The organism is Sulfitobacter sp. GN1-4 (assembly GCF_055693825.1).
Genome location: NZ_JBVFUQ010000003.1, coordinates 1267281 through 1382623, shown reverse-complemented (window position 1 = coordinate 1382623; position 115343 = coordinate 1267281). Strand labels below are relative to the sequence as shown.

Sequence of the window (115343 nt, the reverse complement as noted above, 5' to 3'; positions counted from 1 at the left end):
CGTGTTGGCACGATCCTACATGGCGCAGGGCATGGTTGAGCAAGGGTTGGTCAGCGAAGCCATCGCACAGTTGAAAGAGATCCGCGCCCATGGCGGTGCTGGCACTTGGGCTGAGGCGTCGCTGCGCACTGCAATCGCGACAGGGCGTACTTTCAACTACTGATTTCAGCCTTTCTTCATCCCTTGGCGGGATAAACCCTTACCAGAGCAGACATGCAACCACCTGGCGCATGCAACCCGGCCTGAAATCATAGATTTCAACGGGTTGCGTGACATGACGCATCACAGGTCGCTTTTGTTTCGCTTGCAGCAAGGGGGCCTCGCCAATGAACGAAATGGTGCCGATAAACGGCTTGCCGCCGCTTCCTGAGATATCAGGGGGCGGCCCTTCTTTGTCTATCGACCGCCGTGCGAAGGCGGCGATCATTGTGCGCGTCCTGATCAATGAAGGGGCGGATCTGTCGCTTGAAACCTTGCCCGATGCCCTGCAGGTCGCCCTGACCCAACAAATGGGAAGCCTGCGGCGCATTGATAAAACCACCCTGGCTGCGGTTGTCGATGAATTTGTGCAAGAGCTGTCAGATGTCGGGCTCTCCTTTCCTGAAGGCATTGGCGGCGCGCTCGACACGCTGGAGGGCAAGATCAGCCCGCTCACTGCCAAACGCCTGCGCCAGGAAGCGGGCGTGCGCCAATATGGCGATCCATGGAAACGTCTGCGGGAATTGGGGCCCGATGCGCTCTTGCCCGTGCTTGAGGCTGAAAGCACTGAGATTTGCGCCGTGATGCTTTCCAAATTGCCGGTGGCCCTGTCTGCGGAATTGCTCAGCCGCCTGCCCGGCCCCCGTGCGCGGCAAATCACCTATACCGTTTCGCTGACGGAGGCGGTCACCCCGGAGGCGGTTGATCACATCGGGTTATCGCTGGCCAGCCGGTTGGATGCGCAACCCCAGACCGCCTTTGACAGCGGCCCGGTGGAGCGTGTGGGCGCGATCCTGAATTTCTCCAAAGCTGCGACGCGCGATGATGTGCTGGCGGGGCTGGATGAAACCGATCAAGGCTTTGCCGAAGCAGTGCGGCGCGCCATCTTCACCTTTGGCAACATCGCGGCACGGATCGCCCCGCGCGACATCCCGCGCATCCTGCGCGATGTCGACCAGGTCCAGCTGGTCACCGCCCTTGCCGGGGCCGAAGCGGCGGGATTTGCCGAAAGCCGCGACTTTATCCTTGAAAACATGTCCGCCCGCATGGCCGACCAATTGCGCGAAGAAATCGAAGGGTTGGGCAAAGTGAAACCCGCAGATGCAGAAGAGGCCATGACAGGTGTGGTCCAGACCATCCGCCAGATGGAAGCCTCTGGCGATCTTTTGCTGGTGCTGGATGATGAAGTGGATGCGGACTGAACAGTGTAGTCTTCCTGGGCATGCCGCTGGCTAAGGTCAAAGATTTCAACCGGTTGCACGCAAGACCCTGGATGAAGTGGCCCGTACCCCACCAGTGCGCAAACCCGGCGCGCATAAGCTGACTTGTTGCCTGTGAAGCGGCGGGCTATGTCTGGCGGAGTTTTCCTTACCGCACGGCCAGAATGTCAGAGCCCGATACGTCAGATCACGCTCACGAAACCCCATCCCGGAAACGTGCAGACTTTGTCATCAATCTGCTGATTGTTGGGGTCATTCGGCTGGCGCTTGCCCTGCCCTACGGGCTGCGCGTGCGCTTTGTCGGATGGTTGGTCCAACGCGTTATTGGTCCGGTTGCGGGCTACCGCAAACGTGCACTGCATAACCTGCACCTGATTTGGCCGGATATGCCAGAGGCGCGGCGCGCCGAAATTGCGCAGCGTTGCCTGAACAACGTGGGCCGCACCTTTATCGAAAACTACTCTGCCCGCGATTTTCCAAAACGCATGGCCAGCAACAAGCCGCAAGGCCCGGGCCTGTCTGCGCTGGAAGAAGCGGTTGCCGCTGACAGGCCTGTCATTCTGGTTACCGGCCACTTTGGCAACTACGAGGCGATGCGCGCAGCGCTAGTCGCACAGGGCTATGACATCGGCGGCCTCTACCGCGACATGAAGAACCAGTATTTCAACGCCCATTACGTCAAAACGATGGAAGCCTTTGGCGGCCCGGTCTTTCCTCAGGGCCGCAAGGGCACGGCGGGTTTTGTGCGTCACCTTAGATCAGGCGGGCAGTTGGTGCTGCTTTTTGACCAGCATGTTTATGCCGCCCCGGTGCTGGATTTTCTGGGGGCCCCGGCGCGCACTGCCGTCTCAGCCGCTGAACTGGCGCTGCGCTATGACGCGCTGCTGATCCCGTTTTATGGCATTCGTCAGCCAGATGGTTTGAGCTTTGACTGCGTGCTGGAGGCCCCGGTGCCCCATGATGATCCTCTCAGCATGACGCAGGCGCTGAATGACAGTCTGGCCGCGCGGATCACAGCGGCACCTGAGCAATGGTTCTGGGTGCACCGCCGTTGGCGCGGGGATGAGCTGGATTGATCGCGCCAGCTGGCTTGGGCGCGGTGCGCGGGTCAGGTTATTTGAGGCGTGCGGCTGCCAGAATGGGCCCAACGGTATCTTGCTGCACGATAACCACCGCAGGCTTGTCGCCGGTCATCTGGGCGGTCATTTCAAGCGGGGCTTTTCCGTCCCAGGTGCCCAAAACGGTCCAACCTTCTACAATATTGGCATAATCCAGCGTCTTGCCCCGGTTCTCTCCGCGCTTGATCTTGGTCGTTTGGCTGGGGGTGTAGCGCAGCATGTGGATGGTCATTGACCCCTCCAACGCGTCAAGCGCGGATGCCGAGATCGTCAGGCGATCGCCGGACCGCGCGAGGTTGAGTGCGACCGTAGGCGTTTGCTTGGCATGTTCTGCAATGGCCTTGGACAGGGCCATCGGCTTGGCCCCGACGATGTCTGTCACACCGCCCACAACCATCTCAGGCGTATAGATCGTGCGCCGGTTGCCAACGGCGGCATAGGCGCGCTGACGGTCGGCATGGGCCGAATTGCCAAAAGGGTCTTCCCAGCCGATGTAATCCCAGTAATCCACATGCAACGCCAGCGCGATAACATCTTCCCGCCCGGCCAATTCCTGCAGGATCTTGTCGGCGGGCGGACAGCTGGAACAGCCTTGTGAGGTATAAAGCTCCACCACCACCGGGTTGTCCTGAGCAAACGCAGGTGCTGCGAACCCGATCAGGGCGGTCAAGAAAGCGAAGGCTGCGTGTCTCATGTGATTCCAATGGCAGAGGGTGTGACAAACCTCGTTTTAGCCCTTGCGCCGTGAAATAACCAATCAAGGTTTCTTGAGACTTCTGTCAGAAATGTCGAATTCTGCGTGTTTTGTACACCATGGTATACAAAAAGTTCCCAAACGCCGTGGATAGCGGTTGATCCGCACCCTTGTCGGTGGCATTGAAGCGCCAAGACACGGTAGCCATCAGACCCCGGAGGGACCCCATGACAGTCATCGTCGGTCAAGACACAGCCAAAACCCGCAAAACACTCACCGCAGGCGACAAGACCATCGCCTATTACTCCATCCCCGCCGCCCAAGAGGCAGGCCTGGGCGATTTCTCCAAATTGCCCGCGGCCCTCAAGGTCGTTTTGGAAAACATGCTGCGGTTTGAGGACGGCAAGACCGTCACCGTGGACGACATCAAAGCCTTCGCGGAATGGGGTGCCAAAGGCGGCCAGAACCCGCGCGAGATTGCCTATCGCCCGGCCCGCGTGCTGATGCAGGATTTCACTGGCGTGCCCGCCGTGGTGGACCTGGCCGCGATGCGCGACGGGATCGTTGGCCTGGGCGGTGACGCGGAAAAGATCAACCCGCTCAGCCCTGTGGATCTGGTCATCGACCACTCTGTGATGATTGACGAATTCGGCAACCCGCGTGCCTTTCAGATGAACGTGGACCGCGAATATGAACGCAACATGGAGCGGTATACCTTCCTTAAGTGGGGTCAGACCGCCTTTGACAACTTCCGCGTGGTTCCCCCCGGCACCGGCATCTGCCACCAGGTGAACCTGGAATATCTGGCCCAGACCGTCTGGACCGATAAGGATCAGAACGGCGTAGAAGTGGCCTATCCTGACACGCTGGTGGGCACAGACAGCCACACCACCATGGTCAACGGCATGGCCGTGCTGGGCTGGGGCGTCGGCGGCATTGAGGCGGAAGCCGCGATGCTGGGTCAGCCCATTTCCATGCTGATCCCCGAGGTCATCGGCTTTGAGCTGACAGGCGAGATGATGGAAGGCACCACCGGCACCGATCTGGTGCTCAAAGTGGTTGAGATGCTGCGCGAAAAAGGCGTGGTCGGCAAATTCGTCGAATTCTACGGTGCGGGTCTGAACACGCTGCCGTTGGCGGACCGGGCGACAATCGCGAACATGGCGCCTGAATATGGTGCCACCTGTGGCTTCTTCCCCATTGACGGCGAAACGCTGCGCTATCTGCGCACCACAGGCCGGGACGAGGACCGCATCGCGCTGGTCGAAGCCTATGCCAAGGAAAACGGCATGTGGCGCGGCGATGACTATGCGCCGGTCTATACAGATACGCTGACGCTGGACATGGGCACCATCGTGCCTGCGATCTCTGGTCCTAAGCGGCCCCAGGATTTCGTGGCGCTGACGGATGCAAAATCCGCCTTTGCCAAGGAAATGGCGGACACTTTCAAGCGCCCCATGGGCAAGCAGGTCGCGGTTGAGGGCGAAGATTATACGCTGGACAGTGGCAAGGTTGTGATCGCCTCGATCACCTCCTGCACCAACACCTCCAATCCCTATGTGATGATCGGCGCGGGCCTTGTGGCGCGCAAAGCCGCCGCCCTGGGCCTGAACCGCAAGCCATGGGTCAAGACATCTCTGGCCCCCGGCTCTCAGGTGGTCAGTGCCTATCTGGAGGCGGCAGAGCTACAGGACGATCTGGACAAGATCGGCTTTAACCTGGTGGGCTATGGCTGCACCACCTGCATCGGCAACTCCGGCCCCCTGCAGCCCGAGATCAGCAAGGCGATTGCCGAAGGCGATCTGGTTGCGACCTCAGTGCTGTCGGGCAACCGCAACTTCGAAGGCCGGATCAGCCCCGATGTGCGCGCCAACTATCTGGCCTCGCCCCCGCTGGTGGTGGCCTATGCGCTGGCGGGCACGATGGACATCAACCTGGCCACCGACCCGATTGCCCAGACACCTGAGGGCAAAGACGTCTACCTCAAAGACATCTGGCCCACGACGCAGGAAGTCGCTGAATTGGTTGAACAAACCGTCACGCGCGAAGCGTTCCAGACCAAATACGCCGACGTCTTTAAAGGCGACGAAAAGTGGCAAAGCGTTGAGACGACGGACCAGAAAACCTATGACTGGCCGCCCACCTCCACCTATGTGCAGAACCCGCCCTACTTCCAGGGCATGTCCTCTGAGCCGGGTGTGATCACCAACATCGAGGGCGCGCGTGTTCTGGCGCTTTTGGGTGACATGATCACCACGGACCACATCTCACCTGCGGGGTCTTTCAAAGAAACCACACCCGCCGGTCAGTACCTGACAGAGCGTCAGGTCGCCCCGCGTGAGTTCAACTCTTACGGCTCGCGCCGTGGTAACCACGAGATCATGATGCGCGGCACCTTCGCCAACATCCGCATCAAGAACGAGATGCTGGACGGCGTCGAAGGCGGCTATACCAAAGGCCCCGACGGCGCGCAGACCTCAATCTTTGACGCGGCGATGGCCTATCAAGAGGCCGGCACCCCGCTGGTAATCTTTGGCGGTGAGCAATATGGCGCAGGCTCTTCACGGGACTGGGCGGCCAAAGGCACGGCGCTGTTGGGCGTAAAGGCCGTGATCGCCGAAAGCTTTGAGCGCATCCACCGCTCCAACCTCGTTGGCATGGGCGTGATCCCCTTTGAGTTCACAGGAGGCGACAGCCGCAAATCTCTGGGCCTGACCGGGGATGAGACGGTCTCCATCTCTGGCCTGGACACGATCCAGCCGCTGCAAGAGGTGCCTTGCGCGATCACGATGACGGATGGGTCTGTGAAGAACATCATGCTGAAATGCCGGATCGATACCGCGATTGAGATCGAATACATCGAACACGGCGGCGTGCTGCACTACGTGCTGCGCGACCTGGCAGGCACAGGGGCCATCGCGGCTGAGTAACCTGGCGGTTGCTGGATGAAAGTGGCCCTCGCCGAATGCGGCGGGGGCTTTTTTGTTGGGGTTTGTTGGGGGAGAGGCTTCATTGTGCTGGCCTTGCGTAAAGGCCGGTGATGATCGGTATCAGGACCGTTCGGCTTGATAGTGAGGTTTCGTGTGGGGGACGGCTGCGATGCGGGCTTTGCTGCCGTTCACGAAAGGGCACCTAACGAAGGGGCGTGGCAAGCATTGTGAATACAATTAGGTCAGCCTGATCAACTAGGTCTCTGCCCAACTCGTAACAGGCTCCAGACAAAACCCAGCCCTCATTTCCCAGGGCGTCTTTCATCAAGCAGAGGCGTTGTTCAGGCGAGTTCTACACGGAAAACGGTGGGTCAATAGGAGTCCAATAGTGGTCATCCGTATCGACGTGCTCCAAGTCCAATACCAAGGAAACACCTTGCCCCAGTGTCGTTGAGCCCGTTCCGGATGCGCCAAAGATATTTTTTTTGGATGCTTTAATTTCATCAACACGGCACACTTTTTCGAATGCCAACGGTCTGACGCATGCTGTAGGCATTGGTCAACTTAGGCGCACCGCAACCGCCAAAGCCCAGCGGTGCGTCCCACACACCCCTTCTGCGCCGTCAGCCCATCTCCGGTCAGCGGTCCAAACTACACCGCCCAACCAGCCCCACCTGGCTACTCAGCCGCCAGGGCCTTTTCCAACTCTGGCAAAAACCGCTGCTCCAGCGCGCTGCCCACCAGGGGGCCGGCAAAGCGGTAGAGCACGGTGCCGTCGCCTGCCACGATGAAGGTCTCTGGCGGCGCGGTAACGCCCCAGTCGATTGAGGTGCGCCCCATCGGGTCAAAGCTCACACCGACAAAGGGGTTTTCGTCCTCGGTCAGATATGTGCTGGCGTTGGCTTGGGTGTCGCGCATGTTAACGCCGACAATCGGCAGGCCTTCGGCCGCCCATTCCAACAGCTTAGGGTGTTCGGCGCGGCAGGGTGGGCACCAACTGGCCCAGAAGTTCACCAACGTTACCTCGCCCGTGCGCAGCATCTCTTGGGTGGCCACAGGGAAGCCTTGAAGCGCCTCTGTGGCCAGCGCCGGGGCTTGTTGGCCCACAAATGTGGAGGGCAGGCTGTCGGGATCATCGCGGAACATACCAACCGCAGCCAAAGCCACAAAACCTGCAAAGATCAACGGCGGGGCCAACATCAGGGGGAGAATTTAGGCATCGCCCTTGCCCTCCTGCTCTACTTCTTCCAACGCGGCACGCGCCGCGCGGCCTTTGCGCAGGGTCAGCAGCACCAGGGCCGCCAGCAGGGCCAGGGACGCGGCATAGGCCGACAGCACCTCAACCGCGTATTTGCCAAGATCGGGCATCATAGCGTCCGCTCCATCCGCACCCGCAGCGCTTGCGCGCGGCGCAGCCGGATCTCGGTGCCCGTGCGGTAGAGCACCAGTGCGATGAACAACAGCCCGAACCCGATCATGCAGATCAGCAAGGGATACCAAAAAACATCCGCCACCGATCTTTCGCCCGTGGCCACTGGGATCGAGGTGCCTTGATGCAGACCCTGGTTCCAGAATTGCACGGCATAGCGCGACAGGACGGCAAAGACCGAGCCCACCAGACAGAGAATGGATGTCAGATCCGCTGCGGTGTCGGGGTCTTCGATGGCTTCCCACAGGGCGATGTAGCCCAGATAGAACAGGAACAGGATCAGAAAGGAGGTCAGTCGCGGATCCCAGGCCCACCAGGTGCCCCACATCGGCTGCCCCCAGATCGCCCCGGTAAAGAGCGCGATGAGCGTCATCACCAGCCCAACAGGGGCGGCGGCCTTAGCGGCAAGCGCGCTGACATGGTGACGGCGCACCAACCAGATGAGCGAGGCAATCAGCATCATGAACCACGCGTTGATCGCCATCAGCGCAGAGGGCACATGCAGGTAGATGATCTTGACGGTTGAGCCCTGGCGGAAATCATCGGGCGTGCCGAAGAACCCCCAGACCAGCCCCACCACGACGCACAGCGCGGATGCCGCCCAAAAGAACGGCTGCACCTTGGTGCTGAGGGCCAGAAATTTGACCGGATTGGCGTAGGACCACAAAGACATAGACGTTATTTAGTCTCCCCTGCCTGGGTCCTCAATGGGGATCGTGCCGCTGCACGCTTTTGTTTATCGGACATTTTGTCCCCCTACTGCATCCCGCGTCTGAGGACAGCCGCGCTGGCAAAGGGCATCAGCGCGATGGTGCCCAGGCTGATGCCCGCAAGCATCAGAAGCGGCGTACTGGGATCCAGACCGACCGCGCCCCGGCGCGCGGCCTCTGCGCCAAAGATCAACGTGGGCACGTAGAGCGGCAGAACCAGCAGCGACAACAGCAACCCACCGCGTTTGATGCCCACGGTCAGGGCCGCCCCAAAGGTGCCGATTACCGACAGCGCAGGCGTGCCCAACGCGAGGGAGGCCACTAGCCACAGGTAGCCCTCAGGTGCGAGGTTCAACAACACCCCCAGCACAGGGGCCACCAGCACCAATGGCAGGCCCGTTGTCAGCCAATGGGCCGCCGCCTTGACCGTCACGGCCCCTTCCAGGGGCAATGGTGCGGTCAGCAACAGATCCAGCGATCCGTCCTCATAATCCAGCGCCAATAACCGGTCGAGCGACAGCAGACAGGCCAATAGCGCGCCCAGCCACAGCACCCCGGGCGCAATCGACGATAACAGCTGCGGTGACGGCCCAACGCTGAAGGGCACCAGCACGGTCACGATCAAAAAGAATGCCAGACCCAGCCCAAAGCCACCGCCTGCGCGGAACGCCAGGCGCAGATCTCTGAGCAAGAGCGCGATCATAAAAAGGCCTCATCACTGGCACCAGCGCGGTCTGAGGGTTTGGCGCGAAAGGGCGTGATGTCGAGCACATCTGCGGTCAGCCCCAGATCAATATGGGTGGCGATCAGCGCAGATCCGCCGCCTGCCAGATGCGCCTGCACCGCACGGGCGAACATCGCCACGGCATCGGTATCCAGCGACACGGTGGGTTCGTCCAGAACCCAGATCGGCGCGCCCGTCACAACCAGACGCGCCAGCCCCAACCGCCGCTTTTGACCCGCCGACAGCGTGCCTGCCAACCGGTCCTTAAGCGGGTGCAGCGCATAGGCATCCAGTGCCGCATCAATTTGGCCGCCGCCAAAGACCTCAGCCCAGAAGTGCAGGTTCTCGGCCACCGTCAGCATGGCCTTCAAACCATCCGCATGCCCGGCATAGGCGATGGTCCCATCCGCACCGTTGATGGTGCCGCCAAGCGGCGGCTGCAATCCGGCAAGGGTGCGCAGCAAGGTTGTCTTGCCCGCGCCATTGGGGCCGCGCAGCACCAGCGCTTTGCCCGGTGACAGCTGAAATCCCACGCCTGAAAGCACCGGCACACCGCCGCGCGCTAAGGTGAGGTTTTCAACAGATAACGTCATCTGCGGGCGCTAGACCGGGATCATCGCCAGCGCGATGCGCCGGCCTTCGCTCAACAGCACATTATATGTCCGGCATGCAGCGGGCGAGGCCATGGCCTCCACCCCGATCTCCGCGTCTTGCAACGCGTCCAGCAAGGCATCCGGCAAATGGGCGACATCCGCGCCGGTGCCCACAAACAGCACATCAATGCCCCCCTTGAACGCCAGCAGAGCCTCCAGATCCTCAAATCCGCCCCACGACTGCGTGCCGTTAGGCCCGGTGATCACAGGGCCTTCAATCACCTCACCGCCAATGCGGAAAAAACCGGGGCCGTAGCCTTCGACCGGTTGGGCATCGTTGAATTCAATTTCGTTCAAGCGCATCGCACTACTCCCACAGCGGCAGACCGGTCAGGACCGCGCCCAAAACAACCAGATAGGCCGTGCTACGGTAAAGCCGTTCGCGGCTGGGATCAAACAGCGCCTGGCCCAACGTGATCGACATCAGATAGGGGATGGAAACACAGACCCCCAACCACAAGACGTTCCAGCTGACGCTTTGGGTGAGCAGAATGTTGAGCACCAACAACAGATCCAACGCGGCCAGAAACAAGATCATATTGGCCCGCACCGCTTCCGCTTTGCGCGCGTTGGCCAGATAGAACATCAAGGCAATCGGCCCGGTCAACGCCGTCAACCCGCCCACAGTGCCCGCCGCAAAGCCCACCGTTCCCAGCCCCAGCACCCCCAGCCGTCCGCGCCATTGCCAGCCAGAGACCACGGCCAGCAAGGTCACCGTGGCCACGCCCGCAACCACCCAGCGCACCGTTAAGCTGTCCACAACCGCAATGGCTGCCACACCGATGGGCACACCGATCACCGCGGCCAGTGACAATATCCCAACCTCGGCCCGGTCCCCTTCGCGCCAGGCGCGCGGGACCAACAACAGGTTTGAGAATATGCCCGAAATGCCCACCATCATGACAATTTCAGGGGGCGTCAGAAAAATACCAGCCACCGGCACAACAATCAGCGCCGTGCCAAAGCCGGTAAACCCGCGCACCACGCCTGCCACCAGATAGGCCACACACAGCCAAATCAGACCTTCTGTCGCCAGAAGCGCGTTCAGCGCCTCAGGCATCTATGTTGGCGTATTGGTTCCCGGCATTCGCGTCAGGCTTGGACCAATCGCGCTTCACACCCAGATAGAGCAGCACGGCGCTGGCCACGAAGATGGACGAATAGGTGCCCACAATCACGCCCCAGATCATCGCAAAAACGAAGCCTCGGATTACGTCGCCGCCCAGAATGAAAAGCGCGATCAACGCCAACAGCGTTGTGGCCGAGGTCATGAACGTGCGGGCCATCGTTTCGTTGATGGAGAGGTTCAGCACCTCTTTCAGGTCACGCTTTTTGTATTTGCGCAGGTTTTCACGGACCCGGTCAAACACCACAACCGTGTCGTTCAACGAATAGCCCACGATGGTCAGCAGGGCCGCGATGATGGCCAGGTCAAACTTGATCTGCAGCTCTGAGAACACGCCGATGGTCAATATCACGTCATGCACCAGCGCCAGAACAGCACCCACCGCAAACTGCCATTCGAACCGCAACCAGATGTAGATCAACACCGCCCCGATGGCCAAGATCACCGCGATGGCGGCGGTTTGGATCAGTTCGCCCGATACTTTCGGACCCACGGATTCAACCGAGACAAACTTGATATCGGGCCGCACCGTGCGCAGCGCCTCTTGCACCGCCTCAATGGTTTCGACCGTCACCGCCTCTTGGCCGTCTTGTGCCTGAATGCGGATCATCGCGACGTTTTGGTCGGCACGGAAAGACGGATCAAACACTTCGGTAATGGAGATATCGCCAAGCTCCAGCACATCCAGCGCCGCGCGGTACTCTGCCACATCCACCACCAGCGGGCTTTCTGTCCGCACCGTGGTGCCGCCCCGGAAGTCGATGCCGTAATTCAGCCCCTGCAACATGAAAGAGACCATGGCAATGACCATCATCAGACCAGAGATGCCCAGCCACAGCTTCCAGCGGCTGAAGAAATCGAAATTCGGCGCTTCTTTGAACAGTCGCAAACGCATGGATCAGACCTCAACCGTTTTGGGCCGCGCCCGTTCAAACCAGATGATCACCATTAGGCGGGTGACAAAAATCGCCGTGAAGACGGAGGTGATAATGCCAAAGCCCAAGGTGATCGCAAAACCGCGCACCGGGCCTGAGCCCATCACAAAGAGGATCACAGCCGTAATCAACGTGGTGATGTTGGCGTCGATGATGGCGCTCAGCGCCTTTTCATAGCCAAGCGAGATCGCCCGCGCAGGCCCTTTGGCCGTCTTCAGCTCTTCTCGGATACGCTCAAAGATCAGCACGTTGGCGTCCACCGCCATGCCCACCGTCAGAACGATGCCCGCAATACCGGGCAAGGTCAGCGTGGCCCCTACAAGGCTGAGCAGACCAAAGATCATCCCGACGTTGATGATCAACGCGATGTTGGCAAAAATCCCAAACATCCCGTAGCTCATGAACATGAAAAACAGCACCGCGACAAAGGCCACAATCGTGGCGACTTTACCGGCATCAATGCTGTCCTGGCCCAGCTCGGGGCCAATGGTGCGTTCTTCCAGGAAATCGAGCCCTGCAGGCAAAGCACCTGCACGCAGCAGGATCGCGAGATTGGTGGAGGATTCCACGTCAAAGTTGCCCGTGATGATGCCCGATCCGCCTGGAATGTGGCTTTGGATGGTGGGGGCGCTGATCACCTCGTCATCCAGCACAATGGCAAAAGGCGCGCCGATGTTTTCGGCCGTGTAATCTCCGAACTTGCGCGCGCCAGAGGTGTTGAACCGGAAGTTTACCGCAGGCCGACCGTTTTGGTCAAAGCTGGGTTGGGCATCCACCAGCTCTTCGCCGGTGACCACGGGAGCGGCTTCAATCACATAGAATGCACCCGGCTCATCAATGGAGGGCACCAGTTTGTTGCCAATGCCGGGGTTGGCGTTCTCATCTGACCCGCGGCTGACCACGGGATTAAACGTCAGTTGCGCCGTGGTGCCGATGATCTCTTTCAGCTCAGCGGCTGAGCCCACGCCGGGCACCTGGATCAAAATGCGGTCGGCGCCTTGGCGCTGGATCGTGGGCTCACGCGTGCCCACTTCGTCGATACGGCGGCGGATGATCTCAAGCGACTGCTGCATCGTGCGCTCATTCGTCGCCTGCTGTTCAGCCTCTGACAGGGTGACGATCAAAATGCCCGCCTCGCCCCGCACATCAATGTCGTTGGCGCCAACGCCGCTTAGCGTGGGGATGGGCCGCGCCAGGCCGCGCACAATCTCAAGGGCATCTGGCATCAGTTCGGGATCATTCAGCCGCACACGCAGCTCATCCTCATCCGATTGCTGGCGGCGGACCGGCGTCAGGCTGCGCAGGGCATCGCGCACCTCGGGCCATTGCGCCTCCATCCGGGAGGCATAGACATCCTCAACCCGGACCTCGGCCAGCAAATGCGCACCACCGCGCAGATCGAGCCCAAGGTTCACCAGCCCCGACGGCATCCACTCAGGCCAAAGCGCGCGCTGCGCTTCCAGCTCAGGTGTGGCCCCCGACACCTCGATCGCCTTGAGTGCATCATTGTGCTGCTCAACCGGCCCGTAGAAGGCGTTGGGCAGCGCCAGCCACAGGCCAGCCGCACAGGTCAGCGCAATAACGATACGCTTCCAAAGATCAATCTGGAGCATCGGTGCCCTCTCTTTTGTGGGTCGCTGCGCTTACTTTGCAGGTTCGGTCTTGGACACAACGGTCGCGATGGTGGACTGGATCACCCGGATCTTGACGCCATCGGCGATTTCCACCTCAAGCTCACCGTCGTCTTTGACCTTGACCACTTTGCCAATCACACCGCCCTGCGTGACCACCTGATCACCCCGGCGCAGGGCGTTGACCATGGCTTGATGCTCTTTCACCTTTTTCTGCTGCGGACGGATCAGCAGGAAATACATGATCGCAAAGATCAGAATGAGGGGGATAAACTGTTCAATACCGCCCATGGGCAAGGTCCTTTTTTGGTGAAGACGGGCGTGTGTGCGGCCCGGATTTGACGTTTGGCAGAACCTATGCGCGGGGGGCATGGGCGCAAGGTGGAAAGGTAGGCTTTGTCTGGGCATCGCCTGCTCAAATGGTGTCCTGCCCGGGATCAGGGCTGCTACGCAGCCGCCGGGCAGCGCCAGACCTTCCCCTGGTCTGGCCCTTTGGCTGAACTCAGCGCCACAATAATGAGGCATCACTTGCGCGGAGAAATAAACTGCCAACCCCAGACCATTGGAAGCGCCTGCCCAAGGCCTGCCCCTGCCCGGCCTGCCCGCGCGACCGCCACACCAAACCACTGGACGGCACTGGCCCAACGGGTAGTCTGCCCGGACGAACAACCAAGGGGTGATCATGACCTGGGGCAGCATAGAGATACCGGTGACATGGCTGGCTTTCGCGGGCTTTGCGCTCACCTGCGTGCTGGTCGCGATGGTCCCGCTCTCGCCCTACACCGGCAAAGTGCCGCCTGTTGAGGCGCTGAAAGAGCGGCTGGGTCTGAGCTGGCTCAACGGCGGGGTCTTTTTTCTGGGGCTGCTGGCTCTGGCGGGTTTGGCAGCCCTCTGGGCCGTGCTGATCTGCGTCACGGGCTACGGCCTTGTTGGTCAGATCCTGTTGATCTTTGACACCGGCCTGCCCGGGGATGCAGCGGCGCAAACCACCTTCCGCTTTGCCCTGACCAAGCTGGTGGCCCTCACGTCCGTATTGGCCGCCCTCACCGCGCTGCCTTTCACCGTCATCCGCATCCTGCTGACCCGTGCGCAAAACCAAACCGCCGAAGAGGCACTCTTTAACGACAAGATGAACGCCGCTGTGGCTGATCTTTATGCGCAACGGCAGGTGACCGCGTGGTTCGAGGACGCCAAGGGTCAGAAACATGCCGCCAACGGGTGGGAGGATGACGTGACCCGCCGCAACGGTGCCATCGACGCCCTGCGCGGTCTGGCAGAGGAGCGCGCCGCCCTGCGCCCCCGGATCTATCAACTGCTCACCGTCTATCTGCGCGAATTGACGCGGGAGTTTCCGCCAGAGGAGCCGGAAAAAGGGCTCAGCCCCGCTGAGTTGCGAGATTGGGCACAGGGCTTGCCTCGCCCCCGGTCAGACATGGAAAACGCGGTTCTGGCGCTGAGCAAACTGCCGCGTGAGCCTTGGAAGGAAGGTGCGCCTCGGTTGCCTGATCTGTCGGAGATCAACATGCAAGGGGCGCGGCTGCCAGGTGTGATGCTTGAGGGCGCAAATCTCACGAGGGCAAAGTTGCAAGGGGCTGATCTCACAGACGCGAAGTTGGACGACGCAGAACTGCCAAGGGCAGAGTTACAGGGGGCCAACCTTCAAACGGCACAATTGAATCGGGCCAACCTGGGAGGGGCGCAGCTGCAAGGAGCAAACCTGACAGAGGCCAGGCTGCATTACGGGGATCTGGGGGCCTGCGAGTTGCAAGGCAGCTACCTTCGGGGAACAGAGTTGCAGAAGTCGGATCTTTCCTTTGCAAATCTGCAGGGAGCATACCTTCAACGAACGAAATTGATGGGCGCAGATTTCACCCTTGCGGAATTGCAAGGCGCTGACATCTCTTCGGCAGAGTTCAACCACATAACAGCCCTCACTTATGCCAATGTCCGAGGCGCTTCCTTCCGAAACATTGACTTCACCAACTATCCCGCAATCTCCGACCTCCTCGACACCCTCTTTGGCGACGCCACGGTCACCTTCCCCGAAGGCATCGACATTCCCGACCGCTTCACCAAAACATACGACAGCTACGAGAACTTCCGCGCCGCCCACCGCGCCTTTCAGCGTTCCATCGGCCAAGACCCCGAAAACCCCTAGTAGCCCTCCGCCGCACAATCCGGCATAACCCGCGCGAGACGACTCAGCCAAAGGACTGGACCCATGCACGACATCCGCGCCATCCGCGAAAACCCCGCAGCCCTTGACGCCGCCCTCGCGCGCCGGGGTGAGGCCGCATTGTCGTCTGAAATCCTGTCCCTTGATGAAGCGCGCCGCGCCAAGATCGCCGCGGCTGAGAACGCCCAGGCCGAGCAAAACAAGGCCTCCAAGGAAGTGGGTGCCGCCAAAGCCAAAGGTGATGAGGCCGAATTTGAACGCCTGCGCGCGCTGGTGGGCGAGAAGAAAGAAGAAGTCGCGGCCATGCGCACAGAGGCCAACGCGCTTGATGCGCAGCTAACCGATATGCTGGCCCGCATCCCCAACAGCCCTGCCGAAGACGTGCCAGATGGCGCGGATGAGGACGACAATGTTGAGGTCAGCCGCTGGGGCACGCCGCCCACCTTTGACTTCGCCCCGAAAGAGCATTTTGAGATCACCGGCGTGGCCAAAGGCATGGACTTTGAAACCGCCGCCAAGATATCAGGCAGCCGCTTTGTCCTGCTCTCTGGCGGTGTGGCGCGCATTCACCGCGCCTTGGCGCAGTTTATGATCGACACCCATGTGGACGAAAATGACCTGACTGAGGTCAATCCGCCGGTGCTGGTGACCGATGACGCCATGTACGGCACCGATAAATTGCCCAAGTTTGGCGAAGAAAGCTATCAGACCCGCGAAGGCATGTGGCTGGTGCCCACCTCCGAGGTGCCGCTAAGCTATATCCCCGCCGGTCACGTGCTTGAAGAAAGCTATCTGCCGCGCCGCTACACCGCGCATACGCTCTGCTTCCGCTCTGAGGCGGGCAGTGCGGGCCGCGACACGGCAGGCATGCTGCGCCAACACCAGTTCGAAAAGGTGGAGATGGTCTCCATCACCCACCCCGACACCAGCGATGCGGAGCAAAAACGCATGCTGCGCTGTGCCGAAGACCTGCTGGAGCGGTTGGGCATCCCCTACCGCACGGTGATCCTGTGCACCGGTGACATGGGCTTTGGCGCGCGGCGCACCTATGACATCGAGGCTTGGGTGCCGGGGCAGAACACCTACCGCGAGATCTCATCCGTCTCCACCACCGGTGATTTTCAGGCCCGCCGCATGAACGCGCGGTTCAAACCAGCAGATGGTGGCAAGCCGCAGTTTGTGCACACGCTTAACGGCTCGGGCCTTGCCGTGGGACGGTGCCTGATTGCGGTGCTGGAGAACGGACAGCAGGCAGATGGCTCTGTCACATTGCCACCCGTTCTGGCCCCCTACCTGGGGGGAAAACCACGCTGGGCGCGGATGGTAAGCTGGCCTGACACACCCTGATTTGACCCTTCGCCTCAGCATGTTAACTTTTTCAGGAAAGCAACTGCCAAGGGCGAGGGACAAATGACCGCACGGCGACTGATCGCAGCTTTGTCTGTCTTGCTAAGCCTGGCCTTTGCGGCCTCGCCCTTTCTGGTGCAGGATTTCAACGGGTTTGACCCCAACCAATTCCCGATCCCGCAAGAAGATCCACCTGTGCAGCCCGCAGGCTATGCCTTTGCCATCTGGGGCGTGATCTATGGCTGGTTGATCCTGGGCCTGGGCTGGGGACTGGTCAAAGCGCCCAACGACGGGCAGTGGCACGACATGCGCAAACCGCTCTGCGTCTCACTTGCCATCGGCACCATCTGGCTTGCCGTGGCCGTGGCCAGCCCGATCTGGGCCTCTGTGTTGATCTGGGCCATGCTGCTGAGCGCGCTGGCCGCGCTGATCGTGGCCCCCGTCGCAAATCAGACCTGGGCCGCCTGGCCCGTCGGGCTTTATGCCGGATGGCTGTCGGGGGCGTCTTGCGTGTCGCTGGGCCTGCTGGCTGCGGGCTATGGGTGGCTGGATGAGGTGACGGCGGCGATGATTTTTGTGGCGCTTGCGGTGCTGATCGGTGCCTTCGTGCAAGGCAGCCTCAGGCGAACGCCGACCTACGGGATCGCTGTGATCTGGGCGCTGGTGGGCGTTGTCGTGCAGAACCTCGAAACCACGCCGATCGTGGCATACGTGGCAGCGGGCGGTGCTGTGATCATCGCCCTGCCCACCCTGCGCGCGTTTCGCGGCTGAGTTTTTCAAAACTCAGGTCCGACGTCTTGCAAGACGTCGGGGCAAAGCCCTTAAAGGCTTTGCCTCACTTCCGCCGCCCATCGGTGTGCTTGCGCAGCTTTGACGGCTGCGCCTTTTTGCGCCCCTTATAGGGGTTGGCGTCATTCTGCCCACGCATCCATAACCGAATGGGCGTACCCGGCATGTCGAAATCCAGCCGCAGACCATTCACCAGGTAGCGGTTATAGCTGTCGGGCACTTTGTCAGGATGGCTGCACATCACCACAAAACCGGGGGGCCGCGTTTTGGCCTGGGTCATGTAGCGCAGCTTGATCCGCTTGCCTTGCGGCGCGGGCGGCGGATGCGCTTCCATCATGCCTGACAGCCAGCGGTTCAGCTGCGCAGTCGATACACGGCGGTTCCAGACCTCATAGGCACGCATGATCGCCTCGTGCAGCCGGTCAAGGCCCCGGCCCGTCTTGGCCGATACGGTGATCAACGGCGCGCCACGCAACTGGGGCAAAAGCCGCTCAAAAGCCTCTTTCAGGGCTTTGAGTTTGCCTTGTCGGTCTTCCTCAATGTCCCATTTGTTCACGGCCACCACCACGGCACGCCCCTCGCGTTCCGCCAAATCGGCAATGCGCAGGTCCTGCTGTTCAAAGGGGATTTCCGCATCCAAAAGCACGATGACAACTTCGGCAAATTTGACCGCCCGCAGCCCGTCAGACACGCTCAATTTCTCAAGCTTTTCCTGCACCTTGGCCTTCTTGCGCATGCCTGCGGTGTCAAAGATCCGCATCGGCACCTCATGCCATTCGGTGCGCAAAGATATCGCATCTCGGGTGATCCCCGCCTCTGGTCCCGTCAGCAGGCGGTCTTCGCCCAGGATCTGATTGATCAGCGTCGATTTACCCGCGTTTGGCCGCCCAACCACCGCCACTTGCAGTGGCTTGGCCGCAGTTGGCATCGGGATGGCTTCAAGATCTTCTTCGGCGTCTGCCTCTTCCTCAGACAGGTCAACATCTGTCTCTGGCGCATCTTCGGCAGCTTTCTCGGCATATGAATCCGCCAGCGGCATCAGCGCATTATAAAGGTCTGTCAGACCCTCACCATGCTCAGCCGACAGGCTGATGGGATCGCCCAGACCCAGACTATAGGCCTCCATCGCCCCCGCCTCGCCCGCTTTGCCTTCGGCCTTGTTGGCCGCCAGGATCACGTGATCGGCGCGCTTGCGCAGGATATCGGCAAAAAGCTCATCCGAGGGCGTGATGCCTGTGCGCGCGTCCACCATGAACAAGCAGATGTCGGCCATATCCACCGCACGCTCGGTCAGCCGCCGCATCCGCCCTTGCAGGCTGTCGTCGGTGACCTCTTCCAACCCGGCGGTATCAATCACGGTAAAGCGCAGGTCCGCCAGCCGTGCCGCCCCTTCGCGCAGGTCGCGCGTCACACCGGGCTGGTCATCGACCAGCGCCAGGCGTTTGCCCACAAGGCGGTTGAACAGCGTGGATTTGCCCACATTCGGGCGCCCCACGATGGCGAGGGTAAAGGACATGTCATTGGCTCCAACGCCCCAGCCGGGGCAGAACAGACCGCGCGTTTAGACCATTTCGCGCTTAACGGAAAGCCAGCAAATCACCCTTGCGCGAAACCACATAGAGCGTCCCGCCCGCCACGACGGGGGCGGTTGTCGCTCCGCCGGGGATTTCTGCGGTCGCCGTCAGGGTGCCATCTTGGGGATCATAGCTGCGCAACACGCCATCGCCTGAGGCGACGATCACCCGCCCACCTGCAACAACCGGGCCATGGTGCGGGACCACTTCGGACTGGCGGCGCGGTTTTCTTTCACGAAGTTTGGAAGGGGCACGCCCCAGATCCGGCTGCCGTCACTGGCGTCCAGCCGCAACACTTCGTTCAAATCGCTGATCGCAAAGACAGATCCCCCCGCAGGCCAAACCGGAGAGGTCGCCCCATCCGGCGCGCTCCACAGCCGCTCCCCATTGCTGAGCGACAGCGCAGACAGGCTGCCCGATTGGTTTGACACAAAGACCCGGTCGCCTGAGATCACAGGCGGGCTGGTCACATCAATGATCGACGACAGCGCGCGTCCGGGCCGCTTGCCCACCACAGAGCTGGTCCATCGGGGCAGACCGCCACGGCGGAACACCGCCTGAATTTCACCTGAGCCAAAGGCAAAGATCGCCAACTGACCTGTCAACGCAGGGGCGGGTGCGCCCAACACGTTGTTCAAGCTGGTGCTGCCACCGGTTTGCCAGGCCACCCGCCCGCTGTCTTTTTCGACAGCCCAGCCAGTATCGTCCCCTGCGGTGACATAGACCAGATCGCCAAAGACCGTGGGCGTGCCAGAACCTGACGCATCCAGATCCTGTGTCCAGCGAAGCGCCCCAGATGTCACATCCAAGGCGGCCAGAACGCCGTAACCCACAGAGACATAAAGCGTATCGCCCTCAACAGCCAACCCGCCACCCGAGGCTTGACCTTCGCGGTCGCTCGCCGGGGTCAGATCTGTGGTCCACAAGGTTTGGCCAGAGGTAGAGGTCGCTGCAACCTGTGCGCCTGCATCCAGCGTAAAGACCCGGCCGTCTGACACAACGGGGTCTGCGGTGATGCGGAACTTGCGGCTGTCACCTGCACCAATCTTGGCCGACCAGGCAAGCTGCGGTGCGGCGCGCAGCGCTGGATGCGCCACCCGGTAGCTGGGCGTGCCAATCTCATGGGTCCAGCTGGCGTTGGTTTTCGCAGCCCCCAGCGCAATCGGCACGGACCGGTTTTCCACCTCAGGGCTGCGCACGAAAGACGCTGCAAGGGCGGGATCCTGCACCAAAGCGCCCACGTCTTCACGTGGCCCGGGCAAAAAGGTTTGCTTTTCATCACATGCGCTTAGCAGCAGCGCGGATGCGACAAGGCCCATAAGCCACACGCGTTTGCCAAAAGGTGCCTCTAGGATCATGGCCTGCTCACTTCTTTGTTTCACGCAACACGACGGAACCCGTTGGTCGATGCGCTTCAATTACCCTCTGCGTCACCGCTTTGCCCGCCCAAACACGGGACATTGGCCAGCTCTGGCTCTCCGCCCAGCGCCACAATCACCTGTAGGGCGCGCTGTTGCAAGTCTGGGCTGACCTCGGCGTCAGATAAGATGGCCTGATAGCGGTCGATGGCCGATTGTGTCTCGCCCACTTCGATGTCGATCAAGGCCATCTGCTCACTTGCCAGCATGCGCATGGTATGGCCCGGTTGCATCATGATCTCCAAGGCTTGGCGGCGGGTCTCAACCGGTGCGTCAGGCCCTTGCAGCGTGATCGCCTTGAACTGTGCCAACTGGCGGTAAATCTCGGGCACGTCACCATTCACGGCCAGGGCATTCAACGTCTCAACAGCTGCGGCATCCTCGCCTGCGTTGGCCTGCTCCGCCGCGGTCAGCAGTTGCAACACAGCCGCCGCGGTGGCGCTGCCCGGCTCAATTTCTGCCAGCGCTGCGGCCCGTGCGGCCTCATCATCGTTTTGCAAAGCAGCCAACAGGCTGTCGCCCAGCGCCTGCGCTGCCGCTTGACTTTGGCTTTTGCGGTATTCAGAAAACGCGGCCCCGCCCACGATCAAGATGATCGCCAGCACCGCAATCCAACCGTAGCGGCGCAGATAGCCATAAAGCTGATCCCGCCGGACCTCTTCATTGACCTCTTCAACAAAGCTGTCTGTGTTGCTCATGAACGCGCCCCTGGCTTGCACAATTTCGCCCCTCATACCCCGCCCCCGAGGCCAAGCCAAGGCCCTCATATGCAGCGGTCTTGCTTAGGAATTACGCAGAATGCTCTCGCAGGCAAAAAAAGTTACCATCTAAACTAGTCAGTTCACTTTTTTGACACTACATACCCCTCAGAAGCCTGGCCGGGTGGCGCAGGCTGCGACACAACGAGGTCTCTCATGCGCTTGTTTTCGATTTTGGCAGCACTGGCAGTGGCAGCTCTGCTTGCTCTTTCCATTCTGGCACGTCCCCAGTTGATGGCCCTTTTTGGCGCATCGCCGGAAACACCGACGGCGGAGGTGATTGAGGCTCAGGCGCCAGAGGTGGCCGAAGCACCCGAAAACACCGGCGATCTGGTCAAGGTGCAGGTCCGCAAGGTGGTGGGCCAACAGGTCGACAGCGCGGTGATCCTGCGCGGCGAAACGGAGGCCGCGCGCCAGGTTGATGTCCGCTCAGAAACCTCGGCGATCGTGGTGTCAGAACCTTTGCGCAAAGGCGCGCGGATCACCGAAGGCGACGCCATGTGCGTGTTGGATCCCGGCACCCGTGGCGCTGCATTGGATGAAGCACGCGCGCGCCTGTCCGAGGCGGAATCCCGCGTGCCTGAGGCTGAGGCCCGCCTGTCAGAAGCGCAAGCCCGGCTGGAAGAAGCCCGGATCAATCAAAACGCAGCCTCCCGTCTGAGCGAGGATGGATTTGCATCCCAAACGCGTCTGGCCTCCGCTGATGCGGCTGAGGCTGCCGCACAGGCTGGCGTCAGCAGCGCCACCGCAGGCCTGCGCGCGGCACGCTCCGGCATTCAAGCCGCCACCGCCGCTGTGGCCAGCGCTGAAAAAGAGATTGAGCGTTTGACCATCTCCGCCCCGTTCAGCGGGCTGTTGGAAAGCGATACGGCGGAGCTGGGCAGCCTCCTGCAGCCCGGATCGCTCTGCGCGACCATCATCCAGCTGGACCCGATCAAGCTGGTGGCTTTCGTTCCAGAAACTGAGGTGCAAAAAGTGTCAGAAGGTGCCACCGCCGGGGCGCGGCTGGCCGCTGGCGGCGGAGAAGTCGTGGGCAAGGTCACCTTCCTGTCCCGCTCAGCCGATCCGCAAACCCGCACCTTCCGGGTTGAGATTGCGGTGCCGAACGCTGATCTGGCCATCCGTGACGGTCAAACAGCCGAAATCGCCATTTCCTCTGCCGGGGTGAAGGCACATCTGATCCCACAATCCGCGATGACCCTGAACGACGAAGGCACGCTTGGCGTTCGCCTGGTCGATGACAGCGCCATCGTGTCATTCGCGCCCATCGGCGTGATGCGTGACACCCGCAACGGCATCTGGGTCACCGGCCTGCCCGAAACCGCCAATGTGATTGTCGTGGGCCAGGAATATGTCACCGCCGGCGTCAAGGTCGCCCCAACCTGGGAAGAGGTCACACAATGAGCGGTATCGTCGATTGGGCCGCCGGCCGTGCCCGCATGGTGCTGGCCTTTATCCTGCTGAGCCTTGTGGTCGGCGGATATGCCTATTCCACCCTGCCAAAAGAGGGCGAGCCGGACATTGAAATCCCTGCCCTCTTCGTCTCCGTCCAATTCCCCGGCATCTCAGCCGAGGACAGTGAGACATTGCTGGTCAAACCGATGGAGACCGAACTTGCCGATCTCGACGGGTTGAAAACCATGACCGGCACCGCCGCTGAAAACTATGCGGGCGTGGTGCTGGAGTTTGAGTTTGGCTGGAACAAAAGCCAGATCATGGCCGACGTGCGCGATGCAATGTCGACGGCGGAATCGCAGTTCCCGGATGGGTATGAGAAATACTCCATCAACGAATTCAACTTCTCCGAATTCCCCATCATCATCGTCAATCTCACCGGTCCCGTGCCCGAACGCACAATGGCCCAGGTGGCCCGCGATTTGCAGGACCAGATCGAAGGTCTTGATGCGGTGCTTGAGGCTGGCTTGGCAGGCACGCGCGATGAAATGCTTGAGGTTGTGATCGACCCTTTGCGGCTTGAGGCCTACAACGTCACCGCAGGTGAGCTGATCAATGTCGTTCAAAACAACAACCAACTGATTGCCGCGGGCGAGATTGAAGGCGAACAAGGTGCCTTTGCCGTCAAAATCCCCTCTTCTTTCGATGAAGCGCGCGATGTCTATGCGCTGCCCGTAAAAACCAACGGCGACCGTGTTGTCACCCTAGGCGATCTGGCTGAGATCAACCTCACCTTCGAAGACCGCGTGGGCACGGCGCGCTTTAACGGCGAAAAAACGCTGGCCCTGCAGGTTGTCAAACGCAAGGGTTTCAACCTCATCGACACCTCCACCCAGGTCAAAGAGATTGTTGAAGCCAGTGCCGCAGACTGGCCCGAAGGGCTGCAGGCGGCGGTCACCTTGGGCACGTCCAATGACCAAAGCCGCGTCGTGAACTCCATGGTGCAGCAGCTTTTGGGCTCCGTCTTTACGGCCATTGCCTTGGTGATGATCGTGGTCCTTGCCGCCCTTGGCATCCGTGCGGCCCTCTTGGTGGGCTTTGCGATCCCAACCTCTTTCCTGCTGTGCTTTGCCTTTCTGGCGCTCATGGGCATTTCGGTGTCCAACATCGTGATGTTCGGCCTCATCCTTGCGGTGGGCATGTTGGTGGACGGCGCGATTGTGGTGGTGGAATACGCCGATGCCCGTCAACAACAGGGCGAAGGCCCGATGCAGGCCTATGTCTCAGCCGCCAAGCGCATGTTCTGGCCCATCATTTCGTCCACGGCGACCACGCTCTGCGCCTTCTTGCCGATGCTGTTCTGGCCCGGCGTGCCGGGTGAGTTCATGGGGATGTTGCCTGTGACGCTTATCTTCGTGCTCTCCGCCTCTTTGGTGGTGGCGCTGATCTATCTGCCCGTGATGGGCGGTGTGACCGGCCGGCTTGAGCGTTGGATGGCCGATTGGATGGAGGCCATCGCGGGTTTGCGGTGGTATCTGCACATCCTCATCTTCCCGCTGGCGGTCGCGATGATCTTTATCCCGATGGCCGTGATGCCGCCCGTCTTTGGCGTCATCTCAGCCCAGTTCGCGGTGATGGATGGCTACAACATTCTGGGATCGGTTATCCCAACCTTTGTGACCGTGTTCCTTTGCGTGGTGGTGCTGGCCGCGGTGCTTTCCATCGGCTTGGGCGGTGGCATGATCGCGATGCTGGCCTTCTTTGCGGTCTTCACACGCGCAGGCAAAGGCGGGCGCTGGCTCACCTCCAAGCTTTTCCGCACCACGCCTGAGCGCATTGAAGCAGGCTACCGCCGCAACGGCTTTGGCCGGCTGATCGCCTTTATCGTGGGCAATCCGGTCATGCCTTTGGTGCTGGCCGGTGTGGTCTTTGTCTTTGTGGGCACGGTGATGATCTTCTTTGGGAACAACTCCAAAGGGGTCGAGTTCTTTGTGGAATCTGAGCCCGAACAGGCCATTGTCTATGTGCTGGCGCGCGGCAACATGTCGTTGGAGGAAAAAGACCACATTCTCGAACGTGCCGAGACCTTTGTGCTGGCCCATCCCGGCATCCAGACCGTGTTTTCCTTTGCAGGCGAAGGCGGGCTGAACTCCAACACCGGCGGCGCGCAGGCCCCCAAGGATACGATTGGCCAGATCCAGATCGAAACCATCCCCTGGGAAGACCGGCCCAACAAGAGCGAGCCGTGGTTCACCATCCCGCTCCTCAACGCGCAGATCACACGCGAAACCCAAGATACCGCCTTTGACGGCGACGTGATCCTAGCAGAGCTGACAGAAGAGCTGTCGGACATTCCGGGCATCAAGATCGAGATCCTGCAACTGGACCGTGGCCCGGCCTCGGGCAAGCCGGTGCACCTGCGGCTCAAGTCCGATAACTATGACGATCTGGTGGCCGCAACCATCGCGGCCCGCGCCCAGTTCGAAGCTACCCCCGGTCTGACCCTCATCGAAGACACCCGCCCCCTGCCCGGCATTGACTGGCAGATTGATGTGGATGTCGAAAAAGCGGGCCGCTACGGCGCAGACGTGGTGACCGTTGGGGCCATGGTGCAGCTTGTGACACGGGGCATCTTGCTTGACACTATGCGTGTCGACAGCTCGGATGAAGAGATTGAGATCCGCGTGCGCCTGCCCGAAGAGGACCGCGTGCTCAGCACGCTTGATAACCTCAAGGTGCGCACGCCCGATGGGCTGATCCCGCTCAGCAACTTCATCACCCGCACGCCCGTGCCCAAGCTGGCCGAGATCAACCGTGTGGACCAAAAACGCTATCTTGACGTGAAGGCGGATGTGGCCCCCGGCCTGATGAAAGTGGCCAGTGTGGCACGCGTGGATGGGGTGGACGTCCTGACGTCCCTGGGCACATTGCGCCCTGCGGGCAATGACAGCGATGTCGTCTCGCCCGATGGGGTGCCCTATAAGATCACCGAACTTACCGCCGAGGCCGACGGCATCGACATCGCCGGTGGGGTCGAGATCCGGTGAGCTGCGCCTGGTGCCGATCAACCCCAACGAACGCATTGCTGAGCTGACCAACTGGCTGGATGAAAGCCCCTTCCCGCTGGGTGTCACAACCGAATGGACCGGCGATCAGGAAGACCAGGCCGAAAGCCAGGCCTTCCTCAGCTCTGCCTTCACAGCAGCGCTGGGGCTGATGTTCATCATCCTGCTGGCGCAGTTTAACTCGTTCTATAATGCCATTCTGGTGCTTTTGGCGGTGGTGTTGTCCACAACCGGTGTGCTGATCGGTATGCTTGTGATGGATCAGACATTCTCCATCATCATGACAGGCACCGGCATTGTGGCCTTGGCGGGGATTGTGGTGAACAACAACATCATCCTGATTGACACCTACCAGGAATACGAACGCTACATGCCCCGGATCGAGGCGATCATTCGCACCGCGCAGGCGCGCATCCGCCCGGTGCTGTTGACCACCATCACAACGATGGCGGGGCTGGCCCCGATGATGTTTGGCCTCTCGCTCAACTTCGCCGAAGGCGGCTATTCCATCGACAGCCCCACCGCCCTGTGGTGGAAACAGCTGGCCACGGCTGTGGTCTTTGGCCTTGGCATCGCAACCGTGCTGACGCTGATGGTGACACCGTCGATGTTGGCGATCCGCGTCTGGGCCACCACATATGTCCGCTGGATCGCGCGGCTTCTGGCGCGCATGTCGCTGGGCCGGGCCTCTCGTGCGGCGCGGGACTGGGCGTTGCAGCGCGATGCGCGGCGTCTGGGCGAAGGGGAACTGGTCTGGGACCCGGATGAACCCTTTGTCGCTGCGGCGAATAGCGGCCCGGCCGCGACCCCCGCAGCCACACCAGCGGAATAACACCTATCAAGCAGATGTGAGGGGCCCGCCCCTCGCATCTGCGGGTGAGGGGGCTAGGATCACGGGGGTAACCTGAAAGGAAGCCCACCATGATCCGTAACGCCCTTGCCGCCACAGCGATGACAGCCGCCCTCGCCCTGCCTGCCGCTGCAGAAAAGATCAGCAAAACCAGCCCGCATTCCGTCGCGGTGACCATGGACCGTCTTGCCGCTGCGGTTGAGGGCGCGGGGGCCACCGTTTTTGCCCGTGTCGATCACGCGGCTGGTGCGGCCTCAGTGGATATGGACCTGCGCCCGACGCAGCTGCTGATCTTTGGCAATCCGAAACTTGGCACACCGGCGATGCTTGATGGGCAAACCGCAGGGCTTGATCTGCCCATGCGCGTGCTGGCCTATGCGGATGCCGACGGTACGGTGCACCTGACCTACCATGCGCCTGCCACGTTTGCGCAAACCCACGGTCTGCCCGCAGATGCCAAATACATTCAAATGATGACCGGCGCGCTGGACAAGCTCACCTCAAAAGCGGTGGCCGCGGAATAGCGCGGCGGCCTCACCGCCCACGCCAAGCGGCGTCAGCTGTCGTCTTCGGCCTGCTGACGCTGCCACAACTGCGCATACCGCCCTTCCAGCGCCAGCAACTCATCATGCCGACCCTGTTCCACCACGTTGCCCTGCTCCAGCACAACGATCCTGTCGGCTTCGGCAACCGTGCTCAGCCGGTGCGCAATCGTCAGCACCGTGCGCCCCTGCCCTGCCCGCGCCAAAGCCTCTTGGATCTCACGCTCCGTGTCGCTGTCCAGGGCTGATGTCGCTTCATCCAGCAACAGGATCGGCGGGTTCTTCAGCAAGGTGCGCGCGATGCCGACGCGCTGTTTTTCGCCCCCCGACAGCTTTAATCCACGCTCGCCCACCGTTGTCTCATAGCCCTGCGGCAGCCCCATGATGAAATCATGGATTTGCGCGTCACGTGCGGCGGCCTCAATATCTTCCTGACGCGCCTCATCGCGGCCATAGCCGATGTTGTAGCCAATCGTGTCGTTAAACAGCACCGTATCCTGCGGCACCACGCCAATCGCGCGGTGCAAGCTCATCTGCGCCACATCCCGCACGTCCTGGCCGTCAATCTTCAGCGCACCGGCCCCCACATCATAGAACCGGAACAAAAGCCGCCCGATCGTGGACTTGCCCGACCCCGTTGAGCCAACAATCGCCACGGTTTCGCCCGGCTGCGCCTCAAGGCTCACCCCTTTGAGGATCTCGCGGTCCGCATCATAGCCAAAGCGCACGTTCTCAAGCGTCACCCGCCCGCCCGTCACCTTCAGGTCCGGCGCGCCCGGCTTGTCGCTGATCTCGGCTGGTTGTTCGAGCAGGCCAAACATCTCACCCATATCCACCAGTGCCTGACGGATTTCGCGGTACACCGTCCCGAGGAAATTCAGCGGCACCGTGATCTGGATCATATAGGCGTTCACCATCACGAAATCGCCCACCGTCAGGGTGCCATTCTGCACCCCGATGGCCGCCATAACCATCACAGCCACCAGGCCGCCCGTAATGATCAGCGACTGGCCAAAGTTCAAAAACGCAAGGCTCATGCTGGTCTTGATCGCCGCGTCCTCATAGCTGGCCATGGCATTGTCATACCGCTGGGCCTCCCGCTCTTCGGCGGCGAAGTATTTGACCGTTTCATAGTTCAGCAGGCTATCGATGGCCTTTTGGTTCGCGTCCGTATCCGCCGCGTTCATCTGACGGCGCTGCCGCACCCGCCATTCGGTGACCGAAAAGGTGAACCAGACATAAAGCCCAATGGTGACCGCCACGACCAACAGATAGGTCGCATCAAACATGATCGTCAGGATCACGCCGATCATCACCAATTCCAGGATCAGCGGCCCGATGCTGAAAAGCAAGAACCGCAGCAGGAATTCAACACCCTTAACGCCCCGCTCAATAATCCGGCTGAGCCCGCCGGTCTTGCGGGTGATGTGATAGCGCATGGACAGCCGGTGGATATGTTGGAACGTCTCCAGCGCAAGCATGCGCAGCGCCCGTTGCCCTACGCGGGCAAAGATCGCATCCCTAAGCTGTTGAAACCCAACAGACATCAGCCGCGCCATGCCGTAAGCCACCGTTAGACCAATCGCCCCAAGTGCCACCATCGGCACCCCGTCGCCCGCCAGAGCATCCACCGCATCGCGGTAGAAAAGCGGCGTGGTCACCGCAACGAGCTTTGAGACAAAGAGTGCGGCCAGCGCCAAAACCACCCGCCGTTTGACCCACGGCATATCTGCGGGCCAAAGGTAGGGGGCCACCTTGCGCAGCACCAAAAAGCCCGATTGCCGTTCTTCGTCGGCAATGCGTTCAGCTTCGGTTTTCTCAGCTTCGGTGGTGTCTTTGGATGGGCTTGGGGTCTGCGTCGTGTCAGCGGCCATAACGGCTCCGTCGTGTTTCGCAGCTACATAGCGCGCCACAGGGGTAGATGCCAGTCAGCAGACACAGCACCCGCGCGCGCACCCAGAAAAACCCCCAAAGGTCTCACCGGTTTATCCGCAGGCGTTTGACAAAACCCGGCGGGTTTAGTCCGGCAGGTCAAAGATCTGACCGGGGTAGATCAAATCGGGGTTGCGGATCGCTGCGCGGTTGGCCTCAAAGACGCGCACGTAAAGCTGGCCGTCCCCATAGCGTTCGCGCGCAATCGCCCACAGCGTGGCACCTTGCTGAACGGTGATGGCCTTGATGGGGCCGTCCTGACCTTCGACCGCTGCGGCCAGCACCTCTGGCGCTTCGCGCTTAAAGGGGGTTTCCACCCGGCTGGTCACTTTGCCGTCCTCGGCCACTTCGTCCACGCGCAGGGTGTAGACACCTTCATCCACGTTCGGCAGCTCTCCGCGCCAACGCCCCTGTTCATCGACGGGCAGGTCAACCACGGAATCATTGTCGAGATAGACGCGCACCGCAGAGGCCTCAGATTGCGCCCGCCCGGCCAGTTCAACATCCCCACCGTCCGAATAGCTGATCGTATCCAGTGCAACGTTGTCCATCACCTCTGGCGGCTTGGTGTTCAAAAGCTCAACGCCCTCAGCGGTGGATTTCAGCACGGCCACCGCTGTGCTCTCAGGCTCTTGCGCCGGTGTTTGCGTGTCTGGCTTAGGTGCCGCATCGGCCACCGCCACGCTTTCCTCTTGCGTGACAGACGTGACCGTTACCGCATCGTCCTGAGCTGTAACCGTTTCCGTTTCCGCCTCCGCCGTCTGGGCGTCTTGCGACACTTCGGGAACAGTGGCCACTTCGGCCGGCGCTGTCTCCGTCGCAGCCACCGCAGCCGTTTCCTCAACAGCTGCCGTATCTTCTGAAGCGGTCTCCGCCACAACGGGTGCATCCTCTATGGCTGCCGAGGCGGTGTCTTGGGCCGTATCCTCTTGGGCGACCTCCTCTTGAGCAGCATCCTCTGTCGGTGCCACCTCAGCCGTCTCAACCGGTGCCGCGAGAGGGGCCAAAATAATCTCACCGTCCGAGGCTTGCTCGCCGCCTTCGGCGCGCTGCAGCAGGGTCAGCACATGGGCCTCACCGTCAGGCGGGATCAGCGCAATCATCGCGAAGGCGCCTGAGGCATCCACTTTGGCCTGCGCAACTTCGGTGCCGTTCTGCAGCACCCAGACATCCGCGCCCGGCACACCCTGACCGGCAATCACCGTCACGCCGTCCGCTTCGCGGCGGACCTCATCAAAGCTGGGGTTGGCGGGCAATGGCGCGGGCGCGGCCTCTTCCACTACATCTGTTTCAGCGGCTACCGCTGGCGCGGTCTCTTCCACCACGTCCGTTTCAGCGGCTACCGTCGGTGCGGCCTCTGACACCGTGTCATCGGGCTGCACGGCGGCAACCTCTTGCACCGCTGGCGCCTGCGCCCGGTTGGTCGACACCCAATAGCCCGCCGCAACCAAGGCCAAACAAACACCGCCCGCAGCAATCATGCCACTGGTGCCGCTCAGACCTGCCAAGATATTGCGCATCGTCACCTTCCCGTTAGATTGAGCCTTATTAACAAGCAGGCAAACAAGGGTCAAAACACGTCCTCTTCATCTAAGAGCGGTTTTGCAAGCAAAAGGCGGCAGTGTGATGCGGAAATCTGTATGTGTTTATTGTGGGTCACGCCCCGGCGTGGATCCGGCCTATGCCGCGGATGCGCAGGTTTTGGGTGCGGGGCTGGCGAAAGGCGGCATGCGCTTGGTCTACGGCGCGGGCGATGTGGGGCTGATGGGCACCGTGGCGCGGGCGGCCCAAACCGCCGGCGGCGAAACCTTTGGCGTGATCCCCCAGCATCTGGTGGACTGGGAGGTCGGCAAAACCGATCTGACAACTTACGTGGTCACTGAAACGATGCATGAACGCAAAAAGGTGATGTTCATGAACTGCGATGCCGTGGTCGTCCTGCCCGGCGGCGCGGGCTCTTTGGATGAGATGTTCGAAGTGCTCACCTGGCGGCAGCTGGGCCTGCACGAAAAGCCGGTTTTTGTGGTCAACACGCAAGGCTACTGGGATCCGTTGCGGGGGCTGCTGGACCATGTGGTGGCACAGGGGTTTGCGGATGGATCGCTGTTGGATTTCCTGACCTTTGTGCCAGACGCCAAAAGCGCGCTTGCGGCGCTGACAGGCTGAGAGGCCGACGGGCAAATCCCTACTTAAGTGTTAAATCCGCGACAAGGCATTGGTTTGGCGGCATTTTCCGTTTCTGTCCCCGCGGGGACAAATGAAAAAGCCCCCGGCAGCGTGCGGGGGCTTCTTGGTTTTGGGGCTCACGCTTCGTCGGATGCAACGTTTTCCCAGTTCACCCAGCGGCCCACGTAAGTGGGCGCGTAGGTGATTGGGAGAGCCACATCTCAATCAGAGACGGGAGGCGACGTTTTCCCAGTTCACCCAGCGACCCACGTAAGTGGGCGCGTAGGTGATTGGGAGAACAACGTCTCAATCAAAGACGGGAGGCCACGTTTTCCCAATTCACCAAGCAGCCCACGCAAGTGGGCGCGTAGGTGATTGGGAGAGTACCGTCACAATCAGAGACGGGAGGCGACGTTTTCCCAATTCACCCAGCGACCCACGTAAGTGGGCGCGGAGGTGATTGGGAGAGCCACATCTCAATCAAAGACGAGAGGCGACGTTTTCCCAATTCACCCAGCAGCCCACGTAAGTGGGCGCGTAGGTGATTGGGAGAGCCACATCTCAATCAAAGACGAGAGGCGACGTTTTCCCAATTCACAAGGTTGTCCGGGAAGTTCGCCAGATAGTCAGGACGCGCGTTGCGGAAATCGATGTAGTAGGAATGCTCCCACACGTCACAGCCCAGCAGCGCCGTCTGACCAAAGCACAGCGGGTTCACGCCGTTCTCGGTCTTGGTCACTTTCAACCCGCCGTCGGTGTCCTTCACCAGCCACGCCCAGCCAGAGCCGAACTGACCCGCACCTGCGGCTTTGAACTGGCTCATCATCTCATCGACGGAACCAAAGCTCTCTACGATCGCTTTCTCCAGCTCGCCTGGCATCTTGCTTTCGCCGGGGCCCATCATTTCCCAGAACTGGTTGTGGTTCCACAGCTGAGAGATGTTGTTGAAAATCCCGTTCTGCGCCACGGCAGAGGCGTCATAGGTGCCCTTGATGATCTCTTCCATGGACTTGTCCGCCCATTCGGTGCCTTCAATCGCCTTGTTGCCGTTCACGACATAGGCGTTGTGGTGCTTGTCGTGGTGAAACTCCAGCGTTTCAGCGCTCATGCCGTGGGCGGCAAGGGCGTCATGGGCATAGGGAAGATCGGGAAGAGAAAAAGCCATCGGGGGCCTCCTTGGTGTTGGGTGTTTCTTTGTGTCAAATGAAGTACGCAACACCCAAAGGTCAAGGGTGCAGCGGGGCAAAACCGCCCAGGCGCGGCAGTGCGCCGGGCCTTATCAGGGGCTTTTGCCTTGCGTATTCCAAAACGTCGCCCTGCCTGCGTCACGCAGGGTGGTCCCCAACGGGGGCAAGGTGGCGTCAGTGAAACTCCACCTCTGATCCGGGCTGCGCTGCGACGTTCAAAAGATCAAACATATACTGACCCACCGAGCGGAAACAGACCACCTGCGCGCTTTCCTGATCGGGCATCCAGACAGCGGCTGGCACTTGGGCAAAACGGGTGCGGCGGATCATGCCGGGCTCAAAGGCGGTGGCGGCCATGTTGACCGGTGCCAATTTGGCAATCACATCGCGCACATGCATCCCGCTGACATGAAACATGGACCGCGCGTCCGAGACGTTGACGGCCAGGCTGTGCTGCTTGGCCAGTTTGCCCTGCAGATCAGACAGCCGGGCATGGACCTCATCGTAAGGACATAAGATCAGCAGCTCATCGGGCGACATCCAGGCGATACCGGCATCGCCCGCAAGGGTGATCTGGCGCTGGTCTGGCATCTTGGTGCCGCTCGCCGCGGTCGCGGCTTTGATCAGGGTTTTGTCGGCCAAATCGCCCCGCAGGGTGATCATGCCTTGCGGCCCTATTTCGCGCACAGTGGCGATGCCATTGGCGTCCGTTGCACCACGCAGGGCTGTGACAGGATCAGACATTCTGCTTCTCCCCTTCTTTGTCATAAAACACCGGATCGACGATCTTGGCCTCATAGACCTTGCCATCCGTGCCAGGGAATTTGATCACCTCGCCCATGCGGTCCGGCCCGTGCAGCACCAGCCCCATGGCAATACCCTTGCCCAGGTTAGGTGAGTAGTAAGAAGAGGTGACGCGGCCAATCATGTTCTTTTGACCATTGGCATTCTCACCTTCGCCCAAGGCATAGGCCCCATCGGGCAACACCGACCCGTCTGTGGTTTCAAGGCCCACCAGCTTCCAGCGGTTGGGATCGGTCATATGGCTGCGTGCCTGCGCGCGCTTGCCAAGATAGTCGTCTTTCTTTTTGGAGATGGCCCAGTTCAGGCCAAGATCCTGCGGGATAACCGTCCCATCGGTTTCATCCCCGATCATGATAAAGCCCTTCTCGGCCCGCAGGATGTGCAACGCCTCGGTCCCGTAGGGCATCACGCCCAGATCGGCACCCACAGCCATCAACGCATCCCAGAACGCTTGACCATGGCTGGCATCTACCGCGATCTCATAGCTCAGCTCGCCCGAGAATGAGATCCGGTAGGCGCGCACCTTGAACCCGCCCAAGGTGCCATCGGCCCATTCCATAAAGCCCAGCGCCTCTTTGGACACGTCCATGCCGCCCAACCGCTCCAGCGCTTCGCGCGCTTTGGGGCCAACAACGGCCACTTGCGCATATTGCTCGGTGACATTGGCAACATAGACGTTCCAGTCCCACCATTCGGTCTGCAGCCATTCTTCCATGTGACCATGGATGCTTTCCGCACCGCCCGTGGTGGTGTGGCAAAGCCAGGTATCCTCATCAATGCGCGCCACCACGCCGTCATCAATCAAAAAGCCGTTTTCGCTGCACATCAGCCCGTAACGGCATTTGCCCACTTTCAGGTTGGACATCATGTTGGTGTAGAGCATGTCGAGGAATTTCCCCGCATCCGGCCCTTTCACGATGATCTTGCCCAGGGTGGAGGCATCCAAAAGGCCCATGTTCTGCCGGGTATTGCGCACCTCGCGCATCACCGCGTCATGGGTGCTTTCTGAGGCGCGCTTAAAGGCATAGGGGCGCCGCCACTGGCCCACGGGCTCAAACTCAGCGCCGTTGGCTTCGTGCCAGTCATGCATTGGGGTGCGGCGGATGGGCTGGAACACCTTGCCGCGTGCCTCACCGCCAATCGCGCCCATGGAAATGGGGTGATAGGGCGGGCGGAAGGTGGTGGTGCCCACGCTTGGAATATCCGTGCCCAAGGCACCTGCCAATGTGGCCAGGCCGTTGATATTGCTCAGCTTGCCCTGATCCGTCGCCATGCCCAAGGTGGTATAGCGTTTGGCATGCTCAACGCTGACAAAACCCTCTTGCGCGGCCAGCCGCACGTCTGAGACTTTCACATCGTTCTGATAATCCAGCCAGGATTTTTCGCGCAGCTTTGCTGAGGCCCCTTGCGGCATCATCCAAACCGGTGCCATCGGGCTTTCCTCGCGCCGCTCGGCTTTGGGGGCGGGGTTGTTTTTGACCGGCTTGCGGTTGATGCACGCAAGCACGCCTTCGGCGGCCATATGCGCATCATTGATCACGTCATCCAGCGCGAACATGCCAGAGGCCGCCCCGGCAGGCGTGACAAAGCCCATGCCATCCATGCCTTTGGGCGGATTATCCGTATCGGGAGAGAAACAGGCGGACTGATCATCCCAGCGCAGCTTGCCCCCGCAATGCGACCACAGGTGCACCACCGGAGACCAGCCGCCCGACATGGCAACCGCGTCGCAGGCAATCTCTTCCAGCACCGCACCTTCGCCCGCCTGGGCGCAGACCGCCACGCCCGTCACCCGCTTGCCGCCCTTTACGGACGCCACGGCGTGGCCCATCATGACGCGGATGCCCAGCTCTTTGGCTTGGGCCACCAGGCCCCGGTCATCGGGCAAGACGCGCGCGTCCAGGATCACCGGCACATCCAGGCCCGCCTGTTTCAGCGCAATCGCCGTCAGATAGGCGTTGTCATTGTTGGTCACCACCACGGTGCGGTCCCCGATGGAGACGCCAAAGTTCACCACATAATCGCGCACAGCTGAGGCCAGCATAACGCCGGGAATGTCATTGCCTGCAAAGCTCAGCGGGCGTTCGATGGCACCGGTGGCTGTGATGATCTGTGCGGCACGGATGCGCCACAGGCGGTGGCGTGGACCTTCTGTACCGGGGGTGTGATCGCCCAGACGCTCATAGCCCAACAGATAGCCGTGGTCATAAACCCCCGCCCCCATGATGCGGCTGCGCAGAGTGACGTTGTCCATGCCGCGCAGGGTCTCAACCAGCTCAGCCACGAAAGCGTCAGCGGTTTTGCCCTCAACCGTGCCGCCATCGACAGGCGCGCGCCCCCCAGTTGTCGGTTTGCTCAAGCACCAGCACCTCTGCACCGGCTTTGGCCGCGGTCAGAGCTGCTTGCAGGCCGGCCACACCGCCGCCCACCACAAGCACATCGCAGAAGGCGTAGAAGTGTTCGTAGGTATCCACGTCCCGCGTTTTCGGTGCCGCCCCCAGACCCGCAGATTTGCGGATGATCGGCTCATAGACGTGTTTCCAAAAGGCACGCGGGTACATGAACATCTTGTAATAAAAGCCCGCAGGCAAAAAGCGGCTGAGCTTGGTGTTGATCGCACCTACGTCAAATTCCAGGCTGGGCCAGTGGTTTTGGCTCGTGGCCTCCAGCCCCTCAAAAAGCTCGGTCGTGGTGACCCGCTGATTGGGCTCAAACCGGCCTTCGGTGCCCAAGTTCACCAGCGCATTGGGTTCTTCTGCGCCCGAGGCCACGACGCCACGGGGACGGTGATATTTGAACGACCGGCCCATCAGCATCTGGTCATTGGCCAACAGGGCCGAGGCCAGCGTATCCCCAGCATAGCCGCGCAGGCGCTTGCCGTTGAAGGTGAAGGACAGCGGTTTGGAGGTATCGACGAAGCGACCTGGTGTAGCGAGGCGTGTGCTCATGTCAGTGACCTTTGGAACTGGCAAAAAGGAGGGCGGACAGGATCATCAGGCAGGCTCCCAATCGGGGCGGCGGTCCTTGATCTTGTCCAGGATCTCTTGTGGCGGGGCGTAGGTTTGGGCCGAATAGCTGCCAAAAACCTCAAGCGTCATGGTGCAGCGGGCAAGATGGAACCACTTGCCACAGCCGTTCTGGTGCCGCCAGCGTTCAAAATGCACCCCCTTGGGGTTCTTGCGCATGAACAGATAGCTTTCAAAATCATCCTCAGAAGACCCCGGGCCAAAGCGTTTCAGATGCGCTTCGCCGTGGGCGTGGAATTCGGTTTCCTCGGCGGTAACACCGCAATTGGGGCAGGTGATCATCAGCATGATTGGGCTCCGACCTTGATCTGGCGCGCAAGCGCGGCCACGTTATAGGGATGGAATGGATGATGTACGGATTGGGCGCGCTCCTGCTGGGCGGTGTGGCCCTTGCAGTTTTTGAGCGGCGCAAAGGGGTGCGGCTGCGCCAAGATCCCGGCGGTGAGAGCGGCCGGGACCCGGCGCGCGCGGCCTATACCGAAAGCGAGCGCATCCGCGCCGAAGGCCAGTTTTTGAACGGGCCGGACGGCGGGGGAAGCTGGTAAATTTTCGGCAAATACCCCCGGCTTGGGCGCGGGGCCCAAACACTTTCCCGCAGCTGCGGGCGCGCGGCGGGGCAGCCGCGCGGTTACGGTAACGTCAGTCCGTTGCGGTGGCCGCTGGTGTGACGCGTTCCGGCGCGGAGCCGTTTCCAAGCATCGCAATACCCAGGACAAAGACCGCCAATGCGAGGATCGCAATGATGACGCCGCGGCGCGAGCCGCCGTTGTGGATTGTGTCTTGTGCCATGATCCAACCTCCTCTTTGGATGGATCCAGCATGGCTTGACGCAAGGTCAAATCAAGGAATTTGCCGTTAAGGGGACGGTTTGGGCCAAGATTGGCCGATAAGACAGGCACAACGCATGGCATCAGTGCGCCACCCCAGCAGCAACACTCTCATCAATGAACCGCCCTTCCGTGAACCGGTTCAGCCCGAAATCATCCGTCAGCGGTGACTGGCCTTTGGCCATCAGCTCGGCCATGGCCCAGCCGGAGCACTGGGATCGCCTTAAAGCCGCCCGTGCCCCAACCGCAGTTGATAAAGATGCCCTCAACCGGCGTTTTGGACAGGATCGGAGAGCGGTCGCCCGTCACATCCACGATGCCGCCCCATTGGCGCAGCATCTTGAGGCGCGAGATCATTGGGAAGGTCTCAACCAGCGCCCGCACGGTTTCTTCGATGTGGTGGAACGACCCGCGCTGGGTGTAGTTGTTGTAGCCATCAGTGCCGCCACCGATCACCATCTCGCCCTTGTCAGATTGCGACATATAGCCGTGCACGGTGTTGGCCATAACGACCACATCCATGCAGGGCTTGATCGGCTCAGACACCAGCGCCTGCAGCGCAACGGATTCGATGGGCAGGCGGAAGCCTGCCATGTCGGCCAAGTGACCAGAATGGCCCGCCACAACGATACCCAGCTTGTCACAGGCGATGTCGCCACGGTTGGTCGTCACGCCTGTAACCTTGCTGCCCTCACGGGTCACGCCGGTCACTTCACATTTCTGGATCACGTCCATGCCCATGTCAGAGCACGCCCGTGCATAGCCCCAGGCCACTGCGTCATGGCGCGCGGTGCCGCCGCGTGCCTGCCACAGCCCGCCCAGCACCGGATAGCGCGGCCCGTCGATGTCGATGATCGGCACCAGCTCTTTGACGCGCTGTGCGTTGATATATTCGGTCTGCACCCCCTGCAGCGCATTGGCATGGGCGGTGCGTTTATAGCCGCGCACTTCGTGCTCGGTCTGGGCCAGCATGATCACACCGCGCGGGCTGAACATGACATTATAGTTCAGATCCTGGCTCATCGTCTCATAAAGAGAGCGCGACTTTTCATAGATAGCCGCGGACGGGTCTTGGAGATAGTTGGAGCGGATGATCGTGGTGTTGCGGCCCGTGTTGCCGCCGCCCAGCCAGCCTTTTTCCAGGATCGCCACATTGGTGATGCCGAAATTCTTGCCCAGGTAATAGGCGGTGGCCAAACCATGCCCCCCTGCCCCGATGATGATCACATCATATTTCTTTTTGGGCTGCGCATCGCGCCAGGCCCGGTCCCAACCGGTGTGATGACGCATCGCTTCACGCGCGACGGCAAAGACGGAATATTTTTTCATACGTCCCTTCCTTGAGCAGGCAGAATGGCCCGGCAGAGGCAGGCCAGCCCGGGTGCTTCTCTTCTGACGAGATGGGTGAAAAAGAGGATACTGGCCACGGCATTTGTTACCCAATTTGCGACATGCAGCGCAATTGGGCGTGGATGTCGCAGGGCTTTGATCGGATGCGCTCTTTCGTCTCGGGGCAAGAGAACTTAGATAGCGGGGACCACAGGGTTGAGGAATTATGTCGTTCTGGTTCATCATCTTCGCGATTTCACTGCTGGTTGCGGTCCTTTTTGGGCGTGCGATGGCACGGGGCGGCGCGGCGCAGGGGCTCGATCCGGCCAGCTTTGATCTGCAGGTCTACCGCGATCAATTAAGCGAGGTAGAGAGGGACGTCGCACGCGGCGTGGTCTCAGAAGAGGACGCCGCACGCGCGCGCACCGAAATTTCACGCCGCATCTTGGCCGCCGATGCCAAGGGCGCGCGGGTGGATGCCGCCAGCAGCGCGCCGCCCAAGGCGCTGATTGGCGTTGTGGGGGCGGTGCTGATTGCGGGCAGCATCGCGCTTTATGACTGGATCGGCGTGCCGGGCTATGGGGATCTGCCGCTTCAGGACCGCATCGCCTTTGCCGAAGAGATGCGCAAGACGCGGCCAGATCAGCAGACGGCGGTTGATAGCTTGCCGGGCTTTGCCCCCCTGCGACCATGACGGAAGAATTTGCAGGCCTGATGGACAGGCTGCGTGACACCGTTGCAAGCCGCCCCAATGATCTGCAGGGCCACACGCTTTTGGCGCAGAACGAAGCGCGGATTGGCAATTTCGTCGGGGCCGCCACCGCCCAGCGCGGGGTGTTGCGCATCAAAGGCGACGGGGCGACCGCGTCAGACATTGCAGATTACGGTGAGCTGCTGGTGATGGGCGCGGGCGGCTATGTCTCGCCCGAGGCGGAGGTGGCGTTTCGGGCTGCACTTAACCGCGATGAGCTGGACCCGCGCGCGCGCTACTACATCGGTTTGATGATGGTCCAAACCGGGCGGCCCGACATCGGATTTCGGTTGTGGGACAACCTGTTGCGACGCGGGCCAGCTGATGCCCCCTGGATTGAACCCATTCTGGCGCAGATCGAAGATATCGCCTTTCTGGCGGGCGTAAATTACACCATCCCGGCCATTGGCACAGGCGATGCGGTTGGCCCATCGGCGGCAGATATTGAAGCGGCCGCTGAGATGACACCAGAGGACCGGATGGCGATGATTGGCGGGATGGTGGATGGGTTGTCCAACCGTCTGGCCACCGAAGGCGGCCCGCCCCAGGATTGGGCGCGCCTGATCACCTCCCTTGCGATCATGGGCAACCCGGATCAGGCCTTGGCGGTATTCAACAACGCCATGGAGGTTTTTGAAGGGGATCCGGGGCCACCGACATCATCACCGCCGCGGGCAGCCAGTCGGGTGTGGCAGAGTGATCTATGAGGAGATCTCTGATTTTGCCGGTGCTGTTGCGCCGATGCGGGCGCTCATCGGCCTTGATCTGGGGGAAAAGACCATCGGCGTGGCGGTGACGGACCGATTTTTGAGCGTGGCCACACCGCTGGAGACGGTGCGGCGAAAGAAATTCGGGCTGGATGCGGCGCGGCTGCAAGAGATCATCGCTGAACGCGAAATCGGTGGTCTGGTGCTGGGATTGCCGCGCAACATGGACGGCTCAGAAGGGCCAAGATGCCAATCCACCCGCGCCTTTGCCCGCAATTTTGAACGCTTGGCCCCGATGCCAATTGCGTTTTGGGATGAACGTCTGTCGACGGTTGCGGCAGAACGGGCGCTGCTTGAGGCGGATACGACACGAAAACGTCGCGCTGAGGTGATTGATCACGTGGCGGCAGGCTATATCTTGCAAGGAGTGCTGGACCGGATGGCCGTCCTGCGCCGTGAGGGAGCAGTTGAATGAACGATCAGGTCTGGAAACGGAACGAGGTGGAAAGCCCCTGCGTGAAGATCTGCGTGGTCCACCCCGAGGCGCGGATTTGCACCGGCTGTTTACGCTCCATTGATGAGATTACCCAGTGGTCGCGCATGTCCCCAGAGGCGCGGCGCGCCGTGATGGAGGCGCTGCCTGAGCGTGCCGGTCAGTTGACAAAACGGCGCGGCGGACGGGCGGCGCGGCTGGCGCGCGGGTAATGAATGGCGGCGGGGCCGCTTGCGATTTTCAACAGCATGTCCAGACCGCCGTCCCATGTGACGGCCCCTTCGTTGCCTGCTGGTGCATGATTGCCGTTGGCGGCAAAGGCGCTGAGGCCTGCAAAGCTGAGCAAGTGATCTTTAGCAAAGCGCCCCTGAGCCGTGAAAGCCCGCTGCGCTGGTCTGTCCTCTGCGTTGTCCCAGAAGGCAAGTGAACCCTCTGCACCTGTCATCAAAGTCGCCATTTTTAGCCCCGGTCGTTGGTTTTTCCCACCTGCGAAGACATCACCCGGCAATGGCAAGATTGCGGCACCCGCGGGGTTATTCTGCGGAAGGGTGGTTAAGGTTGGGTTTCAATGGGGGGCGGTTTTTGGGGGATGATCGCCGGTGTGGCGTGCGGGGCAGAGGGTGGAATTGAGGTATAGGGGAAAGATGAAGCCCGGGGGTGCGCGCCAAGGGGGGCGGTGGCGTTTGTGCAGAGTGCTGTGCGGGGATGATCGCAGGCGAGGCGCGCGAGACTGAGGGTGGAATTGAGTTATAGGGGAAAGATGAAGCCCGGTGGGGGCGCCATGGTGGGTGTTAGCGTTTGTGGCGGGAGCTGTGGGGGCTTTGGGCTGGCGTGGCACGTTAGGGCGGTCTGTGCCGCTTTAGTCTTCGAGCCAGTCTTTTGCACCGAATTGGGGGCGGAAGTAGGCGACCATGCGGCCCTCGGGCGGGGCGGTCTCTCCCGGTGCCCGGGGGCCACGCCGTGCAGCAGGTGGCGGTGCAGCAAGATGGATTGGCCGGGCGTCATGGAGATGCGCTGCGGCGTGAGAGTGTCAAAGACCTCTTTGCGCGCGGCTTGGTAGCCATCGGTCAGGTCCACGTCGGTGGGGTTTTGATCTGCGATGATCTGGCGGAAGGCCGCGCCCATGATCTGCTGGCTGCCAGGCCAGACCACCAGGGGAGCCGCGTCTGAGGTATTGAGCGGCAGGCCCAGGATAAAGGCGTGGGGTTCTTGCAGATAGCGGCGGCGTGTGGGCCCCACGGGCAAGAGGCCATCCACATGGGCCGCCGCGCGTTTGATCCGGTAGCGGTGGTTGGCGTCACTTTCCGCAGGATCCTGACCCGGATAGCCCGGATAGACGATGGAAAGCTGTGCGGCATGCCACTGCGGCACAGCCGGGATATGCGGCGTCCAGGGGCCGGCGAGCGGGGTGCCGTTCATCGATCCGTCAGGGGCGTTTGGCAGGGCGTCGACGCCGACAAACCAGGTCTCTGCATGGCGCAGGTTCGCGGCGCGCATGGCCGGGTCCGAGGCGATTTGGGTACCCGCGACATGGGCTGCCTTGGCCCAGCGCGCCACGCGGGGGTCATGGGGGAAGAGCCTGTAGCCGTCCTTTACCACCCCAGGGCCTTACGCAGCATGTTGAGCGCCACCAGTATCAGGAACACCGCAAAGACGCGTTTGAGCGGCTTGGGATCCATCGCATGGGCCAGTTTCACACCCCAGGGGGCGGTGATCAGCGTCATGGCGATGATGATCCCAAAGGCCACCAGGTTCACGGTGCCAATGGTCAGGGGCGGTGCGCCTGTGGTCATGGGGACAAAGAGAAACCCGATCACTGAGGGCACGGCAATCAGCACGCCAAAGCCCGCAGCCGTGGCCACCGCACGGTGGATGGGCGTATTATAAAGGCTCATCAGCGGCACACCAAAGCTGCCGCCGCCGATGCCCATCAACACCGACATAAACCCAACGAGCGGTGATTGCAGCGCGCGGGTCAGCCCGGTGGGCATGGCCTGGCCCAGGCGCCATTCCGCGCGGCCCAGCCCCATGTAAAGGCCCACGATCAGCGCCAGGATGCCAAAGATCGCCTGCAGCGTGTTGGAGCGCAGCTGTGCCACGACGAGCATGCCAAGGATCGCTCCGATCACAATGCCGGGCGCCCAGCTGCGCAGGATGTCCCAGTCTACCGCGCCCTTTTTGTTGTGGCTGAGCACAGAGCGCACAGAGGTCACGATGATCGTGGCCAGTGAGGTGGCCAGACACATCTGCATCAGCTGCGGGCCGTCATAGCCAAGGGTTTGAAACGCATAAAAAAACGCAGGTACCAGGACGATACCGCCGCCCACGCCCAAGAGGCCTGCGAGCACGCCCGCAAAGGCACCGATGGCGGCCAGCAAAAGGCCCATTTGAAGCAGCAGCATCGTCTCAGGCATGGCGGCGCATGTCCTCTTTTTCGTCCGCTTGGGGGGCCAGACGGGTCACTTCGGTGAGGGCGGCCAGCACGAGCTCGGGGCCTGCGCCGGGGCGGTTTGCACCTTCTGACAGCACCCGGCGCCAGTTGCGCGCGCCGGGGCGGCCCGCAAAAAGGCCCAGCATATGGCGGGTGATCTGATGCAGGCGGCCGCCGCCCGTCAGGTGCGCCTCAATATAGGGAAGCATCTTGTGAACGGCGTGCGCGGCGCTGGTATCCGCGCCCCGGCCAAAGATGACGCGGTCGGCGGTGCAAAGGATGTCGGCCGGCTGGTGATAGGCCGCGCGGCCAATCATCACGCCATCAAGCCCGGCGTCCAGCTGCGCCTGCGCCTCATCCAAGGTGGTGATGCCGCCATTGATGGAGATGTGCAGGTTGGGGAAATAGCCCTTCATCTGGTGCACCAGCGGGTAATCAAGCGGCGGGATGTCGCGGTTTTCCTTGGGGCTGAGGCCCTGCAGCCAGGCCTTGCGCGCGTGGATGGTCACGCGGGTACAGCCTGCGGCCACGATGCGCGACAGAAACTCGGGCAGCACCTCTTCTGGCACCTGATCGTCGACGCCGATGCGGCATTTGACGGTGACCTCTACATCCACAGCGGCGCGCATCTCGGCCACGGCGTCGGCCACGAGGGCTGCGTTTTCCATCAGCACCGCGCCAAAGGATCCCGATTGCACCCGGTCAGAGGGGCAGCCGCAATTGAGGTTGATCTCATCATAGCCCGCTTCTGCGCCCAGGCGGGCGGCCTCCGCCAGCTCTTTGGGATCAGAGCCGCCCAGTTGCAGGGCAACGGGGTGTTCCGTCTCGTCATGCTCCAGCAGATGCATCGCACCGCCGCGCACCAGCGCAGGCGCGGTGACCATTTCGGTATAGAGCAACGCCTGGCCGCTGAGCTGACGGTGCAGGTAGCGGCAATGGCGGTCCGTCCAATCCATCATCGGGGCGACGGAGAGGGTGGCAGCGCGGGTGATATCGGTGTGGTTCAAAGCCATCAGGCGTGGCGCATAGCATGGGGGCTGGCGGGCGCAAAGGGGAGAATGTCGCCCTGCCTCTGGGCAAGCGACAGGCGTGTGCAACGGCAGCGTCAGCCCGTGGCCAACGCTGCCGCGCCTATCTGCGCGCTAGCCTGCCAGTGACGGCAGCCAGAGCACAATGCCCGGGAAGGCCACAAGCAAGGCGATGGTGATGCCATCGGCGATGAAGAAGGGCGTGACGCCTTTGAACACGTCCTGCACGCTCAGATCATCGCGCACACCGGCTACGACAAAGCAGTTCAGACCGATGGGCGGGGTGATCAGACAGAATTCGGCCATCTTCACCACCAAGATCCCGAACCAGATCGCGCACATCGGGCCGGACATGCCGAAGGCCGAATCCACCGCCGCGACGTTTTCGCCCCCATTCAGCGCCATGACCGCAGGATAGACCACCGGCAGCGTCAACAGCAGCATGCCAATGGCGTCCATGAACATGCCCAGCACCGCATAGGCCAGCAGGATGCAGATCAGGATCAACAGCGGCGACATCTCAAGCGAGGTGATCCAATCGGCGAAGGCATCGGGCAGCTCTGCAAAACCCAAAAACCGCACATAGATCAGCACGCCCCAGATGATGGTGAAGATCATCACCGTCAGCTTGGCCGTGTCCAACAGCGCCTCTTTCAGCTGGCCCAGCCCCATGCCGCGTGCCATTGCCATCAAAAAGACGATGAAGGCACCCACGGCACCGCCCTCTGTCGGGGTGCCCCAGGCATCGCCGAAGGGGTTGTAGACAAAGAAGATGATGATCACGACCACCGCCACGATGGGCAGCGCGGGCGGCAACGCCTCAAAGCGTTGGCGCCAGGTAAAGCCGCTCACCGGGGGGCCCACGTTTTTAAAGATCACCGCAATGCCGATGATCAGCGCGGCATAGACAACGGCGGAAAACGCCCCGGGCACAAAGCCCGCAAGCAGCAGTTTGCCCACGTCCTGTTCCACGATGATCGCATAGATCACCAGGATCGCTGAAGGCGGGATGAGCGAGGCCAGCGTGCCGCCTGCGGCGACAACGCCTGCGGCGAATTGCTTGTTATAGCCGATTTTGAGCATCTCAGGGATGGCGATGCGGGCAAAGACCGCCGCCGTGGCCACAGACGCACCAGAGACGGCCGCAAAACCTGCGGTGGCAAAAACGGTGGAGACCGCAAGCCCCCCCGGCACCCAGGCAATCCAGCGTTTGGCGGCCTCAAATAGCGCGGTGGTCAGCTTGGCGTAATAGGCCAGATAGCCGATCAGAATGAAGACCGGGATCAGGCTCAAAACCTGCGCGCTGACCTTAGAATGCGGCGTGAGGCCCGCGATTTTAACGCTGATCTCCACGGCTTTCCAAAAGCGTTCGGGGTCATAATCAAACCCGTTCCAGCGCAGCCACACCAGGCCCACAAAGCCCGCAAGACCTGCGGCAAAGGCCACCCGCATCCCGAGGATGACCATCACCAGCATCCCGCCAGAGACCCACAATCCGATATCAATGGGTTCCATCAGTCTGCGCCCTCCAAGGCTTCTGCTTCAAGACGGGCCTGTTCGGCCACGCTGAGGTTGAGGGGGACAGCAACGGGGTTTTCCAGCCCCAAAACCAGGGCGCGTGCATAGCCCCAGGTTTGCAACAACAGCCGCAGCACCAGCACGCCAAAGGCGATGGGCACCACCAGTTTGGACGGCCAGATGGGGATGCCCACATCAATGGAGCTGTCCCGGCTACACAGCGGACGCGCGCAATCAAAGGAGCGGTCAAAATGTTCCCACGCCCCCCAGGTCAGAGCCAGGATCAGCACCAGCATCAGCAGCACTGAGATCAGCTCAAACAGCCACAAAAGCCGGCCTTTCAGCGCAGAGACCAGCATATCCATGCGGATATGCGTGCCGTCGCGCTGTACGTAAGACACGCCCATGATCGCGATGATCGGCATCGCGGCTTCGATGTAATCGACATAACCCATCATGGGAGAGGCGAAGAATTTGCGCCCCGTGACCGAATAGGCGGCCAGGAACATCAAAGAAAAGATCGCAAGCCCCGACAGCAGCGCGGCAAAGCGCTCTAGCGGTAGTAACATGCGGTCGAGCTTGCTGAGTAGGCTGGAATCCTCCAGCACGGCGGCAGATCCTGCCATGACGTTCCCCCCGTTTACGCACCTTTTCTTGGGCGAGACGTCTCGCCCAAGAAAAGGTGCGCCTAAAGGCACACCCTACGGCAGCAAAACCACCGTAGGGTGCGCACTTGCTGCGCACCTTATAAGGTCGCTTTAGCTACCGCCGGCTTTGGCTTTTTCCAGCGTGCTCACCACCAGATCATAAAGCTCTTGGCCCGGCAGGCCCTGGGCTTCCATGTCGGCAATCCACTTGTCGCGGATGGGCGTGGCGGCCTTGGCGCGGAACTCTTCGATCACCTCTGGAGCGATCTCAACTTTCTGCACGCCCTTCTCTTCGAGAACGGCATCCCACTTGGCCAGCAGTTCTGCGTAGTTGGCCAGGTAGTGATCCAGCGCCTCATCCACGGAGCTATCCAGCGCTTCGCGCTCAGCGTCGCTCAGGCTTTCATAGGCGTCGATGTTGACCACCACGGGGCAGTTCACGGTGCCGGGGTTCAGGTTGGCAGTCCACCAGTCGGCCTGGTTGATCGTGCCAAAGCTGAGGTGCGCGTGCTGGGCAAAGGCCACTGTGTCCACAACGCCCGATTCCATCGCCTGATAGGCTTCGGTCGCGGTCACGGAAGTGGGCACACCGCCCACAGCTTCGAACGCCTGGCCCAGACCGCCGGTGGCGCGGACACGCATGCCTTCAAAGTCTGCCAGGGTCGCACGCGGATCACCGGTGCCCACCAGGTTGTACTGCGGCATCGGTGAGGTCATCAGCAGCTTGGCATTCCACTGCGCCATTTCTTCGGTGGCGGCAGGGTGGGCGTAGACAGCTTTGGAGATGGCAACCTCTTGCTCAAGGTTTTCAACGCCCAAGAACGGCAGTTCCAGAACGGTCACAACACGGTTCTTGTCGCGGTGGTAGCCCGCACAGAACTGCGCCATCTCAAACGCGCCGATGGAGATCCCGTCGAGGTTTTCGCGGTTCTTGGACAGACCGCCGTAGCTGACGTTCATGGTGAATTCGCCGCCGGTCTTTTTGGAAACGAGTTCGGCAATCTTCTCTACGTGCTCGGTAAAGGCGCGGCGCTTGCCCCAAACGGAGACATTCCATTCGGTTGCTGCGGCTTCTGAGACGAAAGCAAAGCTGATGGCGCAGACAGCGGCGCCGCTAAGAAATTTGGTCATGGATATATGATCCTCCCTGATCGTATTGGTGGCGCGTGATCACAGGACAGACCAAGTTGACGCTGCATATGCAGCGCCCCTCCCGGCAGCGTCCCATCACCACAAACCATACCCCCGGTGATTATGGGGCTGGCGTGATTGGATACCGGCACTGAGGGCTTGGCAACAAAAAATCGGGGTGTGGCCTTGGCGGTCGGTTTTCATGTGGGATTTCAGTGGGTTTCGAACTGCAGGCCGCCGGGCGCGGGGGTGAAAATCAATCAAACGGGCCGGGATGTGCGACTTTTCGCACAAATCTTACGGGCTTTGTGCGGATTCTCGCACAGCTTTGCAGACCCAGGGATGCCGCGCTTTGGGGCGAAATGCGGCTGGAATCGTCTCAATAACAGCCGGGTATTTCCTTTCGAGCAGGCAAAATTTACAAACCCCAGCCGCTTTCGGGAAAATAATTTACAGCGAAGCCGTTGATTTAGAGATGCTTATTTCCTTCGCTTCACATAACGCTATGCTTGGCCCGCCACGGACGAGCCGTCTGGCCGACAAGACAAGGGGAGGAAGTCATGTCAGAACCCGCCGCAAAAACCTATCCGCCATCTGCCGATATGGCAGCAAATGCGCATGTAAACGCCGACAAATATGCGGCCATGTATGAGGCCTCCATCTCTGATCCAGATGGGTTCTGGCGCGAGCAGGCCGCACGGGTCGATTGGATCAAACCCTTCACCCAAGTCAAAGACGTCGATTACACGTTGGGGAACGTAAAGATTAATTGGTACGCCGATGGCGCGCTGAACGTGTCGGCCAACTGCATTGACCGCCACCTTGAGACGCGCGGCGATCAGACCGCGATCATCTGGGAGCCCGACAACCCCGAGGACGACGCCCAGCACATCACCTACAAGGCGCTGCACGCGGGCACCTGCAAGATGGCCAACATCCTGCGCGACCTGGGCGTGGGCAAAGGCGACCGCGTCATCATCTATATGCCCATGATCCCGGAGGCCGCTTATGCGATGCTGGCCTGCGCGCGGATCGGGGCGATCCATTCGATTGTCTTTGCCGGGTTCTCACCCGATGCTTTGGCAGCACGGGTCAACGGCTCTGAGGCCAAAGTGGTCATCACCGCTGATGAGGCCCCCCGCGGCGGGCGCGCCACGCCGCTGAAGACCAACGCAGACAAGGCGCTTGCCGCCTGTGACGACAGCGTGAAATGCCTCGTTGTGCGCCGCACCGGTGGCGATGTGCCTTGGAACGACGCGCGCGATGTTGATTACAACAAGATGGCCGAAACGGCCGCAGATACCTGTGAGCCAGAGGTGATGGGCGCCGAAGATCCGCTCTTTATCCTTTATACTTCAGGCTCAACCGGGCAGCCCAAGGGCGTGGTGCACACCACCGGCGGCTATCTGGTCTATGCGGCCATGACCCATGAGATTACCTTTGATTATCAAGAGGGTGACATCTATTGGTGCACGGCTGATGTCGGCTGGGTCACCGGGCACAGCTACATCGTTTATGGCCCGCTGGCCAATGGGGCCACCACGCTGATGTTTGAAGGCGTGCCCACCTTTCCCGATGCCTCGCGTTTCTGGCAGGTCTGTGAAAAGCACAAGGTGAACCAGTTCTACACCGCCCCCACCGCCATCCGTGCGTTGATGGGCCAGGGCGATGATTTTGTGAAGAAATGCGATCTGTCCTCGCTCAAACTTTTGGGCACCGTGGGCGAGCCGATCAACCCCGAGGCCTGGAACTGGTACAATGAGGTTGTGGGCGGCGGCACCTGCCCCATCGTGGACACCTGGTGGCAGACCGAAACCGGCGGTCACCTGATGACCCCCCTGCCCGGTGCGCATGCAATGAAACCCGGTGCTGCGATGAAGCCGTTTTTTGGCGTCCAGCCCAAGGTGTTGGAACCCACCACAGCCGAAGAGCTGACTGCGAACCCCGCTGAGGGTGTGTTGGTCATCGCCGACAGCTGGCCGGGGCAAATGCGCACCGTTTGGGGCGATCATGCGCGCTTTGAAAAGACCTATTTCGCCGATTACCCCGGCTATTATTTCACCGGTGACGGCTGCAAACGCGATGCCGATGGCGATTACTGGATCACGGGCCGCGTGGATGACGTGATCAACGTCTCTGGCCACCGGATGGGCACCGCTGAGGTGGAAAGCGCGCTGGTTGCCCATACCAAAGTGGCTGAGGCTGCGGTGGTGGGCTATCCACACGACATCAAGGGTCAGGGCATCTATTGCTATGTGACGCTGATGGGCGGCGAAGAGCCATCCGAAGAGTTGCGCACAGAGCTGCGCAATTGGGTCCGGTCTGAGATCGGGCCGATTGCCTCTCCTGACCTCATCCAATGGGCCCCCGGCCTGCCCAAGACCCGCTCTGGCAAGATCATGCGCCGCATCCTGCGCAAAATCGCCGAAGATGATTTTGGCGCGCTGGGGGACACCTCAACCCTGGCCGAACCTGCGGTGGTGGATGAGCTGATTGAGAACCGGATGAACCGCAAATAACACCCAGGCCGGGCGTTTTGCCGCGCCCGACGCCGCAAAAAAGCACAATATCGCCGCGATCTGGGCCTGTAACTGACCCGATCGCGGCCTATCTTCCCTTGTCAAAGGCCGGTTTGACCGGCAAGCAGAAGGGCAGATCGATGGGCGTCTATGGACAAATCAGCAAGGCCGTGTCAGCGCAAGCTGCGATGACGGACCGCTTAAGCCCCTTTTCCCCTCAGGACACCCGCGCCCTGCGCGACGCCTTTGGCCGCTTTGGCACGGGCGTGACTGTGGTGACCACACAGACGCCGGATGGCCCTTTGGGCATGACCGCGAATTCGTTTTCCTCTGTTTCGCTTGAGCCACCGTTGGTGTTGTGGTCGGCTGCGTTGCGGTCCAAACGTCATGACGCTTTTGTCCAGGCACAGGCCTATGCCATCCACATCCTGGGCGAGGACCAGCGTGACCTGGCCAGCCATTTCGCCACCCAGGGCCATGATTTTTCGCGCTTTGACTGGGCCGCCGGTCCGGGCGGCGCGCCAGAGCTGTCGGGCTGTTTGGCAGTCTTTCATTGCACGCCCCATGCGGTGCATCCCGCAGGCGATCATTCGATCATTGTAGGTGAGGTCCAGCATGCCGCCGCCACCCCCGGCGCGGGCGCTGGCCTGCTGTTTGATCAGGGGCGCTTTGGCCGCTTTGCGCCCCAGGGCTAGGGCGCAACGCTTTCTCCTGTTATAACCTGCATGACGCCGCCTTTAGAACCTGGGGTTTCGGGCAGGGTTCTTAAGGCTCAGATTGCCGCATCTCCGCTTTCGAGCGTTTGACCCAGCTTAGCCCACCGCCCTCAATAATCTTTCTCAAAGAAGATACCGACACCGCTGTTGCCGTCGCTTTCCAACGTCGCCTTGCCTTTGAGGTTCGATGTGATGTCAAGGTTCAGTGAAACCTCTCCGGTGCCGTCTGAGGCTGCAGTGATATCGGTATAGACGTTTTCTGAGATGTATTTGCCCGCACGCACCGCCGTCGCGCCGCTGTCCGTGGTGGTCACATCAAGATCATCCAGGCCAAAGCCTGCCCGCAGGTTGGAAATGATGTTCACCCCGCTGCCGCCCGCCAGCGTGGCCACGGCATTGGCCAGTTGTAGCGCTTGAAACGGAGAGATGTCTGAAATCTTCCGCCCAAACAGGATCTGTGCCAGCACCTCATCCTGTGGGGCCTCTGGGGTCGCCTCAAACCGCACTTCGGGCGCGTCGGCGGGGCCATCGACAATGATGCGCGCTTCGCCGGTGTCGGTGCTGGTGGTGGTGACAAAACGGATGTAGGGTAGCAAATCGCCCAGGAATTGCACCGTGCCTTCGGTCAGATCAAAGCGCTGGCCAAGAATATCAAGCCTGCCGCGCAGCAGGTCAAACGCGCCCGAGGAAATGACACGCCCGGTGCTGCCGCTCAGCGCCAATGCGCCCCCCAGCTCCGCGTCCAGCCCCCTGCCCCGCACAAAGATCCGGTTGGGCGCGTTGATGCGCAGGTCCAGGCCAAAGCCGCCGCCAGTTGACGCGGCCTGGGTCGTCGCGGCGTCCGCCTCCAGCCCTGCCTTGCGGCGGGTCGCGTTCACGGCGGGGGCCGCGCCGATATGGGTGATGTCAGGGATCTCGCCGATGCTGGTGATCCCGGTGGAGGGGATATTGACCGTGGTTTCCCCAAGATTGATGTCCCCGCTGATCCGCGCCCCCCCGGTCAACGGGCCTGCCAGGCGCAGCGCGCCGTTCAACCAGGTCCGGTAAAGGCGTGGGTCGGTCAGGATCAGGTCTTGGAGCAGGATTTGCAGATCCGCCGGGTAAGAGGAGGTCAGCGTCACCCCACCTTCCGCGCGCAAGCGACCGCCCTCACTGGCGCTGCCGCTCACTGCGATGTTGGCGCGGTTGCGGGCAAGCCGGACGTCAGCAGCGATATCCTGCAAGGTCAGCCGCAGATTAGGCGCGGTAAAGGTGGCCCCTCGGGTCGCGATTGTGCCTGAGACCGACGACAGCGCAGGCGGGCCGTTCACCGCCAGATCAAAGCGCGCCTGACCTTGCAGATCACGCGGGGCCAAAAACGGCCCTGCCAGCCCCAGCGGCGCGTTGCCATTCAGCGCCATGGCCAATGTGCCATCCGCCGCGATGCGCCCGGAAAGGGCCGCTTGCGTGCCCGATGGCCCATCTGCGGCTGTGTCCAGCGCCCAGCCTTCCCCTGCGCGTTTGGCGCTGCCCGTGACGCGCAGCGGCCCGCTCAGTTTGGCCACCAGGGCACCGATGTTGGGCAATGAGACATCAAAACGCAGGTTGGCCGCAGGGCCCGTGGCGATGCCGTCCACACGGGCTTGGCTGGCATAGGGGCCGGTGGCCGTTGTGCTCAGCGACAGCCCCTGCGGGGTCTGGGCCACCGTGCCTTGTGCGGCCAGCGGGCCAGAGAGCGCGGGCACCAGCGGGTTCACCTCAGGCAGGGCCACATCAAAGGCCAGCTTCATGTCGGGACCGGTCGCCAGACCGTCCACCGCAAGCCTGCTGTCATAAGGCCCACGCGCGGTGCTGCGCAGCATCAGGCCCGCCTCGGATTGTTTCAGGGTGCCGCTGGCCTGCAGGGGGCCGCGCACCTCAGGGGCCAGTGGCTGCACATCCGGCAGGGCCACATCAAAGCTGAGATCGAGCGCAGGCGTCAGCCCCCCGGCAAGTGCAGCTTTCAGCGCGTAGGGACCGGTGGCATCGGTATCAATCTGCCAGCCGCCATCCGGCTTTTGGCTCAGCACACCTTGGGCCGTCACGGGGCCTTCGATCTGATCGGCAAAGGGTTTGACGTTAGGCACATCAGCGGTAAAGAGCAGCGCCATCTCCGGCCCGGTGACGCGCCCCTTGGCCGTGAACGCCGCATCATAGGGCCCTAGGGTGGAGGCATCCACACGCCAGCCAATGGCGTCTTGGGTGGCCTCAGCGATGACCACGACAGGCCCGGCATATTGCGGTACCACAAGGCCCACGTCAGCAAGGCGGAACCGCGCGGCAGCGCTGCTGTTGTCGCGGCGCAGATCGGCGCTGCCTGTCAGGTTCAGCGCGCTGTTGCGCAGGATTAGATCCGACAGCCGGGTGCCTTGCGCATCGCGGACCGCTGCAAAGCTGAGGTCGGTCTGACCGGCCAGAACCGCATCCGCCTGGGCGATGCCAAGGGCCAGATCATTGGTGCGCCCCTGCGCGCGCAGATCAAACTGACCACTCAGCGGCACAACGCTGCCTTTCAGGGCAAGCTGGGTGCTGCCTTGCAAATCCTGCCCCGCAAGGGCAGCGAAACGGGCAAGGTTCTGCGCCTCCAACGTGGCATCCAAAGTGGTTCTGAGGCCGGTCTCCACCCCCTCAATCACGCTCTCCCCTGTCAGGGCATAATCCGCCCCGGCAAGCGACAGGGCGTCAATGCGCAGGGGCTGATCTTCGGTGTAGGCAATGCGCGCGTTGCCCGTCACACTGTCGCCCACCGCAGCGGTCAAGGCAGGATCGGTCAGATCAATGCCCCGTGCTGCAAACCGCAGATCGCCCGCAAAGGCGCCGATGCTGCCAACCGCGCCACTTAACGTGCCGCCCAGCCCAATCCGCGCAGTGGCGAGCGTCAGATCAGGCCGCGTCAGCCCTGCCAGCTCAAATGCCGCCGTCACCGCTTCATCGTCTGCGGCATCGTAATCCACCTGCAGATCCACGCGCTGCACCTGGGTTGCCGTGCCACCCAGCGGCAACAGGATGGGCGTGCCATCGGGCTGGGCGATTTGTCCGGTGATGTCGATCCGGGTGGGCCAGTTGTCCGCGTTCAGCGTCAGGGTGCCCGCAATCTCAGCCGCCTCAGCGCGCAGGGCAAAGGCGCGCAGCTCCAGGCCGCCAGGGGCTGGCAGGCGCGCGTCTGCGCTCAGGGCCACATCCTGCCCGAAAAAGTCGCGGAACCGGGGGGCCAGCAGCGCGGTGATGTCGCCGCTGATGTCAGCTGTGATCACGCGGTCCGCGTCCTCAGACGCCAGTGTCACCTGCCCGGCCAGCCGCTCTTGCCCTTGAGTGGCAATGCGCACATCTGCAACGAAGGCCTCTAACGGGCCACTGCCCTCCACGCGCAAATCCACGTCCGGCTCATCGGGGATGTTGAGCAGTTTGGCCGCAATCCCCTCAGGCCCTTCGCTGAGCGCCAGCAGCAGCTCCAGCGTTGCAGCGCTGCGGTCCAGGTTGCCTTGCAGCGCAAAACGCCCTTGCTTGCCGTCTGTGCGATCCGCGGTCAGGTCAATGTTCGCCTGCGCCCCTGTTAACGCCGCTGAGGCCGCAACAGAAAGCTGCGCCGCCTCGCCCATGACCGGGGCACCGATGTTGATCTGAGCAATGGAAAAGGTGCCAATCTCAACCGACACCGGCAAATCCGGCAGGCTGAAGGGTGCCGCCTCGGCCTCGGGCACCGCGCCCTCATCCGTCAGCGGCAAGCGCGGCACATCCAAACGTTGCGCGGTAAGGCTTTCCACCTCCAGCCGTCCCCGCAACAAGGCTGAGCGGTTCCACACCAGCGACGCCCCCTCAAGCGTGAGCCAGACACCCTCATCATCAGCAATGGTCATCCGGTCGAAAGAGGCGGTGGAACTCAGCGCCCCGGCAAAGCCATCAATGCTCACGGTCCGGCCCGCACTGCTTAGCACATCCTGAAGCGTGCGGGTCAGAAAACCCTTATCCTCTTCCTCTTGCCCAAAGGCTAAGGAAAAGGTGCTAAGCGTCAGCAGCGCGGCGAGCCATATGTAGCGCAAAATACGCATCAAAACGCCTGCCCGATGCCGATGTAGATCTGGAAATTCTCATCCGTGTCAGGCCCGGATACCGGCACCGCCACGTCCACGCGAATGGGGCCAATGCCGGTGTCATAGCGCAGGCCAATCCCAGCACCTGCATGCCACTCACCAGACCCGTCATAGAATTCCTCTTCGCCGATATAGCCGCCGTCCAAAAACCCGACGACGCCAATGCGGTCAGATACTTTCACCCGCGCCTCAGCCGAAATCGCCAGAAAACTGCGCCCGCCCACGGTTTCCCCGGTGGGCAGGGTCACCCCCAGCGCCTGATAGGGTTGCCCGCGCACGGTGCCCCCGCCGCCGGAATAGAACAGGTAATCCGCGGGTGCGAGGTCCAGATCAGGGCCAAAGACCGTGCCAAGCTGGCCGCGCAGGGCCAATGTGATGGGCCGCGCCTCACCAAAGGTGCGATAGGTGCGCGCATCAAGCGCGGCCCGCACACCGTTGTCCGATCCGCTGAGCGCCAGAAACGGCGTCACACTGGCATCCAGATAATACCCCGATGTGGCATCAAGCGCGGTATCGCGGTAATCAAACCTGGCCCCAAGCGGCAGGGTCAACAGGGTATAGCGCTGCTCGCCAAAGGCATCTCGCGTCTCGGCCCGGCGCAGGCCCAGACCAAAGCGGTAGGTCCGGTTTTCGCTGGCGATGCGTTCAATCCCGGCCTCCAGATCGCCCTGGCGGGAAAAATAATTCACCTCATCGAGCTGCTCAATACTGGCAAGCGCGTAGAAATTGGTGTCTTCGTTAAAGGTCGCTGGACGCTCAAACCGGGCGGACAGGGTATAGTCCTCGCCCCCGGAATTGCCGCCGATCCCGCCAATTTCACCGTCAACGCGCAGCCGTTCCGCGCCGCCCAAAAGGTTGCGGTGCAACCAGAATGCGCTCAGCGTCAGCCCCTCAAGCGATCCAAGCTCAGCCCCAAAGCCAAACCGCCGGGGCGGTGCCTCTGTTACCTGCGCGGTGATCGGCAGCGTGTTGTTGGGCCCGATCGCCTCGGCCTCAAGCATCGCGGCAGAGCTGAAAGCGCCGGTGCGGCGCAACCGGCCCGCGGCAAGCCGCAGCGCGTCAGGGGAATAGACCTCCCCCTCTGGCAGCCCTGCAATTTCGATGATCCGCGCGCGGCGGACGTCTTTGTTGCCCTCAACCCCCAGCGCGCCAAACCGCAAACGGGGGCCGGGGTCCAGCGTCAGTTCCGCGTTGATGGTTTGCGTCTTGTGCTCTGCGGTCAGGTTTTGTGCGGCCAACCGCGCCTTGGCATGCCCCTCCGCGCGCCATCCATCGACCCCTGCGGTCACGGTGTCTTTCAACACGCCCAAGCTGGCGATTTGACCGCTGGCAAAACCATCAGGCAGCGCGGTCTCTGGGGCCACCGGGCTGACCGACGCGCGGCCAAAGCGGAACAAACGGCCCGGCGTGACCTCAATCACCGCCCGGCGGATGGTCCCACCCGGCTGCACTGGCGGCACGGTGGACGCATCGCGGCCATCCAGTTTGATTTTGATGATGGGGCCGAAATACCCGTTGTCGTAAAGAACGGCCAGCAACCGGCCATAATCCGCCTGCGCGGCGGCAACAACTTCTTGTGAAGACGCAGCCGTTTCCTCGGCGGCCTGTTCAAACAACAACGATCCGCCCCGCAGGATGCTGTAGAGCGTGCTGTCGGGTGCCACGCCTTTCAGCTGCACTTCTGCGGCCAAGGCCGGCAGGCCCGCGCAGACCCAAAGGGCCGCGCCAATATGCCATTTCGATAGCATTTTCAGCCGCTTAAAAACTGCCGTCACGCGCACCACACTGCCTTTATTCGTTGACCGCACCGCGTCTTGGGTTCTGCCCCAACCCAAAACACTGCTTTAGCTACAGGATGTAGCTTGCCCGGCCCCTTTGTGCAAATAATCCGGCACGGCCCGGAGGGGCGCGCAAAACGCGGCGATGCCGTCTCATGAATGTGCAGTTGTGGTACCCGCGGCCGGGCTCGAACCGGCACGGCCTTTCGGCCCAGAGATTTTAAGTCTCTTGTGTCTACCATTCCACCACGCGGGCTAAGCGTGCCTGGGCCATGAATGCCCCTGCCTTCATTACGGCCTTAAAACCCTGATAACAATGCACAACGCGCAGCAAATTGTTGGAATAAGGTGCGCATCCCCTGCGCAAAGCTGCGCACCCGGTGCGCGATGCGGAATGAAGGGTTCTCACCCTAACGCTTCAAAGCTCTTCGCCCGGCAGCCCAAGGGGCGCGCCATCTGCCAGCAGGGCGCGCTCAGACAGCCAGGGGTTATTGCCCACCGCGATCAACATTTGCGCCCGTGCCTCTTCCAGACGGCCCAGGTTCATCAGGGTCAGCGCCCGGCCCGATTGTGCGCCGATATGCAAGGGTTGCAGGCGCAGCGCCATGTCCAGATCCGCCAGCGCGGCCTCATAGTTTTGCTGCAGAAAATTGACATAGGCTCGTTGATTGAACCCTTCCGCATAGGTCGGGCAATAGGCCACCAGCCGGTCGTATTCCCGGATGGCACCGGCGAAATCAAACGCCTGATGGCGCTGCATGCCCGCATCCAACGCAGCCTGGGCTTGCTCGTCGGGCGCACGCAGCCATATCTTCCACATCTCGTCTGACGCCCGCCTGCCTGCGCGGTCATCCTCCGCCGCTTGCGCCTGGGCAATCAGCGCTTGCAGCTCTTCTTGGGTATCAGCAGGCGCCGGACAGGCCGCCAGCGCGGGGTTGTGCATGCAGCCAAAGCCGCAGCGATGATCAAAGAACGCATTTTCATGGCGCAAAACGTGGCGTGCCTGCGCGCAGGGTCAAGAGCCTTCGGCCAACATCACCTCTTTCACCGCTTCCATCGCAACATAGGTGGAGGTGTTGGCCACATGCGGCAAAGACGAAATCGTCTCGCCCAGGAACTGCCGATAGGCGGTCATGTCGCGGGTCCGCACCTTGAGCAAATAGTCGAAATGACTGGCAATCATATGCGCCTGTTCGATCTCAGGCACCTTGGCGACAGCGGCGTTGAAGGCGCGCAAGGCGCTCTCTCTTGTGTCGCTTAGACGTACCTCGACAAAGGCCACGTGATCAATGCCCAACCGGATCGGATCCAACATTGCGCGGTAGCCCAGGATCACGCCCTGCTCTTCCAGCCGCCGCAGGCGGGCCTGGGTCGGGGATTTGGACAGCCCAATCCGTTTGGCCAGATCCGTGATGCTGATCCGGCCATCTTCGGCCAAGACCGCCAGAATCGCGCGGTCGAAACGATCAAGCTCTGCATATTCGTTTGTCATGCAATTTCCCCCAATTCAGGTCATTATGACCCCTCTTTCAATAATGATAAGTCAAATCGACTGTCAATATCCGCCTATACTATAGAAATTCACGGATGGAGAACCCGATGGCTTTTGACAGTGCTGCCCCCCGCCGGCTTTGGCTTGATCAACACACCTATGCGGACCCCGCCACAGTGATCCCCGAGCTGATCACAACGGCGGCCTTGTCGCCCCAGGACCGCAGCCAGATCACCGCCCGAGCCGCCGACCTGGTGCGCGCCATTCGCAGCACCACCGCCCCTGGGCTGATGGAAGTGTTCTTGGCCGAATATGGCCTCTCCACCGATGAAGGCGTGGCGCTGATGTGCCTAGCCGAGGCGCTCTTGCGGGTGCCTGACGCCGATACGATGGACGCGCTGATCGAAGACAAAATCGCACCCTCAGACTGGGGCCGCCACCTGGGCCATTCCACCTCAAGCCTTGTTAACGCCTCCACCTGGGCGCTGATGCTGACGGGCCGTGTGTTGGACGATGATCAACCCGGCCCCGTCCGCCACCTGCGCGCCGCGATCAAACGCCTGGGAGAGCCGGTGATCCGCACCGCCGTCACCCGGGCCATGAAAGAGATGGGCCGCCAGTTTGTGCTGGGCGAAGACATCACCGCCGCGATGGACCGCGCGCGGGGGATGGAACAAGACGGGTTCACCTACAGCTACGACATGCTGGGCGAAGCCGCCCGGACTGAAGCCGACGCCAAACGCTATCACCTCAGCTATTCCCGCGCCATCGCGGCCATCGCCACGGCCTGTACGGACAGTGACATCCGCAAGAACCCCGGCATCTCGGTCAAACTTTCTGCGCTGCACCCGCGCTATGAGGTGGCCCAGGAAGAGGCGGTGATGACCGATCTGGTTCCGCGCCTGCGCGCCCTGTGCCTGTTGGCCAAATCAGCCGGCATGGGCCTGAACGTCGATGCCGAAGAAGCCGACCGGCTGGCGCTGTCGCTGGATGTGATCGACCGCGTGATGGCCGAACCCGCGCTGGCCGGATGGGACGGCTTTGGCATTGTTGTGCAGGCCTATGGCCCGCGCGCAGGCCGGGTGATTGACGCGCTTTACGATATGGCCGCGCAGCACCAGCGGCGCATCATGGTGCGGCTGGTGAAAGGGGCCTATTGGGACACTGAAATCAAACGCGCCCAGGTCGAAGGCATTGATGGCTTTCCGGTCTTTACCCAAAAGGCCGCGACCGACGTCAGCTATATCGCCAATGCGCGCAAGCTTTTGGGGCTGACCGACCGGATCTACCCGCAGTTTGCCACCCATAACGCGCATACCGTGGCGGCCATCCTGCATATGGATGCGCCCAAAGACGCCTATGAATTCCAACGTCTTCACGGCATGGGCGAAACGCTGCACCGTCTGGTGATGGCGCAGGAAAACACCCGCTGCCGGATCTACGCGCCTGTGGGCGCTCACCGGGATTTGCTGGCCTATCTGGTGCGCCGCCTGCTGGAGAACGGCGCGAACTCCAGCTTTGTGAACCAAATCGTTGACGCCGATGTCCCGCCCGAGGTGGTGGCCGCTGATCCGTTTGAACAGGTGGGCCAGAACGTCATCCCCCTGCCCAAGGGGCCGGATCTGTTCCAGCCACTGCGGCGCAATGCCCAGGGCTTTGATCTCAGCCATGCGCCAACCCTGGCCCTGATCGACAAGGCCCGCGCGCCCTATCAAACCGCCACATGGCAGGCAGCCCCGCTGCTGGCAACGCCGCCCGCCCCCCAAGATCCACAGCCCGTGGCCAACCCCACTGGTGCCACCTCGCCGGGACAGGTGCGCGCCGCCTCAGCCGCAGATGTGGCCGCCGCACTTAAGGCTGCCACCCCCTGGACGCCCCGCTTGAGGAACGCCGCACCGCCCTGCGCAAAGCCGCTGACCTGATCGAAGAACACTACGGTGAAATCTTTGCCCTTTTGGCCCGTGAAGCCGGCAAAGGCTTGCCCGATTGCGTGGCCGAACTGCGCGAAGGTGTGGATTTCTTGCGCTACTACGCCGCTCAGGCCACCGGCGCGCCGGCGGCGGGGGTCTTTACCTGCATCTCGCCGTGGAACTTTCCCATGGCGATTTTCACGGGCCAGATCTCAGCCGCTCTGATCGCGGGCAACGCCGTGCTGGCCAAACCTGCGGAACAGACGCCGCTGGTGGCCCACCGCATTGTCACCCTTTTGCACGACGCAGGGGTGCCGCGCACCGCCCTGCAACTGTTGCCGGGGGACGGCGCGGTGGGGGCCGCCCTGACCGGGGACGCCCGTGTCAACGGCGTGGCCTTTACCGGATCTACCGCAACGGCGCTGAAAATCCGCGCTAACATGGCCGAACACTGCGCGCCCGGCACGCCGCTGATTGCTGAGACAGGCGGGCTGAATGCCATGATCGTGGACAGCACCGCCTTGCCCGAACAGGCGGTGCAATCCATCATCGAATCCGCCTTTCAATCTGCGGGCCAGCGCTGCTCGGCGCTGCGCTGTTTGTATGTGCAAGAAGACATTGCAGAAGGCTTTACTGAGATGCTGATCGGCGCGATGCACGCGCTCAACATGGGCGACCCCTGGCATCTAAGCACCGATGTCGGCCCCGTGATTGACGCAGATGCCCAATCCACCATCGCCCATCACATTGCGGCAGCCCGTGCTGAGGGCCGCGTCTTGGCTGAGCTGCACACACCCCAAGACGGCACCTTTATCGCCCCCACCTTGATCAAGGTCGGCGGCATCGCGGATCTGAAGCGTGAGATCTTCGGCCCTGTCCTGCACATCGCCACCTTCAAAGCGGCAGAGCTGGATGCCGTGATTGAGGCGATCAATGGCACCGGATACGGGCTAACTTTTGGGCTGCACACCCGCATTGATGACCGCGTCCAATATGTGTCTGAGCGGATTGAGGCGGGCAACATCTACATCAACCGCAATCAGATCGGTGCCATTGTGGGCAGCCAGCCTTTCGGCGGCGAAGGCCTGTCGGGCACCGGGCCCAAAGCGGGCGGCCCCAACTATCTGCCGCGCTTTGCAGACCCCGATCCACAAAGCACGCAGGCCACATGGGACAGCGCGCAGGCAGATCTGCCTGCCCTGCCACCGGCGGTGGCTGCACCCGCGCGCCCGTCTGAAACCCTGTCCCTGCCTGGCCCAACCGGCGAATCCAACCGCCTCAGCACGCTGGCACGCCCGGCCTTGCTGTGCATGGGTCCAGGGTCAGAGGCCGCAGCCGCTCAGGCCCGCGCGGTTGAGGCGCTTGGCGGCACAGCCCTGCTGGCCCACGGCCAGATTGCCGCCGCTGACCTGACAACCGGCCCCGCCTACGGTGGTGTGTTGTGGTGGGGCGATGCCCAGACCGCCCGCGCGATTGAGACGGCGTTGGCCCAGCGCTCAGGGCCGATCATGCCGCTGATCACGGGCCTGCCTGATCCCGCTCGGGTGCGCGCCGAACGCCACGTCTGCGTCGACACCACCGCATCGGGTGGCAACGCTGCACTCTTGGGGGCCGCAAGCTAAGCGCGCGCGCCCCTTCGTCCGCGTCACCCTTCTGCGCCCCTGCATCACGGGGGCGCGCCAACCCACTTGACGCCCCATGCGCAATCCCGCAGCGTGCCGCCATGTTTCCGATCCGTGATCATAACCCCTCAGGGCGCACGCCTTATGTGACCTACGTCCTGATGGCCGCCAACATCGGTATCTTTCTCAGCTACCTGCCCATCCTGTCCGAACCTCGGGCGCTGAACGCCTTTTTTGCCACCTATGCGCTGATCCCGGCGCAACTGAGCGCCGGATACGGGTACGAAGACCTCTTCTCCTCCATGTTCCTGCACGCAGGCTGGATGCATCTGGCGGGCAACATGCTGTTTTTATGGATCTACGGCGACAACGTCGAAGATGAGATGGGGCATCTGCGGTATCTTCTGTTCTATCTGCTCTGCGGCATTGCGGCGGGCCTGGCGCAGGTGATGTTTGAACCGCTCAGCCAGGTGCCGATGGTCGGAGCCTCTGGGGCGATTGCCGGTGTGATGGGCGCCTATTTGTTGCTCTATCCCAAGGCCAAGGTCGATATTCTGGTCATCTTCATCGTCTTTTTCCGCATCTTCCCCATCCCCGCATGGATCTTGTTGGGCCTGTGGTTCGCGCTGCAGTTCTTTGGCGGGCTGTCTGCCGATCCCAATACCGGCGGCGTGGCCTATTGGGCGCATGCGGGCGGCTTTATCGCCGGTGCGATCCTTGCGGTACCGGTCTGGCTGCGCCGCGGGGCAACCGCCTTTTGGGAACGCACCGATGGCCATCCGCCCCACCCTGAGGCCACCTATCCGCGCATCAACAACAGCCGCATTCCCAAGATCAAACGCAAATGACCAGCGCGCCAATGGACATCCGCGCAACCTGTCATTGCGGTGCCGTGGCGCTGACAGCCACCCTACCCCATGGCCTGGGCGACGCGGCCCGCTGCACCTGCTCGTTCTGCGCGCGCAGGCAAGCGGCTGCGGTCACCGCCACGGCTTCTTCTGTGCGCCTGATCAAAGGGGGCGATCAGCTGACCTGTTACAGCTGGGGCACGCAAACGGCGAAACATTACTTTTGCAAGCGCTGTGGGATCTATACCCACCACCAAAGACGCTCAGATCCTACGGAATGCGGCATAAACCTGGGCTGCATCGAGGGCGTTAATACCTGGGAGCACGAACCGCTGCCCTGGAACGACGGCGTGAACCACCCCTCCGACAGGCAGCGTTAGGGGCAGAACCCCAAACAGCACCAAAGCCCATGCGCTTAGTCGCGGATCACCTTGGCAAAGCCGGTGAATATCGCCTCATTGGCGCAAATCACTTCACCATTGCCCAGAATATCACGGTCACTGCGCAGCGGCTCAACCAGGCCGCCCGCCTCACGGACGATCAAGATACCGGCGGCCAGATCCCAGGCGTTCAAACGGCGTTCCCAGAACCCGTCATAGCGCCCCGCGCCCACATAGGCCAAATCAAGCGATGCCGCACCCCAGCGCCGCACTCCGGCACACACCGGCAGAATGCGCGCCAATTCCTGCAGCGTCTCAGGCAAATCCGCGCGCCCGCCAAAGGGCAGACCCGTGGCAAAAATCGCCTCAATCATCCGGTTGCGCCCAGAGACGCGCAACCGGCTTTCGTTCATCCAGGCACCGGCCCCTTTTTCGGCAAAGAACATCTCGTCCTTTGAGGGGTCATAGACCACACCTGCCACGATCTGGCCTTTGTGCTCTAGGGCGATGGAAATCGCCCAATGTGGCAGCCCGTGCAGAAAATTCGTGGTGCCATCCAGCGGGTCCACGATCCAGCGGCGCGTGGGGTCTTGGCCTTCTTCGCCGCCCCCTCCTCGGCCAGCCAGCCATAGGTCGGGCGTGCGCCCATCAGCTCTTCTTTCAAGATCGCCTCAGCGGCCAAATCCGCCTTGGACACGAAATCCCCGGCCCCCTTCATGGACACCTGCAGGTTCTCAACCTCGCGGAAGTCTTTGACAAGCGACCGGCCCGCCTTGCGCGCGGCCTTGAGCATGATGTTCAGATTTGCGCTGCCAACCATTGTGGAGACTCCTATCGGGCGATCAGATGCCCCCTTTATGCCGCAGCGGCGCGCTTGCCAAGGGGGGCGCGGGGCGAACCCCGGTTGCAATGCACAAAGCGCAGGCGCACTTACGCCGCAACGTCACGCGATCCCTGCTTGCACTTCGGCCCGACGCTGGCACTCTGCCATGACCTGAGGAGGAAAACGACAATGACACAAAAAATGCAAACCATCGTGCTGGCCAGCCGCCCCGACGGCGCGCCAACGCAGGAGAACTTCCGCCTTGAAAGCGCGGATATGCCCACCCCGGCGGAGGGTGAGATCCTGGTCGAGGTGACCCATATGTCGCTTGATCCCTATATGCGCGGCCGGATGGACGACGCCAAATCCTATGCCGCCCCCGTGCCGATTGGCGGCACAATGGAAGGCGGCGGCGTGGGCCGGGTGATTGCCTCCAACGCGGAGGGCTTTGCGCCGGGCGATCATGTCTTTGGCATGTTCGGCTGGGCCAGCCACAGCACCGCAGACGCGCGCATGTGCCGCAAACTCGACCCCGCTCAGGCCCCGGTGACAACAGCTCTTGGTGTTCTGGGCATGCCGGGCTTTACCGGTTGGTGGGGCCTGAACGCCTACGGCCGCCCACAAGCCGGCGAAACCCTGGCCGTGGCAGCCGCCACAGGTCCGGTGGGCTCCATGGTGGGGCAACTGGCAAAGGCCAAGGGCCTGCGCACTGTGGGCATCGCCGGGGGGCTGGCAAATGCGCAATGGCGACGGAGCAATTTGGCTTTGACGCCTGCATCGACCACCGCGCCTACAGCGACGTGCGCAGCCTGCGCGCCGCCCTGAAAGAGGTCTGCCCCAAAGGCATCGACGTCTATTTCGAAAACGTGGGCGGCACTGTGCTGGAGGCCTGCCTGTCGCTGATGAACCCGCACGGACGCATCCCCGTCTGCGGCATGATCGCGTGGTACAATGCAGGCGGCCTGGGTGCGAACGCAGAGGGGCTGACCGGACCTAAGCTGTGGCGCACCATTCTGGTGAATTTTCTCAGCGTGAACGGCTTTATCATCTCCAACCACTGGAACCATTTCCCTGAGTTCGTGGCCGAGGTGGCGCTGATGATTGCAGATGGCCGGGTGAGATACCAAGAGGACATCACCCAAGGGCTGGAGAACGCGCCGCAAGCCTTCATGGATCTGTTAACGGGCGGCAATCAGGGCAAAGCGATCGTGCAAATCGCATAAGGCGGCACCCAGCGGCAGAGCGCGGAATTGAGTTATAGCAAGAAAGATGAAGCACAGGGCGGCGCGCTTCATCTTTCCCCTACAATTCCGGGGTCCGGGGCAGCGCCCCGGGCGGGTGCTGCATTTACTCAGCTTGCAATTTGCGCGCCTCATCCCCGGCCAGCGCCAAAAGCTGCTGCATATAGGGTTTGTCCAGATCATCCTGGCGCACAGCGGCATAAAGCCTGCGGGTCACGCCAGATTTGGTCAGGGGCCGCGTGACATAATCTGAGGAATATTTGACCTCTCGCACCACCCAATCGGGCAGCACCGACACCCCCCGGTTTGATGCCACCAACAGCAAGATGACCGCCGTCAACTCCACCTGCCGGATTGCGGCCGGTTCGACCTTGGCCGGGATCAGCACCTGGCTGAAGACATCCAGCCGGGTTTTATCCACCGGATAGGTGATCAGGGTCTCGCCGCGAAAATCCTGCGCCTCGACAAAGGGTTTTGCCGCCAGCGGATGGCTGCTGGCCGCCACAAAGACGGCGTTATAGTCGAAAAGCTCTACAAAGGTGACGCCGGGCAGCTCTTCTGGATCGGAGGAAACCACCAAATCCACTTCTTCACGCAAGAGTGCGGGCAGCGCGTCAAAAGCCAGGCCGGGGCGGATATCGACGTCCACATCGGGCCAGCTGCGGCGGAAGTTTTCCAATACCGGAAACAGCCATTCAAAACAGGCGTGACACTCAATCGCGATGTGCATCCGGCCCGTGTTGCCCGCCCGCAGCCCGGAGAATTCATCTTGCAAGGCTTCGACCTGCGGCAACACCTGGTCCGCCAGTTTCAGCAGGCGCTGACCAGCTGGCGACAGTTTCAGCGGTTTGGAGCGGCGCACGAAAAGCTCCACCCCCGCCTGATCTTCCAAGCCTTTGACCTGATGGGACAAAGCCGATTGCGTGATGTTCATTTTCTCTGCGGCACGGGCAAGGCCACCTGCCTCATGGATGGCTTTGATCGTGCGCAGGTGGCGGAACTCAATATGCATTTGAGCAAATCCTCATATAAAAGATGAGAGTTATGAATTTGTTTCACATTGCACATCATGACACAAGGAGCCAACGACAAAAGGAACCCAGCTATGCCGCTCTCGTCTGTCTCGTTTGAAGTCTTTCCACCGCGCAGCGTTGATGCTGCCTTTACGCTGTGGGACACGGCGCAGGCGCTTGCACCGCTGGCCCCGCGGTTTTTCTCTGTCACCTATGGCGCGGGCGGGACAACGCGGGATCTGACCCACGATGCCGCCCATGTCTTGCACCGCACCTCAGGTCTGCCAGTCGCGGCGCATCTGACCTGTGTGGGGGCCAGCAGGGCCGAAACGCTTGAAACAGCAGATAAATTCGCCTCCGCTGGGGTGACTGACATTGTGGCGCTACGGGGTGATCCGCAAAACGGCGATACAGCTTTTACCCCGCATCCAGACGGGTTTGCCGACAGCTGCGCGCTGATTGAGGCGCTGGCCACGCGCGGGGGGTTTACCATCCGGGTTGGGGCCTATCCCGACAGCCATCCCGAAGCCGCCGACATGCAGGCCAACATCACCTGGCTGAAACGCAAGTTTGACGCAGGTGCCGATGAGGCGATCACCCAGTTCTTTTTTGAGCCTGAGACCTTTTTGCGCTTTCGCGATGCCTGCGCGGCGACGGGCATCGACAAACCCATTACCCCGGGCATCCTGCCCATCATCAACTGGACCTCGGCGCGCGCCTTTGCCACGCGTTGCGGCACGCCGGTGCCAGGCTGGCTGGAGGATGCCTTTGACGCGGCCCAGCGCGACGGGCGGCATGATCTGCTGGCCACCGCATTGTGCACCGAATTGTGCAGCAGCCTGATTGATGAGGGGGTCGAAGACCTGCATTTCTACACGCTCAACCGCGCGCATCTGACCCGCGATGTGTGCAGAGCGCTCGGAGTGACCTCAGGCGTGGCCCTTTCAGACGTGGCGTAACGGCTTGCTCTGCTTGCGTTTTGCCCGCACCATCTGCGGTGCGACACGTGACCGGAGACCCCAATGCCCCGCATTGCCACCCACCCAGATGATCTGTTGAGCCTGGCTGAAACGCTGAAACTCAGCGGTTTGGAGTATATGCAATCCATCCTTGATGGCACCAATCCCGGCCCACCTATTGGCGGGGCCATGGGCTATGTGCTGCACGCTGTCGAAGAGGGGCGCGTGGTGTTTCGGGGCAGTCCCAGCTTTGAGATGACCAACCCCATGGGCACGGTGCATGGCGGCTGGTACGGCACGCTGCTTGATTCCGCGATGGCCTGTGCGGTGATGACCAGGGTGCCGCGCGGATCGGTCTATACGACGTTGGAATATAAGATAAACATCCTGCGCGCGATCCCGGTAGGCATGCAAATCGATTGCATTGGCACCACCGATCATGTCGGCCGCTCCACCGGAGTGGCCCATGGTGAGATCTCGCGGCGTGGAGGACGGCAAGCTTTATGCCATAGGCTCCACCACCTGCATCGTGATGAAAGCCTCTTAAGGGCCCACCTTCCCGGGCCCCTACCCCTCTTGGCCCTCTGCCAGAACGCCTTTGGCGTCCGCCTGCTTGGCTTTGGCGGCCTGTCGCAGGGCCACGCTTTCATGGAGGCTTTCTGAAGGGTCTTTGCCAATCACACGTTTCTTGCGCGTCATCAGGTAACGCCCATGCCCACGCCAGGTGCCTCGCGCTGGGGCCAGGGGATCCACCGCAAATCTGGCGCGCCAATCCGGGGGCAAAGGCAGGCCGCACCCCGCGGCCTTTTCCAGCATCCAGACCAAAGACAGGTTCGCCAAGGGCCTTGCGGCCTCAAACCCGCCAAGCTGCCCGCCCACATCGCCATGAGCACCGGGGAACCAGACCTGCTCCACATGGCCGGTAAAACCTGGGTGGGTCTGCCAAAGCACCGGCGCAAAGGCCACGCGGTTTTCATCATGGGCCAAGGCGTGAAAGCCGTTCTTTACCACCGCACTTAGATCATGGTTGTGAAAGGCGTGGATGTGTTCGGACAACCGCCACAGCACAGGCGCATTGATCCCCAGTGATTTGACCGTGTCCCAAACGCCGATCATCTCAATCTGTACGTCCCTATGGCACCGGCGGCGGGCAAAATCCTGGGCCACGGGGCTGTCAGGGGTGCATTCATAATGACGGTAGGCCAGTTTGATATGCCGCTCGGTGGCCTGATCGGCGCGCAGCAGCCCCACCAGGTCAATCACCCCCGCCAGGGACCGTACCGCATAGGCTCCGCGCGAATAGCCAAACAGGAACACCTTATCGCCGGGCTGATACCGGCTTGCCAGCCAGCCATAGGCGCGTTTGATCTGCCGGTTGATCCCTTTGCCTGCAGCCACTTCCCAGGCACTGCGCCAATCGCGCCACTGCAGGCCCGGTTCGTAATAAATCGACAGCCCCCGCACCTCTTGCAGCAGCGACAAGCTGCGCGCGGCGTTGGTTTGGCACAAGGGCACAAGCGAAGACAGCGTGCCGTCCAGGATGATCACATGGGTCGCGGGTGCGCGCCCCTTGGTGTCATTCGGCGGCGATTTTGCCTTCATGCATCATCTCCCAGACGCGGTGCGGCGTGAACGGCATATCCGCCTGGCGCACGCCCTGTTCCCATAGCGCATCCTGCACCGCATTTGACACAGCCGCCAAGGCCCCAACGGTCCCGGCTTCGCCGCATCCCTTCATCCCCATGATATTGGCGGTGGAGGGCACAGGCTCGGATGTAAATGAGATATAGGGAAGATCAGCCGCCCGTGGCATAGCATAATCCATAAAACTTGCTGTGAGCAGCTGGCCGTCCTCATCATAGACCACACGTTCCTGCACCGCTTGGCCCACACCCTGGGCCACCCCGCCATGCACCTGACCTTCGGCCAGCATCGGGTTGATAAGATTGCCAAAATCATCAACGACGGTGTAGCGATCCGTGGTGACAATCCCGGTCTCAGGGTCAATCACAACCTCTGCCACATGCGCCCCGTTGGGAAAGCTGCGGCCCGGCAATGTCGCGCGTTCGTGATGGCTCAGCAGATCCTCGCGACCCTTTTCGCGGGCCATTTCGGCCACCTCCAGCATGGTGGGCGTCAGGTTGGACCCCTCTGCGCGAAAGCGTTCATCATCAAAGCTGATCTCAGCCGCAGGCACACCCATTTCATCGGCCAAAAAGGCCGTGAACGCCTCGGTCATCTTGGCCACCGTGGCCAGCGTCGCGCTGTTTTGCGTGGTCACGGAGCGTGATCCACCGGTGCCGCCGCCCTGTTTGATCAGATCGGAATCCCCCTGCACCACGCGGATATGCGTGGCCGGAATGCCGGTCTGATCACTGAGGAACTGGGCATAAACCGTCTCATGCCCCTGCCCATTGGATTGCGTCCCCACATAGATCGTCACGCTGCCGTCGGCCTCAAATTCAACCTTGGCCCCCTCAGACGGATCGCCCAGAATACTCTCGATGTAATAACACAGCCCCTGCCCACGCAGCAGCCCCCGCGCGGCATCCGCCGCCTTGCGCGCCTCAAACCCGTCCCGGTCCGCCTCAAGCGCCACCCGCGACAGCACCTTGTCGAAATCACCCACGTCATAGGTTTCACCGGTGGCCGCGGCATAGGGGAATTGATCCGGCTTGATAAAGTTGATCCGCCGCAGCTCCCAAGGGTCCACCCCCAATTCACGTGCCGCCCGGTCCATCAACCGCTCCAGCACATAAATCGCCTCAGGCCGTCCGGCCCCGCGATAGGCGTCCACCGGCACGGTGTTGGTGTAATAGCCATCCACCTGCAGATAGGTGGTCTGCACATCATACACGCCCATCAACACCCGGCTGAAAAGCTGGGTCTGAATGAACTGGGCAAATTGCGAGTTATAAGCCCCCAAATTGCACTGCGATGTGACCCGGTAGGCGGTGATCTTGTGATCCGCGTCAAAGGCAAATTCCGCCAAAGACGTCAGATCGCGCCCGGCATTGTCTGACAGCATCGCCTCTGTGCGCTCCGACATCCAGCGCACGGGCCGGTCCAACACACGCGCCGCCTGCGCCAGACAGTAATACTCGTTATAGGTCATGCCCTTCATGCCAAAACCGCCGCCCGTATCGGGGTTGGTGACACGCACCTGATCATCGCTCAGCCCAAAAGCGGTCTTCAAAAACCCCTTGTGCACCCAGACACCCTGGCCGTTCTGCGCCACATGCAACCGGCCATCGACCCATTCGGCATAACAGCCCCGCGGCTCCATAGAATTCACGATGATGCGGTTGTCATCGACCTGCAACGCCACCGTCCGGGCCGCCGCCTCAAACGCCGCCTGCGTGGCCGCCGCATCGCCCATGGCCCAATCAAACGCCTTGTTCTGCGGGGCCTCATCATGCAGCGTCTCACCACCCGGTGCCACATCCACCTTGGCTGGCAAATCATCAATGTCCAACATGATCAGCTCTGCCGCATCGCGCGCCTGGGCCAGGCTTTCCGCCACCACCATCGCCACCGGCTCACCGACATAACGCACGCGGTCCTTGGCCAACAAGGGCCGCACCGGCTGCGCCCCGTCACTGCCATCTTGGTTTTTCACCACCGCGCCCGGCATGGCGATGTTGATGCCCGCCGCCTCCAGATCCGCACAGGTCAGCACCATCTGCACCCCGTCCGCCTCAGCCGCATCGCTGACATCCAGCTCGGTGATCACCCCATGCGCAACGGGCGCACGCAGAAAATAGGCCTGCAACGCGCCCTCGGGCGCAATGTCATCTACATACCGGCCCGCGCCGGTCAGAAAACGGACATCTTCGGTGCGAATAACGGGCTGGGACTTGCCGAATTTTTCCATCAGGGCGGCTCCTTGCAGGCATGTTGGGATAGCGTTGCTCAACAGATAACCACACCGCCCGCCTTGTCCACCCCGCTTGCGCTTCATCTTTCCTCTAAAACTCACTTCCCCGGCCCGCCCCAAACACCGCCGCCCGCTTCAATCCGCCCCACCCCTTTCCCTTGGCAAAATCCTCCGCTACATCGCGTGCAAAGCTGACCGAGGACATGATCATGGCGCTGGACAAGACATTTGACGCAAAAGCCGCCGAAGCCCGGCTCTACGCCGCCTGGGAAGAGGCGCAGGCTTTCAAGGCGGGGGCCAATGCCTCACGCGAGGAAACCTTTTCGATCATGATCCCCCCGCCCAATGTGACAGGCGTGCTGCACATGGGCCATGCGTTCAACAACACCCTGCAAGATATCCTGACACGCTGGCACCGGATGCGCGGCTTTGACACGCTTTGGCAACCCGGTCAGGACCACGCGGGCATCGCCACGCAGATGGTGGTTGAACGCCAGTTGGCCGAAACCCAACAACCCTCCCGCCGCGAAATGGGGCGCGAGGCGTTCTTGGAAAAGGTCTGGGAATGGAAAGCCCAATCCGGCGGCACCATCATCGAACAGCTCAAACGCCTCGGTGCCTCCTGTGACTGGGACCGCAACGCTTTCACCATGTCGGGTGCCCCAAATGCGCCCGCAGGCGAGGAAGGCAACTTTCATGACGCCGTGATCAAAGTCTTTGTCGATATGTACAACAAGGGCCTGATCTATCGCGGCAAACGCCTGGTCAACTGGGACCCACATTTTGAAACCGCGATCTCGGATCTCGAAGTTGAGAACATCGAAGTTGACGGCCACATGTGGCACTTCAAATATCCGCTGGCGGGTGGGGCCACCTATACCTACGTGGAAAAAGACGAAGACGGGACCGTCATCCTGGAAGAGGAGCGGGACTATATCTCCATCGCCACCACCCGGCCTGAAACGATGCTGGGGGATGGTGCTGTGGCCGTGCATCCTTCTGACGAACGCTATGCGCCCATCGTGGGCCAGCTCTGTGAAATCCCCGTCGGTCCCAAAGAACACCGCCGCCTTATTCCGATCATCACCGATGAATACCCCGATCCGGATTTTGGCTCTGGTGCTGTAAAAATCACCGGCGCGCATGACTTTAACGACTACGAAGTCGCCAAGCGCGGTGGCATCCCGATGTACAACCTCATGGACACACGCGGTGCGATGCGCGCCGATGGCCGGGCCTATGCGGATGAGGCCGCCACCGCTCAGGCCATCGCCAATGGCGCGGAAGGCTTTGATGAAGCCAAAGTCGCCGCCATGAACCCGGTGCCAGAGGCCTATCGCGGCTTGGACCGGTTTGAAGCGCGCCGCGCGGTGGTCGCAGACATCACCGCCGAAGGCCTCGCCGTCATGACCACGGCAGACGATCCGCGTCTGGGTCGCAAGCTCAAAAAGGGCGAAGAGCCCAGCGATGAGCCGACGCCGTTGGTGGAGGCCAAAAAGATCATGCAGCCCTTCGGCGACCGCTCCAAAGTGGTCATTGAGCCGATGCTGACAGACCAATGGTTCGTCGACACCGCCAAAATCGTGGGCCCCGCCCTTGATGCCGTGCGCAATGGGGATACCGAAATTCTGCCCGAGCAGGACAAGAAGGTCTATTTCCACTGGCTAGAAAACATTGAGCCGTGGTGCATCTCGCGCCAGCTTTGGTGGGGGCACCAGATCCCTGTTTGGTTTGATGAAGACGGCAAAGAATATTGTGCGCCCTCCGAGGCTGAGGCGCAGGCGCTGGCCCCCGGCAAAACCCTGACCCGCGATCCTGACGTCCTGGACACCTGGTTCTCCTCGGGCCTTTGGCCCATCGGCACACTGGGCTGGCCCGAACCGACAGAGGAGCTGGCGAAATACTTCCCCACCTCCGTGCTGATCACCGGCTTTGACATCATCTTCTTCTGGGTCGCCCGGATGATGATGATGCAATACGCGGTTGTCGGGCAAAAACCCTTCTCCACCGTCTACGTGCACGCGCTGGTGCGCGATGAGAAGGGCAAGAAGATGTCCAAATCTTTGGGCAACGTGCTGGACCCGCTGGAGCTGATTGATGAATACGGTGCCGACGCGGTGCGCTTTACGCTCACGTCCATGGCCGCGATGGGACGCGATCTGAAACTGTCGACCGCGCGCATCCAAGGCTACCGGAACTTCGGCACCAAGATCTGGAATGCACACCGTTTTGCCGAAATGAACGACGTGTTCAGCGATGACACGCGTATGCACCCGCTGTGCACGCGTGGTGTACAAGATGTGACAATTAACGCTTCGGTAAACAAATGGATCATCGGTGAGACCGCGCGCATCCGCGAAGAGGTCGATACCGCCCTGTCAAACTACCGCTTCAACGACGCCGCCAACGGGCTTTATGCCTTTGTCTGGGGCAAGGTCTGTGACTGGTACGTGGAGTTCTCCAAACCTCTGTTGGAGGAAGGATCAGAGCACGCCGCAGAAACCCGCGCGACGCTGGCTTGGGTGCTTGATCAATGCCTCGTCCTGCTGCACCCCATCATGCCCTTCATCACCGAAGAGCTGTGGCAGACAACAGCCGCGCGCCCCAAGATGCTGGTGCACGCCGATTGGCCCAGCTACACCACCGCTGCGCTGCTGGATGCTGAGGCGGACGCTGAGCTGAACTGGGTGATTTCTCTGATTGAAAACATCCGCTCAGCGCGCGCGCAAATGCATGTGCCCGCAGGGCTCAAAGCCCCGATGATCGTCACCGATATGGACGCGACGGCCCAGGCCGCATGGGACCGCAATGAGGCGATGATCAAACGTCTGGCACGAGTGGAAAGCCTTGAAAAGGCTGACACTTTCCCCAAGGGCACCGTGTCTATCGCAGCGGCTGGGGCGAACTTTGGTCTGCCGCTCGCCGGGCTTATCGACATCGCAGAAGAGAAAGCGCGCCTGCAGAAAAGCCTTGATAAACTGGGCAAGGAAATCGGCGGGTTGAAGGGGCGGTTGAACAACCCCAAATTCGCCGCCTCCGCCCCCGAAGAGGTGGTGGCCGAAGCGCAAGCGAACCTCGGATGCACGCGAAGGCGAAGCCGCACAACTGCAAGCCGCACTCGACCGTCTGGCCGAGATGGACGGCTGACGCGACATGCGTGTCGCCGCGCATTTGTGTCGCCTCGCATACGGGCGGACCACCTGCCGGTGGATCACCAAACCTCGCCTAAATCCCTGATTTTAAGCATCTTTTGTGGTGTTTGGTTGCGCGTGTCTGATCAAAAATTTGCTGAGAAGGTGTTCAGGGCGCAGTGCGTCCTGAACGACCTTGCACCAGTGTAGTAACGGCCCGCCCCGGCCTCAAGGACACGCCGGGCAAGCCCGGTCGCTGCGCGATCCTTGACCCCGCGCCGACCCGCATGGGTCATTTGAACACAGCCGGGCGTTTGCCCATTTCCGCCGCGATGACTTCCATCTGGTGCGGCTTGCCGATGAGGTCAGATTGCTCTTGTGATTCCGCGTTCAGGACCGCCTGCGCATCTTGGGTTTCTGCGATTGAAATCAACCTCTTGGCCGCCCGAATGGCAGACGGGCTTTTGCCCGCGATCGTCGTGGCCAGATCCGTCGCGGCAGCCAGCGGATCGTCAGCCACTTCGGTGATCAGCCCCCAGTGCCAGCGCCTGATCCGTCTCAACCGGTTGGGCCGTATAGGTCAGGCGGCGCAGCACGTCAGAGCGCACCAGCTTGGGCAACAGCACCATGCCCCCCATATCGGGCACGATGCCCCATTTCATCTCCATCACGGCGAAACGGGTGCCGGGGGCCGCGATGCGGATGTCTGCGCCCAGCGCCACTTGGATGCCCGCGCCAAAGCAGACGCCGTGGATGGCCGCGATCACCGGGATCTCCATCCGGTGCCAGATCATCGCAACCTCTTGCCACTGGTTGGTGCTGCCTGCGCCGTGGGTGCGGGGCATCAGCACCTCAGCAGGGTCTTTGCCCATCATCCCCGACAGGCCGGTGATATCGATGCCCGCACAAAACGCACGCCCCTCACCCGAGACGACGACCGCACGCGCGTCAGAGGCCGCAACCTCTTGGCCCGCGGCGATGATGGCGTCGATCATATCCTGATCCACCGCGTTCATTTTGTCCGCGCGGGTCAGGCGCACAAAGGCAATGTGGTTTTCGTAAGTAACGCTGACGCGGGCCATAAGATCCTCCGGTGTGGCTTTGCGCTACTTGACCGCAGATCGGCAGGGCGCGCCAGCGAAACGTGGCGGCAGATCAGGGCACCAGACGATCAATCGCGCGCATCATCCCGAGGCTTTTGTCATAGACCAGCGTCAGGATGCGGCGAGCGGGCGGTTTGGTGGCGATCTGGGGTGCTGCGCGCAGCGTGGATGCGGCGGCGGCGATCACCAGAAATCGGCGGCGTGAGAGGTGAGACATGCGATCCCCCTTATTGCGAACGATTCTCATATAAGGACGCCTAGAGCAATTTCCAAGCCTTGCCCGGTGCCGCGCTGCGGCCTAAGACGGGATCTATGACAGATCTTCGCCTCACCCCGCTTGCCGCTTCTTTGCCTGCCACCGTGCCCTTTGTGGGCCCTGAAACACAGGAACGTGCGCGCGGCGCGGCCTTTGACGCGCGGCTTGGCGCGAACGAGAATGTCTTTGGCCCCTCCCCCAAGGCGCAGGCGGCGATGGCTGCGGCGGGGCAGTGGATGTACGGCGATCCTGAGAGCTTTGATTTGCGCCAAGCGCTGGCCGCGCACCACGGTGTGGGCATGGAGAATGTCGTGGTGGGCGAAGGGATTGACGGGCTCTTGGGCTATCTGGTGCGGCTTTTTGTGGGCTCCGGGGATGCGGTGGTGACCTCTGACGGGGCCTATCCCACCTTCAACTACCACGTCGCGGGCTTTGGCGGGACGCTGCACAAGGTGCCTTATGCGGAGGATCACGAAGACCCCGCCGCCCTTTTTGCCAAGGCCGCTGAGGTACAGGCCAAGCTGGTCTATCTGGCAAACCCGGACAATCCCATGGGATCTTGGCATAGCGGTGCCCACCTGAAAGAGGCGCTGGAGATGCTGCCCAAGGGTACGTTGTTGGTACTGGATGAAGCCTATGTGGAGACAGCACCAGAGGGTACGGCCCTGCCCCTGCCGGTCGATGACCCGCGGGTGATCCGCATGCGGACCTTTTCAAAGGTTTACGGGATGGCCGGTGCGCGCGTTGGCTATGCCCTGGGGCTGCGGATTTGATCACGGCGTTTCACAAAGTGCGCAATCACTTTGGCATGAACCGCGCCGCCCAAGCGGGGGCAATGGCGGCTTTGAAAGACCAGGCCTATTTGGCAGAGGTGGTCGCCAAAATCGACGCGACCCGCACCCGCATCGCAGAGATCGCCACCCAGAATGGCCTGACGCCTCTGCCCTCTGCTGCGAACTTTGTGGCGATTGACTGCGGGCAGGATGCCGCCTTTGCCAAGGCGGTGTTGGAGGGGCTGATTGCCGAAGGGATCTTTGTGCGTATGCCCTTTGCCGCCCCGCAAAACCGCTGCATCCGGATCAGCTGTGGCACGCCTGCGCAATTAGCGCTTTTTGAAGCGGCGCTGCCCAAAGCACTGGCAGGTGCAAAAAAAGGCTGACGGCGGGACAATTGGGCCTATAGTTTGAGGGAAAGCTGTTGACGAGCCTTGCCGATGCGCGACCCTCATGACCGTTCTCCTGCCCCGGATTTCACGCAAGCCTGTGTGGTGATGTTTGGGGTGAACCTGACGTGGATCTTGATGGTGATCTGGGCCTGGTGGGGGTTGCTGGCGGTTGCGGTGACGGGATGGGTTGTGAACAAAGTCATTGACCGCATTGGTGCGGCGCGCACGCGTTAAGCGCTAAAAGGAGCGTCAGCGGATGTTTATGTCCGCCCGCTGATCACCTCAGCTGCTGCCTCCAACGCCCCTGAGCCGTGCGCGATGCCAAGGCCGCGCATGCCAGCCTCCATCCCGCCCAAAAGCCCCATGATCATCTGTCCGTTCACGTGCCCCATATGGCCCAGCCTGAAAAACCCGTGCCAGGCGGGATCTTTGGGGTCTGCCATCCCAAGGCTGATGCCCAGGGTCAGGCCAAGGTTTTCTTCGACCCAGGTGCGCAAAGACGTGGCATCAGGAGAGGTCAGGCGCAGCGTGGTGACAGCGGTGCTGCGGTGGGCAGGATCGGCCACGTTGAGGGCAAAACCACCGCTTTCAGACCACGCGTCGCAGGCCGCCCAGACGGCTTTGGCCAGGGTGGTGTGACGGGCCCAGACCTGTTCCATCCCTTCGGCATGGATCATGTCCAGCGCGGCGCGCAGACCGTATAGATGGTGTGTGGGTGCGGTGCCGCCGTGGTATTGGAAAAGATCTCGGGATTGGCGCGCGGCGTCCAATCCCAATACCAGCTGACCAAGGGCAGGCTGGCGCGTACTTGGGCGGCTTTGTCGTTGAAAAAGACAAAGGCCATGCCGGGCGGGACCATCAGCCCCTTTTGGCAGCCCGTGACCATGACATCGACGCCCCAGGCGTCCATCTCAAATCTGTCGCATCCCAGCGACGCGATGCAATCCGCCATCAGAAGGGCCGGATGGCCCGTGGCGTCAAGTGCGGCGCGCAGGGCCGCCATGTCATTGCGCACAGAGGTGGAGGTATCCACATGCACCGCCAGCACCGCTTTGATGCGGTGATCTTTGTCCGCGCTGAGCGCTTCGGCAATGCGGGCGGGATCCATCGGGGATTGCTTGCCGAAATCAATCACCTCAACCTCAGCCCCCTGGCGGCGGGCTGTTTCACCCCAGCCCATGCCAAAGCTGCCCGTTGCGGGCACCAGAACGCGGTCGCCGGGGGCCAGCACGTTGGCAAGTGCCGCTTCCCAGGCGGCGTGGCCGTTGCCGATATACATGGCCACGTGATGATCCGTCCGGGCTACGCGTTTTAGATCGGTGACCAGGCCCGGCATCATCTCAACCAATTCGCCGGCATAGATGTTGGGGGCCGGCCGGTGCATCGCGCGCAGCACCGCGTCCGGCATGACAGAGGGGCCAGGGATCGCCAGATAGGGGCGGCCATGAGACAGGTTGGGAGTGTGGGACACGGGAGGTCTACGCCTTTTGTCAGAGATGCTCGGACACTAGGCGTGGGGCGGGGAAGGTCAACACCTGACCCGCCCCAATTCCCCTTGGCCTTGCCCCTTGGCCCCGTGCTGCGTAAATCTGCACAACCTGATGCTGAGGAATGCAGCGCGATGTCCGATCCGACCTATACATCCAAAGAACTGCTGGCCTGGCTCTGGCGGGATTATCTCAAAAAACATCTGGGGCTGATGGGCCTTGCGGTGTTCTTTATGATCATCGAAGGCAGCACCCTGGGCGCATTGGCCCGCCTGATGGAGCCGATGTTTGACCGGGTGTTTGTCGCCGGACAGCAAGATGCGCTGATTTGGGTGGGGCTGACGCTGATTGGTATCTTTGTGCTGCGCGCGATTGCGGGGGTGGCGCAGAAGGTGCTGCTGACCAAGGTGGCGCAGCGCACGGCGGCCGATCTGCGCATTGACCTGCTGGAGCGGATGATGGCGCAGGACGGGGCGTTTCATCAATCACATCCGCCTGGGTTTCTGATCCAGCGGGTGCAGGGGGATGTGAACGCCATCGGAGATGTCTGGCGCGCGGTGATCACTGGGGCGGGGCGTGATTTTATTGGGCTTTTGGTGCTGTTGGGGGTGGCGATCTCCATTGATCCGGTTTGGGCGCTGATGGCCTGTATCGGCATCCCGGTCATGGTGCTGCCTGCCGCTGCGGCCCAGAAATTCGTGCGCCGCCGCGCGCGCGAGGCGCGGGATTTGGGGGCGGATCTGGCCACGCGGCTCGACGAAGTGTTTCACGGCATTGTGCAGGTCAAGCTGAACGCGCTTGAGGCCTATCAGACCCGGCAATACCGCGACCTGACGGGCAAATTCATCGACACAGAGACACGCGCGGCCTTTGGCAATGCGGCGATCCCGGGCATGGTGGATATCTTGTCAGGCATCGGGTTCATGGCTGTGATCCTTTACGGTGGCTCTGAGATCATTTCCGGCGACAAGACCATCGGCCAGTTCATGACATTTTTCACGGCGATGGGCTTTGCCTTTAGCCCGCTGCGCCGGTTGGGCGGGATCAGCGGGTTGTGGCAAATCGCAGCGGCGGCCCTGGAACGGCTGCGCGCGTTGCTAGATGCGCCGGTGCGGTTGCAAGACCCCAAAGCGCCTGTCGCGCCGCCGGTGGGGACACCGGATGTGGTGTTGGACCGGGTGGATCTGTCTTATGGTGAAACGCGGGTGCTGGATGGGCTGAGCTTCACCGCCAAGGCGGGGCAGACAACGGCGCTGGTGGGGGCCTCTGGCGCGGGCAAGACCACGGTTTTCAACCTGCTCACCCGGTTGATTGATCCGCAACGCGGCACCGCCAAGATCGGCGGGGTGGCCACGCCGGACATGCGCCTGGCGGACCTGCGCGGCTTGTTTTCCGTCGTCACGCAGGACGCGCTGCTGTTTGATGCCAGCCTGAAGGAAAACATCGTGCTGGGCCGCACGGATGTCAGCGACGCCCGGCTGAAAGAGGTTCTGGATGCAGCGCATGTGTCGGATTTCCTGCCAAAGCTTGATGCAGGCCTGGAGACTGTCGTGGGCCCAAGAGGCTCAGCGCTGTCGGGCGGGCAGCGGCAGCGCGTGGTGATCGCACGGGCGCTGCTGCGCGATACGCCTATTTTGCTGCTGGATGAAGCGACATCGGCCCTTGATGCGCAGTCAGAGCAGGTGGTGCAGGCCGCTCTTGATCGGCTATCAGAGGGGCGCACCACCTTGGTGATTGCCCACCGTCTGGCCACCGTGCGCAATGCAGACAGCATCGTGGTGATGGACAAGGGCCGTGTGATCGATCAGGGCACACATGACGCGCTGTTAGAACGCGACGGCCTGTATGCAGACCTGTACCGGCTGCAGTTTCAGGATGGCCGCCATATTGGCGAACACAAGCCGCGCGCCGACAAACCAAAGCGCAGCGCGGCGCAAGCACCTGCGAATGCGGGCGTTTGGAGCCGGTTGCGCGGGTTGTTTAGGGCCAGCTAAGGCCGCGCTGTCAGCGCCGGTAGCTCGCGGCCAGTCGGGCCACATCAACCCCGGCAAAATAGCGCGCCAAGGTCCACAGGTTGCGGGCACCGCGCCGCAGCCAGCCTTGGGATTCTGTACCGGGTGGCTGAGGTTACAGCCTCAACGGGCAGGCCAACAAGCTTGCCTTTGAGGGCGCGGGCCAAGGCGACGTCCTCCATCAGGGGGACGTCCGGGTAGCCGCCCACTTTGGAATAAAGCGCCTGAGAGATCAAAAGCGCCTGGTCGCCGTAAGGCAGGCCAAAGCGGCTGCGCAGATTGGCCCAGGCGGCGACCACGCGGGCCGCGATGCTGGGATGATCGAAGCGCAGCCGACACCAGCCCGCTTTGTCAGGATGCGCCAAATGTGCCTTCACCGCACGGCTCCAGCCCGGTTGCAGGACCGTATCGGCATGAACGACAAGCAGCCAGTCCGCCTGTGCCGCCGCACAGCCGCGTTGCAATTGGCCGCCACGGGACGCAGGGCCATGCAAAACACGTGCCCCCCAAGCCTGAGCCGTGGCACCCGTTGTATCCTGCGAGCCGCCGTCGCTGACGATCAGTTCACGGATCAATCCCGCCTCCAGCCCCTCCAACAACGCCTCAAGGCATCGGGGCAATGTCTCAACGGCATTGAGCGTTGGAATGATGACGGTCAGCGGCGCGCGCATGTTGGCCCTTTTTCAGCTGTGCTGCGTGCCCTATATCGCAAAGAGACACTTGGGGGCAAATCTATGAGTGAACGCAGCATCTTGCGGCTTTTCGGGCCGGACACGCGGAACTTTCTGCAGGGGCTTGTCACAAATGATGTGAATAAGCTGTCTGAGGGGCTTGTCTATGCCGCCATTCTGACGCCGCAGGGCAAATACCTTGCTGACTTCTTTCTGGCCGCCGATGGTGACGCGGTGTTGCTGGATGCCGCCGCTGCCCAGGCGCCCATGCTGCAACAGCGGCTGACGATGTATAAGCTGCGCGCGGCTGTTGAGATTGAGGCGGCCGCGTTGCATGTGCATCGCGGGCTTGGCCCCTGCCCTGCGGATGGCTTTGCCGACCCGCGCCACCCGGCGTTGGGCTGGCGCGCTTACCGCGATACGCCGCAGGCGGAGGACACGGTGGATTGGGACGCGCTGCGCGTGCAGCATCTGGTGCCCGAAACCGGGATCGAGCTGACACCCGACACCTTTATCCTGGAGGCCGGGTTTGAGCGGTTGAACGGCGTGGATTTCCGCAAAGGCTGTTATGTCGGCCAAGAGGTGACGGCGCGGATGAAACACAAGACGGAGCTGCGCAAAGGGCTGGCCTCGGTATCGGTTGAGGGTGACGCACCGGTGGGCACGCCCCTGACGGTGGCGGGCAAAGCGGCGGGCACGCTGTTCACGCAGGCAGCGGGGGCCGGGATCGCCTATCTGCGGTTTGACCGCGCCAAAGAGCCGATGCAGGCGGAAACAGCCACGGTCAGCTGGCAGCCCGGCGCGGAAAATACATCAAATTGAAAACAAAATGCCCCGCCAGAGACGGGGCAGAATGCAATTGCAGAAACTTAACGAAAAGTTACGCCACGTCACGGCACCCGGCGATCAGGCGCGTTCGACGTATTCCATTGTCTCTGTGTTGACCACGATGTCTTCATCCTGGCCCACAAAGGGTGGGACAGAAACGCGCACGCCATTGTCCAAAAGCGCGGGCTTGAATGAATTCGCAGCGGTCTGACCTTTGACCACAGGCTCCGTTTCAACGACCTTGCAAATGACCTTTTGCGGCAGCGATGCGTTCAGCGCCTCTTCGTCATAATACTCAACCACGATCATCATACCGTCTTGCAAAAATGGGCGGCGTTCGCCCAAAAGCTCTGCTGACAGCTGCACCTGATCGTAGGTTTCCGTATCCATCACAACCAGCATCCCATTGTCTTCATACAAGAATTGCTGATCTTTCTGTTCCAGGCGCACGCGCTCCACCTTGTCGGCTGAGCGGAAGCGTTCGTTCAGTTTGGACCCGTTGCGCAGGTTGCGCAGCTCAACTTGCGCAAAGGCACCGCCCTTGCCGGGCTTGACGTGGTCGACCTTCACGGCGGCCCAAAGGCCATCGTTATGCTCCAGCACGTTTCCGGGGCGGATCTCATTTCCGTTGATTTTTGGCATGTGGCTAAACCTTGGCAAAAGGTTGATGAATTATTAGCGCACCCTATATCTGGACCATTGGGACCCTGCAAGCCAACGATATCTCGTATCGCACCTGCAGCATGCTATGCGCAGGACGCAAGGGTGCCATGCAAAAAAGTGGTATCCGAATCGAAGGATATCGGTCATAAGGAGCTTCACGCCAAAATGACAAGAGCAAGAATAACGGAAAGGACGACGGGATGAACGATTTCGTTGACGGCACAGCTTTCAATAACGAACAAGGCAACCGTGCCCGCAAACTTTTCGCAGCCGTGGTACTGGCTGCACTCGACGACGCGATTGCGGACGACAAGAAATACGGCAACGGCCCCGAGCAGATTGCACGCTGGGCCCGCTCACGCGATGGGCGCGAAGTGCTGAGCTGCGCAGGCATTGACCCCAATGAGCGTGTGGTCTCTGGTTTGATGGATTTTGTTGGCAAAGGGGTGCGGACCTCTGTTGCGCTGTCTCGTGAAGAGTCCGAGCGCCGCCACGCCGCACAACAGCAGGCCGAAGCCGCCTAAGCTGTTTGACATGAGTTACGGAAAACGCAGCCTTCGGGCTGCGTTTTTTGTTGGGACATTGCCATCCCCTTCTCAGCTGTCGATGAACAGAAACATCCAGACGTAGGCCACCCGCATCTCAGCGGCCAAAAGCAGCAGGACAAACAGCGACAGGATCCAGCCAGGGCGTCTGAGCCACAGCACCGCCGCGCTGATCACCGCAAGGGCCGCGCCAATGGGGGCCACGATGTCAGCGCCGTGGTTGCGATCCCAATAGCTGACCGGGCTTTCGAAAACCCAAGTGGACAGGGGCCAGAAATGCGCCCGGCCATCATCATGGTGCAGCGGAAAATCAAGCGCGATGTGCAGCAGCGCGGCAGCACAAAGGGCAATTGCCCAGGCCGATCGTCGCCATATCGCCAGGCCCAACAGGCCGCCCCAGATCAGGAACGAGTTATCAATCGCAAAGATCTGCTGCCACAGATCGGAAAAGTAGAGCTCATTAAAAACCACCTGCGGCGGGATGTTGAGCAAAAACAGCGACACCCCCGCCAAGAGGTAAAGCGACAGATCCGGCAGCAGCCCCCCCGCCATCGCCGCCCAAATGATGTGGCGTTCCGCAGGACGCCCAAACGCGGCCGCGCCAAGCAAGAGATGAGCCGGTGTATTCATGCGCCATTGCCCTTTCACTGCGACGTGTTTTGCGCCAATTTGCCGCCAAACCATGGGGCACATCACATGACAAAAGCGATCATGATACAAGGCACCGGCAGCAATGTCGGCAAATCAATGATTGTGGCCGGGTTGATACGGGCCTGTGTCAAACGCGGCATGGCGGTGCGCCCGTTCAAGCCGCAGAACATGTCAAACAACGCCGCTGTGACCGAGGACGGCGGAGAGATCGGGCGCGCACAAGCGCTGCAAGCGCGGGCCGCTGGTGTGGCGCCGCATACGGATATGAACCCGATCTTGCTGAAACCACAGTCCTCCACGGGCGCGCAGGTGATCGTGCAGGGCCAGATTGCGGGCCACCAAGAGGCCGCTGCCTTTGGCAAGAACAAAGCCGCCTTGATGCCCGCTGTTTTGCAATCGTTTCAGCGTTTGGCCAGGGGTGCGATTTGATCATCATTGAGGGGGCGGGCAGCCCCGCTGAGACCAACCTGCGCGCAGGCGACATTGCCAACATGGGGTTTGCCCGCGCGGCAGATGTGCCTGTCATCTTGATGGGCGATATCGACCGGGGCGGCGTAATTGCGCAGATCGTGGGCACCCAGGCTGTGATGTCCGCAGGTGACAACGCGCTGGTGCGGGGATTTGCGGTGAACAAGTTCCGAGGCGACCGCAGCCTGTTCGATGCGGGCCGCGATGACATCGCGGCGCGGACGGGCTGGCCCAGTCTGGGGGTGATCCCGTGGTTTGACCAGGCCCAGCGCCTGCCTGCAGAAGACGTGATGGACCTGCCAGATCGCGCCCATGCAGAGGGGTCGGGCTGTGTGATTGCTGTTCCCCGCTTGCCGCGTATCTCGAATTTTGACGATCTGGATCCTTTGGCCGCCGAACCGGGCGTGGACCTGCGGGTGATCATGCCGGGCAGCCCCCTGCCCGCGGATGCCGATTTGGTTTTGCTGGCGGGCAGCAAGGCCACCATCTCGGATCTGGCGGCGTTCCGGGCCGAAGGCTGGGACATTGATCTGGCCGCGCATTTGCGGCGCGGTGGGCGGGTTTTGGGGCTGTGTGGGGGCTATCAGATGCTGGGCAAGTCGATTGCCGACCCGCATGGCATTGAGGGTGATCCATGCGAAGTGGCGGGGCTGGGGCATCTGGACATCACCACCGAAATGGCGCCGATCAAACATCTGTCACAGAAGACCGGCACGCATCTTGCAAGCGGTGCGTCGGTCAGCGGGTATGAAATCCACATCGGCGAAACCTCAGGCCCGGACCGCGCCCGCGCTTGGCTGACGTTTGATGGGGTATCCGAAGGGGCAAGCAGCGCCGATGGGCTGGTTCAGGGCTGTTATATGCATGGATTGTTTAACGCAGATGGGTTCCGGGCCGCCTATCTGCAGGAGTTGGGCGTGCGCGCCGACATCGCGTTTGAGGCAGGCGTCGAGGATGCGCTGGACGCGCTGGCTGACCACGTTGAACGCTATTTCGACGTTGATTTAATGCTTTCGCTTGCAGGAGAGATCCGTGGCGACCTGCCGTCTGCCTGAGGCAGCGCAGGGAAGGTAAGCCGTTGAAATCGACGGCTTCGACCAGCCATCTGAGGCTGGCGCGGACAAGCTCTGCTGGGTTACTCCAGATCCTGCGCGGTCAGGGCGCGGTGGATCTCACGGCGGACGAGTTTGCGGACGTTGCGGGTGATCCGCTCGCCCAAGGCCCCTTGGAGTTCGGCGCGCACGATCTCAGCGACCAGATCACGCAGGGCTTCTTCGTCCAAAAGCTGCTCATCCTCGGGGACCGCCAAGGCAGGTTCGACACTGGCCGCATCAATCTGCGCGTCAGGTTCATCTGCGGCCGGGACAGGTTGGGCTGGTGCCTCAGCCATCTGTGGGGCTGGTGCGGAATCAGGCGTGTCTTGCACGGACGTCTCTGGTTCCGCAGGCTTTTGGGGCTTGAGGAAGGTGATGTCCGGAGTGTCATCGGTTTCTTCTGTGTCTTCTTCTTCCCACGCCATTGTGGTGGCTTCGGTTCCAGCGTAATCGCTGTCGCCGGTTTCATCGGGTTCCCAGTGTATCAGAGATCTTGTTGATCGCTGTTTCCAGTGCCGCAATCTTGGCGCTGAGGGCGACGGCCTTTGACGTAGGCTCTGCCGGTTCCGGGTGAGAGGCTGCGGGTTCATCTTCGGCAACTGCGTTGAAATCGTCAGAAGATACATCAAAATCTTCCGCCTCTGCTGCCGCATCCTCCAGCGCATCCACTTGGGTTGTGATCACCACGCTGCCCGGGGCCTCCGCGATCTGCGCGGGTTCCTCCGTTTCGGGTGCCACACTGTCGGTGTCCTGAACCTCAATGAACGGCGCCTCCGCATCCGTGTCATCAGCCCACTCCGCATCCTTTGCCTGCTCGGCCGCGATGGTGCTGAGGATCAGGTCATCGCTTTCGCCTTCAAGGTCGTCTTCATCGTCGAAGTTGTAAGGATCATCGGAATAGTCGTTTTCAAAGCCCGCCTCATCCGCGCGCGTGTCATCATCTGCGCGCTGAGCCCTGTCCAACGCCGCGACCGGATTGTCCGAATAGACATCCAACGGTTCATCATCAACGATCAGGCTTTGCACTTCAGGCACGGGCGCGCGCGCCTCTCGCGCGTCGCCAACATCCTGGCTGAGCTGCTGTGAGATGTTCTGCAACGTCTCAGCCGGTACGGCCTCATCATCCTCAACCCGTTGGGCCGGGGTCAGGACCAGCTTTTCAGGTTCGGCGGGTGCCGGTGGTTTGGTGGCTTGCAGTGGGCGTTTGTCTTCGGACACCAATCGACGGATTGACGACAGGACATCCTCAACCTCAGCATTTGTAACAGGGTCGGACATTTTCTTTACCACTCTCTTCTCGCCGTCAAACTAGCGTGGCGGGAAGATTCCCACAATGGGGCCGTGAAAATTGTCAGTCCTTTTGCAGCGCCCGCAACACACGATCCAGATCTTTACCCTGCTTTGACCGTTTGGCGGGGCTGTCTTTGACCAGGTTATAATACTCCGTCGGATCGTAAAGCTGCACAGGCAGGCCCAGATCCTTTGCGGTCAGCCGACCTGTTGAGGACAAAATCCTGTACGCCGCCACATAAAGCGCTGCCCGCGCCGAGACCTGCAAGGATTGCGCGTCCAACAGGGATTGTTCGGCGTCCAGCACATCCAAAGTGGTCCGCGCGCCCAATGACGCCTCTTCCCGTATGCCCCGGAAAGCGATCCGGGCGGCACGCACCTGACGTTCTGAGGCGGCCAACTGAGCCTGTACGGTTGTCAGCGTGGCATAGGCGTTGCCCACATCCTGCTGCACATTGTGGCGCACCACATGCAGGTTGCCACGCTGCGCATCCGCGCGCGCCTTGGCCTGACGGGCCGTGGCCGACAATGCCCCACCTTGGTAGATGGTCTGGCCCGCTTCCAGGCCGATGGACCCGCCGCGGTTAAATTCATTGGCGTTCAGGTTTTCCGTCAGCGACAACCGCCCGGTCACGCTGACAGAGGGGCGCATGTCGGCCTCAGTGGCTTTGACCAGCATGTCTGCTGCTGAAACCTGGTGTTGCGCGGCGCGCATGGAGGGGTGGTTGCGCACGGCAACCGCCTTGGCCGCTGAGACGTTTTCGCGCATCGCGGGCAAGCTGGGCGGCTGGCTCAGCCGGCCTGGTGTGCGTCCGACCACGTTGCGGTATTCCTCGATCGCGCTGACAAGATCGCCGCGGGCAGCCGCCAGGCCGCTGCGTGCCTGCGCCAGCTGCGCTTCGGCCAGCGACACATCGGTGCGGGTGACTTCGCCCACCTCAAACCGGTCCTGGGCGGCACGCTGTTCTTGCGTCAACAAACGCACGTTGTTTTCGCGCAGCGCCACAAACTCCGACGCTTCGATCACCCCCATATAGGCTGATACCGCGCGCAACAGAATTTGCTGTTCAATGTCCAAAAGCGCTTCGCGGGTGGCCAGCACGGTTTCTTTGGCCGCCTCGACCCGGAACTGACGTGAGCCGAAATCATAAAGCACCAACTCAGCCGCCAGGCTGACCGCCGCCGTCAGATCATCATTGTCGATGGTGACAGGGGAGGATGAGTTGCGGATGCCGCCAAAGTTCTGCGTCAGGCTTGCCGACCAGCGCAATACGGGCTTGAGCGTTGCAGCCGCCGCGGCCACGTCTTCATCTGCAGCGCGCAGCAAAGCGCGGTTTTGCTCCAGAAGACCCGAATGGGTGTAGGCCCCCACCAGCGCATCCGCCAAGGATCTCGGCCGCCACAGGTTTGGCCGCGCTGATCCCAAGGCTGAGCGCACAAGCTGCCGCCGTCATCTGCAGGCCGAATTGGAGTTTCTTCATCAACATGGGTCTAGGACCTCTTTCCAGTTGTACCGCTCTTGCCGGGCCTGCCCGACGGCTCAAAATTCAAAGACTGTTTCGCGCTCAAACCCCGGCAAAACCGGTGCTGAAGCGTTGAATGCCATGCGCCAGCTGATGTCGCCGCCGCGCTTGTAGCCGATGCGCACTTCGCCCAAGGGGCCTTCCATAAAGAGACACGCAATCCGCCCGCCCTCTTTCAACTGGTCGCTAAGCGCCTGAGGCAGGTCGGTGATGCCGCCCTGAATCATGATCACATCGTAAGGCCCATGCGCAGCCGCCCCTTCGGTCAGGGGCCCCACATGCACAGCCACATTATCCGCCCCCGCCGCAGACAGCGCCTCTTGCGCCTCGGTGGCCATGGCCTCATCTTCCTCAACCGCAACGACGGCCTCAGCCATATGGGCAATAACGGCGGCGGAATAGCCTTGGCCGCTGCCGATATCGAGCACCATGGCATCGTTGGAAATCGCCAATGCATCCAACGCCTTAGCCAGCGTGCGCGCCTCAAGCAGTACGCGCCCTTCGCCCAGATCAAGGTTTTCACCCAGATAGGCCGCTTCGCGTTTTGCGACTGGCACGAATTCTTCCCGCGGGACGGTCAGCATCGCGTCAATAATCGGAAATTTCGTGACATCCGAGGGGCGAACCTGTGTGTCAACCATCATGGTCCGGCGCGCATTGAAATCACTCATCAGGTAAACTCATCCGTTTAGATTCCGTCCTGCGGATAGATGTGCCACATCCCGCCCAGCGCGGCAACGGCCAGAAGCGGACTTTCACCGATGATGTGTCTTGCAGGGGCGCGGCGGATCAGATAGCAAGCGCGCACCACTGGCGGCGAGTTGGCGGAGTGGTGACGCAGCGGATTGCAAATCCGTGTACACCGGTTCGATTCCGGTACTCGCCTCCATTTAATTTCAAGCACTTAGAATTAAGCGTACCGAGTAGCTCGTGGTTCCACTCAAGGCTCTACTCTTTCACGTTCTGTGTTTGTCTGATCGCCGGGGTTACGTCATGACCCGGCGGCTTACCGATTTTGTCGTTATAACTTCTGCGCCGAGTGTTCCGGTACGCGTCTGCGCGGGTTTTTGACGGTCATGAGGCGTTCTCTGGTGCCGGTGGGCAAATGTGGCTCACTTACCGGATCGGCGGTACCAGGGACCAACACTACATTGCCCGCAACCCGCGAAGCTCCTCATCAGGATACTCCCGACCTGCTGGGGCATCGTTTTCGTCAATCACGAATTCTCTTGCCAGACCCGCAAGCCTGTCTGCGGCATCTGACAGCACGCCGGTGGCGGCGGTTGTTTCTTCGAACATCGCAGCGTTGCGCTGGGTGACGTCGCCGATCTCGGAAATGGTCCGATTTACGTCGCCCACCACGGCGGATTGCTCTGCGGCAGAGTTGGCGATCAGCGTGACGCGTTCAGACACGATTTCCACATCTTCGTTGATCTTGTTGAAAACACTGCCTGTTTTATCTACCAGAGCGACGCCTTTTGACACCTCGTCGGCAGTCGCCTGCACCAGCCCTTCGATCTCACCCGCCGACTCGGATGCGCGATGGGCCAGCGTTCGGACCTCAGATGCTACAACGGCAAAGCCCAGCCCGCTTTCGCCGGCGCGCGCGGCCTCAACACCCGCGTTCAGAGCCAGAAGGTTGGTTTGGAAGGCGATCGAATTGATGATCTGAACAATGCTTTGGATATCGTTTGTCTTGCTTTCAATCACGCGCATGGCAGCGACGGCTTTTTCAACGGTGTTTTTGCCAGACCGGGTGGTGTGAAGTGTCTCTTTCGCCTTTTCCACCCCGGATTCCGCGTTGGACGCCGACAGCTCAACCGATTTGCTGATTTCATGGACGGACGTGGAGGCCCTGTTCAGATGGGACGCCGCTTCTTCTGTGCGGGTTGCAAGGTCTTTGGAGGCGACCGACAGGTCGGCAGAATTGGCGCGTACATCGTCGGACCGGTTGAGGATTTCGCGGATCGCATCCTGAAATTTCTGGGCGGTTATGTTCGTGTCATTCTGCAACTGGCCGAAGGAGCCGCTGAATTCCCCCTCCATCCGAGACGTCAGATCACCTTCTGACAGGCTTTGCAGAGTGACACAGGCTGAGCCCAAGGTGACTTCAATGGTGTCGACCAAAGAATTTACTCCCGCTTTGATGTCTTCCAGCAATGGCTCAGAAAAGCGGCTGTCGATCCGCACGGACAGTTCACCCGCCTTGATGTGTTCGATGACGGTGGACAAATCAGTGCCCAAGGTGCTCCATTGCTTGGCTTTTGCTTCTGCGTTCGCACGCTCCTCTTTGTCGCGCTCTGCGTCGCGTTTCAGCCGCTCTGATTTCTCATGAAGCGCTCTTTTGTCGGCCTCGTCCCGCTCAAGCCGCAGCTTTTCTTCGGCGGCTTGCAGTTCTTTGCTTTCTAAAATGCGGTCTCTGAAAATCTGGAGCGTGCGCGCCATATCCCCGATTTCTGTTTTCAACGCTGTGCCGTGGATTTCAACATCCAGATCGTCCTCAGACAGAGATTGCATGATCTGCGTCGTTTGATGGATGGGAACAGAGACCGATCTGACGATCATGAACAGCAACACCGTGCTCATCGCCATGACGAGCGCGCTGATGATGATGAAGACAACGATTTTCTGTTCAGCCAGCCCGATCTTTTGCGCGCTTTGTTGCGCAATGCTTTCCACACCGGCGTCGGCAAGATCTTCGGCAGCTTTTATCAGGGCGTCGTAGAGCGTGTCGGCTTCATTGACGAACATTGTTGCCATCATCTGATCCACCCCCAGCATATCAACCGTGTTGGTGGCCGCCTTCATGTAGCTGGTGATCTGATCGTTGAGGTCAGAGACGATGGGAACATAGGCACCTGCTTCCGCGATATCGAGCCATTCTTGCAGCTTCTCATAGGCGGTTACGGTCTTGGCAATCTGGTTGTTCAGCGGCTCCCCTTTTAACCCAAAGTTCGCCCAGGCGATGGCCCGCGTCAGTTCAAAATGGGCGGTGTTCAAACCCTGCTCAACAGTTGTGATTTGACGCAGCTCTGGGATGGAAACGATGGCCTGGCTTTGAAGGGTGTCGATCAGATCAGAGAGGATGATCACGGCGGCAACCACGATCCCGGCCAGGGAAATGCCGGTCAGAACGCTGATGCTCCAAGACTTGGTTGTGAGTTTATAGTTTTTCAGCAACTGCTCTCTCGCTTTGACAACACGTGAGCTCCGACGCTGCGGTCACGCTAAACCGATGGGTTCGCCCGTTCCTTGGGCATGCTCTGACAGGGTTCTCTGCAGGCCAAAGACCGTGATCTGCGTTAAATCAGGGTTTATCGATCCGGCCACGGGTCGCTCCGTTCGGTAAAACTGTTGGCATTCGGCACGCCATTTACGTGGAGTCCAGGGGGTCGCGGCGGCCACCCCAAAGAATTTGGTAACGATTGCTCAGTACCCCTCAGGCAGAACAAACCGAAGGAGACATGACATGTTCAGACGAACTCTACTGACCCTCATTTTCGCTATCATACCCGCGATTGGTTTTGCCAACACCACGCATGGGACCGCAGACGATGCTGTTGCCATGGTCGACCGGGCCATTGCGCATTTTGAAGAACATGGCTTGGACAGCCTCGTGGATGCCATTTCAGACACTGGCAACCCTGATTTCCATGACCGCGATCTTTATGTCTTTATCCAAGACGTCGACGGGCTTGTGGTGGCGCATGGTGTACGACCGGCGTTGAACGGCAGGAATACACTGGGTCTGACGGATCCGAATGGGCACAACTTTGTGGCCCAAATGGTTGAGGTGGCCCGCACAGATGGTACCGGTTGGGTTGACTACATCTGGCCAAATCCGACCACCGGCGCGCCTGAGCCCAAGCGGACCTGGGTATCGCGGCTGGACGACACCTATTGGGCTGCGGTTGGCATCTACGTGAAGTGAAGAAAAGGGCCGTCTGGGGCTGGCCCGGACGGCTTGCATCTGCTGCGGGTGGGCGGGCAGTCTGCCACGCCCCCCAGGTTACCCCGTTAAGCGGGACTTTTCTGTCGCATGACGGGGGGCAGAACATCTTGGCTGGGCCAAAACCCGGACAGCAGCGCATCATGGTAGCCTTGCGTCAGGCCGGCCGCGCACATTGCGGCACGCGCCGCGGCGGCATCATATGTAAGGCGCTGAAACTGCGGGGTGCCTTCACGCAGCACCACGTACTCCGTGCTTTGCGTGCCGTCATTCGGTGGCATCCCGATGACGCCTGCGTTGATCCAGGCCACCTGTCCGATCTGCCGCTCAAAAGCGATGCCGGAGTGGCCCGCTATGACCGCATCGACCTTGCCGCAAGCCGCTTCAACCGCGCTTATTTCTTCTGCAAATTCGGCCTCCGTGCTCACAGGCCACAAAAACCGGGCGACATCTGTGATACCGCCATGCAGGACGGCAAAACGCTTGCCCGCTTGGGTGAACACGATCACATCCGGACAGGTCTGCATCAAGTCGCGCGCGGCTTGTCCGATGGAGCGGTCCGCATGGGCAAACCACCCCGCCGACAGCAGATCACAGACCGTACCGGGCGCAAACCCGCAGCCGCAATCGGTGCCACCGGTGCCCAGCTGTTTTTCCACATTGCCTGCAACACAAGGCACATCGGCCAAGGCCGCCACCACGGCGGCACCGTCGGCGCAATAGGCGACCATATCGCCGGTGTTGATCATGGGGCGACCTTGGGCGGCCTGTTGCACGGCCTGAACCGCTTGCAGATTGCCATAGGCCCCGCCAAAGAGAATGATCTCATCCGGCATCTGTCCCAAATCCTGCACAATCATGCGGCAACCCTCATGGTCGCGACAGGACGACGTCTGACAGGTCTTTGGGATGATCTGTGAGCGCCTCCCAGCCATCGTCCGTGATGATAAAGCTGTCGCCCACTTGCGCGCGGAATGTGTCAACAGAGACAGAGCCATCCACAGCAAAGACCATGCCAGGCTGCAAGACGGTGGTGTCTCCTGTGACCAGTTGAGGGGTCTCTAGAAAGCTAAAGCCGGTGGCCCGCCCACAGCGGAAAGGGTAGTCAAACCCGGCATCCTGGATCACTGCGGCGTAGGCTGCATGCACGGTTTCGGCCGTAACCCCGGGACGCAATGCCTGCAGTGCCGCGCGTTGGCTGGCCACCGCGATCTCATAGATTTCGGCCTGGGTGTCATCGGCGATCTCATTGATCCAGAAGGTCCGATCAAACCCCAGTTTGAACCGGTGGAAATTGGTCATCCCGCAAAAGCACAAAAACACCGGCTCCCCGCTGCGCATGATGCGGGTGGAGGCACGGTGGTGGGTTTTGGTGATGGCCTCGCCCGATGCCATGATTTGCAGAAAATGCGTGTTGGGAGACATATCCGCATCGTCGTAATGCGCCTCAAGAAGGGCAGCGGCCTTGCGCGTGCCCGCCTGTGATGTGGCCAATGCCACCTCATATTCAGCCACACCATCGCCGATGGCATCGCGGCCAGCGGCCATCATGGCCATGGCCACCTGCCCCGCGTGGCGCGCAAGTTGCAGCTCAGCCGGGGATTTGATCATGCGCATCTTGGCCAGCGTGGGGGTGGCATTGGCAAGGCGCGCCGCAGGCACATGGCCATCGACATAGGCGCGGACCAATGCGGGCATGTGATCAGGCTCAATCCCGATTTTTCCCGGCGCCGACAGGATGGGGTCCAACTCTTCCCGCCATTCCGCCCCCATACCGTCGTTCCAGGGCGCAATCCGGTCCACCCGCGCGGCGGCTTGGGCTGCGTTTAGATCAATGGTCGGGGTGATCAGCAGACTTGGGCCGTCTTTGGGCACCACAAGAATTGTGGGACGGCCAAACTCCATATGCAGATAGTCGTAATACCCCGTCAGGTAATAAACGTTGTCGTCATCGGTGATCAGCGCGACATCAATGTCAGCGGCAGTCAAAGCCGCGCGGAAATCCTCAAGCCGCTCTGCAAACATGTCAGTCTTTCCTTTCTACGGGCAATTGTTGGCGCACAAGCGTGGCCCAGAACTGCGCCCCGATCTCCAACAGGTCATCATTGAAATCATAGTCACTTGAATGCAGCGGTTGGCCGTGCGGCCCGGCCTCTCCGTTGCCGAGCATCAAAAAGCAGCCAGGAACGGCGTTGCTGAAATGGGCGAAGTCTTCGGAAAAGCTCATAGGCTCGCGGTTGGGCAGGCAGGGCAGGCCCATCTTTTGGGCCGCGTTGACAGCCGCCTTTGTGGGGTCGGGCGCGTTGATCGTTTCAATGAACTCAGTTCTGAAATCCACTTCAACCGATACGCCATGGGCTGCGGCAATGCCCTCGGCCAACTGCCGCATATAGGCTTCGATCTGGTCGCGGTCCTCAGAACTGCGCGCGCGCACGTCGCCTTTCAGCGTGGCCTGCCCCGGCAGGACGTTGCGCTGTCCGTCTGTGAGAAACTCTGTGACCGACACAACCGCCCCCGCCCCGGGGGCTATCTTGCGGGCGACAATGGTTTGCAACGCTTGCACCAGCTCTGCCCCGATGGTGATCGCATCGCGGCCCTTGTGCGGCATGGAGGCATGCCCCCCTGCCCTGTTATGCGAATATCGAACAGGCTTTCTGACGAACAAATGAGGCCAGGACGTGTGGACATCTGGCCCAGTGGCGCACCGGGCAGATTGTGGATGGCATAGATTTCCTCCATCGGGAAACGCGCCAACAGGTCGGCATCCAACATCGCTTGCGCGCCAAGCCCGTGTTCTTCGTTGGGCTGAAAGACAAAGACCGCCGTGCCGTCAAAGCCGGGATCTGAGGCCAGCATTTGCGCGGCCCCCAACAGCATCGTCATATGCCCATCGTGCCCGCAGGCATGCATCACACCGGGGTTGGCAGAGACGTAGTCATGCGCGCTGGTTTCAACGATGGGCAAGGCATCCATATCTGCACGCAACCCAATGGCGCGGTTGCCGTCGCCCGCCTTTAACACCCCCACAACGCCCACGCCTTCGTGCACATCTAACCCCACGCCCCGCAGGATATCGGCCACTTTCGCCTTGGTGCGCTGCTCATCAAACCCCAGCTCAGGGTCCCGATGGAACGCGCGGCGCAGCTGGATCAGATCGGACGATGACGGTGCCATGGGATTGTGACCTTTGCTTGCTCAGCCAGTGGGGCGGAGGGTGCTGGCACTAGAGCGGCGAATGGGGTCTTTCGTCAATCCTGTTTACTGGGCCTGTTTGCTGGGCCTATTTGCTCGCCATGTCTGTTGCCATGGTTGCCGGGGCAGCCGTCTGTCACCATCCGGGCGCGTCGATCCGAAGCGCCCCTGCGGGGTGGGGCCAGTGTGGCGCGCGTTCCCCGATCTTCACCGGGAACCGGAGGCGTTTGGCGGGGCCCCAGCTGGTCATTTCTGTGCGGGGGTGCAGGTGCTGATCGGTGCCCTCAATCGCCGCCCCCTGAAAATCACGCGCGCCTTGTGACGTCAGCAAAACAGCCGTGCGGGCCAGCGATAAACGTGCGCCAAACACATCCCCCGTCTGGTTGCGCAAGCTGAGGGCGCGCAAAACCGCTGTGGCCATCAGATAACCGGTGGCGTGATCCAAGGCTTGCACGGGCAAAGGCACCGGATGCGCCACGCCTTTGCGCTGCATCCCCTCATGCGCGATGCCACAGCTCATCTGGACCAGGCTGTCAAACCCGCGCCGCCCGGCCCAGGGGCCGCTCCAGCCATAGGCGCATAGGCTGACGTTGATCATATGCGGTGCAAGCTGTTGCAGGCGGTCCTGGCCGTATCCCAACCCCGCCAAGGCGCCGGGGCGGTAGCCATGCACCAGCACATCTGCCTGCTGGACAAGCCCTTCAAACGTCGCACGATCCTCTGCACGGGTCAAATCCAGACCGGCGCGGCGTTTGCCAAGCGTCACCTCAGGCTCAACGCCCGGTTCATTCCAGGACGGCGGGTCAATGCGCAGCACATCCGCTCCAAAGCCTGCCAGAAATCTTGTGGCCACCGGACCGGCCAGTACGCGGGTCAGGTCCAACACGCGCAACTGGTCAAAGGCCACGGGTTTTGCGCCCGCCCCTGTCTGCTCCCAGGCGATGAGCGGCTCTGACGCCACCGCTTGCCCCTGCGGATGCAGCACCCATGCCGCCGGGCTGTGCATCGCGGCGGCGGCACCGCCTTCGGCAACAACAGCCGCTTCCAGCTTGTCTTTCCCCCAGGAGGCGACGGTATCGGCCACGGCGGTTTTGTTCCCATCACATCCCAAGGCGCGCAGCGCGGCCTGCCGGTGATGCGGCGCGTTGGTGTGCAGGCGGATCCAGCCGTCGGATGTTTGATAAGCGCCTGCGATGTCATCCCACACCGATGGCATCTGCCACCCCTCAGGGCGCAGTGTCATGTCAAACCAAAGCGCCGACAGCGCCCGGTCAATGGTGACGTGCGCTTCGCCCAAGATACCCGCCATTTCGACCGCTGCCGCACGGATGGACGCCACCGCCAGATCGGTCACGGGAAAACAGGAAGGCAGCTCAGCATCGCCCTGGGAGTGTACGGCGATCTCAGTTTCGCTGTGGGGCAGCAGAGCGGTTTGGATGTCGTCAAAGATTTGGTCGGGCATATCGTCCTCTTGGCGCTTTGGGCCAGATCACCGCAGGCTTGCGCCGATGTAAATCTTGATCAATATAATCAATATGAAAAATACCGATTGGATTGATGCAAAATCCGCCTGTGCCGCGCTGGGGATCAAGCCGCAGACCCTTTACGCCTATGTCAGCAGACACCAGATCCGGGTGCAATCTGATCCGAGCGACGCGCGGGCCAGCCTTTATTCCCGCCAGGATGTGGCACGGCTGGGCCAGTTGAACCGCCGCCCAAGGGCCCGCGCAGACGTGGCCCAGGCGGCAATCCGGTGGGGCGATCCGGTGCTGGTAACCTCAATTTCGGAAGTGCGGGATGGGACATTCTGGATACGCGGCAAAGCCATCGAGGATTGCGCCAAAGACATGACGCTAGAGGCCGTCGCGGCGCATTTGTCAGGTGCTGCAAAGATCACCTGCCCCATGGTTGGCCCTGCGGATGAGGGGCGCACGCCGTTCTCGCGGGCGATGAAGGCCCTGGCACGCGAAACAGATACCGCCCCGCCGCTGCAAGATCTGACGCAGGCGGAGATCGCCGCTCAGACCGGGCGCATGATGTCAGTGGTGGCCACGGCTGCGCTGCAGGACACCAGCGGTTTAGCCCTTCACCGCAGGCTCGCCAACACCTGGCAATTGGACCCAACTGCCGCAGATATCGTCCGGCAGGCGCTGGTTTTGCTCTGCGATCACGAATTGAACCCCTCAACCTTCGCCGTGCGTGTGTGCGCCTCAACCGGGAGCAGCCTGCCTGCCGCGCTCTTGGCGGGGATGGCAACGCTCAGCGGACCAAAGCATGGCGGTGTGGCGGGGTTGACCATGCAGGCCCTGCAGGCCGCAGCCCGGGGGCAGTTTGATGCCTTCTTGCGCGATCATAAAACCCCGGAGCCCTATGCCTTTGGGTTTGGTCATCCGCTTTACCCTCAAGGCGACCCCAGAGCGGCTTGCTTGCTTGCGCAAATCCCCGATGGGGCACCCGCAAAGACCGTCACGCAAAGGCTTGCTGCGCGTCTGTCATTGCCCCCCAATATTGATGCGGCCCTTGCCGCGATCACCTGGCACTTTAGGCTGCCGGATGAGGCCGCGACCGCAATCTTTGCCATGGGGCGTGTGGCGGGTTGGGCCGCCCATGCGGTTGAACAGGCACAAAGCGGTGAGATGATCCGCCCGCGCGCCAAGTTCGATGCGCGCGCCTCTGCCCTGGCAGATTGAGAAAGCGTGGCATTATTGAGGTCCCGCCTATGGGCAACGCGGTGTCGGTTTACGCGTCCGGCGCGCCCACCGTGCGTGCGAAATATCCCACCAGAAAGGCCGTGCTTAACCCGAAGGCCACAGTGCCGGTCACGGCCGCCATAGCCCCAAAAATACGGAAAGGATCGCCCAGAGTGACATCGCCGTAGCCCAGTGTCGTATAGGTGACCAAAGCGAAATAGATGGGCTCTTCGTATCCTTGCAACGCCCCCACAAGCAGCACCGACAGCGCCCAAAGATAGACATGTACCGTATGCGAGGCGAGCAGCACCACCACGATCAGAGAAATCTTGGTAAACCGGGGCCGGTGGTGATCCCCCTGGGTGGCCGCGGCGGAGCGTTGCAGGTATCTGATCAGGGCGGACAACAGCCAGATGTGCTGCAACGTGCACAGCAACAAAATGCCGCTGCCCAACGCGATTTGAACCAAGACCGGCATTTAGCCCTTCGATCCAGTCAGGCCTGCGGTGCGGGCACCAGTGCTCATGCCGCAGGTTCTTTGGGCTGGGGGCCGCGTTGCCAATGGCAAAGAACAACCGGTAGAGCGGCGGCACGAAGATCAAGGTCAAAGGCGACGCCAGCAGCAGACCACCGATCATCAAGGTCGCCATCGGCTCAAACAGCGCACCACCAAAAAGCGCCATCGGCAGCAGCCCCAAAACGGTTGTGAGTGAGGTCAGCATGACCGGCGACACACGTTTCTTTGCCGCCCGCACAATCGCTTCATCAAGCGGCAGCGCGCGTCGTTCAATGTCGATCTGATCAATAAGGACGATGGCGTTGTTGATGATGATCCCCATCAGCGAAATCAGCCCCAGAATGGCAAAGAACGATAACGGTTGGTTGGTGATCAACAGGGCCAAAGGTGCGCCTGCCAGAATCAAGGGGATCGTCAGGAACGTCAGCGTAACGCGCCTGAAGGAATTGAACTGGAACACCAGGGCCGCAATCATCACGGCCAGTGCAAAGGGCATGCCCCCCAAAAGCTTGGCGTTTGCCTCAGCTGAATCGGCACTTTCACCGCCGATGCTGACATCATAGGCGGGGCCCAGATCCAAACCGGCCAAAGTGGGTGCCAACAGCGCCTCAACCTCAGCCGCGGCCAGCGTGTTGCTTTTGCCCGAGACGACAATTTCGCGCACCTGGTTTTCACGCCGCAGCTGGGAAAATTCCAGTTCCGGCCGAACAACCGCAACCTGATCTAGCGAAATCAGCCCACCAGAGGTTGGCACCGACAGGTTGGCCAAATCCTGCAGGCTGTCGCGATAACCTTCCAATGTGCGCAAGACGATTGGGATGGAATCCGACCCCTCGCGGAAGGTGGAATAGGTCGTGCCGGACAAGAAAGTGTTCAACACATCGGAGATGTCACTTGAGGTGACGCCCAGCTCGCGGGCCTTTTCCTGCAAGATGTCCACCCGGAACTTGATGGTTTTGTTGCCCCAGTTGTTCTGGTTCAGCACGATGCCCGGCATCTGGGCGAATGCCGCCTCAATCTGGCTGGCCGCTTGCAACATTGTGTTGGCGTCAGGCCCCTGGATCGACACATCAACAATGCCAGATTCAGCCCCCCCATCGACAGACGGGTGATGCGGGCCCGCGCTGCGGGATGGTTTTCAAAGAGGTGTTTGCGCGTGCGGTCCGCCGCCTCAACCGCGCCTTCGAAGGAATGGGTGTTGACCAGGATGAACGCGCTTGCGGGGTCCGTATCGGCAGGCGACAGCGCAAGATAAAAACGTGGTCCGCCGTGTCCGACAAACACCGTGGTGTCGCGCACTTCGGGGTTCGTCTCAGCGTTACGCAACCAGTCGTCTACCGCGCGCGCTTCGCGCTGGGTTTGCGCGATGGAGGTGCCTTTGGGCAGATCAAGATAGACAAGGTATTCCGCCCGTTCGCTTAAGGGAAACATCTCGGAGCGCAGCGCGCCAAAGGCGGAGGCCCCTAGCACCACAATGGCATAGCACAGCACGAAAAGCGGGATGCCCCAGCGCAGCGTGCGCTGGATCAGCGCGCCGTAGGCCATGACCACCCAGCTGTCATGGCTCGCCTTGGCCTTGGGGCGCAGCAGAAAAGCCGCCAGGAAGGGCAAAATGTAATGCGCGGTCAGCCAAGACCCCGCCAACATCACCGCCACCACAGCGCCCAGAGAAAAGGCGAACTCTCCAGTTGTGCCTTCCAAAATGAGCATTGGAATGAAGGCAGACACCGTTGTGACAGAAGCCACGGCCAAGGGCACAAAGAACTGCCCGCCTGCGGCGATGGCCGCCTCTTTCGGGGTCATGCCGCGTTCCACACGGGTCTCAATATCCTCAACCACCACAAGCCCGTTATCGACCAACAGCCCCAGTGAGATGATCACCGCAGCGATCGAAATCTGCTCCAGATCGACGCTCATCTGGCCCATGCCCACAAGGGCAAAGCAAACGGTAAAGGGGACGATGCAGGCAATCACCAGCGCGGGCCTTAGACCCAGAAAGACCAACATCACCAGCAAGACCACAACAAAGGTTTGCGCGACGTTGCTGAGCGCATTGTTGATTGCCAGCGTGACGTTGGTTTCTTGGAAGGTGGAGATGTTGTAGGAAATGCCAATGGGTTGGGTTTGCTCCAACGCGGGGATGGCCGCGCGCAGCTCAGCGCCGATTTTTTGAATATCGCGGTCTTCTGCCATCTCAACACTGACCAACACCGCAGGTTGACCGTTGAAATAAACCGGCTTGTCGACCGGTTCCACATAGCCCCGCCGCACATCCATCAAATCGCGCAGACGCACCAGCTCGCCGGTGGCATCTACGCGGGTCAGCACGTTTTCCAAATCCTGCAGGGATTCCAGATCGCCGTTGGCCTCAAGCACCACGGTTGTGCCACCGGCATCAATCTGACCGGCAGGCAGGATCACATTCTGCGCCTGTAGATCCGCCAAAACCGTCTGGAACTGCACGCCAACGGCCGCCAGCCGCCGGGTGTCAATTTCCAGCCAAATCCGTTCATCCTGTTCGCCGGACAAAGACACCTTGGTAATCCCGTCAAGCTTATAAAGTCCCCGGCGCAAGGCATCTGCTGCATCTGACACCTCCGCATAGCTGAACCCTTCGCCTGTCACGGCAATCGTCGCCACTGCGACATCGCCGTAGTTGGTGTTCACAAAGGGGCCGTTGGTGCCACTGGGCAGATCGCTTGCGCTGTCCTCCATTTTGGTGCGCAGATCCTGAAACGCGGTATCAAGCTGGGCCGCAGTGAGCGATTCAGACATTGCCACGGTCAGCTGCGTTTGCCCCAAGGTGATCAGGCTGGAGATGTCATCCACCTCAGCCAATTCGCGCGCCGCGCGTTCCAGGGGGATCGCGATCAGGTTTTCAACGCGTTCCGGCGACATGCCCGGGAATTGGGCCGTGATCACGGCATTGCGGATGGTGATGGCCGGGTTTTCGCGTTTGGGCAAAGAGGCATAGCTCATCGCACCAATCAGCAGAAGGCCGATCATGACAAAGACGGTCAGGCGGGTTTTCTCAATCCCAAAGCGTGTGAGGAAATCCATTGATCAATCTTCGCTCTCAAGCAGTTTGACTTGCTGGCCGTCTTGAAGAAACGACACCCCAGCCGAGGCGATGCGATCCCCTTCGCTAAGCCCGTCAATCACGATGATGGAGTTTTCACTGATGCCGCCCACCTGCACCTCGCGTCGCTTGACCGTGGAGGATGCAGGATCAAACACATAGATCGGTACGTTGCCATTGCCCGGCTGGCCACTGGCCCCATCCAGGATGGCAGCGGTAAGCGGGATTGTGAAACCTTCTGCCGCTGGCAATGGAAAGCGCAATGAGGCTTCGACAGCCATCCCCGCCTTCAGGAGGGGATGCTGATCCCGAAGCTCCAAGACAATGGGAAAGCTGGAGACCGCATCCGCGCGTGAGCCGATTTCAGTGACCACTGCGGCAAGCTCAATGTCGGGACGGTCTGCCAGCCGCACCAGGGCTTCTTTGCCGACCACCAATTGGTTCACTGTGTCAAAACTTACGGAAAAGGCGACTTCAAAACTGTTTTCAGGATAGATCGTGGCGATGGGGGCGCCCACACTGACCGACGCGAAGGACTGTACCTCAACAGAGCTGACAATGGCATCAAAGGGCGCTGTCAGCACGGCCTTGCCGAGGTTTTCCACCGCACTGTCGAATGATCTTTGCGCCTGGACCAAAGAAGCAGCTGTCGTTTCCACCTGCGTCAACGCATCGTCCACCGCAACCTGGGTGGTTGAGCCGCGCTCCAACAGCTGTTGCTGACGCTCATAGGTGCTTTGGGCGTTCCTGGCTGCCGCCTCTGCCTGATCGACGGCGGCCTCTGCCGTCTCCACCTGAAGCTCCAGTGATGTTTGATCAAGGCGCGCAATTTCATCCCCTGCGCTTAACCGCTGCCCAACGGCCAGCCCGATGTGCCCCAGCTTGCCGCCCACTTCGAATGAGATCGGGGTCAGCTCAGACGCTTCAAGAACGGCGGGAAAACGACGTTCGCTGCTGTCTTCGCTTTTGGAAACAAGATGGGTCTTCAGCCCGCGCACCAGCGTTTCGGCTTCGGTTTCTTCTTCATCGCATGCAACAAGTGCAAGAGACACGGCCAGCAGTATGGCAAAACGCATGGGGAAATTCCTGTCCTGTTATATCAAACCGATACCAGCCAGGCCGCGAAGCGAGAAGGTCAAATGCGCAAATTTACATATCATCGCTGGAGCCGCGGGTGGCGCACCCCACCTGACAGGCGGCACCGCCGAGGATGCTGCGGAACGCGCGTTAGAACGTCGCCGACAGCTTATCCGTGATCCTGGTGAGCATGGCGACGTCAATATCGCCCAGCACCATATAGCCAAACTGCCCATCGCTCCAATGCGCGGTTTGCAGGCCGGACAGGGTTCTAAGCTGCGGGGCCTTTTGCTGATTGTTGGCCAAAGACAGGATGCAGAACGCAACTGGCATGCCCGCATCAGAGGCAAAGACAATCTGCACCAAAGGGGTGCCTTCAAAACTCAGGATTTGAGCGCGGCGCAGGTCAAGGCCATCCACGGTTGAGACATCATCCGCCGAAATCTCGCGTCCCAAAGCGGCACTGGCACGGGCGAATTGCGCATCCAGCGCCTTGGCGTCGATGTCGATATGCTGAACGGTCTGGGGGCCATAAAGGGCCTGATAGATGGCGACCTGTTCCTGCCACCCCAGCGCGGCCGGCACTGGTGCCGTCAGATTGGCCAGGCCAAACCCCACAGCGCCCGACGCCGCAGCAATACCGCCTGCCAGAAAGAACCGGCGGGTGGGCGCGGCGGGCTGGGACGCATCAGGCATCAATGCCTCAAGCCGCCTATCAGATGGCACCGTTTCAAAAGCAGCGCCCACAACAGGGCGCAGGGTTTCCATCGCAAGCAGTTGCGCCTCAAGCTCGGGATCCACCTCAAGACGGCGCTCCAACGCTTCAGCTTCCTGCGGCTCAAGTGATCCGTCCAAATAGGACCGCAACTGCGTATCTGAATATCCCATCAGCTTTTCTGTCCCGTCTGTATCCCTGCCCCAGGCTCGGCCAAGGGGCGCAACTTTTACGCGCCGCGTGCAGGCGGCTCATGATTGTACCCACGGGAACCTCTAGGATTTCCGCAGCCTCCCGATAACTGTGACCTTCGACAAACACCAGCACCACAACTTCTCTTTGCGCCTCTGGCAATGCCATCACTTCTGTAAACACTTCACGGGCGAAAATATTCGTCTCTGATGTGCTGATTTGTTGCGGCATGTCCGCTTCGGGCGTTGTGTCGAGCGATTGCGCGCGTCGAATGGCGCGCGATCTGACTTCATTCAGCCAGATGGATCGGCAAATGGTCATAAACCACGCATCCAGCCGATCCGTTGATGTGACCTGCTGATAGCGCTCAAGCGCGCGCACACAAGTTGCCTGGGTCAAATCATCGGCCAGATCGGGTGAGCCGGACAGGGCAAAGCCATAGCGCCAGATAGACTTCAGGTGCTTTTGCAATGCCCGTCTGACCTGCGTTTCTAAATTTCTTTTGCCGAACATCGAATAGATTGGCCGCCTGGTGTGTTTCCATTGTGAGCATAGCAACGAACGACCACGCTCAACCACACATTTTCGGGAGGATCCAATGAAACCACTACTTTTTGCAGCAACCATCATGTCCCTGATCGCAGGCCCCACTTTCGCAGGGGGCTGGAAGCTGGACAGTGATGCATCCAAAATCGCCTTTGCATCTATCAAGAATGATTACGTAGGCGAGGTGCACACCTTCCAAACATTGTCTGGCACAGTATCTGATGCGGGCGTGGCCGAGATTGCGATTGATCTTTCCTCCGTTGAAACGCTGATCGACATCCGCAACGAACGGATGGCGGAACATGTGTTCAAAATGATCCCCTCCGCGCGCCTGACTGCAGAGCTTGACCTGTCAGACGCCAAAGAACTGGCCGTCGGGGACATGATGACCACCGAGGTTGATGCGGTGTTGTCATTGGTTGGCACCGAAGTGGACGTCACAACGGAAATGGTCGTTGTGCGCCTAAGCGAAAGCCGCGTGATGGTGATGTCCAACGACATGGCGTTTCTCGAAGCGGACACTGCAGGCATTGATGAAGGTATCGACACGCTGCAAGAGCTGGCCGGGCTCGACATGATCGCCCGTGCGGTTCCTGTGACGGTCCGGTTTGTCTTTGACGCAAGCTAACCCGAATGTGTCTTAACGAGTGTTTTGGCCCCGCCAGCCATTGGCGTCGGGGCCATTTTTGGGCGCGCGCGCCGGCATCAATGCCCTGTGCCTAGATCTGGTGCTGGGCTTTCACGTAGTCCATGACGTCGGCGCGCACTGACATTTCGCCGCGGTGGCGCGCATCATAGATGATCTTGCGCACCTCATTCAGGTCGCACCTGCGCAGCAGGCTTTTGACAGGCCCGATGGAGGCCGGGCGCATCGACAAGCTGCGAAAGCCAATTGCGGCCAGGCACAAGGCCTCAACCGGGCGGCCTGCGTCTTCTCCGCAGAACGACAACAAGGTGTTGGTATCAGCACAACGCTCAACAACGCCCTCCAGGAAGGACAGGAAGCTAACATTCAGGGTGTCATAGCGCCGCCGCACCCGTTCATTTTCACGGTCCGCAGCAAAAAAGAACTGCTTCAGATCGTTGCCGCCGATGGACAGGAACTCCACCTCTTCGAAGAACTTCTTGGGCGCAAAGGCCAGGCTGGGTGTTTCCAGCATGGCACCCACTTCCAACTTGGAGGGCAGCACATGGCCCAGCTTTTTCTCACGCTCCATGGTTTTATCCACTTCGCGGCGGGCCGCGCGAAATTCTTCAAACTGGGCGACAAAGGGGAACATGATCGTCAGGGGCCGCCCATTAGCCGCCCGCATCAGCGCCTGCAACTGCATCCGCATCACGCCAGGCTTGTCCAGGCCCACCCGAATGGCGCGCCACCCCAGCGCTGGGTTCGGCTCATCATTGGGTTTCATATAGGGCAGCACCTTGTCTGACCCGATGTCCAAGGTGCGAAATACCACGCGCTTGCCCCCTGCGGCATCCAGAACCCGCGCATAAAGCGCCGAAAGTTCTGACCGTTTGGGCATCTGGTTGCGCACCAGGAACTGTAGCTCTGTCCGAAAAAGCCCAACGCCTTCGGCGCCTGACCCGCTCAGCGACGGCAGATCTGCCATCAGGCCTGCGTTCATCTGCAGCGATACCGTGTTGCCGCAGATCGTCTGGGCGGGCAGGTTCAAAATGGAGGCATAGCGTTCTTGTGCTGCGGCCTGCATGGCTATCTTTTCGCGGAAAGCCGATGCCACAGTGTCATCGGGGCGCAGGTGCACGATACCTTGTTCGCCGTCCACCATGATATGGTCGCCGTTCAGTGCATCATTGGTGATACGTCCCGCATGGACCACCAGCGGAATGGCCAGCGCACGCGCCACAATCGCAGCATGCGACCCGACAGAGCCGCCATCCAGCACGATCCCTTTCAGCTTGCGGCCATATTCCAACAGCTCAGCAGGGCCGATGTTGCGGGCCACCAGAATGGGATCGGCAGGCAATTCAGCGCCTGTATCGCTGCCCTGCCCGGTCAGGATGCGCAACAGGCGGTTTGACAGATCATCCAGATCACTGAGGCGTTCGCGCAGATAGGAATCTGATGATTGGCTCATCCGGGCGCGGGCCAGCGATTGTTCTTTTTCAACCGCCGCCTCTGCTGAGAGGCCACTTTGGATGTCTTCGACCATGCGCCGCATCCAGCCTTTGGAATTGGCAAACATCCGGTAGGTTTCAATCACCTGCTGCTGTTCGGCATCGCCTGCTGCCATGGTCAGCATCTGGTCCACGCTGACCCGAAGCTGGTCCACTGCTTCGGTCAGACGCTTTTCTTCTTGCACAGGATCATCGGCAATCGGGTTTGAGACGACTACACGCGGTTCATGCAGCCAGACATGGCCCTCTGCCACGCCCTCTTGTGCGACGGTGCCGCGGGCCAGCACAGGTTGCGAATGGCGCGCAGACATCGCGGCCCCTTCGCCCACAAAGGCACCCAGCTCTGTCATCTCGGCCAGCACCATGGCCACGACTTCCAGCGCATACACCTCATCGGCTGAGAATTCGCGCGCGGTTTTCGACTGTACCACCAAGACGCCCAACGTTTCACCCAGCCGTTGGATGGGAACGCCCAAGAAGCTGGAGTAAATCTCTTCTCCGGTTTCAGGCATAAAGCGGAAACCGGGCGCTTGCGGTGCATCAGGCGTGTTCACCACACGGCGCCGTTTGGCCACGCGCCCGACCAGACCTTCGCCCAGTTTCATGCGGGTCTGGTGCACGGCCTCTGCGTTCAAACCTTCTGTTGCACAAAGCTCAAGCGTGTCTTCATCGCGGAAAAGATAGATTGAGCACACCTCGCATCCCATAGAGGTTGCGATCAGATGGGTGATCTTGTTCAGCCGCGCTTGGCCCGCATCCTCGCCCGCCATTGCATCGCGCAAGCGGCCAAGGAGCTTGCGGCTTTCTGTTTCTGTGCGCTCTGCCATCGCGCCCATCCCTCTTGGTTCAACAAGAGCTTAGAACACAGACAGCACTAAAGCGAAACGGGAATTATGCCGTCTTTCCATTTGTTAAGCGCGGCGACACTGGCATTCGCCCAGCTGCCTTCTTATTTATCATATGCAGACAGACGAAAGGACGGCGATGCCCCTTGTACTTCTTTTTCTTGTTTCAGTTGCCCTGACGTTTTTCACTTTCAAGGACGCGCAAGCGCGTGGCATGAACGCCAAAGGCTGGGCGCTGATGGTTTTGCTGAGTTCAGGATTGGGTTTGCCCGTCTACCTGTTGGCCCGCAGACCCAAGGCCGCGTGACAGAAACAGTTCTGCGCTTACGCCGCTTTGTCCAATTCAAAGGCGTCGTGCAGCGCCTGAACGGCCAGTTCCATGTACTTGCGGTCGATCAGGACGGAGATTTTGATCTCTGAGGTGGTGATGACCTGGATGTTGATCCGCTCATCCGACAAGACCTGGAACATCTTGGCCGCCACACCGGTGTGGCTGCGCATGCCGATGCCCACAACGGAAACTTTGGCCACGTTGGTATCCGCCAGCATGTCAGCAAAGTTGATCACGCCGCCTTCTTTGGCCTCCAACATCGCCTTTTCCGCGCGTTTGACCTGATCCACAGGGCAAGACCACGTCATATCGGTGCGCCCGTCTTCGGAGATGTTCTGAACGATCATATCTACGTTCACCCCCGCATCTGAGAGCGCGGTAAAGATCAGCGCCGCGATGCCGGGCCGGTCTGCCACGGAAACCAGCGTCATCTTTGCCTCTTCGCGGCTGAACGCCACGCCTGCAACAACATTGCTTTCCATGATTTCCTCCTCATCGCAGACCAAGGTACCTGCGGTGTCTGATTGTTCTTCAAAGCTGGAAAGCACGCGCAGCTTCACCTTATAGCGCATGGCCAGCTCAACGGAACGGGTCTGAAGCACTTTGGCCCCCAGGGACGCCAGTTCCAGCATTTCCTCAAAAGCGATCTTATCCAGTTTGCGCGCTTTGGCTTCCACGCGCGGGTCGGTGGTATAGACGCCGTCCACATCGGTGTAGATGTCACAGCGCTCCGCCTCAAAAGCGGCAGCAAAGGCCACGGCAGTGGTGTCAGAGCCACCGCGCCCCAACGTTGTGATCCGGCCCTCTGGGCTGACGCCCTGAAAGCCAGCAACCACGGCCACCCGCATGCCTTCGCCGAACTTGGCTGTGATATTATCTGTCGGAATTTCTTCGATCCGTGCGGCGGAATGCGCTGAGGTGGTTTTCACCGGCACTTGCCAGCCCTGCCAGGACCGCGCGGGGACGTCCATTTCTTGCAGCGTCAGCGCCATCAACCCGGCAGTCACATTCTCACCTGAGGAGACGACCGCATCATATTCACGCGCATCATACAGCGGGGAGGTTTCATTCACCCAGCCCACAAGCTCATTGGTTTTGCCAGACATCGCAGAGACGATGACAATCACGTCATAGCCCTTGGCCACCTCAACGCCTACGCGCTTGGCGGCCCGCTTGATCCGGTCCAACGTGGCCACCGAGGTGCCACCAAATTTCATGACGAGAACTGGCATGTCTCTCCGCCCATTTCCGTTGCGCGCCGTTTACGCGCAACCCAGGCGAAGGGCAAGCGATCGGGCTTCTTTTGAGATAAATGAATTGCCGGGTGGGCAAGGATTAATCGACCTGGGCTTTGGTCAGCGATGGCTGTGCGTGCCACCGCAGATCCGCTTAGTAGGCGTGTGCGCGCCCATCCCAGGTTTCAAAACACCCGGTGGTGTCCATGCCAAGCGCATCAAAGCGCGCGACCAAACCCTGGACCGCCTCATCGGTGGTGATGTCAGCGGCAGCGCCGCCCATGTCCGTCTGCACCCAGCCAGGGTGATAGATGCCCACCGCAATCCCGTCGCTCTGCAGGTCAGAGGCAAGGTTGCGGCCCAGGTTCAGCGCCGCCGCTTTTGACGCGCGGTAGATATAGCTGCCCCCAGGCGCTCGGGTATGCGAGGCCATCTGCGACGAGATAATCGCGATTTTGGCACCCGAGGCCCGGCGCAGATGCGGCAACAGGGTTTGCACGGTCAGGAACACACCGGTGACATTGACCGCAAAGGTCTGCGCCCACAGATCCGCGCTGTAGCCGGTATCCAGGTCCTGGCCTTTGTCCAGATAGACCCCGGCGTTGCACACCAGAAGGTCAATCGCCCGGTCGCCCACAGCCTCTGCCATTTCGGCATGACTGGCAGGATGGGTGACATCCAACTGCACCTGCGCGGCCACGGAGCGGCCTGTGCCAATCACCGTCTCACCACGCGCGCTGTACGCTTCGGCCAGCCCGGCACCAATGCCGCGGCTCGCGCCTGTAATCAATACTGTCATAAATTAGGTCATTTTCTGTTTGGGTCTGAAAGGCAGCGGCATTAACGGCACGCCGTCCTCAACCAGTTCTTTCGCCTGATCAAGCCGCGCCTCGCCATAGATAGAGCGTTCTGGTTTTTCGCCCAGATGCATGGCGCGGGCTTCATCCGCGAAACTTTCGCCGACGTAATCGGAGGTGGATTCGACTTTTTCGCGCAACGCCTCAATGGCCTGCGCCACTTCTTCGTTGGGCGCACTCAGTACCGGTTTGGTATCGGGCTCGGATGCCTTCGCGGGCACCTGCACGCGCGGGGCCATCAGCGCCTTGCTGACCTTGGCACTGCCACAGATGGCACAGCTAAGATGGCCAGACTGCGCCAAAGCGTCATAGGCGGCAGCCGATTTGAACCAGCTGTCGGTTTCATGCCCTTGGTCACATTTCAACGTGTACTGTATCATGCGGTATACGAAGTCTCTGTCCTGTCTGTAGAAAACACATGGCGTTCCAACCCGCTTAGGTCAAGCATGGCGGCGGTTGTCTCTGGGATCAAATCCGGTGATCAGCCGCCCCAACTCAGGCTCTGCCACCAGTTTGGCCGCCTTTTTGCGCGACACCCAGCGGCGCTTGCGCTGGCCACGTTCGGGGAATTTATCCGCCAGCGACTTTACCAAAACCGGGTAGAGCATGACCATGCAATAGATGTTTTCGTCATCCGAGATGTGTTTGCCGTAAGTATAAACCCCAACGCTTGTCTCATGCGCTTTGCCGATCACGCCCGCCTCCTCCCAGGCTTCGCGCAGGGCAGATTGGGCAGGCGTTTTGCCGTCCATCGGCCAGCCCTTGGGCATGATCCACCGCTTTGAGCGGCGCGAGGTGATGACCAAAACCTGCACCTTGCCCTGCCGCACGCGGTAGCAAAGTGCTGCAAACTGCGTGCGCACGTCGCCCTTTGCAGCGCCCAACAGTGACAGCTTTGGTTGTCTGGTCATCATAGATCCCTTGCGGCCCGTTGTTGACAAACATGACCGTCCCTGCCCCAAACGACAAGTCATCGCCCGCCATTGTCCTTGTTCCCCCGACACGCATGACTAATAGTGCAGCCGATGGGACGATTGACTGTACTTTTTGCCAGTATTCTGGGGCTTATGCTGCCTGCGCCCCTCTTGCGCGCAGAGATAGCGGTGTTCGCCGCCGCCAGCCTGCAAGGCGCGCTGACCGAAATCGCCGCCACTTATGATCAGCCGGTGCGTCTGTCCTTCGCCGGGTCCGGCACCATCGCGCGCCAGGTTGCGGCGGGTGCGCCTGTGGATGCGGTTGTGCTGGCCCATCCGGTGTGGATGGACTGGCTTGTCCAGCGCGGCAATCTGCTGTCAAGCAGACCTGTTTCGGTGGCTGGCAATAGGCTCGTGCTCATCGCGCCTGGCAGTGCAGATGACATGCAAGGTTTGGACGCGCTGCCCGGCCGTCTGGGGCAAGACCGGCTGGCCATGGGGCAACGGGATGCGGTGCCTGCGGGCATCTATGCCCGGCAATGGCTGGAACGCGCGGGCCAGTGGGACGCGGTCCGTCCCCAGTTGGCCGAAACCGATAATGTTCGCGCGGCGCTGACCTTGGTGGCGCGGGGTGAGGCCCCCTTTGGGATCGTCTATGCCACTGATGCCGCCGCAACCTCTGATGTGACAACGCTTTTGACCGCCCCCCGCGATGCGCATGACCCCATTCGCTATCCGGCTGCGGCCCTTACCCCTGCAGGCCAGGCCTTTGTGACGCATCTGCAAGGTGCCGATGCGGTGCAAATCCTGCAGCGCCACGGTTTTACGGAGCCGCCAGAATGACGCCAGATGCCGCAGCTTGGGAGGCGTTGCGCCTGTCGCTTTGGGTGGCGTGCTGGGCGACGGTTCTGGCCGTGCCGTTTGCGCTGTGGATCGCCTGGATCCTGGCCCGCTGGCAGTTTCGCGGCAAAGCCCTGCTGAGCGCGCTGGTGCATCTGCCCTTGGTGCTGCCGCCGGTTGTCACAGGCTATCTGTTGCTGCTGAGCTTCGGACGCACAGCCCCTTTGGGCCGCGCGTTGGAAAGCGTTGGGATCACGTTGGCCTTTCACTGGTCAGGGGCCGTCTTGGCCGCGATCATCATGGGGTTTCCGTTGATGGTCCGTGCGATGCGGCTGGCGATTGAGGCGGTGGATCCCAAGCTGGAAGAGGCCGCCGCAACGCTTGGCGCGCCCTCCTATGCCATCTTTGGCAGGGTCACACTGCCCTTGATCCTGCCCGGCATTCTGGCGGGGTCCGTCATGGGCTTTGCCAAGGCCATGGGTGAATTTGGTGCCACGATCACCTTTGTGGCCAACATCCCCGGCCAGACCCAGACGCTGCCCAGCGCGATCTGGGCCGCACTGCAAATACCGGGCGGGGAAAGTGCCGCACTCATCATGGTGGTGATGGCAACGCTAACGGCTGTTGGTGCCGTGCTGCTGTCAGAAGCCTTGGCCAAACGCGTGGCCGCAAAGATTGGCGCGCCATGATGCTGACGGTTGATATCACGCATCGGTTTGAAGGCTTTCAGCTTGCCACCCAGTTTGAAGCGGGCGGCGGGATCACGGCGCTCTTTGGCCGCTCGGGCGCTGGCAAATCGACGGTAGTGAACGCCGTGGCGGGCCTGCTGCGGCCTGATGCGGGGCGGATCACCCTGAACGAAGAGGTCCTGTTTGACGCAAGCGCAGGGGTTTTTCAGAAACCTGCGCAGCGCAGGTTGGGCTATGTATTCCAAGATGCACGCCTTTTTCCTCACCTTACTGTGGCGCAGAACCTGATGTTTGGCCGGCGCTATGCGCCTGCGGGCAGCGTAGGGCCTGAGATGCCGGAAGTGGTGGACCTGCTTGGTCTCAGCTCACTGCTGAACCGTCAGCCGCTCGCCCTGTCAGGCGGGGAAAAACAGCGGGTTGCCTTGGGCCGCGCCCTGCTGAGCAATCCGCGCATGTTGTTAATGGATGAGCCGCTGGCCAGTCTTGATGCGCAGCGCAAGCAAGAGATTTTGCCCTATCTGGAACGGCTGCGGGATGGGCCGATGAAAATGCCCATCCTCTATGTCAGCCACGCGGTGGATGAGGTGGCCCGACTTGCCGACACGCTGGTCTTGCTGCGATCGGGGCAGGTCGCGCTGCATGGACCGATCTTTGACGTGATGTCTGATCCGACGGCCGTCCCGCTTTTGGGGGTTCGCGATGCAGGCGCCGTTGTGCAAGCCGTTGTTGAAGCGCATGAAAGCGACGGTCTTACCCGGCTGCGTTTGTCAGGCGGCGCGCTGTTGCTGCCCGGGCGCATCGCTGACGTTGGTGCCCGGCTGCGCCTGCGGGTTTTGGCCCAGGACGTGATGCTGGCCAAGGAGGCTCCGACGGGTCTGTCGGCCCTGAACGTGCTGCCTGCAACCGTTGAGACAATCTTTGAAGGCGACGGCCCCGGTGCCGCCGTGGCCCTGCGCGTGGGAGAAGACCGGCTGTTGGCCCGCGTGACGCGCCGCGCGGTGGCGGATCTGGGGTTGGCAGAAGGTCAGCAGTGTTTTGCCGTCATCAAAGCCACCAGCGTGGCCCCGGGCAGAATTGGCCGGTGATCACCGCTTGTCGCTCAGCCGCGCCATTTGCGCCTCAAGACGTTTGAGCAGATCAGGGTGCGGTACATCTGCGTCGATGGCCAGCTTGCGCAGGCCAAAATGCACATGGGCCACATCCTGATAGTAGCTGGTGTAGGCGTAGTTTGTCGCAGCCCCCGCCGCGGCCCCTAAGATGGGCACAGCACTGGGCGGCCAGTTTCTGGCCCAAGACCACCGCAAGCTTGGGTGCGATGGTGGCAATAATGCTTTGCATCGCTTTGCCCGAAAGCGCGATACGTGCGGAGAGAAAGCCCAGATCAGCCCCGTCATCGCCTGACAGCGGGCCGGCGGCTGCGAAAACCTGCACGCAGTCGAATTGCACGCTTTCTGCGGATGGATCGAAACCATGCTCAACTGCGACGCCCTGAATGACACGCAACAACAGCGTTGTGGTCACGGGCAATTCTGCCAAGGCGGTCGGCAGACCGCCTGCCCCGCCTGCGGCGCCTAAGGTGGTGGTGACCGCCTGGTTCAGCCAGCTTTTTTGATCAGGCACCAAGGAACGGCTGGAATGCGCGGCCTTCATCGCCTGACCTAAGGCAGAGATCGTGGCGCTTTCAAGGTTCTGGCGGACGCCTTGCGGCAGTTGGTCAATCAGGTTTTCCGCCGAGCCACCGATCAGGTTCAGCACTGAAATGCCCATGCCACCTGCACTCTTATAGCGTTTGGCCAATGCCTCAACCTCGGCGTCGAGGTCAATTTTTGTTGGCAATGTGGTGTCGATGTCCATGGCGCGGCCTTATCTGCTTACCCCCTAGATGTGGGCAGTCCGGTGGCTTGGGTCAATCCGTCCAGCGACAAACCTCTCCGGTGATGCCTTTCCAGGCACCGGGCAGCAGATCGCGGCCCAACACCCTTTCGGGGTTTGTGGGCGGGGGCATTTCAATGCCCGCAAGCCGTTGAAACCCGAAACGGCCATAATAGGGTTCATCGCCGACCAGCATCACCCTGTCCCACCCCAAGGGGCGCGCCAGTTGCAAGCTTTCTTCAATCAGCAACCGGCCCAGGCCCTCCCCTGTCGGGTGGGGTGCACAGCCACCGGCCCCAGCAGCAGCGCCGCAGCAGAGCCAATGCGCACTGGCCAATAGCGGATCGCCCCGCCCAGAATGCCTCCGGGGTCTCGTGCCACCAGGCTCAGGCCCGCCACCGCCGGAACATCCTCGCGTAGACGATAGGATGACAGCGCTTCGCGCCCCGGCGCAAAGCACAGATCATAAAGCGCCTCGACCTCCCAATAATCGGCATTGGTTTCAGGGGTGAGGTGGTACACGGATCGCGCTTTCTGGTTTGCAGTGGCGTCCGCCCTATCATGGGGGTAGTCACAGGTGCAAACCCTAAGGAAAACGCCATGTTCTACCGCCCCGCAGACGGACACCCCCTGCCCCATAATCCGTTCAACGCCATCGTAACACCCCGCCCCATTGGCTGGATTTCCACCCGCGACGCGGAGGGCCGGGACAACCTGGCACCCTATTCCTTTTTCAATGGCGTGGCTTACGTGCCACCGCAGGTGATGTTCGCCTCCACCGGCGTGAAAGAAGATGTGGACGGTACCAAAGACAGCGTGGCCAATATCCGTGACACGGGCGTCTTCTGCGTAAACGTGGTTGAATATGCCGCGCGCGATGCAATGAACGCCTCATCGGCGACACTGCCGCATGATACGGATGAATTCGCCCATGCGGGCATCGCCAAAGCCGAATGTGATGAGATTGCCTGTGCCCGTGTGGCAGATGCTCCGGCAAGTTTGGAATGCCGGATGACGCAGATCGTAAAGATCGAGGGGGCGGCAAACTATGTCGTCTTCGGTGAGGTGATTGGCGTCCATCTGCGCGATGATTGCATCGTGGATGGCCGATTTGACGTGCGCCAATATGCGCCGCTGTCCCGGCTGGGCTACCGCGATTACACCGCCGTACGGGAGGTGTTTGAGATCATCCGCCCCGATGACTGAGGGGGCGGCCCGTTCTAATGCCCGCCCAGCACCCCTGTGCGCACTGAGTAATCGACCGCCAGTGCGTAATCTGGATCATCATCGCTATCGACCATGAGGTGGCCCGCCTTGGTCAGCAGCTTGTGACAATCCCGGCTGAGGTGGCGCAGCATCACCCGCTTGCCCGCGTCTTCGTATTTGCCGGCAATCGCTTCAATCGCCTGCAGTGCGGATTGATCCACCACGCGGCTGTCGGCGAAATCAATGATCACCGTATCGGGGTCGCTTGCGACGGTGAAAAGTTCTGCAAAGCCATCTGAGGATCCAAAGAACAGGGGCCCGTGGATTTCATAGACCTTGGCCCCTTCTTCGGTCGTCGATTCGCGCGTTGTGGCGTTGATGCGCCGCGCGTTGTTCCAGGCATAGGCCAGCGCCGAGACGATCACACCCACCACCACGGCAACGGCAAGGTCTTCCAGCACGGTCACGACTGTCACCAGCAAGATCACAAATGCGTCCGTGCGCGGCACTTTGCGCAAGATCATGAGCGAGTTCCACGCAAAGGTGCCGATCACCACCATGAACATCACGCCGACCAATGCAGCGAGCGGGATCTGCTCAATCAGCGGAGCACCGACCAAGATGAAGAGAAGCAAGAACAAGGCCGCAGCAATGCCCGCGACCCGTGTACGGCCGCCGGATTTCACATTGATCATCGACTGGCCGATCATCGCACAGCCGCCCATGCCGCCGAAAAACCCGGTAACGGTGTTGGCCACACCCTGGGCCACACATTCCTGGCTGGCCCCACCGCGTGTGTTGGTCATATCCCCCACAAGGTTGAGGGTGAGGAGCGATTCAATCAGGCCAATCGCCGCCAGAATAACAGCGTAGGGCAAGATGATATAAAGTGTCTCAAGCGTGAAGGGGGCCAGCATCGTGCCATAAAGCCCTTCGCCCGTTCCAAAGGGGATATGCGGCATCGGCAGCCCGCCCTCAATTGAGGCCAGATCGCCCACACGCGGCACATCCATGCCGGTGAAAAT

Annotated in this window: 90 protein-coding genes, 2 tRNA genes and 17 pseudogenes (2 of these 109 cut by a window edge); 41 read left to right on the top strand and 68 right to left on the bottom strand. The window is 61.1% G+C overall.

All coding sequences use genetic code 11. The features are described 5' to 3' along the window. From ACZ1HM_RS07255 to ACZ1HM_RS07245, 3 genes are all read left to right on the top strand, one after another. Window positions 1-163 carry the end of a tetratricopeptide repeat protein gene (locus tag ACZ1HM_RS07255; RefSeq protein ID WP_472742177.1) on the top strand. 365 nt of this gene lie to the left of the window's left edge, so only the last 163 of its 528 coding nucleotides appear in the window; its start codon lies off the left edge, out of view; its stop codon occupies window positions 161-163. Window positions 164-326: 163 nt separating this feature from the next. After that, complete coding sequence (locus ACZ1HM_RS07250) at window positions 327-1400, top strand: flagellar motor switch protein FliG (protein WP_472742176.1); 1074 nt, start codon at window positions 327-329, stop codon at window positions 1398-1400. Between the two features lie 182 nt (window positions 1401-1582). Beyond that, window positions 1583-2494, top strand: a complete 912-nt coding sequence (locus ACZ1HM_RS07245; RefSeq protein WP_472742175.1) for a lysophospholipid acyltransferase family protein — start codon at window positions 1583-1585, stop codon at window positions 2492-2494. A 37-nt stretch (window positions 2495-2531) separates the two neighbouring features. Here the strand turns inward: ACZ1HM_RS07245 and ACZ1HM_RS07240 are convergent, their stop codons facing one another. Further along, window positions 2532-3230: a DUF1223 domain-containing protein gene (locus ACZ1HM_RS07240; protein WP_472742174.1), complete on the bottom strand. Its 699-nt coding sequence runs from the start codon at window positions 3228-3230 to the stop codon at window positions 2532-2534. A 227-nt stretch (window positions 3231-3457) separates the two neighbouring features. Between ACZ1HM_RS07240 and acnA the strand changes: the two genes are divergently transcribed. Continuing rightward, the gene (gene acnA, locus ACZ1HM_RS07235; RefSeq protein WP_472742173.1) at window positions 3458-6160 is read left to right on the top strand and encodes an aconitate hydratase AcnA; all 2703 of its coding nucleotides are present in this window, start codon (window positions 3458-3460) and stop codon (window positions 6158-6160) included. Window positions 6161-6838: 678 nt separating this feature from the next. On the opposite strand, the gene ACZ1HM_RS07230 is transcribed toward acnA, so the two are convergent. From ACZ1HM_RS07230 to yajC, 10 genes are all read right to left on the bottom strand, one after another. Further along, a complete protein-coding gene (locus ACZ1HM_RS07230; protein ID WP_472742172.1) occupies window positions 6839-7360 on the bottom strand; it encodes a DsbE family thiol:disulfide interchange protein in 522 nt (173 codons plus the stop codon). Between the two features lie 12 nt (window positions 7361-7372). Continuing rightward, window positions 7373-7531, bottom strand: coding sequence for a heme exporter protein CcmD (gene ccmD / locus ACZ1HM_RS07225; RefSeq protein WP_472742171.1), 159 nt, complete (start codon window positions 7529-7531; stop codon window positions 7373-7375). Then, window positions 7528-8262 carry a heme ABC transporter permease gene (locus tag ACZ1HM_RS07220; protein WP_472742170.1) on the bottom strand — a complete coding sequence of 245 codons (735 nt, stop codon included), beginning with the start codon at window positions 8260-8262 and terminating at the stop codon, window positions 7528-7530. Before ACZ1HM_RS07220 ends, ccmD begins: the two co-directional genes overlap by 4 nt. Window positions 8263-8345: 83 nt before the next feature. Further along, window positions 8346-9002, bottom strand: coding sequence for a heme exporter protein CcmB (gene ccmB / locus ACZ1HM_RS07215; protein ID WP_472742169.1), 657 nt, complete (start codon window positions 9000-9002; stop codon window positions 8346-8348). Then, entirely contained in the window at window positions 8999-9616 is a 618-nt protein-coding gene (ccmA, locus tag ACZ1HM_RS07210; protein WP_472742168.1) for a heme ABC exporter ATP-binding protein CcmA, read from the bottom strand. Before ccmA ends, ccmB begins: the two co-directional genes overlap by 4 nt. Window positions 9617-9625: 9 nt before the next feature. Beyond that, on the bottom strand, window positions 9626-9979 hold the full coding sequence (locus ACZ1HM_RS07205) for an Mth938-like domain-containing protein (RefSeq protein ID WP_472742167.1): 354 nt from the start codon (window positions 9977-9979) through the stop codon (window positions 9626-9628). A gap of 4 nt (window positions 9980-9983) precedes the next feature. Next, on the bottom strand, window positions 9984-10736 hold the full coding sequence (locus ACZ1HM_RS07200; protein ID WP_472742166.1) for a TSUP family transporter: 753 nt from the start codon (window positions 10734-10736) through the stop codon (window positions 9984-9986). After that, window positions 10729-11697, bottom strand: coding sequence for a protein translocase subunit SecF (gene secF / locus ACZ1HM_RS07195; RefSeq protein WP_472742165.1), 969 nt, complete (start codon window positions 11695-11697; stop codon window positions 10729-10731). Before secF ends, ACZ1HM_RS07200 begins: the two co-directional genes overlap by 8 nt. A 3-nt stretch (window positions 11698-11700) precedes the next feature. Next, window positions 11701-13350 carry a protein translocase subunit SecD gene (gene secD / locus ACZ1HM_RS07190; RefSeq protein ID WP_472742164.1) on the bottom strand — a complete coding sequence of 550 codons (1650 nt, stop codon included), beginning with the start codon at window positions 13348-13350 and terminating at the stop codon, window positions 11701-11703. A 30-nt stretch (window positions 13351-13380) separates the two neighbouring features. After that, on the bottom strand, window positions 13381-13659 hold the full coding sequence (gene yajC, locus ACZ1HM_RS07185; RefSeq protein ID WP_472742163.1) for a preprotein translocase subunit YajC: 279 nt from the start codon (window positions 13657-13659) through the stop codon (window positions 13381-13383). 391 nt (window positions 13660-14050) lie between these two features. Between yajC and ACZ1HM_RS07180 the strand changes: the two genes are divergently transcribed. The 3 genes and pseudogenes from ACZ1HM_RS07180 (at window position 14051) to ACZ1HM_RS07170 (ending at window position 17662) form a co-directional block, all read left to right on the top strand. Then, complete coding sequence (locus ACZ1HM_RS07180) at window positions 14051-15526, top strand: pentapeptide repeat-containing protein (RefSeq protein WP_472742162.1); 1476 nt, start codon at window positions 14051-14053, stop codon at window positions 15524-15526. A gap of 63 nt (window positions 15527-15589) precedes the next feature. Beyond that, window positions 15590-16881, top strand: a pseudogene (gene serS / locus ACZ1HM_RS07175) (serine--tRNA ligase). Between the two features lie 73 nt (window positions 16882-16954). Further along, window positions 16955-17662: a hypothetical protein gene (locus tag ACZ1HM_RS07170; protein ID WP_472742161.1), complete on the top strand. Its 708-nt coding sequence runs from the start codon at window positions 16955-16957 to the stop codon at window positions 17660-17662. A gap of 64 nt (window positions 17663-17726) precedes the next feature. On the opposite strand, the gene der is transcribed toward ACZ1HM_RS07170, so the two are convergent. The 4 genes from der to ACZ1HM_RS07150 all read right to left on the bottom strand — a co-directional run bounded on the left by der (window position 17727) and on the right by ACZ1HM_RS07150 (window position 21370). Next, window positions 17727-19196, bottom strand: coding sequence for a ribosome biogenesis GTPase Der (gene der, locus ACZ1HM_RS07165; protein WP_472742160.1), 1470 nt, complete (start codon window positions 19194-19196; stop codon window positions 17727-17729). A gap of 61 nt (window positions 19197-19257) precedes the next feature. Then, window positions 19258-19422 carry a hypothetical protein gene (locus ACZ1HM_RS07160; protein WP_472742159.1) on the bottom strand — a complete coding sequence of 55 codons (165 nt, stop codon included), beginning with the start codon at window positions 19420-19422 and terminating at the stop codon, window positions 19258-19260. Continuing rightward, on the bottom strand, window positions 19419-20612 hold the full coding sequence (locus ACZ1HM_RS07155) for a PQQ-binding-like beta-propeller repeat protein (RefSeq protein ID WP_472742158.1): 1194 nt from the start codon (window positions 20610-20612) through the stop codon (window positions 19419-19421). Before ACZ1HM_RS07155 ends, ACZ1HM_RS07160 begins: the two co-directional genes overlap by 4 nt. Window positions 20613-20668: 56 nt before the next feature. Further along, on the bottom strand, window positions 20669-21370 hold the full coding sequence (locus tag ACZ1HM_RS07150) for a hypothetical protein (protein ID WP_472742157.1): 702 nt from the start codon (window positions 21368-21370) through the stop codon (window positions 20669-20671). A 216-nt stretch (window positions 21371-21586) separates the two neighbouring features. Between ACZ1HM_RS07150 and ACZ1HM_RS07145 the strand changes: the two genes are divergently transcribed. The 4 genes from ACZ1HM_RS07145 (at window position 21587) to ACZ1HM_RS07130 (ending at window position 27264) form a co-directional block, all read left to right on the top strand. Beyond that, window positions 21587-22834, top strand: a complete 1248-nt coding sequence (locus ACZ1HM_RS07145) for an efflux RND transporter periplasmic adaptor subunit (protein ID WP_472742156.1) — start codon at window positions 21587-21589, stop codon at window positions 22832-22834. After that, window positions 22831-25872 (top strand): efflux RND transporter permease subunit, encoded by a 3042-nt coding sequence (locus tag ACZ1HM_RS07140; RefSeq protein WP_472742155.1) that lies wholly within the window; start codon window positions 22831-22833, stop codon window positions 25870-25872. Before ACZ1HM_RS07145 ends, ACZ1HM_RS07140 begins: the two co-directional genes overlap by 4 nt. Then, the gene (locus ACZ1HM_RS07135; RefSeq protein ID WP_472742154.1) at window positions 25853-26722 is read left to right on the top strand and encodes an efflux RND transporter permease subunit; all 870 of its coding nucleotides are present in this window, start codon (window positions 25853-25855) and stop codon (window positions 26720-26722) included. The genes ACZ1HM_RS07140 and ACZ1HM_RS07135 overlap by 20 nt, the downstream gene beginning before the upstream one ends. Before the next feature lie 89 nt (window positions 26723-26811). Beyond that, a complete protein-coding gene (locus tag ACZ1HM_RS07130) occupies window positions 26812-27264 on the top strand; it encodes a DUF302 domain-containing protein (protein WP_472742153.1) in 453 nt (150 codons plus the stop codon). A gap of 32 nt (window positions 27265-27296) precedes the next feature. Here ACZ1HM_RS07130 and ACZ1HM_RS07125 read toward each other — a convergent pair whose 3' ends face one another. Further along, window positions 27297-29156: an ABCB family ABC transporter ATP-binding protein/permease gene (locus ACZ1HM_RS07125; protein ID WP_472742152.1), complete on the bottom strand. Its 1860-nt coding sequence runs from the start codon at window positions 29154-29156 to the stop codon at window positions 27297-27299. A gap of 144 nt (window positions 29157-29300) precedes the next feature. Next, entirely contained in the window at window positions 29301-30734 is a 1434-nt protein-coding gene (locus ACZ1HM_RS07120) for a LysM peptidoglycan-binding domain-containing protein (protein ID WP_472742151.1), read from the bottom strand. 103 nt (window positions 30735-30837) lie between these two features. Between ACZ1HM_RS07120 and ACZ1HM_RS07115 the strand changes: the two genes are divergently transcribed. After that, entirely contained in the window at window positions 30838-31380 is a 543-nt protein-coding gene (locus ACZ1HM_RS07115; RefSeq protein WP_472742150.1) for an LOG family protein, read from the top strand. 565 nt (window positions 31381-31945) lie between these two features. On the opposite strand, the gene ACZ1HM_RS07110 is transcribed toward ACZ1HM_RS07115, so the two are convergent. The 4 genes and pseudogenes from ACZ1HM_RS07110 to ACZ1HM_RS07095 form a co-directional block, all read right to left on the bottom strand. Continuing rightward, window positions 31946-32545, bottom strand: a complete 600-nt coding sequence (locus ACZ1HM_RS07110) for a superoxide dismutase (protein WP_472742149.1) — start codon at window positions 32543-32545, stop codon at window positions 31946-31948. 196 nt (window positions 32546-32741) lie between these two features. Then, entirely contained in the window at window positions 32742-33311 is a 570-nt protein-coding gene (locus tag ACZ1HM_RS07105; protein WP_472742148.1) for a sarcosine oxidase subunit gamma, read from the bottom strand. Then, window positions 33304-36319 (bottom strand): annotated as a pseudogene (locus ACZ1HM_RS07100) (sarcosine oxidase subunit alpha family protein). The gene ACZ1HM_RS07105 and the pseudogene ACZ1HM_RS07100 overlap by 8 nt, the downstream one beginning before the upstream one ends. A 45-nt stretch (window positions 36320-36364) precedes the next feature. After that, window positions 36365-36685: a sarcosine oxidase subunit delta gene (locus ACZ1HM_RS07095; RefSeq protein WP_472742147.1), complete on the bottom strand. Its 321-nt coding sequence runs from the start codon at window positions 36683-36685 to the stop codon at window positions 36365-36367. Window positions 36686-36744: 59 nt separating this feature from the next. Between ACZ1HM_RS07095 and ACZ1HM_RS07090 the strand changes: the two genes are divergently transcribed. Beyond that, complete coding sequence (locus ACZ1HM_RS07090; RefSeq protein ID WP_472742146.1) at window positions 36745-36942, top strand: hypothetical protein; 198 nt, start codon at window positions 36745-36747, stop codon at window positions 36940-36942. 94 nt (window positions 36943-37036) lie between these two features. Here ACZ1HM_RS07090 and ACZ1HM_RS07085 read toward each other — a convergent pair whose 3' ends face one another. Both ACZ1HM_RS07085 and ACZ1HM_RS07080 read right to left on the bottom strand, forming a co-directional pair. Beyond that, a complete protein-coding gene (locus ACZ1HM_RS07085) occupies window positions 37037-37186 on the bottom strand; it encodes a hypothetical protein (protein WP_472742145.1) in 150 nt (49 codons plus the stop codon). A gap of 121 nt (window positions 37187-37307) precedes the next feature. Beyond that, a pseudogene (locus ACZ1HM_RS07080) lies at window positions 37308-38553 on the bottom strand (sarcosine oxidase subunit beta family protein). Between the two features lie 226 nt (window positions 38554-38779). Here ACZ1HM_RS07080 and ccmI point away from each other — a divergent pair. Genes ccmI through ACZ1HM_RS07060 form a run of 4 tightly spaced genes read left to right on the top strand, consistent with a single transcriptional unit; the run spans window position 38780 to window position 40716 of the window. Then, on the top strand, window positions 38780-39247 hold the full coding sequence (ccmI, locus tag ACZ1HM_RS07075) for a c-type cytochrome biogenesis protein CcmI (protein WP_472742144.1): 468 nt from the start codon (window positions 38780-38782) through the stop codon (window positions 39245-39247). 20 nt (window positions 39248-39267) lie between these two features. Then, a complete protein-coding gene (locus ACZ1HM_RS07070; protein ID WP_472742143.1) occupies window positions 39268-40011 on the top strand; it encodes a tetratricopeptide repeat protein in 744 nt (247 codons plus the stop codon). Beyond that, window positions 40001-40486, top strand: a complete 486-nt coding sequence (gene ruvX, locus ACZ1HM_RS07065; RefSeq protein WP_472742142.1) for a Holliday junction resolvase RuvX — start codon at window positions 40001-40003, stop codon at window positions 40484-40486. Before ACZ1HM_RS07070 ends, ruvX begins: the two co-directional genes overlap by 11 nt. Continuing rightward, entirely contained in the window at window positions 40483-40716 is a 234-nt protein-coding gene (locus tag ACZ1HM_RS07060) for a DUF1289 domain-containing protein (protein WP_472742141.1), read from the top strand. The genes ruvX and ACZ1HM_RS07060 overlap by 4 nt, the downstream gene beginning before the upstream one ends. On the opposite strand, the gene ACZ1HM_RS07055 is transcribed toward ACZ1HM_RS07060, so the two are convergent. From ACZ1HM_RS07055 to ACZ1HM_RS07025, 7 genes are all read right to left on the bottom strand, one after another. Further along, complete coding sequence (locus tag ACZ1HM_RS07055) at window positions 40665-40949, bottom strand: hypothetical protein (protein WP_472742140.1); 285 nt, start codon at window positions 40947-40949, stop codon at window positions 40665-40667. The genes ACZ1HM_RS07060 and ACZ1HM_RS07055 overlap by 52 nt on opposite strands. A 302-nt stretch (window positions 40950-41251) precedes the next feature. Continuing rightward, window positions 41252-42103: a hypothetical protein gene (locus ACZ1HM_RS07050; protein ID WP_472742139.1), complete on the bottom strand. Its 852-nt coding sequence runs from the start codon at window positions 42101-42103 to the stop codon at window positions 41252-41254. Beyond that, window positions 42097-42918 (bottom strand): sulfite exporter TauE/SafE family protein, encoded by an 822-nt coding sequence (locus ACZ1HM_RS07045; RefSeq protein WP_472742138.1) that lies wholly within the window; start codon window positions 42916-42918, stop codon window positions 42097-42099. Before ACZ1HM_RS07045 ends, ACZ1HM_RS07050 begins: the two co-directional genes overlap by 7 nt. Beyond that, window positions 42911-43948 carry a tRNA dihydrouridine(20/20a) synthase DusA gene (gene dusA / locus ACZ1HM_RS07040; protein WP_472742137.1) on the bottom strand — a complete coding sequence of 346 codons (1038 nt, stop codon included), beginning with the start codon at window positions 43946-43948 and terminating at the stop codon, window positions 42911-42913. Before dusA ends, ACZ1HM_RS07045 begins: the two co-directional genes overlap by 8 nt. A 129-nt stretch (window positions 43949-44077) precedes the next feature. Continuing rightward, window positions 44078-45478 carry a TRAP transporter large permease gene (locus tag ACZ1HM_RS07035; RefSeq protein WP_472742136.1) on the bottom strand — a complete coding sequence of 467 codons (1401 nt, stop codon included), beginning with the start codon at window positions 45476-45478 and terminating at the stop codon, window positions 44078-44080. Further along, a complete protein-coding gene (locus ACZ1HM_RS07030) occupies window positions 45478-46107 on the bottom strand; it encodes a TRAP transporter small permease subunit (protein WP_472742135.1) in 630 nt (209 codons plus the stop codon). The genes ACZ1HM_RS07035 and ACZ1HM_RS07030 overlap by 1 nt, the downstream gene beginning before the upstream one ends. Window positions 46108-46239: 132 nt before the next feature. Then, window positions 46240-47259, bottom strand: coding sequence for a C4-dicarboxylate TRAP transporter substrate-binding protein (locus tag ACZ1HM_RS07025; protein ID WP_472742134.1), 1020 nt, complete (start codon window positions 47257-47259; stop codon window positions 46240-46242). A 560-nt stretch (window positions 47260-47819) separates the two neighbouring features. Here ACZ1HM_RS07025 and acs point away from each other — a divergent pair. Both acs and ACZ1HM_RS07015 read left to right on the top strand, forming a co-directional pair. After that, window positions 47820-49778 carry an acetate--CoA ligase gene (gene acs, locus ACZ1HM_RS07020; RefSeq protein ID WP_472742133.1) on the top strand — a complete coding sequence of 653 codons (1959 nt, stop codon included), beginning with the start codon at window positions 47820-47822 and terminating at the stop codon, window positions 49776-49778. A gap of 188 nt (window positions 49779-49966) precedes the next feature. Next, window positions 49967-50473 (top strand): flavin reductase family protein, encoded by a 507-nt coding sequence (locus ACZ1HM_RS07015; RefSeq protein WP_472744581.1) that lies wholly within the window; start codon window positions 49967-49969, stop codon window positions 50471-50473. 131 nt (window positions 50474-50604) lie between these two features. Here ACZ1HM_RS07015 and ACZ1HM_RS07010 read toward each other — a convergent pair whose 3' ends face one another. From ACZ1HM_RS07010 to ACZ1HM_RS06990, 5 genes are all read right to left on the bottom strand, one after another. Continuing rightward, the gene (locus tag ACZ1HM_RS07010) at window positions 50605-54561 is read right to left on the bottom strand and encodes a translocation/assembly module TamB domain-containing protein (protein ID WP_472742132.1); all 3957 of its coding nucleotides are present in this window, start codon (window positions 54559-54561) and stop codon (window positions 50605-50607) included. Further along, complete coding sequence (locus ACZ1HM_RS07005; protein WP_472742131.1) at window positions 54561-56351, bottom strand: autotransporter assembly complex protein TamA; 1791 nt, start codon at window positions 56349-56351, stop codon at window positions 54561-54563. The genes ACZ1HM_RS07010 and ACZ1HM_RS07005 overlap by 1 nt, the downstream gene beginning before the upstream one ends. A gap of 200 nt (window positions 56352-56551) precedes the next feature. Continuing rightward, window positions 56552-56637: transfer RNA gene (locus ACZ1HM_RS07000), tRNA-Leu, on the bottom strand. Window positions 56638-56799: 162 nt separating this feature from the next. Next, entirely contained in the window at window positions 56800-57372 is a 573-nt protein-coding gene (locus ACZ1HM_RS06995; RefSeq protein ID WP_472742130.1) for a tetratricopeptide repeat protein, read from the bottom strand. A gap of 24 nt (window positions 57373-57396) precedes the next feature. Further along, a complete protein-coding gene (locus ACZ1HM_RS06990; protein ID WP_472742129.1) occupies window positions 57397-57873 on the bottom strand; it encodes an Lrp/AsnC family transcriptional regulator in 477 nt (158 codons plus the stop codon). 107 nt (window positions 57874-57980) lie between these two features. Here ACZ1HM_RS06990 and putA point away from each other — a divergent pair. From putA to ACZ1HM_RS06975, 3 genes and pseudogenes are all read left to right on the top strand, one after another. After that, a pseudogene (gene putA, locus ACZ1HM_RS06985) lies at window positions 57981-61405 on the top strand (bifunctional proline dehydrogenase/L-glutamate gamma-semialdehyde dehydrogenase PutA). A 101-nt stretch (window positions 61406-61506) separates the two neighbouring features. Further along, window positions 61507-62253, top strand: coding sequence for a rhomboid family intramembrane serine protease (locus ACZ1HM_RS06980; protein ID WP_472742128.1), 747 nt, complete (start codon window positions 61507-61509; stop codon window positions 62251-62253). Continuing rightward, window positions 62250-62633 carry a GFA family protein gene (locus ACZ1HM_RS06975; RefSeq protein ID WP_472742127.1) on the top strand — a complete coding sequence of 128 codons (384 nt, stop codon included), beginning with the start codon at window positions 62250-62252 and terminating at the stop codon, window positions 62631-62633. The genes ACZ1HM_RS06980 and ACZ1HM_RS06975 overlap by 4 nt, the downstream gene beginning before the upstream one ends. A 35-nt stretch (window positions 62634-62668) precedes the next feature. Here the strand turns inward: ACZ1HM_RS06975 and ACZ1HM_RS06970 are convergent. After that, a pseudogene (locus ACZ1HM_RS06970) lies at window positions 62669-63453 on the bottom strand (inositol monophosphatase family protein). Window positions 63454-63645: 192 nt separating this feature from the next. Between ACZ1HM_RS06970 and ACZ1HM_RS06965 the strand changes: the two are divergent. Continuing rightward, window positions 63646-64679, top strand: a pseudogene (locus ACZ1HM_RS06965) (NADP-dependent oxidoreductase). Between the two features lie 124 nt (window positions 64680-64803). Here ACZ1HM_RS06965 and ACZ1HM_RS06960 read toward each other — a convergent pair. Further along, window positions 64804-65709: a LysR family transcriptional regulator gene (locus ACZ1HM_RS06960; RefSeq protein ID WP_472742126.1), complete on the bottom strand. Its 906-nt coding sequence runs from the start codon at window positions 65707-65709 to the stop codon at window positions 64804-64806. Window positions 65710-65802: 93 nt separating this feature from the next. Here ACZ1HM_RS06960 and metF point away from each other — a divergent pair, with 93 nt between their 5' ends. Together metF and ACZ1HM_RS06950 are read left to right on the top strand one after the other, a co-directional pair. After that, a complete protein-coding gene (metF, locus tag ACZ1HM_RS06955) occupies window positions 65803-66669 on the top strand; it encodes a methylenetetrahydrofolate reductase [NAD(P)H] (protein ID WP_472742125.1) in 867 nt (288 codons plus the stop codon). A 63-nt stretch (window positions 66670-66732) separates the two neighbouring features. Next, a pseudogene (locus ACZ1HM_RS06950) lies at window positions 66733-67216 on the top strand (PaaI family thioesterase). A gap of 20 nt (window positions 67217-67236) precedes the next feature. Here the strand turns inward: ACZ1HM_RS06950 and ACZ1HM_RS06945 are convergent. Both ACZ1HM_RS06945 and ACZ1HM_RS06940 read right to left on the bottom strand, forming a co-directional pair. Further along, complete coding sequence (locus tag ACZ1HM_RS06945) at window positions 67237-68271, bottom strand: DUF2235 domain-containing protein (protein WP_472742124.1); 1035 nt, start codon at window positions 68269-68271, stop codon at window positions 67237-67239. After that, the gene (locus ACZ1HM_RS06940) at window positions 68246-70543 is read right to left on the bottom strand and encodes a xanthine dehydrogenase family protein molybdopterin-binding subunit (RefSeq protein ID WP_472742123.1); all 2298 of its coding nucleotides are present in this window, start codon (window positions 70541-70543) and stop codon (window positions 68246-68248) included. Before ACZ1HM_RS06940 ends, ACZ1HM_RS06945 begins: the two co-directional genes overlap by 26 nt. 212 nt (window positions 70544-70755) lie before the next feature. On the opposite strand from ACZ1HM_RS06940, the pseudogene ACZ1HM_RS06935 reads away from it, so the two are divergent. Continuing rightward, a pseudogene (locus ACZ1HM_RS06935) lies at window positions 70756-73693 on the top strand (valine--tRNA ligase). A gap of 276 nt (window positions 73694-73969) precedes the next feature. Here the strand turns inward: ACZ1HM_RS06935 and ACZ1HM_RS06930 are convergent. Next, window positions 73970-74759 (bottom strand): annotated as a pseudogene (locus tag ACZ1HM_RS06930) (crotonase/enoyl-CoA hydratase family protein). 73 nt (window positions 74760-74832) lie between these two features. Beyond that, window positions 74833-74997, bottom strand: a complete 165-nt coding sequence (locus ACZ1HM_RS06925; protein ID WP_472742122.1) for a Tat pathway signal protein — start codon at window positions 74995-74997, stop codon at window positions 74833-74835. Window positions 74998-75092: 95 nt separating this feature from the next. Between ACZ1HM_RS06925 and ACZ1HM_RS06920 the strand changes: the two are divergent. Together ACZ1HM_RS06920 and ACZ1HM_RS06915 are read left to right on the top strand one after the other, a co-directional pair. Then, window positions 75093-76195, top strand: a pseudogene (locus ACZ1HM_RS06920) (pyridoxal phosphate-dependent aminotransferase). Between the two features lie 54 nt (window positions 76196-76249). Continuing rightward, entirely contained in the window at window positions 76250-76435 is a 186-nt protein-coding gene (locus ACZ1HM_RS06915; protein ID WP_472742121.1) for a hypothetical protein, read from the top strand. 26 nt (window positions 76436-76461) lie between these two features. Here the strand turns inward: ACZ1HM_RS06915 and ACZ1HM_RS06910 are convergent. After that, window positions 76462-77672, bottom strand: a pseudogene (locus tag ACZ1HM_RS06910) (pyridoxal-phosphate-dependent aminotransferase family protein). A gap of 150 nt (window positions 77673-77822) precedes the next feature. Between ACZ1HM_RS06910 and ACZ1HM_RS06905 the strand changes: the two are divergent. Further along, the gene (locus tag ACZ1HM_RS06905) at window positions 77823-79682 is read left to right on the top strand and encodes an ABC transporter ATP-binding protein (RefSeq protein WP_472742120.1); all 1860 of its coding nucleotides are present in this window, start codon (window positions 77823-77825) and stop codon (window positions 79680-79682) included. Between the two features lie 10 nt (window positions 79683-79692). Here ACZ1HM_RS06905 and ACZ1HM_RS06900 read toward each other — a convergent pair. Next, window positions 79693-80371: pseudogene (locus ACZ1HM_RS06900) on the bottom strand (TIGR04283 family arsenosugar biosynthesis glycosyltransferase). Between the two features lie 63 nt (window positions 80372-80434). Here ACZ1HM_RS06900 and ygfZ point away from each other — a divergent pair. Next, window positions 80435-81193 carry a CAF17-like 4Fe-4S cluster assembly/insertion protein YgfZ gene (ygfZ, locus tag ACZ1HM_RS06895; RefSeq protein ID WP_472742119.1) on the top strand — a complete coding sequence of 253 codons (759 nt, stop codon included), beginning with the start codon at window positions 80435-80437 and terminating at the stop codon, window positions 81191-81193. 84 nt (window positions 81194-81277) lie between these two features. Here the strand turns inward: ygfZ and efp are convergent, their stop codons facing one another. Continuing rightward, a complete protein-coding gene (efp, locus tag ACZ1HM_RS06890) occupies window positions 81278-81841 on the bottom strand; it encodes an elongation factor P (protein WP_472742118.1) in 564 nt (187 codons plus the stop codon). A 221-nt stretch (window positions 81842-82062) separates the two neighbouring features. Here efp and ACZ1HM_RS06885 point away from each other — a divergent pair, with 221 nt between their 5' ends. Continuing rightward, on the top strand, window positions 82063-82386 hold the full coding sequence (locus tag ACZ1HM_RS06885) for a DUF6280 family protein (RefSeq protein ID WP_472742117.1): 324 nt from the start codon (window positions 82063-82065) through the stop codon (window positions 82384-82386). 72 nt (window positions 82387-82458) lie between these two features. Here ACZ1HM_RS06885 and ACZ1HM_RS06880 read toward each other — a convergent pair whose 3' ends face one another. Further along, on the bottom strand, window positions 82459-83037 hold the full coding sequence (locus ACZ1HM_RS06880; protein ID WP_472742116.1) for a cobalamin biosynthesis protein CobQ: 579 nt from the start codon (window positions 83035-83037) through the stop codon (window positions 82459-82461). Window positions 83038-83103: 66 nt separating this feature from the next. Between ACZ1HM_RS06880 and ACZ1HM_RS06875 the strand changes: the two are divergent. After that, window positions 83104-84581 (top strand): annotated as a pseudogene (locus ACZ1HM_RS06875) (cobyric acid synthase). 80 nt (window positions 84582-84661) lie between these two features. Here the strand turns inward: ACZ1HM_RS06875 and ACZ1HM_RS06870 are convergent. From ACZ1HM_RS06870 to ACZ1HM_RS06855, 4 genes are all read right to left on the bottom strand, one after another. Next, window positions 84662-85045, bottom strand: coding sequence for a hypothetical protein (locus ACZ1HM_RS06870; protein WP_472744682.1), 384 nt, complete (start codon window positions 85043-85045; stop codon window positions 84662-84664). Window positions 85046-85085: 40 nt separating this feature from the next. Next, window positions 85086-85898, bottom strand: coding sequence for a hypothetical protein (locus ACZ1HM_RS06865; RefSeq protein WP_472742115.1), 813 nt, complete (start codon window positions 85896-85898; stop codon window positions 85086-85088). 73 nt (window positions 85899-85971) lie between these two features. Further along, complete coding sequence (locus ACZ1HM_RS06860) at window positions 85972-87297, bottom strand: TolC family outer membrane protein (protein ID WP_472742114.1); 1326 nt, start codon at window positions 87295-87297, stop codon at window positions 85972-85974. Window positions 87298-87450: 153 nt separating this feature from the next. After that, a complete protein-coding gene (locus ACZ1HM_RS06855; protein ID WP_472742113.1) occupies window positions 87451-88104 on the bottom strand; it encodes a protein-L-isoaspartate O-methyltransferase family protein in 654 nt (217 codons plus the stop codon). 144 nt (window positions 88105-88248) lie between these two features. On the opposite strand from ACZ1HM_RS06855, the gene ACZ1HM_RS06850 reads away from it, so the two are divergent. After that, a tRNA-Cys gene (locus tag ACZ1HM_RS06850) sits at window positions 88249-88322 on the top strand. A 257-nt stretch (window positions 88323-88579) separates the two neighbouring features. On the opposite strand, the gene ACZ1HM_RS06845 is transcribed toward ACZ1HM_RS06850, so the two are convergent. Then, window positions 88580-90613 carry a methyl-accepting chemotaxis protein gene (locus tag ACZ1HM_RS06845; protein WP_472742112.1) on the bottom strand — a complete coding sequence of 678 codons (2034 nt, stop codon included), beginning with the start codon at window positions 90611-90613 and terminating at the stop codon, window positions 88580-88582. A gap of 289 nt (window positions 90614-90902) precedes the next feature. On the opposite strand from ACZ1HM_RS06845, the gene ACZ1HM_RS06840 reads away from it, so the two are divergent. Then, a complete protein-coding gene (locus ACZ1HM_RS06840) occupies window positions 90903-91364 on the top strand; it encodes a cache domain-containing protein (protein ID WP_472742111.1) in 462 nt (153 codons plus the stop codon). A gap of 86 nt (window positions 91365-91450) precedes the next feature. On the opposite strand, the gene ACZ1HM_RS06835 is transcribed toward ACZ1HM_RS06840, so the two are convergent. From ACZ1HM_RS06835 to ACZ1HM_RS06820, 4 genes and pseudogenes are all read right to left on the bottom strand, one after another. Then, on the bottom strand, window positions 91451-92242 hold the full coding sequence (locus tag ACZ1HM_RS06835) for a metallophosphoesterase family protein (RefSeq protein WP_472742110.1): 792 nt from the start codon (window positions 92240-92242) through the stop codon (window positions 91451-91453). A 10-nt stretch (window positions 92243-92252) separates the two neighbouring features. Next, window positions 92253-93407, bottom strand: coding sequence for a M24 family metallopeptidase (locus ACZ1HM_RS06830; protein ID WP_472742109.1), 1155 nt, complete (start codon window positions 93405-93407; stop codon window positions 92253-92255). Between the two features lies 1 nt (window position 93408). After that, window positions 93409-94556, bottom strand: a pseudogene (locus ACZ1HM_RS06825) (amidohydrolase). A gap of 154 nt (window positions 94557-94710) precedes the next feature. Beyond that, window positions 94711-96036 carry a CoA transferase gene (locus ACZ1HM_RS06820; protein WP_472742108.1) on the bottom strand — a complete coding sequence of 442 codons (1326 nt, stop codon included), beginning with the start codon at window positions 96034-96036 and terminating at the stop codon, window positions 94711-94713. Between the two features lie 73 nt (window positions 96037-96109). Here ACZ1HM_RS06820 and ACZ1HM_RS06815 point away from each other — a divergent pair, with 73 nt between their 5' ends. Further along, window positions 96110-97264 (top strand): citrate synthase, encoded by a 1155-nt coding sequence (locus tag ACZ1HM_RS06815; RefSeq protein WP_472742107.1) that lies wholly within the window; start codon window positions 96110-96112, stop codon window positions 97262-97264. Window positions 97265-97313: 49 nt separating this feature from the next. On the opposite strand, the gene ACZ1HM_RS06810 is transcribed toward ACZ1HM_RS06815, so the two are convergent. The 6 genes and pseudogenes from ACZ1HM_RS06810 to ACZ1HM_RS06785 all read right to left on the bottom strand — a co-directional run bounded on the left by ACZ1HM_RS06810 (window position 97314) and on the right by ACZ1HM_RS06785 (window position 103474). Then, window positions 97314-97742, bottom strand: a complete 429-nt coding sequence (locus ACZ1HM_RS06810; protein WP_472742106.1) for an ion channel — start codon at window positions 97740-97742, stop codon at window positions 97314-97316. A gap of 151 nt (window positions 97743-97893) precedes the next feature. Beyond that, window positions 97894-98820 (bottom strand): annotated as a pseudogene (locus tag ACZ1HM_RS06805) (efflux RND transporter permease subunit); the annotation flags it as partial. Then, window positions 98760-100841 carry an efflux RND transporter permease subunit gene (locus ACZ1HM_RS06800; protein WP_472742105.1) on the bottom strand — a complete coding sequence of 694 codons (2082 nt, stop codon included), beginning with the start codon at window positions 100839-100841 and terminating at the stop codon, window positions 98760-98762. The pseudogene ACZ1HM_RS06805 and the gene ACZ1HM_RS06800, both read right to left, overlap by 61 nt. 3 nt (window positions 100842-100844) lie before the next feature. Continuing rightward, the gene (locus tag ACZ1HM_RS06795; protein WP_472742104.1) at window positions 100845-101936 is read right to left on the bottom strand and encodes an efflux RND transporter periplasmic adaptor subunit; all 1092 of its coding nucleotides are present in this window, start codon (window positions 101934-101936) and stop codon (window positions 100845-100847) included. A gap of 151 nt (window positions 101937-102087) precedes the next feature. Next, window positions 102088-102825: an anti-sigma factor family protein gene (locus ACZ1HM_RS06790; protein ID WP_472742103.1), complete on the bottom strand. Its 738-nt coding sequence runs from the start codon at window positions 102823-102825 to the stop codon at window positions 102088-102090. Beyond that, window positions 102776-103474 (bottom strand): RNA polymerase sigma factor, encoded by a 699-nt coding sequence (locus tag ACZ1HM_RS06785; protein WP_472742102.1) that lies wholly within the window; start codon window positions 103472-103474, stop codon window positions 102776-102778. The genes ACZ1HM_RS06790 and ACZ1HM_RS06785 overlap by 50 nt, the downstream gene beginning before the upstream one ends. On the opposite strand from ACZ1HM_RS06785, the gene ACZ1HM_RS06780 reads away from it, so the two are divergent. After that, entirely contained in the window at window positions 103443-104018 is a 576-nt protein-coding gene (locus ACZ1HM_RS06780) for a YceI family protein (protein WP_472742101.1), read from the top strand. The genes ACZ1HM_RS06785 and ACZ1HM_RS06780 overlap by 32 nt on opposite strands. A gap of 91 nt (window positions 104019-104109) precedes the next feature. On the opposite strand, the gene ptsP is transcribed toward ACZ1HM_RS06780, so the two are convergent. Continuing rightward, window positions 104110-106356, bottom strand: coding sequence for a phosphoenolpyruvate--protein phosphotransferase (gene ptsP / locus ACZ1HM_RS06775; protein WP_472742100.1), 2247 nt, complete (start codon window positions 106354-106356; stop codon window positions 104110-104112). 157 nt (window positions 106357-106513) lie between these two features. Between ptsP and ACZ1HM_RS06770 the strand changes: the two genes are divergently transcribed. Beyond that, entirely contained in the window at window positions 106514-106681 is a 168-nt protein-coding gene (locus ACZ1HM_RS06770; protein ID WP_472742099.1) for a hypothetical protein, read from the top strand. A 17-nt stretch (window positions 106682-106698) separates the two neighbouring features. On the opposite strand, the gene ACZ1HM_RS06765 is transcribed toward ACZ1HM_RS06770, so the two are convergent. The 4 genes from ACZ1HM_RS06765 to ACZ1HM_RS06750 form a co-directional block, all read right to left on the bottom strand. Beyond that, on the bottom strand, window positions 106699-107937 hold the full coding sequence (locus ACZ1HM_RS06765; RefSeq protein ID WP_472742098.1) for an aspartate kinase: 1239 nt from the start codon (window positions 107935-107937) through the stop codon (window positions 106699-106701). Window positions 107938-108094: 157 nt separating this feature from the next. Continuing rightward, window positions 108095-108739, bottom strand: a complete 645-nt coding sequence (locus ACZ1HM_RS06760; RefSeq protein WP_472742097.1) for an SDR family oxidoreductase — start codon at window positions 108737-108739, stop codon at window positions 108095-108097. A 3-nt stretch (window positions 108740-108742) separates the two neighbouring features. Further along, window positions 108743-109177, bottom strand: coding sequence for a DUF1178 family protein (locus ACZ1HM_RS06755; protein WP_472742096.1), 435 nt, complete (start codon window positions 109175-109177; stop codon window positions 108743-108745). A 60-nt stretch (window positions 109178-109237) separates the two neighbouring features. Further along, window positions 109238-109708 carry an NUDIX hydrolase gene (locus tag ACZ1HM_RS06750; protein ID WP_472742095.1) on the bottom strand — a complete coding sequence of 157 codons (471 nt, stop codon included), beginning with the start codon at window positions 109706-109708 and terminating at the stop codon, window positions 109238-109240. A gap of 114 nt (window positions 109709-109822) precedes the next feature. Here ACZ1HM_RS06750 and modA point away from each other — a divergent pair, with 114 nt between their 5' ends. Genes modA through modC form a run of 3 tightly spaced genes read left to right on the top strand, consistent with a single transcriptional unit; the run spans window position 109823 to window position 112325 of the window. Further along, window positions 109823-110554 carry a molybdate ABC transporter substrate-binding protein gene (gene modA / locus ACZ1HM_RS06745; protein ID WP_472742094.1) on the top strand — a complete coding sequence of 244 codons (732 nt, stop codon included), beginning with the start codon at window positions 109823-109825 and terminating at the stop codon, window positions 110552-110554. Next, the gene (gene modB, locus ACZ1HM_RS06740; RefSeq protein WP_472742093.1) at window positions 110551-111240 is read left to right on the top strand and encodes a molybdate ABC transporter permease subunit; all 690 of its coding nucleotides are present in this window, start codon (window positions 110551-110553) and stop codon (window positions 111238-111240) included. The genes modA and modB overlap by 4 nt, the downstream gene beginning before the upstream one ends. Continuing rightward, a complete protein-coding gene (gene modC / locus ACZ1HM_RS06735; RefSeq protein WP_472742092.1) occupies window positions 111237-112325 on the top strand; it encodes a molybdenum ABC transporter ATP-binding protein in 1089 nt (362 codons plus the stop codon). The genes modB and modC overlap by 4 nt, the downstream gene beginning before the upstream one ends. Here the strand turns inward: modC and ACZ1HM_RS06730 are convergent. Both ACZ1HM_RS06730 and ACZ1HM_RS06725 read right to left on the bottom strand, forming a co-directional pair. Continuing rightward, window positions 112326-113094: pseudogene (locus ACZ1HM_RS06730) on the bottom strand (EcsC family protein). Between the two features lie 52 nt (window positions 113095-113146). Continuing rightward, window positions 113147-113634: pseudogene (locus tag ACZ1HM_RS06725) on the bottom strand (GNAT family N-acetyltransferase). Window positions 113635-113712: 78 nt separating this feature from the next. Here ACZ1HM_RS06725 and ACZ1HM_RS06720 point away from each other — a divergent pair. Then, complete coding sequence (locus ACZ1HM_RS06720; RefSeq protein ID WP_472742091.1) at window positions 113713-114318, top strand: flavin reductase family protein; 606 nt, start codon at window positions 113713-113715, stop codon at window positions 114316-114318. A gap of 14 nt (window positions 114319-114332) precedes the next feature. Here ACZ1HM_RS06720 and ACZ1HM_RS06715 read toward each other — a convergent pair whose 3' ends face one another. Next, window positions 114333-115343 carry the 3' portion of a SulP family inorganic anion transporter gene (locus ACZ1HM_RS06715; protein WP_472742090.1) on the bottom strand. Its footprint extends 657 nt past the window's final position, so 1011 of the gene's 1668 nt are visible here — the last part of the coding sequence; the start codon falls outside the window, past its right edge — the gene reads right to left on this strand; its stop codon occupies window positions 114333-114335.

Coding starts and splice junctions, on each gene's coding strand:
- ACZ1HM_RS07150 (WP_472742157.1), bottom strand. CDS start 21,370: ATGAGCAACACAGACAGCTTTGTTGAAGAGGTCAATGAAGAGGTCCGG.
- ACZ1HM_RS06990 (WP_472742129.1), bottom strand. CDS start 57,873: ATGACAAACGAATATGCAGAGCTTGATCGTTTCGACCGCGCGATTCTG.
- dusA (WP_472742137.1), bottom strand. CDS start 43,948: ATGGCTTTGAACCACACCGATATCACCCGCGCTGCCACCCTCTCCGTC.
- ACZ1HM_RS07090 (WP_472742146.1), top strand. CDS start 36,745: ATGATGTACGGATTGGGCGCGCTCCTGCTGGGCGGTGTGGCCCTTGCA.
- ACZ1HM_RS07095 (WP_472742147.1), bottom strand. CDS start 36,685: ATGCTGATGATCACCTGCCCCAATTGCGGTGTTACCGCCGAGGAAACC.
- ACZ1HM_RS06820 (WP_472742108.1), bottom strand. CDS start 96,036: ATGCCCGACCAAATCTTTGACGACATCCAAACCGCTCTGCTGCCCCAC.
- acs (WP_472742133.1), top strand. CDS start 47,820: ATGTCAGAACCCGCCGCAAAAACCTATCCGCCATCTGCCGATATGGCA.
- ACZ1HM_RS06795 (WP_472742104.1), bottom strand. CDS start 101,936: ATGCGTTTTGCCATACTGCTGGCCGTGTCTCTTGCACTTGTTGCATGC.
- ACZ1HM_RS07025 (WP_472742134.1), bottom strand. CDS start 47,259: ATGACCAAATTTCTTAGCGGCGCCGCTGTCTGCGCCATCAGCTTTGCT.
- ACZ1HM_RS06905 (WP_472742120.1), top strand. CDS start 77,823: ATGTCCGATCCGACCTATACATCCAAAGAACTGCTGGCCTGGCTCTGG.
- ACZ1HM_RS07220 (WP_472742170.1), bottom strand. CDS start 8,262: ATGTCTTTGTGGTCCTACGCCAATCCGGTCAAATTTCTGGCCCTCAGC.
- ACZ1HM_RS07055 (WP_472742140.1), bottom strand. CDS start 40,949: ATGACAGGTGCAGAGGGTTCACTTGCCTTCTGGGACAACGCAGAGGAC.
- ACZ1HM_RS06810 (WP_472742106.1), bottom strand. CDS start 97,742: ATGCCGGTCTTGGTTCAAATCGCGTTGGGCAGCGGCATTTTGTTGCTG.
- ACZ1HM_RS07205 (WP_472742167.1), bottom strand. CDS start 9,979: ATGCGCTTGAACGAAATTGAATTCAACGATGCCCAACCGGTCGAAGGC.
- efp (WP_472742118.1), bottom strand. CDS start 81,841: ATGCCAAAAATCAACGGAAATGAGATCCGCCCCGGAAACGTGCTGGAG.
- ACZ1HM_RS07180 (WP_472742162.1), top strand. CDS start 14,051: ATGACCTGGGGCAGCATAGAGATACCGGTGACATGGCTGGCTTTCGCG.
- ACZ1HM_RS07030 (WP_472742135.1), bottom strand. CDS start 46,107: ATGGCAGGATCTGCCGCCGTGCTGGAGGATTCCAGCCTACTCAGCAAG.
- secD (WP_472742164.1), bottom strand. CDS start 13,350: ATGCTCCAGATTGATCTTTGGAAGCGTATCGTTATTGCGCTGACCTGT.
- der (WP_472742160.1), bottom strand. CDS start 19,196: ATGTCCTTTACCCTCGCCATCGTGGGGCGCCCGAATGTGGGCAAATCC.
- ACZ1HM_RS06765 (WP_472742098.1), bottom strand. CDS start 107,937: ATGCCAGTTCTCGTCATGAAATTTGGTGGCACCTCGGTGGCCACGTTG.
- ACZ1HM_RS06835 (WP_472742110.1), bottom strand. CDS start 92,242: ATGATTGTGCAGGATTTGGGACAGATGCCGGATGAGATCATTCTCTTT.
- ACZ1HM_RS07125 (WP_472742152.1), bottom strand. CDS start 29,156: ATGGCCGCTGACACGACGCAGACCCCAAGCCCATCCAAAGACACCACC.
- ACZ1HM_RS06755 (WP_472742096.1), bottom strand. CDS start 109,177: ATGATACAGTACACGTTGAAATGTGACCAAGGGCATGAAACCGACAGC.
- ACZ1HM_RS06785 (WP_472742102.1), bottom strand. CDS start 103,474: ATGATGGTTGCTGCAAAAAGTAGTGGTTTCATTGGATCCTCCCGAAAA.
- ACZ1HM_RS07010 (WP_472742132.1), bottom strand. CDS start 54,561: ATGCGTATTTTGCGCTACATATGGCTCGCCGCGCTGCTGACGCTTAGC.
- ACZ1HM_RS06870 (WP_472744682.1), bottom strand. CDS start 85,045: ATGGCGTGGGAAGAAGAAGACACAGAAGAAACCGATGACACTCCGGAC.
- ACZ1HM_RS06975 (WP_472742127.1), top strand. CDS start 62,250: ATGACCAGCGCGCCAATGGACATCCGCGCAACCTGTCATTGCGGTGCC.
- ccmD (WP_472742171.1), bottom strand. CDS start 7,531: ATGATGCCCGATCTTGGCAAATACGCGGTTGAGGTGCTGTCGGCCTAT.
- ACZ1HM_RS06980 (WP_472742128.1), top strand. CDS start 61,507: ATGTTTCCGATCCGTGATCATAACCCCTCAGGGCGCACGCCTTATGTG.
- ACZ1HM_RS06945 (WP_472742124.1), bottom strand. CDS start 68,271: ATGAAGGCAAAATCGCCGCCGAATGACACCAAGGGGCGCGCACCCGCG.
- modA (WP_472742094.1), top strand. CDS start 109,823: ATGGGACGATTGACTGTACTTTTTGCCAGTATTCTGGGGCTTATGCTG.
- acnA (WP_472742173.1), top strand. CDS start 3,458: ATGACAGTCATCGTCGGTCAAGACACAGCCAAAACCCGCAAAACACTC.
- ACZ1HM_RS07230 (WP_472742172.1), bottom strand. CDS start 7,360: ATGTTGGCCCCGCCGTTGATCTTTGCAGGTTTTGTGGCTTTGGCTGCG.
- ccmB (WP_472742169.1), bottom strand. CDS start 9,002: ATGATCGCGCTCTTGCTCAGAGATCTGCGCCTGGCGTTCCGCGCAGGC.
- ACZ1HM_RS06865 (WP_472742115.1), bottom strand. CDS start 85,898: ATGTCCGACCCTGTTACAAATGCTGAGGTTGAGGATGTCCTGTCGTCA.
- ACZ1HM_RS06750 (WP_472742095.1), bottom strand. CDS start 109,708: ATGACCAGACAACCAAAGCTGTCACTGTTGGGCGCTGCAAAGGGCGAC.
- ACZ1HM_RS07240 (WP_472742174.1), bottom strand. CDS start 3,230: ATGAGACACGCAGCCTTCGCTTTCTTGACCGCCCTGATCGGGTTCGCA.
- ACZ1HM_RS07200 (WP_472742166.1), bottom strand. CDS start 10,736: ATGCCTGAGGCGCTGAACGCGCTTCTGGCGACAGAAGGTCTGATTTGG.
- modB (WP_472742093.1), top strand. CDS start 110,551: ATGACGCCAGATGCCGCAGCTTGGGAGGCGTTGCGCCTGTCGCTTTGG.
- ACZ1HM_RS07140 (WP_472742155.1), top strand. CDS start 22,831: ATGAGCGGTATCGTCGATTGGGCCGCCGGCCGTGCCCGCATGGTGCTG.
- ACZ1HM_RS06800 (WP_472742105.1), bottom strand. CDS start 100,841: ATGGATTTCCTCACACGCTTTGGGATTGAGAAAACCCGCCTGACCGTC.
- ACZ1HM_RS07245 (WP_472742175.1), top strand. CDS start 1,583: ATGTCAGAGCCCGATACGTCAGATCACGCTCACGAAACCCCATCCCGG.
- ccmI (WP_472742144.1), top strand. CDS start 38,780: ATGTCGTTCTGGTTCATCATCTTCGCGATTTCACTGCTGGTTGCGGTC.
- ACZ1HM_RS06840 (WP_472742111.1), top strand. CDS start 90,903: ATGTTCAGACGAACTCTACTGACCCTCATTTTCGCTATCATACCCGCG.
- ACZ1HM_RS06940 (WP_472742123.1), bottom strand. CDS start 70,543: ATGGAAAAATTCGGCAAGTCCCAGCCCGTTATTCGCACCGAAGATGTC.
- yajC (WP_472742163.1), bottom strand. CDS start 13,659: ATGGGCGGTATTGAACAGTTTATCCCCCTCATTCTGATCTTTGCGATC.
- ACZ1HM_RS06790 (WP_472742103.1), bottom strand. CDS start 102,825: ATGGGATATTCAGATACGCAGTTGCGGTCCTATTTGGACGGATCACTT.
- ptsP (WP_472742100.1), bottom strand. CDS start 106,356: ATGGCAGAGCGCACAGAAACAGAAAGCCGCAAGCTCCTTGGCCGCTTG.
- ACZ1HM_RS06880 (WP_472742116.1), bottom strand. CDS start 83,037: ATGAATACACCGGCTCATCTCTTGCTTGGCGCGGCCGCGTTTGGGCGT.
- modC (WP_472742092.1), top strand. CDS start 111,237: ATGATGCTGACGGTTGATATCACGCATCGGTTTGAAGGCTTTCAGCTT.
- ACZ1HM_RS06925 (WP_472742122.1), bottom strand. CDS start 74,997: ATGTCTCACCTCTCACGCCGCCGATTTCTGGTGATCGCCGCCGCCGCA.
- ACZ1HM_RS06780 (WP_472742101.1), top strand. CDS start 103,443: ATGAAACCACTACTTTTTGCAGCAACCATCATGTCCCTGATCGCAGGC.
- ACZ1HM_RS06855 (WP_472742113.1), bottom strand. CDS start 88,104: ATGAGTGATTTCAATGCGCGCCGGACCATGATGGTTGACACACAGGTT.
- secF (WP_472742165.1), bottom strand. CDS start 11,697: ATGCGTTTGCGACTGTTCAAAGAAGCGCCGAATTTCGATTTCTTCAGC.
- ccmA (WP_472742168.1), bottom strand. CDS start 9,616: ATGACGTTATCTGTTGAAAACCTCACCTTAGCGCGCGGCGGTGTGCCG.
- ACZ1HM_RS07045 (WP_472742138.1), bottom strand. CDS start 42,918: ATGCCTGAGACGATGCTGCTGCTTCAAATGGGCCTTTTGCTGGCCGCC.
- ACZ1HM_RS07085 (WP_472742145.1), bottom strand. CDS start 37,186: ATGGCACAAGACACAATCCACAACGGCGGCTCGCGCCGCGGCGTCATC.
- ACZ1HM_RS06915 (WP_472742121.1), top strand. CDS start 76,250: ATGCGCGACCCTCATGACCGTTCTCCTGCCCCGGATTTCACGCAAGCC.
- ygfZ (WP_472742119.1), top strand. CDS start 80,435: ATGAGTGAACGCAGCATCTTGCGGCTTTTCGGGCCGGACACGCGGAAC.
- ACZ1HM_RS06760 (WP_472742097.1), bottom strand. CDS start 108,739: ATGACAGTATTGATTACAGGCGCGAGCCGCGGCATTGGTGCCGGGCTG.
- ACZ1HM_RS06770 (WP_472742099.1), top strand. CDS start 106,514: ATGCCCCTTGTACTTCTTTTTCTTGTTTCAGTTGCCCTGACGTTTTTC.
- ACZ1HM_RS06815 (WP_472742107.1), top strand. CDS start 96,110: ATGAAAAATACCGATTGGATTGATGCAAAATCCGCCTGTGCCGCGCTG.
- ACZ1HM_RS07060 (WP_472742141.1), top strand. CDS start 40,483: ATGAACGATCAGGTCTGGAAACGGAACGAGGTGGAAAGCCCCTGCGTG.
- ACZ1HM_RS07170 (WP_472742161.1), top strand. CDS start 16,955: ATGACCGCACGGCGACTGATCGCAGCTTTGTCTGTCTTGCTAAGCCTG.
- ACZ1HM_RS06885 (WP_472742117.1), top strand. CDS start 82,063: ATGAACGATTTCGTTGACGGCACAGCTTTCAATAACGAACAAGGCAAC.
- ACZ1HM_RS06830 (WP_472742109.1), bottom strand. CDS start 93,407: ATGTTTGCAGAGCGGCTTGAGGATTTCCGCGCGGCTTTGACTGCCGCT.
- ACZ1HM_RS07070 (WP_472742143.1), top strand. CDS start 39,268: ATGGACAGGCTGCGTGACACCGTTGCAAGCCGCCCCAATGATCTGCAG.
- ACZ1HM_RS07250 (WP_472742176.1), top strand. CDS start 327: ATGAACGAAATGGTGCCGATAAACGGCTTGCCGCCGCTTCCTGAGATA.
- ACZ1HM_RS06960 (WP_472742126.1), bottom strand. CDS start 65,709: ATGCATATTGAGTTCCGCCACCTGCGCACGATCAAAGCCATCCATGAG.
- ACZ1HM_RS07035 (WP_472742136.1), bottom strand. CDS start 45,478: ATGGAACCCATTGATATCGGATTGTGGGTCTCTGGCGGGATGCTGGTG.
- metF (WP_472742125.1), top strand. CDS start 65,803: ATGCCGCTCTCGTCTGTCTCGTTTGAAGTCTTTCCACCGCGCAGCGTT.
- ACZ1HM_RS07155 (WP_472742158.1), bottom strand. CDS start 20,612: ATGATCCTAGAGGCACCTTTTGGCAAACGCGTGTGGCTTATGGGCCTT.
- ACZ1HM_RS07130 (WP_472742153.1), top strand. CDS start 26,812: ATGATCCGTAACGCCCTTGCCGCCACAGCGATGACAGCCGCCCTCGCC.
- ACZ1HM_RS07105 (WP_472742148.1), bottom strand. CDS start 33,311: ATGTCTGATCCTGTCACAGCCCTGCGTGGTGCAACGGACGCCAATGGC.
- ACZ1HM_RS07015 (WP_472744581.1), top strand. CDS start 49,967: ATGACGGACCGCTTAAGCCCCTTTTCCCCTCAGGACACCCGCGCCCTG.
- ACZ1HM_RS07110 (WP_472742149.1), bottom strand. CDS start 32,545: ATGGCTTTTTCTCTTCCCGATCTTCCCTATGCCCATGACGCCCTTGCC.
- ACZ1HM_RS07005 (WP_472742131.1), bottom strand. CDS start 56,351: ATGCTATCGAAATGGCATATTGGCGCGGCCCTTTGGGTCTGCGCGGGC.
- ACZ1HM_RS06720 (WP_472742091.1), top strand. CDS start 113,713: ATGTTCTACCGCCCCGCAGACGGACACCCCCTGCCCCATAATCCGTTC.
- ACZ1HM_RS07120 (WP_472742151.1), bottom strand. CDS start 30,734: ATGCGCAATATCTTGGCAGGTCTGAGCGGCACCAGTGGCATGATTGCT.
- ACZ1HM_RS07145 (WP_472742156.1), top strand. CDS start 21,587: ATGCGCTTGTTTTCGATTTTGGCAGCACTGGCAGTGGCAGCTCTGCTT.